General features: G+C 61.0%; 108 protein-coding genes and 2 pseudogenes. 48 read left to right on the top strand and 62 right to left on the bottom strand.

Annotated elements, in window-relative coordinates; all coding sequences use genetic code 11:
* Window positions 1-127: 127 nt before the first annotated feature.
* The 5 genes from E1B25_RS07935 to E1B25_RS07915 form a co-directional block, all read right to left on the bottom strand.
* The gene (locus tag E1B25_RS07935; protein ID WP_132828231.1) at window positions 128-1,021 is read right to left on the bottom strand and encodes an abortive infection family protein; all 894 of its coding nucleotides are present in this window, start codon (window positions 1,019-1,021) and stop codon (window positions 128-130) included.
* 104 nt (window positions 1,022-1,125) lie between these two features.
* Window positions 1,126-1,638 (bottom strand): helix-turn-helix domain-containing protein, encoded by a 513-nt coding sequence (locus E1B25_RS07930; RefSeq protein ID WP_206338516.1) that lies wholly within the window; start codon window positions 1,636-1,638, stop codon window positions 1,126-1,128.
* Window positions 1,639-2,040: 402 nt separating this feature from the next.
* The gene (locus E1B25_RS07925; RefSeq protein ID WP_165937582.1) at window positions 2,041-2,445 is read right to left on the bottom strand and encodes a TIGR02391 family protein; all 405 of its coding nucleotides are present in this window, start codon (window positions 2,443-2,445) and stop codon (window positions 2,041-2,043) included.
* An 18-nt stretch (window positions 2,446-2,463) separates the two neighbouring features.
* A complete protein-coding gene (locus E1B25_RS07920) occupies window positions 2,464-2,805 on the bottom strand; it encodes a hypothetical protein (RefSeq protein ID WP_132828229.1) in 342 nt (113 codons plus the stop codon).
* Window positions 2,806-2,832: 27 nt separating this feature from the next.
* Window positions 2,833-3,267 carry a hypothetical protein gene (locus E1B25_RS07915; protein ID WP_132828228.1) on the bottom strand — a complete coding sequence of 145 codons (435 nt, stop codon included), beginning with the start codon at window positions 3,265-3,267 and terminating at the stop codon, window positions 2,833-2,835.
* Window positions 3,268-4,467: 1,200 nt separating this feature from the next.
* Here E1B25_RS07915 and E1B25_RS22520 point away from each other — a divergent pair.
* Window positions 4,468-4,629, top strand: a pseudogene (locus E1B25_RS22520) (ISL3-like element ISMdi2 family transposase); the annotation flags it as partial.
* A gap of 242 nt (window positions 4,630-4,871) precedes the next feature.
* Here E1B25_RS22520 and E1B25_RS07905 read toward each other — a convergent pair.
* Window positions 4,872-5,420: a hypothetical protein gene (locus E1B25_RS07905; protein WP_132828227.1), complete on the bottom strand. Its 549-nt coding sequence runs from the start codon at window positions 5,418-5,420 to the stop codon at window positions 4,872-4,874.
* Window positions 5,421-5,443: 23 nt separating this feature from the next.
* Window positions 5,444-6,772, bottom strand: a complete 1,329-nt coding sequence (locus E1B25_RS07900) for a hypothetical protein (RefSeq protein ID WP_132828226.1) — start codon at window positions 6,770-6,772, stop codon at window positions 5,444-5,446.
* An 875-nt stretch (window positions 6,773-7,647) separates the two neighbouring features.
* Between E1B25_RS07900 and E1B25_RS07895 the strand changes: the two genes are divergently transcribed.
* From E1B25_RS07895 to E1B25_RS07885, 3 genes are all read left to right on the top strand, one after another.
* Window positions 7,648-8,748 carry an AAA family ATPase gene (locus E1B25_RS07895; RefSeq protein WP_165937581.1) on the top strand — a complete coding sequence of 367 codons (1,101 nt, stop codon included), beginning with the start codon at window positions 7,648-7,650 and terminating at the stop codon, window positions 8,746-8,748.
* Between the two features lie 159 nt (window positions 8,749-8,907).
* Window positions 8,908-9,486: a helix-turn-helix domain-containing protein gene (locus E1B25_RS07890; RefSeq protein WP_132828224.1), complete on the top strand. Its 579-nt coding sequence runs from the start codon at window positions 8,908-8,910 to the stop codon at window positions 9,484-9,486.
* Between the two features lie 82 nt (window positions 9,487-9,568).
* A complete protein-coding gene (locus E1B25_RS07885; protein WP_132828223.1) occupies window positions 9,569-9,916 on the top strand; it encodes a cyclic-phosphate processing receiver domain-containing protein in 348 nt (115 codons plus the stop codon).
* Between the two features lie 590 nt (window positions 9,917-10,506).
* On the opposite strand, the gene E1B25_RS07880 is transcribed toward E1B25_RS07885, so the two are convergent.
* The 3 genes from E1B25_RS07880 to E1B25_RS07870 form a co-directional block, all read right to left on the bottom strand.
* On the bottom strand, window positions 10,507-10,818 hold the full coding sequence (locus E1B25_RS07880; protein WP_132828222.1) for a site-specific integrase: 312 nt from the start codon (window positions 10,816-10,818) through the stop codon (window positions 10,507-10,509).
* Window positions 10,819-10,940: 122 nt separating this feature from the next.
* Window positions 10,941-11,087 carry a hypothetical protein gene (locus E1B25_RS22515; protein WP_245510647.1) on the bottom strand — a complete coding sequence of 49 codons (147 nt, stop codon included), beginning with the start codon at window positions 11,085-11,087 and terminating at the stop codon, window positions 10,941-10,943.
* A gap of 249 nt (window positions 11,088-11,336) precedes the next feature.
* Entirely contained in the window at window positions 11,337-13,094 is a 1,758-nt protein-coding gene (locus E1B25_RS07870; protein WP_132828529.1) for a DUF262 domain-containing protein, read from the bottom strand.
* Between the two features lie 104 nt (window positions 13,095-13,198).
* On the opposite strand from E1B25_RS07870, the gene E1B25_RS07865 reads away from it, so the two are divergent.
* Both E1B25_RS07865 and E1B25_RS07860 read left to right on the top strand, forming a co-directional pair.
* Window positions 13,199-13,531, top strand: coding sequence for a hypothetical protein (locus E1B25_RS07865; protein WP_132828221.1), 333 nt, complete (start codon window positions 13,199-13,201; stop codon window positions 13,529-13,531).
* 166 nt (window positions 13,532-13,697) lie between these two features.
* Window positions 13,698-14,702, top strand: a pseudogene (locus E1B25_RS07860) (ISL3 family transposase); the annotation flags it as partial.
* Between the two features lie 301 nt (window positions 14,703-15,003).
* On the opposite strand, the gene E1B25_RS07855 reads toward E1B25_RS07860, so the two are convergent.
* Genes E1B25_RS07855 through E1B25_RS07830 form a run of 6 tightly spaced genes read right to left on the bottom strand, consistent with a single transcriptional unit; the run spans window position 15,004 to window position 23,768 of the window.
* Complete coding sequence (locus tag E1B25_RS07855; protein WP_245510661.1) at window positions 15,004-16,278, bottom strand: Zn-dependent hydrolase; 1,275 nt, start codon at window positions 16,276-16,278, stop codon at window positions 15,004-15,006.
* 5 nt (window positions 16,279-16,283) lie between these two features.
* A complete protein-coding gene (locus E1B25_RS07850) occupies window positions 16,284-17,246 on the bottom strand; it encodes an ABC transporter permease (protein ID WP_132828219.1) in 963 nt (320 codons plus the stop codon).
* Complete coding sequence (locus E1B25_RS07845; RefSeq protein ID WP_165937580.1) at window positions 17,239-18,786, bottom strand: sugar ABC transporter ATP-binding protein; 1,548 nt, start codon at window positions 18,784-18,786, stop codon at window positions 17,239-17,241. The genes E1B25_RS07850 and E1B25_RS07845 overlap by 8 nt, the downstream gene beginning before the upstream one ends.
* Window positions 18,768-19,874: a sugar ABC transporter substrate-binding protein gene (locus E1B25_RS07840; RefSeq protein WP_165937579.1), complete on the bottom strand. Its 1,107-nt coding sequence runs from the start codon at window positions 19,872-19,874 to the stop codon at window positions 18,768-18,770. Before E1B25_RS07840 ends, E1B25_RS07845 begins: the two co-directional genes overlap by 19 nt.
* 52 nt (window positions 19,875-19,926) lie before the next feature.
* Window positions 19,927-21,687: a hydantoinase B/oxoprolinase family protein gene (locus E1B25_RS07835; RefSeq protein ID WP_132828216.1), complete on the bottom strand. Its 1,761-nt coding sequence runs from the start codon at window positions 21,685-21,687 to the stop codon at window positions 19,927-19,929.
* Between the two features lie 11 nt (window positions 21,688-21,698).
* Window positions 21,699-23,768 carry a hydantoinase/oxoprolinase family protein gene (locus tag E1B25_RS07830; RefSeq protein ID WP_132828215.1) on the bottom strand — a complete coding sequence of 690 codons (2,070 nt, stop codon included), beginning with the start codon at window positions 23,766-23,768 and terminating at the stop codon, window positions 21,699-21,701.
* Window positions 23,769-23,879: 111 nt separating this feature from the next.
* Here E1B25_RS07830 and E1B25_RS07825 point away from each other — a divergent pair, with 111 nt between their 5' ends.
* The 11 genes from E1B25_RS07825 (at window position 23,880) to E1B25_RS07775 (ending at window position 35,071) form a co-directional block, all read left to right on the top strand.
* A complete protein-coding gene (locus E1B25_RS07825) occupies window positions 23,880-24,392 on the top strand; it encodes a MarR family winged helix-turn-helix transcriptional regulator (protein WP_245510645.1) in 513 nt (170 codons plus the stop codon).
* Complete coding sequence (locus E1B25_RS07820) at window positions 24,389-24,721, top strand: DHCW motif cupin fold protein (RefSeq protein WP_132828214.1); 333 nt, start codon at window positions 24,389-24,391, stop codon at window positions 24,719-24,721. Before E1B25_RS07825 ends, E1B25_RS07820 begins: the two co-directional genes overlap by 4 nt.
* Window positions 24,722-24,883: 162 nt before the next feature.
* Complete coding sequence (locus tag E1B25_RS07815; protein ID WP_132828213.1) at window positions 24,884-25,810, top strand: LysR family transcriptional regulator; 927 nt, start codon at window positions 24,884-24,886, stop codon at window positions 25,808-25,810.
* Between the two features lie 159 nt (window positions 25,811-25,969).
* Window positions 25,970-26,941, top strand: coding sequence for an ABC transporter permease (locus E1B25_RS07810; protein ID WP_245510644.1), 972 nt, complete (start codon window positions 25,970-25,972; stop codon window positions 26,939-26,941).
* A 61-nt stretch (window positions 26,942-27,002) separates the two neighbouring features.
* Complete coding sequence (locus E1B25_RS07805) at window positions 27,003-28,022, top strand: sugar ABC transporter substrate-binding protein (protein WP_132828211.1); 1,020 nt, start codon at window positions 27,003-27,005, stop codon at window positions 28,020-28,022.
* Between the two features lie 92 nt (window positions 28,023-28,114).
* Window positions 28,115-30,238 (top strand): ABC transporter permease, encoded by a 2,124-nt coding sequence (locus tag E1B25_RS07800; RefSeq protein ID WP_132828210.1) that lies wholly within the window; start codon window positions 28,115-28,117, stop codon window positions 30,236-30,238.
* On the top strand, window positions 30,235-31,272 hold the full coding sequence (locus E1B25_RS07795) for a hypothetical protein (protein ID WP_132828209.1): 1,038 nt from the start codon (window positions 30,235-30,237) through the stop codon (window positions 31,270-31,272). The genes E1B25_RS07800 and E1B25_RS07795 overlap by 4 nt, the downstream gene beginning before the upstream one ends.
* Entirely contained in the window at window positions 31,269-32,765 is a 1,497-nt protein-coding gene (locus E1B25_RS07790) for a sugar ABC transporter ATP-binding protein (RefSeq protein WP_132828208.1), read from the top strand. The genes E1B25_RS07795 and E1B25_RS07790 overlap by 4 nt, the downstream gene beginning before the upstream one ends.
* Before the next feature lie 50 nt (window positions 32,766-32,815).
* Window positions 32,816-33,664 (top strand): branched-chain amino acid aminotransferase, encoded by an 849-nt coding sequence (locus E1B25_RS07785; protein WP_132828207.1) that lies wholly within the window; start codon window positions 32,816-32,818, stop codon window positions 33,662-33,664.
* 16 nt (window positions 33,665-33,680) lie between these two features.
* A complete protein-coding gene (locus E1B25_RS07780; RefSeq protein ID WP_132828206.1) occupies window positions 33,681-34,091 on the top strand; it encodes a carboxymuconolactone decarboxylase family protein in 411 nt (136 codons plus the stop codon).
* Between the two features lie 5 nt (window positions 34,092-34,096).
* Window positions 34,097-35,071: a quinone oxidoreductase family protein gene (locus tag E1B25_RS07775; protein ID WP_132828526.1), complete on the top strand. Its 975-nt coding sequence runs from the start codon at window positions 34,097-34,099 to the stop codon at window positions 35,069-35,071.
* Between the two features lie 149 nt (window positions 35,072-35,220).
* Here the strand turns inward: E1B25_RS07775 and E1B25_RS07770 are convergent, their stop codons facing one another.
* Window positions 35,221-37,110 carry a PhoX family protein gene (locus tag E1B25_RS07770; RefSeq protein WP_132828205.1) on the bottom strand — a complete coding sequence of 630 codons (1,890 nt, stop codon included), beginning with the start codon at window positions 37,108-37,110 and terminating at the stop codon, window positions 35,221-35,223.
* A 291-nt stretch (window positions 37,111-37,401) separates the two neighbouring features.
* Between E1B25_RS07770 and flaF the strand changes: the two genes are divergently transcribed.
* Genes flaF through E1B25_RS07755 form a run of 3 tightly spaced genes read left to right on the top strand, consistent with a single transcriptional unit; the run spans window position 37,402 to window position 39,071 of the window.
* A complete protein-coding gene (flaF, locus tag E1B25_RS07765; protein WP_132828204.1) occupies window positions 37,402-37,800 on the top strand; it encodes a flagellar biosynthesis regulator FlaF in 399 nt (132 codons plus the stop codon).
* A 3-nt stretch (window positions 37,801-37,803) separates the two neighbouring features.
* Window positions 37,804-38,226, top strand: coding sequence for a flagellar biosynthesis repressor FlbT (locus tag E1B25_RS07760; protein WP_132828203.1), 423 nt, complete (start codon window positions 37,804-37,806; stop codon window positions 38,224-38,226).
* A 14-nt stretch (window positions 38,227-38,240) separates the two neighbouring features.
* Entirely contained in the window at window positions 38,241-39,071 is an 831-nt protein-coding gene (locus E1B25_RS07755; RefSeq protein ID WP_132828202.1) for a DUF1217 domain-containing protein, read from the top strand.
* 12 nt (window positions 39,072-39,083) lie between these two features.
* On the opposite strand, the gene E1B25_RS07750 is transcribed toward E1B25_RS07755, so the two are convergent.
* From E1B25_RS07750 to fliF, 5 genes are all read right to left on the bottom strand, one after another.
* Entirely contained in the window at window positions 39,084-40,106 is a 1,023-nt protein-coding gene (locus tag E1B25_RS07750; protein WP_132828201.1) for a flagellar motor switch protein FliG, read from the bottom strand.
* A 137-nt stretch (window positions 40,107-40,243) separates the two neighbouring features.
* Window positions 40,244-41,065, bottom strand: a complete 822-nt coding sequence (gene fliP, locus E1B25_RS07745; protein ID WP_425358925.1) for a flagellar type III secretion system pore protein FliP — start codon at window positions 41,063-41,065, stop codon at window positions 40,244-40,246.
* Window positions 41,066-41,093: 28 nt separating this feature from the next.
* On the bottom strand, window positions 41,094-41,489 hold the full coding sequence (fliN, locus tag E1B25_RS07740; protein ID WP_245510643.1) for a flagellar motor switch protein FliN: 396 nt from the start codon (window positions 41,487-41,489) through the stop codon (window positions 41,094-41,096).
* Window positions 41,490-42,161, bottom strand: coding sequence for a FliH/SctL family protein (locus E1B25_RS07735; protein WP_132828199.1), 672 nt, complete (start codon window positions 42,159-42,161; stop codon window positions 41,490-41,492).
* Window positions 42,158-43,882 (bottom strand): flagellar basal-body MS-ring/collar protein FliF, encoded by a 1,725-nt coding sequence (gene fliF, locus E1B25_RS07730; RefSeq protein WP_132828198.1) that lies wholly within the window; start codon window positions 43,880-43,882, stop codon window positions 42,158-42,160. Before fliF ends, E1B25_RS07735 begins: the two co-directional genes overlap by 4 nt.
* Window positions 43,883-44,023: 141 nt before the next feature.
* On the opposite strand from fliF, the gene E1B25_RS07725 reads away from it, so the two are divergent.
* From E1B25_RS07725 to E1B25_RS07710, 4 genes are read left to right on the top strand one after another with little or no spacing between them, the layout of a single operon-like run.
* Window positions 44,024-44,653, top strand: a complete 630-nt coding sequence (locus E1B25_RS07725) for a flagellar basal body-associated FliL family protein (protein ID WP_132828197.1) — start codon at window positions 44,024-44,026, stop codon at window positions 44,651-44,653.
* Window positions 44,654-44,663: 10 nt separating this feature from the next.
* Entirely contained in the window at window positions 44,664-45,620 is a 957-nt protein-coding gene (locus E1B25_RS07720) for a flagellar motor switch protein FliM (protein WP_132828196.1), read from the top strand.
* Entirely contained in the window at window positions 45,601-45,963 is a 363-nt protein-coding gene (locus tag E1B25_RS07715; RefSeq protein WP_132828195.1) for a flagellar motor switch protein, read from the top strand. The genes E1B25_RS07720 and E1B25_RS07715 overlap by 20 nt, the downstream gene beginning before the upstream one ends.
* A 2-nt stretch (window positions 45,964-45,965) precedes the next feature.
* The gene (locus E1B25_RS07710; RefSeq protein WP_132828194.1) at window positions 45,966-46,619 is read left to right on the top strand and encodes a MotE family protein; all 654 of its coding nucleotides are present in this window, start codon (window positions 45,966-45,968) and stop codon (window positions 46,617-46,619) included.
* Window positions 46,620-46,706: 87 nt separating this feature from the next.
* On the opposite strand, the gene flhB is transcribed toward E1B25_RS07710, so the two are convergent.
* Genes flhB through E1B25_RS07670 form a run of 8 tightly spaced genes read right to left on the bottom strand, consistent with a single transcriptional unit; the run spans window position 46,707 to window position 52,967 of the window.
* Entirely contained in the window at window positions 46,707-47,840 is a 1,134-nt protein-coding gene (gene flhB / locus E1B25_RS07705) for a flagellar biosynthesis protein FlhB (RefSeq protein ID WP_132828193.1), read from the bottom strand.
* A gap of 4 nt (window positions 47,841-47,844) precedes the next feature.
* Window positions 47,845-48,600: a flagellar biosynthetic protein FliR gene (locus tag E1B25_RS07700; protein ID WP_132828192.1), complete on the bottom strand. Its 756-nt coding sequence runs from the start codon at window positions 48,598-48,600 to the stop codon at window positions 47,845-47,847.
* Window positions 48,601-48,602: 2 nt separating this feature from the next.
* On the bottom strand, window positions 48,603-50,702 hold the full coding sequence (flhA, locus tag E1B25_RS07695) for a flagellar biosynthesis protein FlhA (protein WP_132828191.1): 2,100 nt from the start codon (window positions 50,700-50,702) through the stop codon (window positions 48,603-48,605).
* 7 nt (window positions 50,703-50,709) lie between these two features.
* Window positions 50,710-51,546 (bottom strand): lytic transglycosylase domain-containing protein, encoded by an 837-nt coding sequence (locus tag E1B25_RS07690; protein WP_132828190.1) that lies wholly within the window; start codon window positions 51,544-51,546, stop codon window positions 50,710-50,712.
* 1 nt (window position 51,547) lies between these two features.
* Window positions 51,548-51,817 (bottom strand): flagellar biosynthesis protein FliQ, encoded by a 270-nt coding sequence (gene fliQ, locus E1B25_RS07685; RefSeq protein ID WP_132828189.1) that lies wholly within the window; start codon window positions 51,815-51,817, stop codon window positions 51,548-51,550.
* A 36-nt stretch (window positions 51,818-51,853) separates the two neighbouring features.
* Entirely contained in the window at window positions 51,854-52,183 is a 330-nt protein-coding gene (fliE, locus tag E1B25_RS07680) for a flagellar hook-basal body complex protein FliE (protein WP_132828188.1), read from the bottom strand.
* Window positions 52,184-52,192: 9 nt separating this feature from the next.
* Complete coding sequence (gene flgC / locus E1B25_RS07675; protein WP_132828187.1) at window positions 52,193-52,603, bottom strand: flagellar basal body rod protein FlgC; 411 nt, start codon at window positions 52,601-52,603, stop codon at window positions 52,193-52,195.
* 10 nt (window positions 52,604-52,613) lie between these two features.
* Complete coding sequence (locus E1B25_RS07670; RefSeq protein ID WP_132828186.1) at window positions 52,614-52,967, bottom strand: flagellar basal body protein; 354 nt, start codon at window positions 52,965-52,967, stop codon at window positions 52,614-52,616.
* Between the two features lie 66 nt (window positions 52,968-53,033).
* Between E1B25_RS07670 and E1B25_RS07665 the strand changes: the two genes are divergently transcribed.
* Window positions 53,034-54,419 carry a FliI/YscN family ATPase gene (locus E1B25_RS07665; protein ID WP_132828185.1) on the top strand — a complete coding sequence of 462 codons (1,386 nt, stop codon included), beginning with the start codon at window positions 53,034-53,036 and terminating at the stop codon, window positions 54,417-54,419.
* A 90-nt stretch (window positions 54,420-54,509) separates the two neighbouring features.
* Here E1B25_RS07665 and E1B25_RS07660 read toward each other — a convergent pair whose 3' ends face one another.
* The 5 genes from E1B25_RS07660 to E1B25_RS07640 form a co-directional block, all read right to left on the bottom strand.
* Complete coding sequence (locus tag E1B25_RS07660; RefSeq protein WP_132828184.1) at window positions 54,510-55,451, bottom strand: flagellin; 942 nt, start codon at window positions 55,449-55,451, stop codon at window positions 54,510-54,512.
* Between the two features lie 176 nt (window positions 55,452-55,627).
* Window positions 55,628-56,584: a flagellin gene (locus E1B25_RS07655; protein WP_132828183.1), complete on the bottom strand. Its 957-nt coding sequence runs from the start codon at window positions 56,582-56,584 to the stop codon at window positions 55,628-55,630.
* A 135-nt stretch (window positions 56,585-56,719) separates the two neighbouring features.
* Window positions 56,720-57,217, bottom strand: coding sequence for a flagellar biosynthesis protein FlgI (locus E1B25_RS07650; RefSeq protein ID WP_132828182.1), 498 nt, complete (start codon window positions 57,215-57,217; stop codon window positions 56,720-56,722).
* Window positions 57,218-57,246: 29 nt separating this feature from the next.
* Window positions 57,247-57,537 (bottom strand): rod-binding protein, encoded by a 291-nt coding sequence (locus E1B25_RS07645; RefSeq protein ID WP_132828181.1) that lies wholly within the window; start codon window positions 57,535-57,537, stop codon window positions 57,247-57,249.
* Window positions 57,537-58,658 (bottom strand): flagellar basal body P-ring protein FlgI, encoded by a 1,122-nt coding sequence (locus E1B25_RS07640; protein ID WP_132828180.1) that lies wholly within the window; start codon window positions 58,656-58,658, stop codon window positions 57,537-57,539. The genes E1B25_RS07645 and E1B25_RS07640 overlap by 1 nt, the downstream gene beginning before the upstream one ends.
* Window positions 58,659-58,823: 165 nt before the next feature.
* On the opposite strand from E1B25_RS07640, the gene E1B25_RS07635 reads away from it, so the two are divergent.
* Window positions 58,824-59,576 (top strand): response regulator transcription factor, encoded by a 753-nt coding sequence (locus E1B25_RS07635; protein WP_132828179.1) that lies wholly within the window; start codon window positions 58,824-58,826, stop codon window positions 59,574-59,576.
* A gap of 18 nt (window positions 59,577-59,594) precedes the next feature.
* Here the strand turns inward: E1B25_RS07635 and E1B25_RS07630 are convergent, their stop codons facing one another.
* From E1B25_RS07630 to E1B25_RS07615, 4 genes are all read right to left on the bottom strand, one after another.
* Window positions 59,595-60,677, bottom strand: a complete 1,083-nt coding sequence (locus E1B25_RS07630; RefSeq protein ID WP_132828178.1) for a flagellin — start codon at window positions 60,675-60,677, stop codon at window positions 59,595-59,597.
* Window positions 60,678-60,686: 9 nt separating this feature from the next.
* Window positions 60,687-62,099: a flagellar hook-associated protein FlgK gene (gene flgK, locus E1B25_RS07625; RefSeq protein WP_132828177.1), complete on the bottom strand. Its 1,413-nt coding sequence runs from the start codon at window positions 62,097-62,099 to the stop codon at window positions 60,687-60,689.
* Between the two features lie 26 nt (window positions 62,100-62,125).
* On the bottom strand, window positions 62,126-63,427 hold the full coding sequence (locus tag E1B25_RS07620; RefSeq protein WP_132828176.1) for a flagellar hook protein FlgE: 1,302 nt from the start codon (window positions 63,425-63,427) through the stop codon (window positions 62,126-62,128).
* A 160-nt stretch (window positions 63,428-63,587) separates the two neighbouring features.
* Window positions 63,588-65,405, bottom strand: coding sequence for a hypothetical protein (locus E1B25_RS07615; RefSeq protein ID WP_132828175.1), 1,818 nt, complete (start codon window positions 65,403-65,405; stop codon window positions 63,588-63,590).
* Window positions 65,406-65,554: 149 nt separating this feature from the next.
* On the opposite strand from E1B25_RS07615, the gene flgF reads away from it, so the two are divergent.
* The 5 genes from flgF to E1B25_RS07590 are packed head-to-tail and all read left to right on the top strand — an operon-like array spanning window position 65,555 to window position 69,071.
* The gene (flgF, locus tag E1B25_RS07610; RefSeq protein WP_132828174.1) at window positions 65,555-66,292 is read left to right on the top strand and encodes a flagellar basal-body rod protein FlgF; all 738 of its coding nucleotides are present in this window, start codon (window positions 65,555-65,557) and stop codon (window positions 66,290-66,292) included.
* A gap of 36 nt (window positions 66,293-66,328) precedes the next feature.
* Window positions 66,329-67,114 carry a flagellar basal-body rod protein FlgG gene (gene flgG / locus E1B25_RS07605; RefSeq protein ID WP_132828173.1) on the top strand — a complete coding sequence of 262 codons (786 nt, stop codon included), beginning with the start codon at window positions 66,329-66,331 and terminating at the stop codon, window positions 67,112-67,114.
* 2 nt (window positions 67,115-67,116) lie between these two features.
* Entirely contained in the window at window positions 67,117-67,812 is a 696-nt protein-coding gene (gene flgA / locus E1B25_RS07600; protein ID WP_132828172.1) for a flagellar basal body P-ring formation chaperone FlgA, read from the top strand.
* Window positions 67,809-68,591, top strand: a complete 783-nt coding sequence (gene flgH / locus E1B25_RS07595; RefSeq protein ID WP_245510642.1) for a flagellar basal body L-ring protein FlgH — start codon at window positions 67,809-67,811, stop codon at window positions 68,589-68,591. The genes flgA and flgH overlap by 4 nt, the downstream gene beginning before the upstream one ends.
* A 12-nt stretch (window positions 68,592-68,603) precedes the next feature.
* Window positions 68,604-69,071, top strand: a complete 468-nt coding sequence (locus E1B25_RS07590) for a flagellar biosynthesis protein FlgH (protein ID WP_132828171.1) — start codon at window positions 68,604-68,606, stop codon at window positions 69,069-69,071.
* A 31-nt stretch (window positions 69,072-69,102) separates the two neighbouring features.
* Here the strand turns inward: E1B25_RS07590 and E1B25_RS07585 are convergent, their stop codons facing one another.
* The 5 genes from E1B25_RS07585 to E1B25_RS07565 all read right to left on the bottom strand — a co-directional run bounded on the left by E1B25_RS07585 (window position 69,103) and on the right by E1B25_RS07565 (window position 73,691).
* Entirely contained in the window at window positions 69,103-69,765 is a 663-nt protein-coding gene (locus tag E1B25_RS07585; RefSeq protein WP_132828170.1) for a flagellar hook assembly protein FlgD, read from the bottom strand.
* A 12-nt stretch (window positions 69,766-69,777) separates the two neighbouring features.
* Window positions 69,778-71,253 carry a flagellar hook-length control protein FliK gene (fliK, locus tag E1B25_RS07580; protein WP_132828169.1) on the bottom strand — a complete coding sequence of 492 codons (1,476 nt, stop codon included), beginning with the start codon at window positions 71,251-71,253 and terminating at the stop codon, window positions 69,778-69,780.
* Window positions 71,254-71,257: 4 nt separating this feature from the next.
* The gene (locus E1B25_RS07575) at window positions 71,258-71,953 is read right to left on the bottom strand and encodes a sigma-70 family RNA polymerase sigma factor (RefSeq protein ID WP_132828168.1); all 696 of its coding nucleotides are present in this window, start codon (window positions 71,951-71,953) and stop codon (window positions 71,258-71,260) included.
* Window positions 71,954-72,096: 143 nt separating this feature from the next.
* Complete coding sequence (locus tag E1B25_RS07570) at window positions 72,097-72,594, bottom strand: hypothetical protein (protein ID WP_132828167.1); 498 nt, start codon at window positions 72,592-72,594, stop codon at window positions 72,097-72,099.
* Between the two features lie 353 nt (window positions 72,595-72,947).
* Window positions 72,948-73,691, bottom strand: coding sequence for a winged helix-turn-helix domain-containing protein (locus tag E1B25_RS07565; protein ID WP_132828166.1), 744 nt, complete (start codon window positions 73,689-73,691; stop codon window positions 72,948-72,950).
* Between the two features lie 312 nt (window positions 73,692-74,003).
* Between E1B25_RS07565 and E1B25_RS07560 the strand changes: the two genes are divergently transcribed.
* The 3 genes from E1B25_RS07560 (at window position 74,004) to E1B25_RS07550 (ending at window position 76,394) form a co-directional block, all read left to right on the top strand.
* A complete protein-coding gene (locus tag E1B25_RS07560) occupies window positions 74,004-74,309 on the top strand; it encodes a hypothetical protein (protein ID WP_132828165.1) in 306 nt (101 codons plus the stop codon).
* Between the two features lie 162 nt (window positions 74,310-74,471).
* The gene (locus tag E1B25_RS07555; protein ID WP_132828164.1) at window positions 74,472-74,969 is read left to right on the top strand and encodes a Ros/MucR family transcriptional regulator; all 498 of its coding nucleotides are present in this window, start codon (window positions 74,472-74,474) and stop codon (window positions 74,967-74,969) included.
* A gap of 162 nt (window positions 74,970-75,131) precedes the next feature.
* Window positions 75,132-76,394, top strand: a complete 1,263-nt coding sequence (locus tag E1B25_RS07550) for a flagellar motor protein MotB (RefSeq protein WP_132828163.1) — start codon at window positions 75,132-75,134, stop codon at window positions 76,392-76,394.
* A gap of 54 nt (window positions 76,395-76,448) precedes the next feature.
* Here E1B25_RS07550 and E1B25_RS07545 read toward each other — a convergent pair whose 3' ends face one another.
* Window positions 76,449-77,711 carry a hypothetical protein gene (locus E1B25_RS07545; RefSeq protein WP_132828162.1) on the bottom strand — a complete coding sequence of 421 codons (1,263 nt, stop codon included), beginning with the start codon at window positions 77,709-77,711 and terminating at the stop codon, window positions 76,449-76,451.
* A gap of 200 nt (window positions 77,712-77,911) precedes the next feature.
* On the opposite strand from E1B25_RS07545, the gene motA reads away from it, so the two are divergent.
* Together motA and E1B25_RS07535 are read left to right on the top strand one after the other, a co-directional pair.
* On the top strand, window positions 77,912-78,781 hold the full coding sequence (gene motA, locus E1B25_RS07540) for a flagellar motor stator protein MotA (protein ID WP_132828161.1): 870 nt from the start codon (window positions 77,912-77,914) through the stop codon (window positions 78,779-78,781).
* A gap of 85 nt (window positions 78,782-78,866) precedes the next feature.
* Window positions 78,867-79,217 carry a hypothetical protein gene (locus E1B25_RS07535; RefSeq protein ID WP_165937577.1) on the top strand — a complete coding sequence of 117 codons (351 nt, stop codon included), beginning with the start codon at window positions 78,867-78,869 and terminating at the stop codon, window positions 79,215-79,217.
* An 18-nt stretch (window positions 79,218-79,235) separates the two neighbouring features.
* Here E1B25_RS07535 and E1B25_RS07530 read toward each other — a convergent pair whose 3' ends face one another.
* The 10 genes from E1B25_RS07530 to E1B25_RS07485 all read right to left on the bottom strand — a co-directional run bounded on the left by E1B25_RS07530 (window position 79,236) and on the right by E1B25_RS07485 (window position 91,136).
* Window positions 79,236-79,622, bottom strand: coding sequence for a response regulator (locus E1B25_RS07530; protein ID WP_132828159.1), 387 nt, complete (start codon window positions 79,620-79,622; stop codon window positions 79,236-79,238).
* Between the two features lie 51 nt (window positions 79,623-79,673).
* On the bottom strand, window positions 79,674-82,949 hold the full coding sequence (locus E1B25_RS07525; RefSeq protein WP_165937576.1) for a PhnD/SsuA/transferrin family substrate-binding protein: 3,276 nt from the start codon (window positions 82,947-82,949) through the stop codon (window positions 79,674-79,676).
* Window positions 82,950-83,007: 58 nt separating this feature from the next.
* A complete protein-coding gene (locus tag E1B25_RS07520) occupies window positions 83,008-83,352 on the bottom strand; it encodes an Hpt domain-containing protein (protein ID WP_165937575.1) in 345 nt (114 codons plus the stop codon).
* 285 nt (window positions 83,353-83,637) lie between these two features.
* Window positions 83,638-84,606, bottom strand: coding sequence for a response regulator (locus E1B25_RS07515; RefSeq protein ID WP_132828156.1), 969 nt, complete (start codon window positions 84,604-84,606; stop codon window positions 83,638-83,640).
* A 266-nt stretch (window positions 84,607-84,872) separates the two neighbouring features.
* Window positions 84,873-85,202: a hypothetical protein gene (locus E1B25_RS07510; protein ID WP_132828155.1), complete on the bottom strand. Its 330-nt coding sequence runs from the start codon at window positions 85,200-85,202 to the stop codon at window positions 84,873-84,875.
* A gap of 216 nt (window positions 85,203-85,418) precedes the next feature.
* Window positions 85,419-86,783 carry a polysaccharide biosynthesis/export family protein gene (locus E1B25_RS07505; protein WP_132828154.1) on the bottom strand — a complete coding sequence of 455 codons (1,365 nt, stop codon included), beginning with the start codon at window positions 86,781-86,783 and terminating at the stop codon, window positions 85,419-85,421.
* A 121-nt stretch (window positions 86,784-86,904) separates the two neighbouring features.
* Window positions 86,905-87,126: a hypothetical protein gene (locus E1B25_RS07500; protein WP_132828153.1), complete on the bottom strand. Its 222-nt coding sequence runs from the start codon at window positions 87,124-87,126 to the stop codon at window positions 86,905-86,907.
* A gap of 126 nt (window positions 87,127-87,252) precedes the next feature.
* The gene (locus E1B25_RS07495) at window positions 87,253-87,903 is read right to left on the bottom strand and encodes a YjbF family lipoprotein (protein WP_132828152.1); all 651 of its coding nucleotides are present in this window, start codon (window positions 87,901-87,903) and stop codon (window positions 87,253-87,255) included.
* Entirely contained in the window at window positions 87,900-90,008 is a 2,109-nt protein-coding gene (locus tag E1B25_RS07490; RefSeq protein WP_132828151.1) for a YjbH domain-containing protein, read from the bottom strand. The genes E1B25_RS07495 and E1B25_RS07490 overlap by 4 nt, the downstream gene beginning before the upstream one ends.
* A gap of 237 nt (window positions 90,009-90,245) precedes the next feature.
* Window positions 90,246-91,136, bottom strand: a complete 891-nt coding sequence (locus E1B25_RS07485) for a LysR family transcriptional regulator (protein WP_132828150.1) — start codon at window positions 91,134-91,136, stop codon at window positions 90,246-90,248.
* Between the two features lie 100 nt (window positions 91,137-91,236).
* Here E1B25_RS07485 and E1B25_RS07480 point away from each other — a divergent pair, with 100 nt between their 5' ends.
* The 4 genes from E1B25_RS07480 (at window position 91,237) to E1B25_RS07465 (ending at window position 95,736) form a co-directional block, all read left to right on the top strand.
* Window positions 91,237-92,496, top strand: coding sequence for an NAD(P)/FAD-dependent oxidoreductase (locus E1B25_RS07480; RefSeq protein ID WP_132828149.1), 1,260 nt, complete (start codon window positions 91,237-91,239; stop codon window positions 92,494-92,496).
* A gap of 84 nt (window positions 92,497-92,580) precedes the next feature.
* Entirely contained in the window at window positions 92,581-93,579 is a 999-nt protein-coding gene (locus tag E1B25_RS07475) for a Bug family tripartite tricarboxylate transporter substrate binding protein (protein WP_132828148.1), read from the top strand.
* A 154-nt stretch (window positions 93,580-93,733) separates the two neighbouring features.
* Window positions 93,734-94,213 (top strand): tripartite tricarboxylate transporter TctB family protein, encoded by a 480-nt coding sequence (locus tag E1B25_RS07470; RefSeq protein WP_132828147.1) that lies wholly within the window; start codon window positions 93,734-93,736, stop codon window positions 94,211-94,213.
* Window positions 94,213-95,736 carry a tripartite tricarboxylate transporter permease gene (locus tag E1B25_RS07465; protein ID WP_132828146.1) on the top strand — a complete coding sequence of 508 codons (1,524 nt, stop codon included), beginning with the start codon at window positions 94,213-94,215 and terminating at the stop codon, window positions 95,734-95,736. Before E1B25_RS07470 ends, E1B25_RS07465 begins: the two co-directional genes overlap by 1 nt.
* A gap of 63 nt (window positions 95,737-95,799) precedes the next feature.
* Here the strand turns inward: E1B25_RS07465 and E1B25_RS07460 are convergent, their stop codons facing one another.
* The 3 genes from E1B25_RS07460 to E1B25_RS07450 are packed head-to-tail and all read right to left on the bottom strand — an operon-like array spanning window position 95,800 to window position 99,688.
* Window positions 95,800-97,362, bottom strand: a complete 1,563-nt coding sequence (locus E1B25_RS07460) for a hydantoinase B/oxoprolinase family protein (protein WP_132828145.1) — start codon at window positions 97,360-97,362, stop codon at window positions 95,800-95,802.
* On the bottom strand, window positions 97,359-99,131 hold the full coding sequence (locus E1B25_RS07455; RefSeq protein ID WP_132828144.1) for a hydantoinase/oxoprolinase N-terminal domain-containing protein: 1,773 nt from the start codon (window positions 99,129-99,131) through the stop codon (window positions 97,359-97,361). Before E1B25_RS07455 ends, E1B25_RS07460 begins: the two co-directional genes overlap by 4 nt.
* The gene (locus tag E1B25_RS07450; protein WP_132828143.1) at window positions 99,128-99,688 is read right to left on the bottom strand and encodes an ureidoglycolate lyase; all 561 of its coding nucleotides are present in this window, start codon (window positions 99,686-99,688) and stop codon (window positions 99,128-99,130) included. Before E1B25_RS07450 ends, E1B25_RS07455 begins: the two co-directional genes overlap by 4 nt.
* Window positions 99,689-100,020: 332 nt before the next feature.
* On the opposite strand from E1B25_RS07450, the gene E1B25_RS07445 reads away from it, so the two are divergent.
* Window positions 100,021-100,392 (top strand): 5-carboxymethyl-2-hydroxymuconate Delta-isomerase, encoded by a 372-nt coding sequence (locus tag E1B25_RS07445; protein WP_132828142.1) that lies wholly within the window; start codon window positions 100,021-100,023, stop codon window positions 100,390-100,392.
* Between the two features lie 124 nt (window positions 100,393-100,516).
* Here the strand turns inward: E1B25_RS07445 and E1B25_RS07440 are convergent, their stop codons facing one another.
* Window positions 100,517-101,974 carry a glutamine synthetase family protein gene (locus E1B25_RS07440; RefSeq protein ID WP_132828141.1) on the bottom strand — a complete coding sequence of 486 codons (1,458 nt, stop codon included), beginning with the start codon at window positions 101,972-101,974 and terminating at the stop codon, window positions 100,517-100,519.
* On the bottom strand, window positions 101,971-103,290 hold the full coding sequence (locus E1B25_RS07435; protein ID WP_132828140.1) for an aromatic ring-hydroxylating dioxygenase subunit alpha: 1,320 nt from the start codon (window positions 103,288-103,290) through the stop codon (window positions 101,971-101,973). The genes E1B25_RS07440 and E1B25_RS07435 overlap by 4 nt, the downstream gene beginning before the upstream one ends.
* A gap of 265 nt (window positions 103,291-103,555) precedes the next feature.
* On the opposite strand from E1B25_RS07435, the gene E1B25_RS07430 reads away from it, so the two are divergent.
* Complete coding sequence (locus E1B25_RS07430) at window positions 103,556-104,338, top strand: IclR family transcriptional regulator domain-containing protein (protein WP_165937574.1); 783 nt, start codon at window positions 103,556-103,558, stop codon at window positions 104,336-104,338.
* A gap of 163 nt (window positions 104,339-104,501) precedes the next feature.
* Here the strand turns inward: E1B25_RS07430 and E1B25_RS07425 are convergent, their stop codons facing one another.
* A complete protein-coding gene (locus E1B25_RS07425; protein ID WP_245510641.1) occupies window positions 104,502-105,323 on the bottom strand; it encodes a metallophosphoesterase family protein in 822 nt (273 codons plus the stop codon).
* A 192-nt stretch (window positions 105,324-105,515) separates the two neighbouring features.
* Here E1B25_RS07425 and E1B25_RS07420 point away from each other — a divergent pair, with 192 nt between their 5' ends.
* Window positions 105,516-107,690 (top strand): GumC family protein, encoded by a 2,175-nt coding sequence (locus tag E1B25_RS07420; RefSeq protein ID WP_132828138.1) that lies wholly within the window; start codon window positions 105,516-105,518, stop codon window positions 107,688-107,690.
* Between the two features lie 537 nt (window positions 107,691-108,227).
* Here the strand turns inward: E1B25_RS07420 and E1B25_RS07415 are convergent.
* Window positions 108,228-109,589: an aminotransferase gene (locus E1B25_RS07415; RefSeq protein ID WP_132828137.1), complete on the bottom strand. Its 1,362-nt coding sequence runs from the start codon at window positions 109,587-109,589 to the stop codon at window positions 108,228-108,230.
* A gap of 153 nt (window positions 109,590-109,742) precedes the next feature.
* Here E1B25_RS07415 and E1B25_RS07410 point away from each other — a divergent pair, with 153 nt between their 5' ends.
* From E1B25_RS07410 to E1B25_RS07390, 5 genes are read left to right on the top strand one after another with little or no spacing between them, the layout of a single operon-like run.
* Window positions 109,743-110,372 (top strand): TetR/AcrR family transcriptional regulator, encoded by a 630-nt coding sequence (locus tag E1B25_RS07410; protein WP_132828136.1) that lies wholly within the window; start codon window positions 109,743-109,745, stop codon window positions 110,370-110,372.
* Between the two features lie 8 nt (window positions 110,373-110,380).
* A complete protein-coding gene (locus E1B25_RS07405) occupies window positions 110,381-111,250 on the top strand; it encodes an ABC transporter permease (RefSeq protein ID WP_132828135.1) in 870 nt (289 codons plus the stop codon).
* Window positions 111,247-112,053: an ABC transporter permease gene (locus tag E1B25_RS07400; RefSeq protein ID WP_132828134.1), complete on the top strand. Its 807-nt coding sequence runs from the start codon at window positions 111,247-111,249 to the stop codon at window positions 112,051-112,053. The genes E1B25_RS07405 and E1B25_RS07400 overlap by 4 nt, the downstream gene beginning before the upstream one ends.
* A 4-nt stretch (window positions 112,054-112,057) precedes the next feature.
* Window positions 112,058-113,143 (top strand): ABC transporter ATP-binding protein, encoded by a 1,086-nt coding sequence (locus E1B25_RS07395; RefSeq protein ID WP_132828133.1) that lies wholly within the window; start codon window positions 112,058-112,060, stop codon window positions 113,141-113,143.
* 19 nt (window positions 113,144-113,162) lie between these two features.
* Window positions 113,163-114,212: an ABC transporter substrate-binding protein gene (locus E1B25_RS07390; protein ID WP_132828132.1), complete on the top strand. Its 1,050-nt coding sequence runs from the start codon at window positions 113,163-113,165 to the stop codon at window positions 114,210-114,212.
* Window positions 114,213-114,293 lie beyond the last annotated feature (81 nt).

The raw sequence follows: 114,293 nt of genomic DNA, 5'->3' as shown, positions 1-114,293 counted from the left end.
CCGAAAAACCTCCATCCGCATCACCACGGCCGCGCCGACCCGGGCGAAACTGTAGGTCATGAGCGCCAAGAGCGCCCGGTCGCGCAGCCCTACAACGGTGTCGGTGCGGCGGATTGGACGACGAGGCTCAATCCGCCGGCTCCGCGGCTGCGGGCAGGCCTCGCTGCATCTTCCGCTCCCAGGTCTCAATCAGGAAGAGCGCGACAGTGCTCGCGGCGTGGATGGCCAGGCGCGCGATCCGCGGATCGATCCGGCGGTGGCCCCGCTCCCGTCCATGGGCATCGCCACCATGGGTGCGCAGCGCCCCGATGCCTTCCGTGGCCGTGGTCAGGCCGCTGAGGACCTTGCGGATGTCGCCGGCGATCAGGTCCGGCAGGTCCGTGCGCCCGGGCGATAGGCCGAGTGGTTCCTGGACTGCGCGCACGAGCGCAGAGACGTCCTTCTTCGCCGGCAGATCCTGCCCGAGTTCGACGAGGATCGATCGGCAGACCGCTTCCAGCGTCGCGCAGGCGGCCGTTACGGCATCCTCGGGGTCGCCCTCCGCGTTTCGGGTGGCGCGGTCGAGATCCCGGCTCACCGTCCCGAAATCCAGCGTTGCGGTCTTCCCGGCGATGGCGCCGACAACGGCGGCCCCAGAGCCCTGCTTTCGCAAGACCGCCCTGCCCCCGAGCAGCGCCACCTCGAAGCCGTCCGGCGCGAGATGTAGGTTCAGGTGATCGAGCACGGCCTGCGTCTTCTCCGGTTCCCGTGCGTGGTTCCTGGGGTCGGCGACCGTCTCGATCGCTCCGCCGATCAACTCGTCCCCGTTCTCCTGCTTGGCGGCCCAGTTCAGACAAGTTCTCAGCGCAGGCAAACGCGAGCCTTCGCCTCGGGCCGGATCGATGCCGCAGGCCATGAGAAATCCACCGATGTCGGAGGCACTGCGATAAAGGCCGATCGGCGGCTCTGGGTTGTTCGTCCCGGATCCGCCCGAGATCACTTGTACGAGCGCTTCGATCGTGGAGGTCGAGAATGACGTCATTGAATTAGAGCCAGAGCTGGGCGGTGCTGACCGCAAGCCCGATGATCGCGAAGACGAGCATGATGCGGCGGTAGACAATTTGGTTATCCATGTTCACCTCCTGCTCACGATGCCGACTGGCGCTTGCGCAAACCTGGTCGTTCGGCAGCCCGCTTGGTTGCCTTGCTTTCCTTGTCGGCCTTTTCCATGTCAGCCACGATCGGCTTAAGCAGTTCGACGAGCGGTCGCAGGTCGTATTCGTTCGATGTGCGACCACCAGTCTTGTGATACCGCTCGTTCCGATGCAGGAGTTGTGCCTGTTCAAGGCCAACGATAGCTCGCTGCACGGTCTTCGTGCTGACCCCGAGCCGCTCCACTATAGTCTTCTTCGATGGCCAAGGCATATCTTCGGGTCGCCACCAGTGATCCATGAGATGCAGGAGTACTGCTAATTCGGTCGGGCCGATGCCAAGGCGCGCCTGGCCGCGGAGCAGAGCGGAGGGGATCACGGTGTATCCGAGGCCCATCGTCGTCTTACCCCACTTGCGCGAAAGGGTCCGCTCATCGTTGGCGTTCGCCTTTTTCCGATCCCGGATCAAGACCACCTTTTGAGTTTCTCCCGGCATTTCTGCCTCCATGAATGTTGCGACTGGGATCGAGATGAGGCCGAAACCCTTTTAATGTATGTGGGTTGCCCACTTATTCCTATGGACACATGAGGCCATACCCATGGTCTATGAAGACCATGGGGTTACTGGACTTAGGTGTCCACTAAAGAAGAATATATTCAGGATCAGGACGCAGTGGCGAAGAACGCGATAAGAGAGACCTTTACCCTCTGGTCTCATATGTCCATAGCCCCACGTGTTTTCCAACCCGGTTTCGCCCGTAGCTGACGGGCGCGAGCTCCAAACCTGTCAGGATTCAGAAGCGCGATCTATTGATTGAGCTCGGTTCCGGAGCGGCGATACCGCTACGGCAGTGTCAAACCTGTGGTCAAAGGCCTCGATGGCCTGCAGGCCAATCGTTCGATGTCCGGATCACGCTTCATCTGTCTGTCTTTCCTGCAGCGCTGGCCGCCGCGCGTCTACGATGCGCAGCAGGTGGCGGGCGAGAGTGACGATCTCGGTTGCCTCGCCGGCGTCCTCCAGGGCCACGTTTCTGTGCGAGTACGGGTTCTTGTAGGAGCCCATGGCGCCTATGAAGAGATGCATGAGCCTGTCCTGCTCAGCGGCATTGGCCTCTGGGTCCCGGAGCGGGCCGCCCTGGCCGAAGGCGGCCTGCATGAGCTTCGTGCCGACCTGTTTCTGCGCGAGCCCTCCAGCCTCGCGCACAGCCACCTCTACGGTGCACATCGCGGTAAACACCGCTTCCGCGAAGTCCCCGCGCACGAAGGCCAGCCAGACCTTCTCGGCGATCGCCGGATGTAGCAGATCCTTGTTCAAGCGCCGGGCCATCTCGAACTATCGAAGGTCCTGCTCGCTCTCGAATCGCCGGGCACGGCGGCTGAGCACCTTCCAAGACCCGCCATGGGAGCCCGGCTGCGGCACGAGAAGCGCCTGGGCTTCCATCCAGGCGAACGCCTCCGAGACGGCGAGCTCCAGATCCGGCCAGCGGTCCCTTGGACATCCTGAGATCCCGCGACTCGGGTCTTCGTAGAGAACTTCCCCGACCATGTTGTGAAGGCTGAACGTCTCGGACACACCTCTGGCCCGCATGAGCATCAGCAGCGTGGTCGCCAGCTCCTCAGGTTCGAGGGTGAGAACGACGTCGGGATCGGGGATGGTGTTGAAAAGTTCGTGCATGTCTCTGTTACTACCCGATAACCAGTCCTATGAGATATGATAAAACCCCGGGCGTTTGCCCGGCACCCCCGCCCCGCCTCTGACCACCTGCGCGTCGCGCAGCGCCGCGACGATGTCTTCGAGCCGGATTCTGGAAGTGCACACCCACACATCGAGATCCGAAGAGGCCGGACCAGCGGTTTCGATCGGGATCGTCCGTACGCGCTCCAGCAGACGCTCAAGCGACGCCAGAGCTTTCGAAAGCAGCCGTCCGACATCGTCAGGGGTCGCGTCCGCATCGAGTTGAAGCGCGTGCAGAACTTCCAAGTCATCTATGGCATCTTCATGACCGGAAATGTCGAGCAGGTCTTCGAGATTGCCGATCTCGGCGTCGAACCAAGTGCCGAAGCGACCCAGGGCAGTGTTGTGACGAGAAGCGCCTGAAGCGGGCGTGACAAAATCGGTGAAAACGATTGAGTTCATGTTGAACCTCCTTAGGATTGTGTTCGGGGCATTCACCCGAGGGCCGCGTCGGATAGGACGGCACAAATTCAGTCACGGCCGTCAGAAAAATCGGTTTCAGGACCTGGCCAGAGAGACATTTTCCTCCATTGTTCCGTGTTCGGTTTGGATATTGGCCGGTCGCGCAAACGGCGAAGAAGAAAATCATGGACCTGCTGTTCAGCACACCGCGCCAGATGTACTTGACCTGCCATGTGCCATCCCGCGTCTTCGGTCATGATCCCAGAGTTCCCAGGCCCAAAGTCAGATTGGAAATAGTGCCGTGCTGTCAGGCGAGGAAATCGCCACACTGGAAAAATCCGCGCGCTCGAGGTCGAGCTTCGAAAGCAACCAAACAAGCAATCCCCATACGCGACGGTCGCGAAGCCGACCGTCTTTTCAGGGGGTTCTTGATTCTCTTGATTCGGGGGCTGATTTCCCTTTTTGTTACCGTGCATTACAGGGAGCAGGTCGCATGAACAGGACCCCAAAGTCGCACGAACAGGACCCCATGGTCGCATGAACAGGACCCCAGATCGCGTGAACAGGACCCCCTATTCAAATGTGATGGAAATGCCTGAACTTTCTTCGAAAAACGTCGATTAAAGGCAGTGGCGCCAGAGCAGCTCTTCGGTACTGGATTGATAAAGAAAAAACTTCGAGAAATCGTTTTTCGGCATCAGAAGTCGTACCAACGTCCTCCATACGACGGACATTCAAACACGTGACTTCGCATCAGTACGCCACTCGGCGAAAAGACCAGAGAAAAGAGGCCGCAACGGTCTTCCGAAAAACCGGCGCCGAGACAATCGAACATCATCACCACAAAGCAGCGCGCTGCGGGGACGTGATCACCCCCCAACGGCGATGACGGGCTTCCTCCGTGGACGCGATTGGCAGAGGTGAAGTTGCGGAGTGACTGACCATCGGAGGAGACCGACCATGGCGGTTTCCGACAGCTCTGGCCACCGACGGGGCAAACAACACAATGAAAGCAGTGGCTTTCATTGACCCACCCTAAGACTGGATCCGGTTACCCCTGAACCGGAAAATCACCAGCGCGAATTCCGACGAGACAACGTCCCGTCGGAATCTACGGCGATGCTTTGTTGATGGCATCCATGCCATCAACAAAGCCGGGGAAGATCAACAGCGTCGGCGATGTCCACATAGCATATTGGCAATCTCCGGCGGGATCAGGCTGCCGTCATCGCAGCACTACGTGAACCGTGGTCAAACGGGTAAACCAAGGGCCAAATCAATCGTCTCAAGCCCCTGAAACGTCAGATGTATGGCCGAGCGAACATCGACCTGCTCAGAGCCCGACTCGTTGCAGCGTCCTGATAGGAAGGCCCCCCTCAAGCTGCACCTAAATTGATTCAGAGCAAACATTGCAAGCCGAAAAGGGGTCAGCATTCAATGCCGATTAACATCCAGATCGTCAGGATCCGAGCCTGAAACTCTTGTTCAGGAGTGATAAATTACGCTCCATGATCATCACCTCGGTCCGCGCTTCATCGCGGAGCGAAACAAATCGCGCGCCCTTCGTCCAACGAAGGGCGCACGCAACTCCGACTGCTCAATGGTCAGGACCCGCCCGCCGAGTCTTGCAGCTTCGAGGCTACCGTTTCCTGATCCGCGATGTCGAAAGCTTCATCCATCATGCGCTGTATGACCGCCATATCTTCGAGCTCAATGTCCGGAAGATCATCGAAAATCTTATGTTGCTCCAGTCTGTATGGGTTTTTAAGTTCAATCAACTCAATCGACCTTCCAGCTTGATCGAAGACATATACATGAAGCGCAACCTGACCCACCAATTCGGCGAGTAGTTCGTAAATTTCTCCCCTTTTTGATATGACAGCCAAATTTAATTCCAGGATAATGTCTGACCCAGAGTAAATTCCGAGATTGAACAGCCCGCGTTGCGTTTCGGGTGAATACAGGTTCACCTGTCCTACTTGGTACTTCCCTCTTCCCCACGACGAGGCAAGATCGGCTTCAGATTCTTTGATAACCAGCGCCACCTCTTTCGTGCCGCCTTCCGGACCGACACGCATAAGACGCGCTCCAACCTGAAATCCAATGGGATCTACCTGAATCGCCATTTTACTACCGAATTTATTATCATGCATTCTCTCTCTCCTGAACACCTATGTTAGTCTTTGGGGGTGATTTCAAAATCAACGACTGGAATTTCAAACCTATCGCCTAATATTTCCTGATAGCCAAAGAGCTCCGTCGCGACCGATTGAATCTGTAATGCCCGATTGTGAACGAATCTTTGCAAGCTGCGGCTCATCTTTGCACCTTCAGGCAGGAGGGCGCCTGCATAATCACCAACGGTTTTCTCAATGGTTTCGCGTTTTGGATTGCTCATTAACAACCTTAATAGATCTGCTACACCAATTGCCGCGACGTACCTCTTGTGAACATCCGGTTTTTCCCCACTGCCATTCAAGGAAAATTTGGGCTGCAAGACGACATAATCGAACTCTTGAAATGACAGAATTGAGCCCATGCCATGTCGAATCTCTCTATTGGCAAAGTCTCTGGGCGCAAATGCAAACTTCCTGCCCTGGTCATAGGCAGCCAGATTGTAACCCACCACGTAAGTCTCTGCTATCAACTCGGGCGTCACCTTAGCTTTCATATCTGAGAATAGAGGCAAGTAATCATCTGCCAAAAGTTCTTTTGATTTTTTCCCCCAATAATCATCAACTTGCATGTGAACTTGATGGTATCCTTCGGGGTAGTCAGGCTGTTTGATTTGCTTGTTCAGGTCGGAGACTTTTTCTTTCAGATTTCGTGACATTCGAAACACTTTAGGGCACACTGCTTTCTCAAAGCTTTCTCGCACCTCTATGAAAGCATTTTTTCGCAGCAATGAGGCGAGCCGACTTTCTTGCTCCATTATCGCGGCGTTCGAAAGTTCGGAAAGAGTTATCAACATTTCCTCGGGCAATTTGTCATCGCGGGCCGCCTGTGCCAAGGCATTCAAGGTCGCACGATAGGTGCCCTTACCTCTCTCCAAGACCGCCTGAAGTACATGATCCCGTCGCATCACGAAGTCCTGAAGGCGCGCTAAAGCGCGTTTTCGCGTCGATAGAGCCAGCCTTGCCTTCTCAAACTCGCCATCAAGAAACGTCATCATCTCAAGTTCGAATTGCTGTCGTTGCAGGTCTGACGCGATACTCGCGAGGTATACAGCGACAACGGCTCCCGCCAGAGAAATTGCCGCGCCAACGACAAGTCCAATGAAGGCCGCAACTTGCTCGGAGTTTTCCTTAAATTCGAGCGGCGACACGAATCCAAGAGTTAACGTCTGAACACTTTTTGTTGGATTTCCCATCAACCATACAGAAGCCCAAAAAACCGCCAGCGCGACCAAAATTGACAACAGCAGGAAGCTTGTAAACCCCATAAACGTCAATGACTTTACACCCCTTAGCTTAAAGAGGGATTCTTCGGTGAACTCGTTTCTCATAGTGGCTTTCCGTGGATTTTAACCACTCCATATCTTTCTGTTGAATCGGGAGAAAGTAGTGGAGCACAAATCCCTATCTGGTGTTGCATCTGCACAACTATAGAAGAAATTGTTTCTACATCAATCTTCCTTGGGGAGAAAGCTCGCGTCGACTCAGATGGGTTCAATGCGCAGATGGCTCAACCAAGGCGACGTCACGTAAAGTGGTCTCAGACCTGAGTTCTCCCTTCATCCATATTTCCTTAGCTCGGCTGACTCACCAAAATCGTGCGGGAATGTCGCCTACGACTGAAGGTGATTTGGAATCACTCTTCTAAAATGACCTCCCGCAGAATCAGATGCACGCGTGGGGGGAACACTAAATCCGGTTTCGCCAGGTCTCAACCATTCGCTTCGTATCGAAAGTAGGACCGATCTACTGATGGGCAGTTCTGGTGTGGCGCTGCTGCGAGAACGCCTTAATCACAGGGCTATCGTGGACTGGCCTCCCCCCGGATGACGAACCCGCGACGTCTGGAGGATGTGGCGCATGACCTCGCGTCGCTGAGACGGCTTTGCGAAATGAGGCATTGTGCACTGACCAATTTGTCGTTCGGTATATGCGCAAAGAAGGCTTCGGACTGGACCCGATCGAACCTCCACTATGTGAATCCCGCCCCTTCGGCAACATCATGAGGACTCCGCCTCTTGACGCCTTTCATGCTCTGTGCTTCATCTGCGTCATGGCATTCAGACGCTCAATATCCTCGATACTTGCATAACCCTGTTTTCAACGGGGCCGCTTGGGCGTCTGATTTTGTTTTTCCATAAATAAGCAAACGTTGTTCTGTCCGCCGCGCGGTCCCATCCGAGTTTTGTCGAGGATGGCCTTTACCATGTCAAAAGTACCCTTCATGCCAAACATCCGGACGTTCCCATTGTCCGGTTCCGAAATCGAAAGCCGTTTCACTGAATTTCTGACCGGCCTTCGGAAGCGTCGCGCCGACACCAAACCTGCCGAACCGACGGCAGCTGATGCGGATGACGACGAGCTGTTCTACATGCGCGACGCTTTTGATCTGTCCGCGAGAGATCACTCGAAGATCCGGCGGCGGAGCAAGCGCCTGGTCGCAAACCAAGAAGCCCGCTCCGGCCTTGCCCATTTGAAGGCGGAGGATCGAAAGCGTTTGAAAACCGTCGCTGAGGGCGTTTTGCTCAACGGGCCGTCAACCGTCCATGCCGTCGATGAAATGGCGTCTCGTCTGATGCACGAGATGCCTTGGATGCAGCCCGTGATCAAACCGATCTGGCAGGACGCGCGACAGCATATCGCCCGTGGGGGGCTGGGGCTCTGGCACCGGCCAGTGATTGTTGCCGGGCCGCCGGGTATCGGGAAGTCACACTTCGCGCGTCGGATTGCGACACTGTCACGATTGCCAAAGCTGACAATCGACGTCGGAGGCGGAAGCGCGGGGTTCGCCGTCGCGGGTGTGCAACGCGGATGGGGGTCCGCTGCGCCTGGCCGTCCGGTTGAAACGATGCTGTCAGAAGGTATCGGCAATCCCGTGGTCGTTGTCGACGAGATCTGCAAGGCCGGGAATTGTTACTCCGGAACGGGCGCTTCGACCTCGATCGTCACCTCGTTGCTCGGCCTGCTGGAGCCAGTCAGTGCCCAGTTCTGGGAATGCCCGTATTTCAATGTCAGTTTCGACATGAGCCACATCTGTTGGATCATGACCGCGAATGTCATCTCATCGATCCCGGCCCCGCTGCGGTCTCGTTGTCGCGTGATCGAATTGAACGGGTTGGCGGATGAGGATCTCCTGAAATTCGTCGAACACCAGGCTGCTCAACGGAACCTGGGCCAGGAGGATGTCGATGTCGTCGCCCGGCTCATCTCGGCCTACCCGCCAGGACACCCGGCGCTGAACCTGCGCGTTGTCGCACGCCATCTCGACGATCTCGAGGCCGTGGCCTGCGCCCCGGTTCGGCACTGAGCCCAAGGTGCCTCTCCAACTCCTGAAAGGAGCAACGAATGATATCGATACACATGACCCGACAGATCGACATGGGCCCCATTGCCGCTGGCAACACCGGCCCGGGAAAACACCAGGCGCGTCGGAACAACACCGCGCCACCAAGACACATGAAAAGACATGAAACCGATGAAAACCATGACGACTCTTCCGTTCTTTCCCTGCTTCGCGCTGCTGAGCGCACTCTCCCTCTCGGCCTGCGGACCTGAGGGCAACTTCGAGGACGCGATCAACGCGGACCTCGCAAGCAAGAAAAAATGCTGGAACATCGCCTCTTCCCGGCAGGTCACATTTCCAATCGCGGTCAACCGCAACTTCCTTGAGTTCGAGGACCTTGATCCGATCCTCGCCGGGTTGGAGGCCCAGGGCCTTGTCGAGATCGAGCAAGTCAAAAACGGTTACATCCCGGCGGACAAGATCGATCTGACCCCGGCCGGCGAGCGCGAAAACATTTGGACCGATGGCGAGGGGGTCTGTGTCGGTACGCCTGAGGTCGTCGAGATCACGCGATATACCTACGGTGACGACGGGCAGAACGAAAACACGGCAAAAGTCGAATTCACCTACCAATACACTGACCTGCCGTCCTGGCTCGACCGGGATGCATTCGCCGCCATTCCCGGCATGGTCGAACCCGACGGGGGAGTGGCCGAAGCACGCAAGTCCTCTGATGGCTGGCATGCCAGAGCTTGGTTCTGATTGGCTGTAGAGCTATTGGTTGGTTCGCCGTTTCGGGCGGACCAACGTCATCTCATGCGCATCAGATCTTGGAGTTCACTGAATGACTTATGCACTCTTCATTGACGACGAGCGCTTCCCTCCCGAAGATGGGCTGTCGTGGAAGATCGCGCGAAACGCGCGCCAGGTCGAGGCCATCCTGACCCAATTCGGCCCGCCCGGTTTCATCAGCTTTGACCATGATCTCGGCGATGATGAGCCAACCGGACATGACATCGCGCACAAACTCGTCGATGGAGATATCGGGGCGCTGCCGGGGACTGGCTATGAGGCTGGTCTGCCGCTTCATTTCCGCTTCACCGTTCACAGCCAAAACCCCGTCGGGGCCAGGAATATCGAAGCTCTTCTCACGCGGTATCTCGAGTTTCGGAAGCGGCAAACTTCAGTTTGACCGCGAAGATACCTGAAAAACAGAATGTTCTGAAGAAAGTTTTCCCAGTGCCATCAACGAGCAAGCTCAAGAGACATTTCGAGTAGCGGGAACCCAAGCTCAACGGCATGGCGGAAGCCTTCGCCGACGCCATCCTCGACAGGCTCGTCCACGACACACCCAGATTGCCCCTGGGTGGCCCCTCAATGCCAAAAGTCGATATGATACGCGCCAGAACCACCGCCGCGCGATGCCGCACCAGCATCACGGCGCGCGCTCGGCGCCGCCGCCTTATCCACGGCAATTTCCATCAGCTGACGGTGGCGCGATACGTTTCTGGGGCCGCCCCAGAAATACCCCGGATTTCCGGGGTTTTTTGCCGCATGTCGGCCCCGAAACCCCTTGTTTTATTGACTCCACCCTATGCCCCTCTGTCTTCGGGAGGCAGGGGCCGGAGGTTCGAATCCTCTCACTCCGACCATATAAACAAGGCGCCTTCGGGCGCCTTTGTTGTTTTTGACTTACCTACCGCAACAATATTCGCAACGTTTCGCTTGGTAACAATGCCCATTTCGATCAAGCCTGTTCGAGAAGGGCCGCACCGAGACGCATCATATTTTCCAGTCCATGATGTTTGCTGCGTTCTTCAGTGCATCCGGACTGTAGGACCGGTAAACATTTTCCAAGATCTCGCGTGAGGTCGCGAAGTAGGCGGTTGCGTCTTCCAGCGTCATCCCGTGCTTGAACGCCCAAGTGACAGCAGTGTGCTTGAGGGTATGAGGTGTGACATTCTTCAGGCCTGCACGCACAACAGCGGCACGGAATGCCTTGTCGATCCGGTCAATCGGGGCGCCCTTGAAAGAAACCACATAGCTCCCCTCCTTATTCCAGTTCTTCATTTCGCCGTGGAGGGTCGCAGGCATCCTCACCACGCCCTTGCGTTTCTTGGTTTCGACCTCGCCTTGCCGAGGAAGTGAATCATGCCGGTGTCGAGATCTACCCATCCGCTATCCAGCGATAGGCATCCCGCTTCGGTTGGCGGACTTCAACCCAGGAGATGATCCAGAATGCAGCCCAGATCCGCGATCGACACGATCCGGAAGCAAATCAAATCCGCATGCTCCAACTCGCGCATGGACGTCAGTGCTGAGTGGCGCCCGTAGATGGGTTTGCCGTTCGATCCTTTCGACATGAACAACGCCGAGGCCGGGGAGGACTAGAAGTGCAACCCCGGCCCAGCGGTCAGTCCGGACACCCGCTTATGATAACCCATAGGTTCGCCGGGGTCTTCGGCCCCTTCTTGAACATCAACTCGATAGCATCACCATCCGCACGCCTAAGCAGATAACGCGCAGCGAGCTTTCCTTGCTGCCCAGACGGGTGCTCAAGCGCGAGCTCGTCCAACCACCAAGGCAGCACCGCTTCAATTCGCCCCGATCCATCAGGCCGGTACCCGCTCGGTCAGTTCCAGCAATTTCTGCCTGATCAGCCGCTCCCGGCTCCGTACGAACTCAGGCAGCATGGTCGCCGTCCAGAGGTCGGGTGTGTGCTCGATCAAATGGCGGTCACGATAGGCATCACTCCGGCTGGTGATCCAAGCGTCGAAAGGCATGTCACCTTTCTCAATATTCTCATGCGCAGGCAGAAACTGAAGATTACCCAGCCGGTTCACTGCGCTTGCGATCTCTCGAACCCGATGTTCGGGCAAATTCATCCCCATCAGGACGCGGCGTGTTGCCCTCGCCTGAGGGATGATGTGATCGACATGGTAGATTATGCCGTTCCAGTCGAGATCATCGTAGAGGAGAGATAGGGCCAAGAAGGTCTTGGGTTTACCGTATCCGAGCTCAAGCAACTCCTCGATAGCGCGCTCATCCAGCCTGGTCATGCGGCCACCGATGGCGAGGGCGTGATAAAGTTGCACTTCGGGAAAATTTCGGCTGGTTTGACTCGTATCCTTCAGAGTCGCACGCGCGGCCGCGATTGTACGGTCCGACGTGCCGGCGAATACGCCCATTAGAAGGCTGTTGATCAACCATCTCTGGATTGCTCTGGCATTATGTCGGTCGAATTCCGAAGATCCGCGCAACGTCACGCCCGGCGCGTGGAACAAATACCACGCAATTGGCAGCACCGCATTTAACGAGGTGAGGTTTTCCGCAGTGATCCCCAACCCGTTCAGGAACCGGAACGTGCGCTCGATCGCATCCTTGATTGCTGGCCAGTTTCGCTCGATGTCAGCGATCGCCTGCATCGTGAAGTTCGAGACATTATATTTCACGTCGAAGCCGCACAGCACCAAGCAAGCCTTCAGGACGAAATCCTTGGTGATCTTGTTCGGGCTGTTCAGACCCTTGTTGATGTGATCGACGAAATCAAACACTAAGTCGCGAGCGGAACCGTTTTCCCATTTCGACGTGATCATCGACATCAAAAGATCCGATTTCGATAGCTTCGTGCCACCGTCATTGGCGCGCACGAAGATGTCGAGCACTCGATCCACGGAAGGGCTGGTTTCGGTGTAGTAGTTGATCACCTCGTCGACCCATAGCACCTGATGCAAGCGACGCAGGGTCGTCTTGATGAGATCACGTTCATAGGCCGTGACGCCATGATGCAGGCTATCGAGTGTGTCGTCGATGAGCGTCTGCAATTGTGCGTCGGTTCTGTAATTCAGAATGTCGCCGAGCCGAAACCAGTGATGACGATAATCGTTGCGCGGCGGATGAGTATGAAACCGCAAACCATAGCTCACCCCGAGATCGGAACCATCCTCCTCCTCGGCCGGATCCTTCAGCAGATCCAGATACAAGGTCTTTTCTGACCAGGCATCTGCGCTTGAATGACGCTTGTATTTCATCTTTTCGGAGAATGTGCCGCGCAAGGCGATCAGAAGCGACGTGATACGTTGCTGCCCATCCAGAACGAGCGTCACATCTCGGCCATCCGCAGAAGCCGCAGGGTTTTGCATGCCCGGCTTCCAGTTCTCGATGAAGTTGTAGATCTTCAACTCACGCTTCAGGTATTCATCGACTGACCAGAACATCAAGGAACTGATCGGATACCCCTTCATGAGCGAATCGATCAGGGTGATCACCTGGTCTGCACTCCAGACGTAAGGACGCTGGATGGCCGGCAGGAAATACTTGGTATTCACATCCGCAAGAAGGTCTCCGATCGTGATAGTCGCGTAGCTCATTGGCACCTGATTTTTTGTTCGCAGCGCTTCGTCGATCAGTCGTGCCGAAGACGATGCGCGGCATGTTTCGATTTGATTGTATTGAAGCAAGAACCTGACCAGACTTGGATCAAGCTTGGTGGTGGCTGTCGATTAGGTATCATCGTCTGCTCGTAAGCTTCTGCGTAGCGAACTCCATCGTGCATAACAACCTGAACAACGACGAATGGCGACATGTCAACCCAAGCGCGAATAGCATCTGCGTGACCTGGCTGAACGAATATCTCGTGGCCGCCTTCGCGCTGATGCTGAGCGAGCAGCGTGAACAAGCAGAACCGCCACAGAGAAAACTCTCCAAACGCACCGCATCGCCTCGGTTCTGTTCGGTTCGGTTCGGTGCGGTTCATTTCGCTCCTGGAAACCGGGCGCTTTCAACCTTCGCTCTGCGCCCCGGTTGAGGCTTTCAAATGCAGGGCTTGGCCGGGATAGAGCACCATAATGGGAATCGAAGCGGCGGGTTTGGATAAGGTGTGAACAAGCATGCAATTTTGGCTCTGACGCAGATTTGGTGCAGTTCTGGCATGGCTAACGCTATATTTCGGCCATCTTTCGCGGAGGTTGCCGATGGCGTTGCGCTTTTCACGGCGGGATTTTCTACCCGCAGGTCTCAAGGCCGATCAGATCGAGCTTGTCGAAAACACGATCCGGATCCATTCACATTCCGCCAAAACTGCGGCGTCCTGTCCGCACTGCGGCACGATTTCGCGGCATGTCCACAGCAGGTATCGGCGTCGTCCGGCTGATCTGCCGGCTCATGGCCGGGCTGTGGAATTGGTCTTGCTGGTTCGTCGCTTTCGGTGCCGCGCCATGAATTGCTCTGCGAAGATATTTGCGGAGCGGTTCCCACCTGCGGTGACCCGGCCGTATGCGCGGCGCACCTCCCGTCTGCAAGGGCTGGTCCGGCACCTTGGCTTGGCACTGGGCGGGCGTCCAGCACAGGCACTTGCTGCACGGCTCCAGCTGCCGGCCAGCAAGGATACCTTTCTGCGCAGCATTCGAAGCACGGCGGAGGCTGCCAGCAGCGAACTCCGCGTCATCGGCATCGATGACTGGGCATGGCGCAAAGGTCAGCGGTACGGCACGTTGATCTGCGATCTGGAGCGGCGCCGGGTCATCGATATTCTTCCGGACCGGGAGCCTGCTACGGTGGAGGCGTGGCTGCGGGTCCACCCAGGGATCGAGGTCGTCGCCCGCGACCGCAACGGGGGCTATGGCAGTGCAGTCTCAAGGGCTTTGCCGAAGGCGGTTCAGGTAGCCGACCGCTGGCACCTGTTGGAGAATGTGAGCGCGGCCTTCCTGTCCGCAGTACAGCGGAACATGCCTGCCATCCGAAAGGCGACCGGGGCGAATACCCTCGATCCGAAGCTGCTGACGGCGGCGGAAAGGCTGCAATACGAGGGCTTCCTGCGTCGCCAGCAGACCAATCGAATGGTTCGCCAGATGGCCGATGATGGCACTCCCATCAAACGCATCGTTCGCCTGACCGGGCTGAGCCGCGGTTTGGTTCGCCAAATCGTTCGCGGGGAGCGTGAGGACGTTTTCCGAATCCGCGAGAGCAGTCTCACCCCCTAGCTACTGCGGTTGGAAGGGGAATGGGCCGGCGGCTGGAAGAGCTGCGCGCCACCTGATGCGCTGAACGGCAGGAAAGCGATTCGTTGCAGGCCCGCCAGTTCCTGATCTTGTAGGTCGGCGATGTCGGTCTGCTCATGCCTCCCAGCTATCACGCTGGATTCAAGGGATGAATCCTCAATCCAATTTGTGCAACAGAGTCCCAATTGAGGCAAAACGAAATTTCCGCCAGCGCGCGCAGGTATCGACAAGGTCGAGCGAGGCGTATCTGGGAGGGCGGGCGCTGCCTGCCCCGGGCCTGTTAACCCTGCCCGTCCGGCCGGCTGACGATCCCGGCCCTTTCCAGCATGGCGTGCAGCAGCACGTCCGCGCCTGCGGCCAGATCCTCGGGTGCCGCATATTCCTGAACGTTGTGGCTGATCCCGTCACGGCACGGCACGAAGACCATCGCCGTCGGCGTCAGGGCCGCGATATTGGCCGCGTCGTGCAGGGCACCACTGGGCAACCTGAGATAATCCAGATCCAGCGCCCGGGCCGCGGTCTCGACCAGGGCGACGCAGTCGCGATCAAAAAGCTGCGGCGGGATGGCGAACCGCTCGGACACCTCGGCCTCGCAGTCAAATTCGGCGGCGGCGGTGCAACAGGCTTCGGCGCAATCCCGCGCCAGCCGGTCCAGCGCGCCCTGATCGGGATGGCGGATGTCGATCACCAGATCGGCATGGCCAACGATGGTGCTGGGGCCGTCCGTCGCGGTGGCCAGACGCCCGACGCTGACCCGCGCATCGGGCCCCGCGGCAAGCCCGGTCCGGCGCAGCGCGACCAAGATCGCCCCCGCCGCCAGCAATGCGTCCTTGCGCAGATCCAGCGGTGTTGTGCCGGCATGGGAATCGCGCCCGGTGATTGCCACATCCAGCCAACGCAGACCCTGCACCGATGTGACCACCCCGACCTGCGCGCCAGCCCTTTCGAGAACCGGCCCCTGTTCGATATGCAGCTCGAAAAAGGAATCGAGCGTCAGATCCACCGGCAGCATGTCGCCGCGCCACCCGATGCGCGCAACCTCGTCGGCAAAGCGCGCCCCATCAGCCGACACGATATTGTCCAGCGTCTCGTCGGCGATCCGCCCCGCAAACCAGGCCGAGCCCAACAGGCCGGGGGCAAAGCGGACCCCCTCCTCATTGGTCCAGTTTATCACGGCCAGCGGCGCCTCGGTCTCGATCCCGGCATCGTTCAACGCCTCGATCGCCTCCAGCGCGGCCAGCACGCCGGAAATACCATCGAACCGACCACCATGGGGCTGGGTGTCCAGATGGCTGCCAGCGGCGACCACCGCACGGCTTGGGTCGCGCCCTGCCCGCAGGGCGAACATGTTGCCCGCTCGATCCGAGCGCAGGGTCAGCCCGGCCTCCCGGCACCACCCGGCGAACATGTCCCGCACGGTGCCATCTTCGTCCGACAGGGCCAGCCGACAGTTGCCGACCTCCTCGACCACACCGACCCGGGCCAGTTCCATATGACGTGACCAGAGACGATCGGCGTTCACATGCGGTGCGTTGCTCCGGCGCGGGTGTGCCACGCCGCTCAAAGCCCGCGATCCTTGCGACCCGAGACCAGTTGCGAAATCATCACCGCCAACACCAGCGCCCCACCATAGAACAGATCCTGCACGAAGGTGCGGAACCCCAGAACCGACAGCCCGTTGATCCCCGTCACCAGGAAATAGACCGCGATGACCGACCCCCAGGGGTTGAACCGCCCAGGACGGATGCAGGTCGAGCCCAGAAATGCGGCGGCAAAGGCCGGCAGCAACAGGAACGTACCCGAGCTAGGGTTCGCCGATCCGGTCGTGCCGGTGTACAGAATGCCCGCGAATGCCCCCAGAACCCCCGACAGCACAAACGCCACGAGCCGGACCCGGTCCACAGCGACCCCGGTCAACCTCCCGACCTCGCGGCCCCGGCCGGTGAACAGCAGTTGCTGACCAAAGGCAGTATAGCTGAGCATATACCAGATCAGGATCGCCAGCCCGATGGCATAGTAGAAGGCGATCGGCACCCCCAACACACGCTGGATGATCACCCATTCCATCAGGATCGGAGAGACACCGGAAATGGTTTGCGAATTGCCAATCCACAGGGTGATGCCATGCAGGAACGTGCCGACACCAAGCGTCACGATCAGCGAGTGAACCCGGAAATAAAGCGTGATCGCCCCGTTGATTAGACCGATCAAGGCCCCCAATGCCAACCCCAGCGGCAACACCAAGGCCAGCGGCAAATCCATCCGCGCATCCAGAATGGCGACCGTCATCGACACCAACGTCACGATCTGCGCGATGGAGAGGTCGAAATCGCCGGCTGTCAGCGGGATCATCAGCCCAAGCGTCACGATCACGAGAACCGCTTCAGAGCCGAAAATGGTCGAGAAATTCGACCAGGTCAGAAAGGTATCGGGCCGCAGAGCGCCAAACAGCGCAATAAAGGCCAGCCACACGATGACCAGACCGAACCGTTCCAGTTGATAGCTGAGATCGCTTTTATGCATGTTCTTCCGCCACTTCATAACAGGCCTTGGCAATTGCTGCTTTGGTCACGTCAGCCCCTTTGAGTTCCGCCTTGATCCGGCCCCTGTCAAAGACAAGAACCCGGTGCGCGATAATTTCCAGTTGTTCGAATTCCGACGTGGCGCAGATCACCGCACCGCCAGCGGCGCAGAGGGCCAGCAGGTGGTCATAGATCTCTTGGCGTGCGCCCACATCGATGCCCTGCGTCGGCTCATCCAGCAGCACCAGTCGCGGCTCAAGCTGAAGCCATTTTCCAAGCACCAGTTTCTGCTGATTGCCGCCCGACAACTCCGCAGCCGGCTGATCCGGCGAGGATGCCTTGACGCTGAACTTGCGCATCACATCCGCAGTAATCCTGCGATTGCGACGATGGTTGATCGCGAGGCTGCCACGCAACAGCGGCAGGACCGCGTTTTCGGTCAGGCTCAGATCCGGCGCAATCCCGGCGGTCTGGCGGTCAGCCGGGATCAGCGCGATGCCCGCCGCGATACTGTCCGCGGGTGCCATCTGGTTCAGGTCATAGGTGCGGCCGTTGAGTGACAACTGCCCGGCACTGGCCGCGCGGGCCCCTGCGATCAGCATCGGCACCTCGTCATGCCCGGCGCCGATCAGCCCCGTCAGCCCCAGGATCTCGCCCGGCTGCACCGACAGGGCGACATCTTTCAAGATCTCTCCGCTCAGCCCGCGCACCTCGGCGATCGGCGCAGCCGGCGACAGCGCCAAAACGCGGCGATCCGCTGCGACAGCGCGGCCAACGATGGCCTCGACCAGATCAGCCCGGTTGGTGGCGGCAGTCTCATAGGTGCCAATCACCTTGCCGTCGCGCAGCACGGTCGAGCGGTCGGTGACCTCAAGCACCTCGTCGATATCGTGGCTCACGAAAATGATCGAGACACCGCGCGCGGTCAGCCGTCGGATCATTGCGAACAACTCGCGCACGTCCTCCTGCGGCAGGAACGGCGTCGGTTCGTCAAGCACCAGGATGCCGGGAACACCGTGGCTTCGATGTTCTTGCACCCGGTCCGCCGCCCGCACGATGGCCAGTTGCGCCCGCTGCACGGGCGACAGATCGGCGACGACCTGCTGTGGGGAAAGCTTGAGGTGATGTTCGGCGAAAAGTTTGCGGGCGCGTTCGGCTTCGGCCCGCCAGTTGATCCGCCAGGAATTGAGACGTTCGTGATCCCCTGCGATCAGGTTTTCAAGAGCCGTGGCCTCGGGCAACAGGCCGAGGTTTTGATGCACAAAGGCAAGCCCGTGGGCTTCGCTCCGCCCGAGCGGCATCGGCAGGGCAACCGGGCGCCCGTCGATTTCAAGCGTCCCCTCGTCCGGCGCATGGAAGCCCGACAGAACCTTGATCAGTGTCGACTTCCCCGACCCGTTGGTCCCGAGCAACCCGTGTACCTCGCCCGGGAGAAGAGTGAGGTCCGCGCTATCAAGCGCGCGGACCCCCCCAAAGGTCTTGGTCAGACCCTTAATGGCCAGACGTGGAATGACCGTCTGGCTCACTTCGTCACGTTCCACAGTTTGCGATAGCCCTCGACATAGGCGTCGCCATAGCCCTTGGACGCATCCGCCGGGTCGCCCACCTCGGAGATATTCTCGGCGGAGAAGACTCGCAGCGGCACCTTGCTGTCTGTCACCGGCTCCAGCCCGCAGATCAGCCGCATCTCGGCATCCAGCATCGCATGGGCGATCCAGTCCAGATTTTCGCCGATATCCATCTCGACCGTGCCGTCGCGGACCAGGTCAAGCACGAAGGGCGTGCCGTTGAACGTTGCGACCTTGACCGTGTCGCGCTTGCCCGAGATGGCGATGGCCGGGGTCACGAAAGAGGACATGCTGTCATAGATCGGGATCACATAGTTGATGTCCGGATTCGCCTGCAGCTTTCCTTGCACCGTAGGCTGGATGCGCGTCGCCCAGTCCACGATCGGCACGTTGACGATCTCATAGGTACAATCCGGGCATTTGGCGAAAGCTTCCGTCAGACCCTCCACCAGACTGTCGGTCGAAAGTGCCTCGTTCGAGACAAGGATCAGCGCATTCACCTTGGCGTCGGTCTGCGTGATGGTCCAGTCGGCCATCAACTTGCCCGCCTGTTTATAGTCGATGGCGGTATTGGCATCGACCCCCGCCGGTCCCGGAATCTCCAGCCCGGTGAGGTGCGACGTGACGACCTTGACCCCGGCGGCCTGCGCCATCTTCACCTGCGGCTCGAAAAAGCGCGGGTCAGCCCCGGCCAGCAGCGACACCACGTCAAAGCCGTTGTTCGCGGCGTAATTCATGCCCTGGATCCACTGGGTCGGGTTGCCCTGGTTTTCCCACTGCGCGTGTTTGAACCCCAACTCCTTGGCCAATGCATCCTTGCCATCGGCAATCGTCTTGATGAAGGGGATCGCGCTGGACGCCGGAACCGTCAGGATGGACTTGCCCTCCATGCAGGCGCGCGCGTCGAACGGATCTCCCGGTGGTGTGAATTCGGGGATCCCGGAATAGGCCTCGATATTGACCATCGCTGCGGCAGCCGGGTCGTCCTGGGCCAGAGCCGGAAGAGCCGAGGCCATCATCAAGGCTGACACCAGCCCCATTCCCTTGAACATCTTTGTCATTGTGCAGTCTCCCTGTTGGTTTGATTTTAATTGGGTGTCATGCAAGCCGGGACTACCGGCTTGCACGCAGCTTTTCGGTGGCCTCCAGATCCAGACGGCAGCCGTCCAAGATCGCCACACCGTAGTCCTCGCGCGCTGTATCGACATGCAGCAGCCCATCCAGCACGTCGTCGAGCACATCCTCGGGCGCGCGGGTGAACGGATCGCCATAGCCGCCACCACAAGGGCCATAGGCAACCAGCCGATCTCCCTTGGCGATCTGGCGATAGGGGATCTTCGACGGCAACGCCTCGCTCTGGCCATTTGCATGCACCAGATCGACATTGGCGGGCGACCCGTCGCGACCGCCAGCAAAGCCCCACGGACGGAACTTCTGGCCATCGCCTTCGACCGAAACCGCCCCGTCTTCCAGAAGTTCAAATGAGCGGATCGAACCGATGCCACCACGCCATTGCCCGGCCCCGGCCACGTTCTCGCGCAGTTCATAGTTCAGCACGCGCAGCGGCAGATGACTTTCGATATCCTCAACCGGATTGTTGCGGGTGTTGGCATAAAGCGTATCGACGGCATCCATGCCGTCCTTGCCATAGCGGCCGCCATAGGCCCCCTCCATGATCTCCATATGCACCCAAGGGCCCGCTTTGGTCTGGCCCGAAAAGGCCATGACCCGCAAATTTCCGATCCCGGCGCTGACCTGTCTCGGCACCGCCGGCGCGATGGCCTTCATCACCGTGTCAGCCAGCGCGTTGCCGGGGCAGAACCGGGCGATCACCGGCGCCGGGAAGATCGGGTTCGCCAGACACCCCTCGGGGGCGTGGATGGTGATCGGGCGGGTCAGCCCGCTGTTCTGCGGGATCGCACCATAGGTGTCACTGTCCAGCAGGATCGAGCGCAACGTCAGCCAGACGGCGCAATCCACCGTCCCCACCAGCGGCATGTTGATCGGCTTGTTCGGCGTCTGCGGCGCGGTGCCGGTCAGATCAACCAGCACATCGCTGCCCGTCACCGTCAACGTCACCTCGATCGGCAGATCCTTCAACGCGGGATCGTCGCTGTCGAGATAGCCGTCGATGTAGGTGCGCGCGTTATAGCTGCCGTCGGGGATCGCCGCGATGGCGTCGCGCATCAGTTTTTCAGAGTAATCCAGCAGATCCTCATAGGCACCGGTCACCGTTTCAAGCCCGTATTGATCAAGCAGTGCCGAATACCGGTCCGCGCCAATCCGCGCGGCGGCGACCTGCGCCTCCATGTCCCCGACGACCAGATCCGCGATGCGGATATTCGAGCGCAGGATCTGCCAGACCGGCTCGACCTTCTTTCCGGCGTCATAGACGCGCACAGCCTTGAATTGCAGCCCCTCGGCATAGGAATCGACCGCATCGACAATGCCGCAGCTGCCAGGAGACGAGGCCCCGATATCCAGATGGTGCGCCGTGGTGACCGAGAACCCGGCCAGCTTGTCGTGATGAAAGATCGGCACGGCGAAACCGACATCCGGCCCGTGCGAAGCGCCGCCATAGGCATCGTTGTGCATGAAGACATCGCCGGGATGCACGGCATCGCCACGGGCCTCGAGCTCGCGCAGAATACCCTCGATATAGCCGGGGATCGGCCCGGACTGCAGCGGTGTGGACATGGCGCATTCGCACAGCTGCCGCCCGGTGGCATCCGTAAGCGCGGTGCCGAAATCCTCGCTTTCACGAATGATGCTGGAATAGCTCATCCGCATCAGCTTGTGGCCCATCTCGATAGCGATGTTCTCTAACGCGCCGTGAATCACGGCCGCGAGAAACGGATCAACGCGGGTTTGCATCTGCATTCTCCTTAGTCCTCGTCTCGGGTCATCACGACATTGGCAAAGCGGTCCACCTCAAAGCTCCAGTTCGGCGGCACCATGGTCGTGCTGTCAGTCTGCAACAGGATGGCCGGCCCCTGCATCCGTTCTCCGACCGGCAGGTCGGAGCGGTCGTAATAGGGGGTTTCAAAGCTTTTCAGCACATCATCGACCCGGAACACGCAATGCCCCTGCCCCACCGGGCTGGCCGCGACCGAGCCCTTTGCCTCGGGCGGTGTGCCCAGCTTTTCGACCTCACCCAAACCGCGGAGCTTGACCGTCACGATCTCGATCGGCGCGGCCTCGAAGGCATGGCCGTATTCCGCGCGATGGCGCTCGTGGAAGGCCTGCCAGACCTGTTGCAACGCCGCCTCGTCCAGCGGTCCGTCGGGCACGTCGATCTTCAGCTCATAGCCTTGGCCGACATAGCGCAGATCGCCCTCGCGCAGCATCCGGCGCTTTTCGACCGGCACGCCGTCGCGGTCAAAGATGTCCGACAGCTCTGTCTGCATGTCGTCGAACAGACCGGTCAGGCGGCCATGATCAATGCTGCCCTTGACTGCAAAGGCGGTCCGCAGCGCGTGGTATTCCAGATCCGCGGTAAGCAGGCCCATCGCCGATGTGATGCCGGGATGCGGCGGGATCAGGACACGCTGCACCCCCAGCATACCCGCAACCTCGGCCGCATGCAGCGGACCAGCGCCACCAAAGCCGGACAGCGTAAAGTCGCGCGGATCGATCCCCTTTTGCACCGTGCGCGACCGGATCGCGTTGGCCATGTTGGAGTTCAGCACCGTCAACGCACCCTCGGCGGTCTCTTCCGGGCTGCGCCCCAGTTGCGCGGCCAGCTTGCCGATCACCCGGCGCGACGCCTCGACGTCCAGCGTCATGTCACCGCCAAGAAAGTTTTGCGGCGCAAGACGACCCAGAACCAGATTTGCATCCGTCACGGTGGGCATCTCGCCCCCCTTGCCATAGGCTGCCGGCCCCGGATCGGCACCGGCGCTTTCCGGTCCCACGCGAAAGGCGCCGCCGCGGTCCAGATAAGCGATCGAGCCGCCCCCCGCCCCGATGGTGTGAATGTCGATCATCGGCAGCATCACCGGGAATCCCGCGATCGAGGCGCTGCGGGTATCGGCCTCGGTCAGCCTGCCATCCACGACGATGCCGATATCGGCGCTCGTCCCACCGATATCGAGCGTAATCAGCCGATCTGTGCCCGCGTGCGTGCCGATCCAGGCTCCACCCCGCACCCCGGCCACCAGGCCGGACAACAGCGTCGAGGCCGGTTTCTCGGCAATCATCTCGGGGGTGGCAACCCCACCGCTGGAGGTCATGACATGCAGTTCGCCCTTCAGGCCCTGGGCAGAAAGTTCGGCTTGCAGCTCCTCGATATAGCGGCGGACCTTTGGGCCGATGAATGCGGACATCGCCGCCGTTGTAAAACGCTCGAACTCGCGGAATTGCGGCGCCACACCCGACGAGGTCGTGACAAAGGCCTCCGGCATCTCCTGCTGCACGATCTCGGCCGCGCGGCGTTCATGCGCCGGATTCACGTAAGAGAACAGAAACCCGACCAGCACCGACTCGACGCCCTGCGCGGTCAACTCGCGCGCTGCGGCGCGAACTGCATCCTCGTCCAACGCCACCAACTCGACGCCCGCCGCGTCCAGCCGACCGGCCACAGTGTGACGATGCCGCCGCCGGATCAGCGGCCGGTTCTGCCACGGCAGATCCTGCATGATCGAATAGTGCTGCGGCCGCTGGTGCCGACCAATATGAAGCACGTCGCGAAACCCGTCGTTGGTGATCATACCGGTCACCGCGCCATCATGTTCCAGCATCGCATTCGTGCCCACGGTGGTGCCGTGAAACAGGCTGTCGACATCTGAAACCTTGATGCCGGCCTTTTCACAGATCGCCCGCAGACCGGTAACGACACCGATCGCCGGATTGGCCGGCGTCGATGGGGTCTTGTGGATCGTCAGTTTCTGTTTCGCTAGATCGGCCAGGATCAGGTCGGTAAAGGTCCCGCCAACGTCAACGCCCAAAACAATCATTCATCGCCTCCAAGTCGAGATGAAGAAAGATTGATCCAAATGGATCTTTCTAGCAAGAAGATTCTGGACAGGACTTGACGAACCCGCCGCCTCTGGGGTTTTCAGGAAGCTATGAGCACAAAAAACAAGCTGAACACGATTTTCGACTCCGACCTGCGTCATCTCATGGTCGTGAGTTACTTCGTCTTGGGTAACAACGCGGTTACGAACCGCTATATCGAGCGCCGGTATCAGTTTCCCGTGCAAGCATGGTCCACGCTGTTCTCGATCGTCATGTTTCCCGGCATACGCGCGAAGGAGATCACGCATCTTTTTCCGCGTCCGCAGAACACGATCAGCCGCGCGATCTCGCTGCTTGCGACACGGGGGCTTATCCGGCACCAGACCTCGACCACCGATGGGCGCGAGAAACGTCTCTTTGCCACGCCCGCCGGCGAAGAGCTGCTGGACGAAATTCGGGCCATTTCGGTGCAGCGACAAGACGAGTTGTTCTCCCCCCTCACCGACGCGGAGCGCGAGACGTTCTTCACCCTTGCCCGGAAGATAGCCAATGGGCCAAAGCTCCTCGAATCCGATGCCATGCCCAGCGACGTGGCCACCGGAAAGGAACGCAACACAGCATGAAACTTCCCCCCATGACATTCACCGCGCTTGACTGGACCGCTCTCCCGCCACTGGAAGTCCCCGGAGAGCAGAGCGTCGCGCAAGAGCGCAGCTTCGAGCAGGGCGGATTGCGGGTGCGGCTGGTGGATTACCAGCCGGGCTATATCGCCGATCATTGGTGCGACCGCGGGCACGTCCTTTATGTGCTGTCTGGCGAGATGACCGTGGTTCTCAAAGACGGGCGCGACACCCGCCTGACGCCGGGCATGGGGTTCTGCGTCTCCGATTTCGGCGATGCGGCCCATGCGGTGCACAGCGAAACAGGCTGCCGCGCCTTCATCGTCGACTAACACCCCATCCCGATCCTTGAAGGTGATCGACCTCACTCCGTCTCTTGCCCGCCTCTTCCAGCCAACGACTGGCAGAACGGGCGGGATGGTCATGCCACCCCTCCGTTGACATCTGGCCCAAGGCGTCCTTAGCTTTTCCAAATCGCACCGGGGACCAAAGACATGGACATTCGCATATACTCTGGCTTTGTCACCGCAGCAGAGCTTGCCAACATCACGCTGGCAGCCCAGCGCCTGAACATCACACAGTCGGCGTTGTCGCGTCAGATCCGCGGGTTGGAAGAGTCGCTTGGTCTGAGGTTATTCGAAAAATCGGGGCGCAATATACGCCTGACAGCGGCGGGCGAGGCCTTGTTGAGCAAGGTCAACGGCGTGCTGGTGGCGGATCGAGATCTGCGGTCTTTCGCCGATGATCTGGCCCGCAGTCAAAGCGGATTGCTGAAAATCGGCGCCTGTTCGCAGTTGATCGAGCGGTATTTGCCGCGTTTCCTGGGCGAATGGCGCCTTGCCAACCCCGGCATCGATGTGCGCCTTGAAGACGGCGGCGGCCCGGAACTTGCCGAGAAATTGCAGGCCGGCACCGTCAACCTGACGATCAGCGCCATGCCAACCGCCGCCCTCGACCCTTTCGAGGCGGTGCGCCTTGGCGAATTGGGGTTCCTTGCTGTCGCCACCCCCGACTTCCTGCCCGACACCCGTGGCCCGATCGAGATCGCCGATCTGCTTGAGGGTCCGATCCTGACGTTGAACGGACGCCACGCTTCGCGCGAGGTCTTTGATGCCGCCTGTCGCCTGTCCGGGATGGTGCCGCGGATCCTGATGGAAAGCACATCACCACACACCCTGTTCGCGATGGCCGAAGGGGGAAATGGCATCGCCGTGGTGCCATCTTCGGCGAGTCTTGCGGGTCGTTCTCTGGTCAGCCGACCGATCACCCTGCGCGGCGAACCGATCCGGTTCGACATTTGCGCCATGACCGACAGCCGCGCCGCGCTGCCGTCATACGGGCGCCGTTTCATCGAGTCCTTGCGCGATCACATCCTGATGGAAGAAAATTCAGCGCTCCGCGGACATCTGCACATTGTTTAGGCCGTTCGTGCCCCTAATCATTCCTTAATGGAATGATTTACAGACCGAAACTTTCATTGGACGCCTTGGTTTATTGGTTGCTAGGCTGCCTCGGATGCATCCCGAACCGGGGTTGCGACGGGATCAAGAGGCTGTTGGGCACACATGGAAAGCAACTGGTTGAGCCGATTGAAAGACCTCAATCAGGAACGCATTGTCCTTGTCGTGGCGGTGCTGATTTTCGCCACCGCCTCGGTCGCGCTTCCCGGTTTCTTTTCCGCCCCGAACCTGATCTCGATCGTCCGCTCGATCTCGGTTCTGGGGATCCTCGCCCTCGGCATGTCGGTGGTTGTCATCGGGCGGGGGATCGACCTTTCGATGGTCGCGATCATGGCCATGTCGGTGGCTTGGTATCTGCAGCTTTTGGGCGATGGCATGGCCGATCACACCGCGCTGCTTCTGGTGTTCGCCGGGGTGCTGGCGATTGGCTTGCTGAACGGGTTTCTGGTTGCCTATGCCGATGTCCCCGCCATTTTCGTGACGCTGGCCAGCGGCTCGTTCGTTTTCGGCTATGTGCGCTCGCAATTGATCAGCTCTGACGCGGTGCCGGTGCCCGAGGGGCATTGGATCGCCATGCTGGGCGGGCTGCGCTTTGCCAGCATTCCGATCGAGGTTTTTCTTTTTGCGATCCTGTCCGGCGCGATGTTCCTGTTCCTGCGCTACACGAAATGGGGGCGCTACGTCTATTACGCCGGCGACAACCCGATTGCCGCGCGCAATGTCGGCATGCCGGTGCGGCCCATGTTGGTGTTGCGCTATGTGGTGTCGGCGCTGACCGCCTTTACCGCCGGGTTGCTGACCGCCGCTAGCCTGCATTCGATCAACACCCGCGTCGTCAACTCAACACTGCTGTATGACATCGTGCTGGTCACCGTGATCGGTGGCATCGGATTGTCCGGCGGCAAGGGCGGCGTGCGCAACGTGCTGGTGGGCGCCGCACTGATCGGCATCATGCTGAATGCGATGACCATCGTCGACATTCCGCTGCTGTATCAGAACCTGATCAAATCAACGATCCTGCTGCTCGCGATCATCATGGACGGGCTCTTGAACCCGCGTGACGAGCAGACCGCCCAGCAAGGCGATATCTGACCCCGTCAAAGCCGAAAAAACAACAAACGAAAAACAAGACCAACAGGAAAAGGACTGAGCTATGAAGATGATACGGACGTTTCTGACCGCCGCCGCCATGTCTGCGGCCACTCTCACCGCCGTACCTGCCGTGGCGCAGGATCCGGGCCCCATGACCTATTCCGAGGCGCTGAGCGGCAAGCGTGTTCTGCTGGTGCCGATGGCGATGGGCTTTGACCTTGCACAGGGGTGGGCCGCCATTCTGGAGCACGAGGTCACGGCCTTTGGCGGTGTCTTCGAGACCCGCGACCCGAACTGGAGCGTCGAGGCCGGCGCACAGGCCATCACCGAGGCGATCTCGTCAGAAGTAAAACCGGACGTGCTGATCGTCATGTCGCCGGACATGAACTCCTACTCCAAGCTGCTGAAGCGGGCGCAAAAAGCCGGGATCTATGTGATTCTGGTCGACAACCCCGCCAACTTCAAACCGGATGCCTATGTCGGCAGCGACTGGACCCAGCTTGGCCGGCTTGAAGCAGAAGCCGCCATCGAGGGCTGTGGTGAGGGATCGTCGGGCCAGATCGGTCTGGTGCAGGGCGATCAGGTCAATGCGACCAGCCTGTTCCAATATGCCGGCATCATGGATGTTCTGTCCGCCAACCCCGCGTTCGAGGTTGTGGCCAAACCGGATTCCAACTGGGATGCGACCACCTCGCGCAACGTGACCACCACAATGCTGCAACAGCACCCGGACATCTGCGCGGTCATCGACTTCTGGGATGGCGACGCATCCGGTGCCGCCGCCGCGATCCGCGACGCCGGCATGCAGGATCAGGTGTTCCTTGTGACCACCGGGGGCGGCGAACAGGCCGCCGATTGTGACATGATCGAAAACGGCACCTATGGCGCCGTGGTTATGACCAATCTGGCGCAAGAAACGTACAACATGGTCACGCTCGTCAAATACTTGCTTCAAAGCGGTCAGGCACCGGGCACCTCTTCGCCCTATATCTACACGCTGCTTGATGCGACCACCAAAGACGATCTGAAGCCGGACAGCTGCTGGGACCTGAAAGCCTTGCAGGCCATGAACGGAAACTGATCTCGGACCCCCGAGCATCTTATGAAGCGGCCGGATCAAATCTGGCCGCTTCCCCCCTCTGCCCCCTCTCCCCCTTATCCGATGGAGCCCCGATGACATTCCGCGAGCAGTTGCAGGCGTGGCGCTATAACCTTGTGCCTGATCACGTCATCGGCGAAATCCTGACCAAGCGATGGACCGACAATGCGATCCCCTTCCTTGCGCTGGTGATTGTCGTCGCAAGTTTTGGCAGCGCCATTCCGGGCTTTTTCAAGCTGTATTCGCTGCAGGAATCCACCCGCCAGCTGGGCGAATTCAGCCTTGTTGTCACCGGCTTGACCGTGGTCATGCTGGGCGGTGGCATCGACCTTGCGGTCGGATCTATCTTTGCGCTGTCCGCGTTTTCCGCCGTGTCCATGGTGTTCATCTTCGAGCAACCGGTCTGGTTGGCCTTTGCCGCCTCGATGGCGACCGGCGCCACCTTTGGCGCGATCAACGGCTATCTGATCGGGTTCCTGCGGCTGCGCGCCTTTATCACCACGCTGGTGACCTTCATCATCGGGCGCGCGCTTTATGATATTCTGGTCGTCAACTTCGGCTCGAAAATCCAGATGTCGATGGCGTCGTCCGACACATGGGATTTCATCGGCGATGGCACCATTCTGGGCCTGTCGGTACCAGTGCTGTCAGCCCTTGTTCTGGCCATCGTCACCCATATTGCGCTGACCCGGTCGCGACCCGGCTGGCATGTTCTGGCGGTCGGCGGCTCGCGCCGTTCTGCCCATAACGCGGGCATCAAGGTGCGCCAGACGGTCTTCATGACCTATGTCTTTTCCGGTCTGTGCGCTGCTGCGGCCGGTTTCCTGATCGCGACACGGCTGTCAGGGGCCGGTCCCGGCACCGGGCATGGGCTGGAAATCCTTGCCCTGACGGCGGCTGTGGTCGGTGGCAACAGCCTTGGCGGCGGGCGTGGGTCTGTTGTCAAAGGGATCATGGGGGCCATCATCGTGATGGTCATGACCAACGGGCTGATCCGGCTGGGCTATGGCACCGGCACCAACCAGATGGTGCTGGGCATCCTGCTGGCCGTCGCCGTGACCATCGACATCCGCTGGCTGAAGAACCGCCACAAGGTGCTGAACGAGGTCTATGTGGCGCCGGTCTATCTGCGCATGGGCGAGGCCCCCTCGGCGGTTCCGGGATCTGGCACCCCATACGCGCTGAACAGCGAACTGTCCGGGGCCACACATATCGGGCTGGGCGAGGTCGAAGGCCCCGAGGATGTCATCCTCGACCGCGACGACCACCTGTACTGCGGCACAAGACACGGCGAGATCGTACGCTTTTTCGCCCCTGACTACACCCGCTCCGAGGTGTTCGCCCATATCGGTGGTTTTCCCCTTGGGCTCGCGTTTGACCGCGATGGCAATCTTCTGACATGTGTCGGCGCGATGGGGCTGTATCAGATTGCACCCGACCGGACCGTGACCCAGCTTTCGGCGGAAACCCGGCGGTCGTTCACCTCCATCGTGGATGATGCCCGCCTGCGCGACCCCAACGATCTGGACATCGCGCCCGACGGCAAGGTGTATTTCACCGACTCGACCAAACGCTACGACGCGCATGAATGGACGCTCGACAGTATCGAGAACCGCGCCACCGGGCGGCTGCTGGTGTTTGATCCCAGCGACGGCAGCACCAAGACGCTGCTTGACGGCTATCGCTATACCAATGGCGTGACGATGGCACATGACAACAAGTCGCTGTTCTTCTGCGAAAGCTGGGCCTGCCGCATTCACCGCTATTGGCTGGAGGGGCCGAAAGCGGGCACCGCAGAATGCGTGATCCGCGACATGCCGGGATATCCCGACAACATCAACCGCGCCTCTGATGGCACCTATTGGATGGCGTGGCTTGGCATGCGCACCCCCTCTTTTGACCTGTCGCTGCGCCACCCGGCCATGCGCAAACGCATGGCGCGCCGGTTGCCGCAAGATGATTGGCTGTTTCCCAACATCAACACCGGCGGCGTGGTCAAGTTCAACGACAAGGGCGAAATCCTTCACACCATGGGCGATCTGACCGGCCTTGCGCATCCGATGGTCACCTCGATGCGCGAGCACAAGGGCGAGTTGTTCATCGGCGGCATCCTGAACAACCGGATCGGTCGCTACAAGATCGACGGAGCCGACACGGGGTGGACCTCCAACGACTCCTACTGGGGGGCGTCCAAATGATCTTTGATCCGATCCTCGAACTGTTTCGCGGCCGTGCGATCACCATTCCGCCGATGGATGGCGCCTTTCGCCCCAATGCCGTGCTGGACGAAACCCCGGTTCTGGCCGAACTGCCGCAGGCCGACAATCTTTGCGCCCTGGGCGACCGGCTGCTGGCCTCAAGCGGCACCGCGCTGATCGAGATCCGGGCAGACGCGGCCCCGGAAACGGTGCAGAGCTTTGCCTCGCCCATCACCGCGCTGGCGGCAGCCCCGGACTGTACGCTGACCATCGCGCTGGAGGACGGAACCCTAAGCGAGAACGGCACACCCGTGTCCCTGCCCAAGGGAGTCACCTGCATCACGGCGCTGGCCTATGGCCCGGATGGGGCGCTGTGGCTTGCCAACGGCTCCGACCGGCACCCGGTGTCGGGCTGGGTTGCCGATCTGATGGAAAAGAACGCCGACGGCTCGGTCTGGCGGCGCGCGCCCGGTGCGGGCTTCAAGGTGATGGCGAAAAAACTGGCATGGCCCTTTGGTCTTTTGCCCGATGCCAAGGGCTGTCTGGTCAGCGAAAGCTGGCGGCACCAATTGGTCCGGGTCGAGGGCAGCACGGTAAAACCGGTTCTGCGGCATCTGCCGGGCTATCCCGCCCGGCTTGCGGCCAGCGCTGACGGCGGTGCCTGGTTGGCGATTTTTGCACCGCGCAACCGGCTGATCGAAATGGTTCTTCAGGAAACCCACTATCGGTTCGACATGATGGCCAGCGTGCCGCGTGATTACTGGATCGCGCCGGCCTTTGCCTCGGGAGAGAGCTTTCTCGAACCGTTGCAATGCGGCGGAATTCGCACGATGGGGGTGCACAAGGCCTGGTCCCCCAGCCGCTCTTGCGGGCTGGTGGTGCGCCTTGCCCCCGACATGACCCCGACCTTCAGCCTGCACAGCCGCGCCAATGGCAAACGTCACGGCACCTGCAGCGTGATCGAACATCAAGGCCGGGCGGTGATCGCCGCGCGCGGCGGCAACTGCATCCTGACAGCGGAGGACAGGACATGAACCCCGTCGTGAAAATGGAGCAGATCACCAAGAACTATCGCAGCGTCCCGGCTGTGAAGAACGTCGATTTCGACATTGCCGAGGGCGAGATCCACGCCCTGCTTGGCGAGAACGGCGCCGGGAAATCAACGCTGACCAAGGTCATGGCCGGGGTCGTCAGCCCGACCTCGGGCAAGCTGACCTATCTGGGCAAAGAGGTGCAATTTGCCAGCCCGAACCAGGCCCTTCATGCCGGAATCGCGATGGTGTTTCAGGAAACCAGCCTCGTGCCCTCGATGACGGTGGCGCAGAACCTTTATCTCGGGTCCGAGAATTTCCTGAACCGGCTTCGCGGCACCTACATCTCGGCGCAGCAGTTCCTGCAATCGCTCAACTTTGCCGTCGATCCCACCGCGATGGTGGAAACGCTGGGCGCGGCCAAACGGCAGATGGTCGAAATCGCGCGGGCGGTGCATCACAAGGCCAAGGTCATCATCTTTGACGAACCGACCGCCACCCTGACGCCCGAAGAAAAGCGCCATTTCTTTGCGCTTTTGCGCCGACTCAAGGCCGATGGCGTTTCGATCGTGTTCATCTCTCACGCGCTGGAAGAGGCGCTGCAGATTTCCGACCGCATCACCATCCTGCGCGACGGCGAAAAGGTGGCTAGCGGCCCGACCTCCGAGTTTGACCGCGAAACCATCATCGCCGCCATGGTCGGGCGCACGCTGTCGGGCGAAATCTATCGCCACCGGGATGAAACACAGCTGCGCAAACCCGGTCGCAAGGTGTTGTCGGTGCAGGATATCTCGATGGGCGCAATGGTGCGCAACACGGCATTCTCCGTGTTCGAGGGGCAGATCACCGGGGTGTTCGGGCTGATCGGATCGGGGCGCACCGAAACCTTCAAGATTGTGGCGGGCATCGATAAACGCGATTTCCTGCGCGGCGGGACCATCACGCTCGATGACAAGCCGGTGCGCTATTACACCCCGGCCGAGGCGGTGCGCGACGGCATCGTCTATGTCACCGAAGATCGCAAATCCGAAGGGATCTTCGAGACGATGTCGATCGGGGAAAACCTGTTCGGCGGACTTTTGGCGGCGGACAAGGAAGACGGGTTCGTGATCCGCACCAGTGACATTCGCGCGCTGGCCGAAGAATGGGGCAAACGCCTGAACATCAAGACCATCAACGCCGAGGCGCAGGTGGTCGAACTGTCGGGTGGTAACCAGCAGAAGGTGGTGATCGGCAAAGGGCTGGTCCAGAAACCGCGCATCGTGATCTTTGACGAACCGACGCGCGGCGTCGACGTGGCCGCGATTGCCGAGATCCACCAGATCATCAACGAACTGGCCGATGCTGGCCTCGCGGTGGTGATGGTGTCCTCTTATCTGCCCGAGATCCTGAACCTGTCGGACCGCATTCTGGTCTGTCGCCAAGGGCGCATCGTCGAAGAACTGTCGCCCGCCGAGGCCACGGAAGAGAAAATCATGTATGCCGCCGTTCACTGACGCCCGCACCAAAGCAAGCGGTTCGCTAACGGCCTGAAGGAGAAGAGCTAATGACAAAGACCATATGGACCTATTATCGCGGCGACTGGCATCAGGGTGACACCCGCATCCTTGGGGCAGATTCACATGCGACATGGCTTGGCAGCCTTGTGTTCGACGGCGCGCGCCTGTTCGACGGCGTAGCCCCCGACCTTGATCGTCACTGCGCCCGCGTCAATGACAGCGCCCGCGCGCTTGGCCTTGTGCCGACCCTGTCGGGTGGCGAAATCGAGGCGCTGACTTATGAGGGGCTGAACAAGTTTGCCCCGGGCACCGACATCTATATCCGGCCGATGTACTGGGCCGAAGAAAGCGACGCCGGGGTGCTGCCGCCCAAACCCGAAAGCACCGACTTTGCCCTGTGCCTTGAGGAAATGCCTATGGTTCAGCCCACCGGCTTTACCATCACCACCACAAAGTTCCGGCGCCCCACGATGGAGGTGATGCCGGTCAACGCCAAGGCCGCGTGCCTCTATGCCAACAACGCCCGCATGGTGCGCGAAGCCCAGGCCAAAGGGTATCAGAATGCGCTGTGCTGCGATGCGAATGGCAATGTGGCGGAACTGGCCACATCCAACGTGTTCATGGCGCGCGACGGCGAGGCGTTCACGCCGATGCCCAACGGCACATTCCTGAACGGGATCACCCGCCAAAGGGTCATTGCCCTGCTGCGCGACGCGGGTGTAAGCGTTCACGAGACAACCCTGAGCATCGAGGATTTCCGCAGCGCGGATGAGATCTTCTCGACCGGGAACATCTCGAAAGTGGTGCCGGTGATCGGCTTTGATGATCGCGAACTGCCCTTTGGGCCGATCGCACGCAAAGCACGCGAGCTGTATTGGGATTGGGCAAAAGCCTGAAATATAGGAGAAAAACATGGCAACCGTAAAACTTCTTAGCGATGCCGAAGCCGACGCGATCCCCGCAGTGAAGGCCGTGTTCGACGACATTCGCGCGACGCGCAAGACCGACTTCATCAACAATTTCTGGCGCGGGCTGGCCAATGATCCGGCGTCCCTTGCGCGGACTTGGGACAACCTGAAGACCGTGATGACCGGCGAGACCGCCCTGCCCCCGGCGGTTCAGGAAATGATCTATGTCGCCGTCTCGACCGCGAATGGCTGCACCTATTGCGTGCATTCCCACACCGCCGCGGCAAAGGCCAAGGGCATGACGCCAGAACAACACGCCGAACTGCTGACGATCATCGGCATGGCGGCGCAGACCAACCATCTGGTCACCGCCATGCAATTGCCCGTCGATGACGTCTTTCTGGTCGAAAGCTGATGAGCATGTCGAAAGGATGGATCGCGCGCACCCCCGGCGGCCCCGAGGTGATGGAATGGGATGATCTGCCGGTTTCCGATCCGGGACCCGGCGAGGTCTTGCTGGAACAGACGGCGATCGGGGTGAACTTCATCGACGTCTATTTCCGCACCGGCCTGTATGCTTGGCCGGAAGACACGATGATCCCGGGCTCCGAAGCCTCGGGCATTGTTCTGGCCGTGGGGGCTGGCGTGACGGACCTGACACCGGGCGACAAGGTTGCCTATGTCATGCCGCACGGGGCCTATCGCACGCAACGGGTGGTGCCCGCTGATCGCCTTGTGCGCCTGCCCGACGGGATTGATCCCACCCTGATCGCTGGCGCCATGCTCAAGGGGCTTACGGCGCAATATCTGGTGACCAGTTCCTACAAGGTGCAGGCGGGCGATACCGTGCTGGTTCATGCCGCTGCAGGCGGCGTCGGGCTTATCCTTGGGCAATGGCTGCACTCGCTTGGGGCGCGGGCCATCGGCACCGCTGGCACGCCCGAGAAAATGGCGCTCGCCCGGGCGCATGGGTATGATCATGTCATCAATTACCGCACCGAGGATTTTACCAAGGTCGTGACAGAGCTGACAGATGGAAAAGGCTGCGCTGCGGTCTATGACAGCGTCGGTGCGGACACATGGCGCGGCTCGCTGAAATGCCTGCAACCGCGCGGGATGTTCGTGAATTTCGGCCAATCCTCGGGGATGATCACCGGTTTCGCCCTGTCCGATCTTGCCGCCGGGGGCTCGCTTTCCGCCAACCGTCCGGTACTGTTCGACTATATTGCCGCGCGCGCCGAATTGCTGTCCCGCTCGGAGGATCTGTTCTCCCGCATTCTGAACGGCACGATCCAGCTTGACGTGGCGACCCGTCGCCCGCTGGCAGAAGCAGGTGCCGCCCATAGCGCGCTGGAGGCGCGTCAAACAAGCGGCTCGACCATCCTGATCGTCTAAGCGGGTCCGCCGCGCGCCAGGTCCTCAATCACTTGGTTGAGGGACTGGCCGCACGGGCCCTGCCCCCTGCGCAGAGATAGCAGGCCCGTGAATGGGCCGCCCCCCAGTCTGGGGCCTGGGGCGCCTATGCCGCCCGGCCCGCCCAGCCCTCAACCGACCAAACCGTTGTCTTCACGTTTGATCGCGATCAGCGACGAGCGCGGCAGGCCCGCGCCATCGGGCCAACTGCCCCCCGGGTGCTGGATCCCAACGAACATTGTGCGACGATCGGCTGACCAACTCAGGCCGGTCACTTCGCAGCCTTTCGGGCCGGTCATGAAGCGGATGATTTCACCGGTGACCGGATCGCCCGCCAACATCTGGTTGTTGCCCATGCCGGCATAGTCGCCCGTGTTGCTGTCCTTGCCATCAGTCTGGATCCAGACCAGCCCGCGGCTGTCAAACGCCATACCATCGGGAGAATTGAACAGGTTGCCGGCGTTGATATTCGCAGAGCCGCCATAGGCATCGTCATAAAGGGTCGGGTTGCCCGCCATCACATAAAGATCCCAGTCGAAGGTGTCGGCGGCATAGTCCTTGCCATGCGGACGCCAGCGCACGATCTGGCCATAGCGGTTGTGCGCGCGGGGATTGGGGCCGCCAACCGCCATGGCGCCGCCACCGGCATTCATCCGCAGACCGCGATATTTGTTGTTGGTCAGGCAGCAATAGGCCTCCACCGCGTTGGGATTGGTGGCGATCCATTCCGGCCGATCCATGGTGGTGGCCCCCACCAACGAGGCGGCCATGCGGCTGTAGATACAGATCTCGGCCTGCGTCAAACCCGTAGTCTCGGGCGTCAAGGCCAGCCATTCGCCGGTCTGATCGTCATCGAATCTGGCCACATACAGCGTGCCCTCGTCCAACAGCCCGTCGGTTGGTTCGCCGGAGGCATAGGTGGCATTAGACACGAACCGGTACAGGAACTCACCCCGCTCATCATCGCCCATGAAGACCACCACGCGGCCATCGGGGGCCAGCACGACCTCGGCATTTTCATGTTTGAAACGGCCCAGACCGGTATGTTTGACCGGCGTGCTGTCAGGATCTGCCGGGTCGATCTCGACGATCCAACCGGCGCGATGCGGCTCGTTCGGGGTTTGGGTGACGTCAAAGCGCGCATCCCACGTATGATACTCATAGCCCCAACCATCCGGGCTGATGCCATAGCGTTCATAACCGGGGGCGAGATCCGCCTGCATTTCGCCGGAGGCCCCGAAATAGCCGTTAAAGTTCTCTTCACAGGTCAGATAGGTGCCCCAAGGGGTCTTGCCTGACCCGCAGTTGCCGAAGGTGCCCAGCGACCGGCTTCCGCCTGGATCGGCATCGGTCTTGAGCAGGTCGTGACCGGCAGCGGGCCCCACCAGCAGCATCGGGGTGTTGTGGTGGATACGGCGATTGAATCGGCTGTCCACGGCCACGGCCCAACCGGTTTCCTGCTCTGCGATCTCCATCACAGTCACGCCCTGCAAATTCTGCAACTTGCGCTGGTCCCAGGCATCCGCGGGCTTGCCTTTTTGCGCCGCTGGCAAGTTGGTCTTGCGATTGACGTACTCATGATTGATCGCAACAACTTGCCGGCCGTCGATGCGAAATGTCTCCATACCATCGGTATTCTCGCCGAACACGCGGTCGGACTTTTGCAGCGGCCCGCCCTCGGCAATGTCATAGCCGACAGCATCGGAAAACAGTGGGTCGCCCCAGCGCGCCACCACATCCCAGACATAGCCTTTGGGAACGTGAACCTGAGCATCGGTTTGGGTAGGGATCGGGTCGAAAGGAAAACCCGCGGCCAGGCCTTCAGCCCGCAGGGGAGGCGCAATCAAAAGCTCCGCCGCCATCGCCGCAGCCCCGGAGCCAAAGGCCAGAATACCGCCCAAGACCCCACGGCGTGAAATGGCGCGCTCGACCACGCGGTCGAAGTCGCTTTCCTGCGGGCGGGGAAAGGTCTGTTCGTCCCACGCATCGGCGGACAGCTCGGCCTTGTCAAAGTCGGTCATCGCACGCTTTTCCCCCTCAGGCTTGAACCACCCCGGACCCGCACCGGTGCACGTCATTGCTCGCCCAACACTACTGGCGCAGGTTGATATCCTTACGACAGCCCACCCTCTGTTTGACCCATCTTGCGCCATCTCCGCAGGCCGCGGTACCCGTTGAACAGGCGTGTAAAGCCGCAACACCTTCCACTTAATCGGGTCTCATATGGAAAACACCCAAGAGTTAATTGCGCTTTAACCAGCTTTCGGTACTTTACACGTGAGGCAGAAAAACAAAAATTCGGAAAAACCTGAATGGGCATAGCCGCATATAAGCGGACGATCTCGCAAACCGAGACGCCGCGACAAATCGAGCGTCGCGTTCTTTCGCGCGCCACATCCGAGCTGGACCGGTTTAGGGCAGAATATGATTCCGCCGAGCAGGGTCTGGACCGGCTAGGGATTCTCGCCAAAGGGCTGAGCAACGCGCTGTGGCAGAACCAGCGAGTCTGGCTGGCCTTTCAGAACGATCTTTCACAAGAGAGCAACACCCTGCCGCCAAACCTGCGCGCCAGTCTGCTGTCGCTGTCGATCTGGGTCGATAGCCACACACGCGGCGTGCTTCACGGCAACAACAAGGTGGCCCCGCTGGTCGACATCAACCGGACGATCATCCGGGCGCTCGACGGGAACACGATGCAAGTGATGGAGTAGCCGGTGGCGCTGCGACTGACGCTCAAACCGAACGAAAAGATCGTGATCAACGGCTGCGTGATCCGCAATGCGGACCGGCGCCAGACCCTGACGATCGAAAATTATGCCGACGTGGTCCGAGGCAGCGACCTGCTGGATGAGGCGGGGGCTGCCACGCCGGTAAAAAAGGTCTATTTCTTTATCCAATCAGCTCTGCTGCGCCCCGAAATCCGCGACGACCTGACCCCGGTGATCCAGAAAAGCCTGGCCGAACTGGTGCCTATCTTTAACGAACGAATCGCTGGGCATATCTTTGAAGCCGCCAATCACGTATCGACGGCCAACTACTACAAAGCATTGCGCGCGCTGCGCGAAGTCATGCGCTATGAAGACGATCTCATGGCGCTTCTGGCCCGGCCGCGCGATACCCTCGACGCGGCGGAATAGGACGAGGACAGATCATGGTTCTGAGCATTTCCGGTCTGAACAGCCAACTCGCGCTGAACCTCATCGACAGCACGCAGACGCGCCAATTGGAGAGCCTGCAAAGCGAGCCGCAGCACGCCCGCGCCGCCGAACAATTCCGCGAACGGATCGCCTCGATCACCACCCCCAAGGAGCTGGTGCAGGATTTCGAGGTCTACAGCTTCGTCATGAAGGCCTATGATCTGGAGGATCACATCTTTGCCAAGGGGATGATCCGCAAGATCCTGGAAAGCGACCCGAGCGATTCCTCTTCGCTGGTCAACAAGCTGACGGATTCACGCTTTGGCGAGCTGCATGCCGCGATGGGATTCACCACCGAAGCCGGAACGCAAACCCCGGATTTCAGCAATTCCACCTGGCAGGACGGAATCGTCGATCAGTATTTTCAGCAGGCCTATGAAACCGGATATGCCGATCAGAACGAAATCGTAGGCTCGGTTCTGGAATTTCGCCAACAAGCCGGTGAGATCGAAAACTGGTACAACGTGCTGAGTAACGAAACGCTGACAGAGTTCTTTCAGACCGCCCTGAGTCTGCCGACAGAGTTGTCCGGGCTGGACGTGGACAAACAAGCCGAAATTATGGCCGAAAAGTTCGATCTAGCAGATCTTGCTGACCCGGCAGAGCGGGAGCGCCTGATCAACCGCTATACGGCGATCTCCGAAATCCTCAATCCGCAGGGATATTCGGCCACCAGTTCGGCACTGACCATTCTGCAAAGCACGTCTTCGCTCAGCTCCAGCATCATCGAAATCACCTGGGATATCGCGCCGGTGTCTTTCTCGTCCTACTCGCTTTATCGCTGAGCGGTCGGCGCCCTAATCGATCATCTCTTCTTCGTCACTGCTGGGCAGTTCAATCTCGCCATCCGAAGCGAGGCGCAGCGCGGCTTCGACCAGTTCGACCTGGGCCTGTTTCACGTCGCGCGACCGCACCGGCCCCATCCCGCGCATCTCGTCCTCCAGCATGTCGCGTGAGCGGGCCGGCAGCGAGGCCAGAAAATGTTCACGCAGATCCTTGTCCGCACCGCGCAACGCCATCGGCAGGGATTTCCCCGTCACCTCGCGCATGACCTTGGCCAGCGGCGCGGGTTTCAGTTCGATCAGGTCCCCGAACACAAACATCTTTTGCTTGAGGCTGCGGAACCTTTCCGGGATCTTCTTTTCCAGTTCGCGCGAAAGCCCTTCAAAGACCTTTGCATCCAGCTTGTTGAACACCTTGACCAGCTGTTTTTCCGTGTCCGCCCCGGCGTTGCGCCCAGCCTTGCCCCGAACCTCGTGGCGCAGGCTTTCCTCGATGCTGCGCAGCGCGGCGTCTGGCAGCTCTTCCATGGCCACCATCCGCTCGACCAGATCTGCCGCGCGCTCCTGCCCCAGCAACGGCAACACCTTGGCCGCAGCGTCGGCGCGGATGCGCGACAGGATCACCGCCACAGTCTGATTGTGTTCCTTGCGCAGTACCTCGGCCAGCACCTTGTCATCGAGGTCCGACAGATCCCCCCACAGATCCCCGCTTGAGCCGCCCTCGATCTCGCCAAGGATCTCGGCCACCCGCTCTTCGGGCAGGAATCCCTTGAGCAACCCGCGCGCCGCCTCGACCGATCCGGTGATGCCGCCATAGCTCGACATTTTTTCGCCGAACTCGCGCATCACCTCTTCGACCACCTCGGCCTGCACCTCGCCCATGGCGGAAATCGCGCGGGTGATCTTGCGGATCTCGCCCACATCGAGCCGCTGCATGAGTTGCCCGCCGCGCTCCTCGCCCAGACACAGAAACAGGATCGCCGACTTCTCGGGTCCGCTCAGACGGCTGGGTTTGCGAAGGGGAGAAAACTGGTTCATCGGCCTCTGCCCGAACCGGGCCCAGTTATGTCGGTTGATCTTGTTAAACTAACCTTCACTATCCATGTTACACAAGGATTAGTCGCAATAATCACTCATTTATTCTTTAGGCCACGGCCAAAGCAGCGGGTTTGGCCCTATCCGCCGCCCGCCACGGCCGTATAGGATTGCATCAGAGACCCAGCCAGCATGTACCAGCCGTCGATCAGCACGAAGAAAATCACCTTGAACGGCAGCGACACGATCACCGGCGGCAGCATCATCATGCCCGCGCTCATCAGCACCGAGGCGACGATCAGGTCGATGGCGATGAAGGGCAGATACAGCAGAAAACCGATGGTGAAGGCGCGGCGCAGCTCCGAGATCATGAAGGCGGGCACGATCACCCGCCAGCTCACGTCCGTGGCCTGTTCGGCCACGACGTCGGGCTCGGCCTCGCCCGCGATATCCTGAAACAGCGCGATATCCTTGTCGCGCGTGTTGACAAACATGAAGGCGCGGAACGGTTCGGCGATGTTCATCATCGCCTGCTCCTCGGTGATCGCGTTCTGCATCAACGGCCGCAGCCCACCCTGCCAGGCATCGTCAAACACCGGTTGCATCACGAAAAAGGTCATGAACAGCGCCATCGCGTTCAACACCATATTGGGCGGCGTCTGGTTCAGCCCCAGCGCCGAACGCAACATCGAGAACACGATGACAAAGCGGGTAAAACTGGTGGTCACGACCAACAGCCCCGGCGCGATGCTGAGCACGGTCATCAACGCGAAAAGCTGGATCAACCGACCCGACAGGCTGGCGCCGGTATCGCTGCCCGGTTCGGTGCCGCTCATGGCGGTGGACAGGTCGCGGATCAGCCCGCCCAGATCGGTTTCCTGCGCCGAGGCTGCGACAGTGCTGGCCAGAACGACACAGGCGGCAAACCCCCAGATCAGGGCCGGTCGGCACGAAACAGCAATCGGGGAAAGGCGGCGCACCTGATCTGTCTCAGGCTTCTGCGATAAAGTCTTTGACGATTTCACGCAGGGCAACGCCAAGCTGATCGCCATTGACCTTTACCAGGTCGCCGCGCGCCACCATCCTGTCATTGATCATGATATCCACCGGATCGCCGACCTTGCGGTCCAGCTCGATCACCGACCCCTTGGTCAGTTCCAGCAGATCGGAAATCGACATCCGATTGCGGCCCAACACCACCCGCACATCCAGCCGCACATTCAGCAAGGCGTCGATATTGCGCCCGCCCCCCGCAGCGACGGCCATGTCGCGCAAAGTCTGCTTTTCGGCGGCCTCAGCTCTTGCGGGTGCCATATCTGCGCCCGCATCTGCGGTCACGCCTGCGCCGGTCTGTTTCGGCGGCGTCTGGGTTTCCGTATCCGACATCTATCCGACCTTTCCTTGATCGTCATTCAGTTTCGCCGCCGCCTCGCGGAACGCCGACAGCACCGTGTCGCAGGCACGATCCAGGCTATAATCCAGACCGCCGTTTTCCCAATCCAGCCGTGCCTCGCCATCCTGCAGCGCCGGGTCAGCGCACAACCGGGGTTGCGCATCGCCCCCCTGCGCCAGCCCGGCCAGATCCGCACCGATCACCTGTTCAAGACCGGGCGAAACCCGAATGTTCAGATATGGGCTACCGCCAGCCATCCGCAGCCCGTCGCGGATTCGTGCCCGGGCCAGATCGGCGGAATACGCAGCAAGGAATTCCGGCGCGATCCGCTCGCCGATATCGACAAGCATGTCGACCACATCGCGCTCCACCGCGCGACGGCGCGCGGCGTCCTGTGCCAGAACCTGCGAAAGCTGATCGCGCACCGCCTCCAGCGTGGCGGCGATCCGGGCTGTTTGCGTGGCCTCGGCCTCGGCGCGGGCGCGCGCGGCCCCCTCTTCGCGCCCCTCGGCCAAGGCCCCCTCGCGCGTGTCGATCAACAGGCGCTCCAGCTCTTCCGCTGTGGGGCCGCGTGGGGCCTGAGCCAGCGCGTCGGAAGCCTGCTGTGGAACAAACCCGCCCGCCGCCAGCGCCTCGGCGTCAAAATCGCGCAAAAACAACTTCATCGCGCGTCAGCCTCCACCACCAACCACGAGCGCAGCACGCGCAGAACCTCATCCGGTTTTTCATCGGCCAAGGTCTGGATCGCATCCACGCGTGCCTTGATCAAGCTACCGCGCACGCCCATTGTCTCGATATATTCATGCGGGCCATCATCGCTCTCGGGGTCAAATACGCTGGTGGATCCCGGCGCGCTGCGACCCTCGTCCGACACATCAAGAAGCGGCGCGCCCGGCCCCCGACCGGCGCCCCGACCGGGCAAAGCGGGCACCCCGCCCTTGCCAGTCTCTGCCGTGGCGCCCTCGGGCGCGGCCAGCGCTGCCGTATCTTCGGGTTTCGGCAATTCCGGCGTTGCGATCTGTTGCAGATGACGCAGCACCGGGCGCACCCCAAGAATCATCACCAGCGCCACGATGATCAGCCCCAGCACACCGCGCAGGATCGGAACGATATTGTTGCCGATCCGCTGCATCATGCTCAGGTTGACCGGATCGCCCACTTCCATCGAATAATCCATGAACCGCAGGCTATCGACCGAGACGCTGTCTCCGCGGGCATCGTCAAAGCCGACCGCCGTCTGCACCAGTTCGGACAAGCGCTGCAATTCTTCTGTGCTGCGCTCGGAATAGGTCACGTCGGATCCATCCGCCGTGTAGATTCCGTTGACCAGAACCGCGACCGAAACGCGGCGGATATCGCCCGCCTCGCGCACTGTCTCGCGGCGGGTATTGCCGATCTCGTACTGGACGTTTTCGCCGCTTTTCGACTGGGTCGAACTGGCGGCGCTGCCGGGATCGGCCAGCGCGGCGGGAATGTTGTTCTCGACCCCGACATTGCCAGCGCCATCAGTGCCCGCGCGCTGTTCTGTGCGATTATCGGTCGACCGCACAACCTGCTGATCAGGGTCAAAGCTTTGCTCGACAATCACTTCGCGCGCGGTGGTCAGATCCACGTTGACACGCACCCTTGCGTTGCCAGCCCCGACCCGCGCGGTCAGGATGTTCTGGATCTGCTGCGCCAGACGATCCTCGATTCCCGCCTTGGCCGATTGCAGCGTCGCCTGCCCATCGCTGTCATTGGCCTCGGCCAGAATGGTCTCGCCGCTGGCGGACAACACGGTGACGCGGCCCAACTCAAGCTCGGCCACGGCAGAAGATACCAGATTACGAATGGCCATTGCCTGCTTACGGGCGATGGTGCGCCCCGGCACGGCGCGTACGATGATCGAGGCGCGCGGTTGCGGCCGTTCGCGTGAAAACGCCTCGCGTTCGGGCAGCACCAGATGCACCCGCGCACTTTGCACCCCATCCAGCGTCTGGATCGAACGGGCCAACTCGCCCTCCATCGCCCGCAGCCGGTTCACCCGCTGCATGAAGGAGTTCATCGCCAGACCGCTGGCGTCATCGAACAGCTCCCAACCCGGATCGCCTTCGATCGGCAGCCCGCTTTCGGCCAGCACCATGCGCGCACGGGCCAAATCAGCACGCGGCACCAGCACGCTGTCGCCTTCTTCAGACATCTGCGCATCGAACCCGGCGCCGGTCAGCGTGGTTTCGATCGAGGTCGCCGCCGCCATCGACAGGTTCTTGTAGAGCGGCGCGTAATCCTTGCTCGACACAGCCGAGATCCCCAGCAGCAAGGCCATGACGATACCAACGGCCACCCCGCCAAGGATCATCAGGCGGGTCCGCCCAAGCGCTTTGAGGTTGTTGATCAGATCCTGCACGCCAATCCTCACCGGGAATTTCTGCCTGTTCTTAGTATCACGATATTCTATTTTTGCACCTCAAGTAAATAAGGATGTCTATACTTGCATAGAAAAGGAAAAACCGGGATGATGTTCATGAAGTCACCAAGAAACTGAACCATGGCAAAACCCGCAAAACAAAAGCAGCGCCCCAGTTCCGACGCACCGGAAAAAGCGACCGAAGGCAAGGCGCGCTCGGCGCGGACCTTGCTGATGGCGGCGCTGGTGCTGTCTGTGGCCTCGCTTGGCGGGGGATTTGTCCTTGCAAGGATAGCCTTTCAGCAGGACGCCGCGAGCTTTGCCCCCGACTATGTCGAGGACACCGGGGCCGAAGGCGAACAAACAGCCCATGGCGAAGCGGTCCCCAAGGATGCAGGACCAGCCGCGGGTCACGGCGCGCAGGGCGATGCAGACGGCGAAGGCGCTGGCAGCGAAGGAATCCTGCAATTCGAAGAGATCGTGACCAATATCAACGGGTTCGACACCAACGGACGGCCCACTCAGTCGTTTCTCAAACTGAACCTGGTGCTGGTCTATCGACCCGAACCCGGCGCCACCGCGCTGATGCTCACGCGGCAGCCCTTCATGCGGGATCTGTTTACCGGCTATGCCCGCAGCCTGACCGAAACCGACGTGCGCGGCATGGCCGGTGTGCTGAACGTAAAGGCCGAGCTGCTCAAACGCGCCCGGGCCGCCGCCGGCAACGATCTGCCGCGAGAAATCCTGATCAGCGACCTGATCGTACAATAGGGGGCGAGACATGAACAAAATCCTGTCCCAAGACCAGATCGAGGCCCAGAACGGGAACCTGATCGACGAAATCATCCGGATGTCGGATTTCAACTTCGAGCGGCTGCCGATGCTGGACATCATCGGCGAGCGGCTTGCTGATTCGCTCGCCGTGGCGCTGCCCGATCTGACCGGCGTGATCTGCGAAGCCTCGCTCAGCCAACTCGATTACGTGCCGATGGCGCAAGCGATGGATGCGCTGCCCGCGCCAGCGATGCTGGCCGTGTGCTCGTCACCAAATCTCGATGGCGAGATCCTGCTGGCGATGGATTCGACCGTGTTGATGACCGCGATGGAGCTGATGCTGGGCGGCACCCCCAAGGGCGAGAGCCCGCATGTGCCGGACCGCTTCACTGCGATCGAACGCGGCTTTGGCCAGCGCCTTGCCACGCTGATCATGCACGAGCTGCAAAGCGATTTCAGCATGGTTGGCACGATCGAGCTGGAGCTGGACCGGGTCGAAACCGACCCTGACGCAGCCGCCGTCACCCAGCCCGCCAACCTTTGCGTGCGGCTGCATTTCGCCATCAACATGGCCGGGCGCACCGGTGCGCTGGAAATCATCCTGCCCTATGACGCGCTGGAACCGGTGCGCGCCAAACTGGGAAAGATACACTTCGGGGAACCCTCGGACGAGGGCAACCCCTGGCGCGAACAGCTATCGGATCAGATCGGACGCTCCACCGTCGAACTTGAGGCCGTCCTGGCCGAGGTGCCGATTTCGATCCGGGACATCATGAAATGGAAGATCGGCGACATCGTGAACCTGTGGATCGAGGAAGAGCACGACGCCACCGTCGTCTGTTCCGACACCCCCATGTTCCGCGCCGCAATCGGCAAACGCAACAACGGCAACACGGCGATCCGCATCACAGAGACGCTGGACCCGGAAGAGGAGGCGAAGAACCATGGCCGCAACGATCACTGACATCCTGATCATTCTTTTGCTGGCGGGCAGCGTCGGCTACGGCGTGATGATTTCGCGGCGCGTGCAACGGCTGATGGCCTCGCTCGAGGAACTGGAACCGCTGGTGCGGGAATTCTCGCAGGCGGTGGACAAATCCGAATCCTCGGTCAACGCCCTGCGCGACAATCTGGCCGAAGGGCTTGCCGCGCAGCACGATGAACCGGTGGAAGACGAAGACGGTGCGCCCGCCTTCTCTTCGCGTCGTCAGGCGCAGCGGCGTCTGCCCGGGGTGAAAGTGGTGCGCGGCAAACAGGATCTTGTCCGCCGCTTCTTTGAAACCTCGCGCAGCGAATCGAGGGCCTGAACATGGCGCGCGCACTTGGCGGAAAGCTGTTGCTCGGGGGGTTGGCCCTTACGGCCTTTGCCAAGGCTGCAACCTCCTTTCCCGGCCTGCCCTTCCCTTCCGATGAAATGACGCGCCCCGATCAGGTGGTGCAGGCCGTGGCCGAGGCCGCCCCGCGTGAGCCCGCCCCCCGGTCCGAGAACACCATCGTGCGCGCCACGGCGCCGGAAATAGCGGCACAGTGCGAAACCCCCGAAGAGATCCTGCAATCGCTGGCCCGCGAGCGCGAACTGATCGCAGCCCAGAAAGACGATCTGGACAGCCGCCGATCTGAACTGGCGCTGGCGCAAGAAAAACTGGAGATCGAACAGGCCGCGCTGCAGGAACTGAAATCGGATATCGAAGACCTGTTGAGCCGGGTCAAAGCCGCACAAACCGATGATCTCAATCAGCTGATTGGGTTTTACGAGAACATGAAACCGGCCGAAGCGGCGCGGATCATGGACGATCTGGATATCGAAGTAACGATCCTGGTGCTGGCCAAGATGAAACCGCGCGTGGCCGCCCCGATCCTCGCCAAGATGTCGCCGGTGCGCGCCCGCGCCATCTCCAAGATCATCCTCGAACGCTCGCAACTGCCCGGCGATCAGGATCTGGTTGGGATCCGGTTGAAGTAGCCACCGGAGGCGATCAGCGCAGCCCTCAAACGCCCCGGTTTCACGCCGGGGTGTTTTGCGTTGGGGGCCCGCATGATCGCGCGCCCCTCACTCCGGGCTGGTGCGCAGGACCGATCCGTTGGGCGGCTTGCGGTGGCGGTTGCGCTGCCGGTCGAGCACAAAGCTGATGATCTCGGCCACCACCTGCCAGTGCTCCACCGGCACCAACTCATCGATCTCCACCTGATCGTAAAGACTGCGCGCAAGCGGCTTGTTTTCGACGATGGGCACCTCGTTTTCAAAGGCGATCTCGCGGATCCGGCGGGCCATCAGGTCAGCGCCCTTGGCGACACAGACCGGCGCCTGATCGACCCCCGGCTGGTATTTCAAGGCGATGGCGTAATGGGTCGGGTTGGTCAGGATCACGCTGGCCTGCGGCACCGCGGTAGCCATCCGCTGTCGCGCCCGCGCCCGCCGCAAGGAGGCACGGCGCGCCTTGATCTGGGGATCGCCCTCGGAGTCTTTCATCTCATCGCGGATCTCTTTCACCGACATCATCTGGCGGCGGCGCCAGTCAAACCGGTTCCACAGGATGTCAAAGATCGCCACCGGCACCAGAAAGACCGTTGCTGCGATCAACAGGCGACGAGTGGTGGCCAGCATATACCCCGGCAACGACTCGGGCACAAAACCGGGCGCCTCCCAGATCCCGCTCACCGCCGTTTCGGTCACCCAGAACGCCAGCGCACCGATCACGAACACCTTGATCAGGCTCTTGGCGAATTCCACCAGCGTATTGGCCGAGAACAACCGTTTGAGCCCCTGCACCGGCGACACCTTGGACAGCTTGGGTGTGATCCGCTCCAACGCCATGACGGTTTCGCCCTGGATCAACACCCCCACCACCCCGCCGGTGAGGATCAGCAGGAATAGCGGCGCCATCACCAGCGTCACCGACAGGATAAAATCCTGCAACACCAACCCCAGTGCCGCAAGCCCGGAGCCGCCCTCTCCAACCTGAACCTGTCCGGCACCATCAATCAGGGCACCCAGTGCCGCCGCCAATCGCGGCCCCTGCCACGGCAACACAAAGCTGGTCGCCAGCACCAGGGACAGCACGACCATCATGTTTGCGGTCTCGCGGGAGGAGGGAACATCGCCTTTCTCGCGCGCATCGCGAAGCTTCTTGTCTGTCGGCTCCTGCGTCTGTTGGCTTTTGTCCTGATCGTCATCCCCGGCCATGGCGTCAGAACCTGAGCAGGCCGAACCAGTCGGTAAACTGGCTGATGAAGAAATCCATCATCGACGGGATCGCCACCCCCAGCACCAACATCCCGGCAGCGATCAGCACAGAGGCTGCCACGAAAAACACCGGAAGCTGTGGCATCATCCGGTTGGCAAGCCCCATCCCCAGGTTCAGGATCACCCCCATCACGAAAAAGGGGGCCGCCACGGCGGTGCCGATATACAGGCTGCGCGCGCCCGCGCGCACGATCTGTTGCGCCAGATCTCCGAGCATCAGTGGCCCCGGCGGGAACACCGTATAGCTCATCATCAGCCCGCGCAGGATCACGTGATGGGTATCGGTGGCAAAGATCACCGCCACCGCTCCGATCAGCATCAGCGTGGCGACCAGCGTCGCCCCTTCAAACGAGCCAAGCGAAGGGCCGAACGCATTGGCAAGCCCCGAGACCTGCCCGACCTGATAGCCCGCGAAATCCATCGCCGACAGCAACACCCGCGCCACCAGCCCGATCCAGAGCCCGATGGTCAGTTCATAGGCCAGAAGCTGTGCCATCCCCACCGGCGTGTCGGGCATCACCGCCGCGATCGGCGTGGCCGGGTACAGCGCAGCGCAGAGCACCAGTGCAAAAGACAGCCGGGCCCGCGGCGGGATCTGGGTTTCACCAAAGCCGGGCATGAACATCAGCGCCCCGCCGATCCGCGCCACCACAAGAACATAGCCAAAGATCAGACCCGCGACATAGGCGTCGAGCGTCACGATCAGCCCCCGACCGTGGCAACGGTCTTGAGCGAGGCCTTGCGATGCACTTCGTTGTGGGAAATCACCTGCGTCACCGGGCTGACCCGTTCGAGGATCTGGCGCACATAGGGGCGCACATCCGGCGTCACCAGCAGCGCCGGCCATTCGTCACCGGCGGCAAATTTCTGGATTTGCTGCCGCACCGCCAGCACGAATTCCTGCACCCGCGTCGGCGACATGAGAAAGGCCGTCTCCTCCGCGCCGGGAGAAACGGCGTTGTTCAGTTCCCGCTCCCATTCCGCGCCCAGCACGATCACCGGCACATAGCCGTTGGAATCGACCAGCGATTGGCAGATCTGTTTCGACAGCCGGCTGCGCACATGTTCACCAATGGCGCGCAGGTTCTGGGTGGTGGCAGCGGCCTCGGCCACCGCCTCGATGATCTTGGGCAGGTTGCGGATCGATACCCGTTCGGACAGCAGCGCCTGCAACACATGTTGCAGCAGCACGGCAGGCGACTTGGTCGACATGTCGCTCAGCAGTTTCTGGTATTCCTTGCTTTGCCCCTCGATCAGATCCTGCGTCGCGGCAAAAGTCAGAAGCTCTGGCATATGCTCCTTGATCACCTCGGTCAGGTGGGTGGTGATCACGCTTTCGGGGTCAACCACGGTCAAACCGCGCAACTCGGCCTCCGATGCGCGGCTTTGATCCACCCAGATCGCGTTCAGCCCGAAGGTCGGCTCGCGCGTGCGTTCGCCCTGCAATTCGGTGTCGTTGCCACCGGGATCAATCACCATCATCGACCCCGGCCGCACCTCGCCACGCGCGGTCTCGACGCCTTGCAGCGAGATCACATAGGTCATGCCGGGCAATGCGACGTCATCCTTGATCCGGACCGGCGGCATGACAAAGCCGAAATCCTTGATGAACAGATTGCGCAGGCTTTTCACCTTGCCCGGCAGCGCCGCGTTGGTCGACGAGATCAGCGGCACCAGCGCCCCGCCCAGATCAAGCCGCAGATCGTCCAACCGCAGCGCCTCTGCGATCGGGTCCTCGACCTCGCGCTTTTCGCTCTCGCGCTTCGCTGTGGCGGCCTCTGCGCGATCCTGATCAGCGACATGTTGCTGCATGACATAGCCCAGCGTCGCCATCCCCGCCGCCAGAACAGAGAAGACAACCACCGGGAACCCCGGCAGAAACCCCACCATGAAGCAAAGTCCGGCGGCCATGTAGAGCGCCTTGGGAAAGTTTGCCAGCTGCTGCAGCACCGCTTCGTTGGCCGCGCCCTTGGTGCCGCCCTTGGTGACCAGCAGGCCAGCGGCCAGCGACACCACCAGCGCCGGGATCTGTGTCACAAGCCCGTCGCCGATGGTCAGAACGGTATAGTTTCCGGCGGCGTCGCTCAGGCTCAGCCCATGGCTGGACATGCCGATCAGAATGCCGCCAATCACGTTGATCAGCGTGATGATCAACCCGGCAATCGCATCGCCGCGCACAAATTTCGAGGCCCCGTCCATCGCCCCGAAAAACGAACTTTCCTGTTCCAGAACCCGACGGCGTTCGCGGGCCTCGTCCTCGTCGATGATACCCGCGCCCAGATCAGCGTCGATCGCCATCTGCTTGCCCGGCATCGCATCCAGCGAGAACCGCGCAGCAACCTCGGCGATCCGGGTCGAGCCCTTGGTGATCACGACGAAATTGATGATCACCAGAATCGCAAAGATCACGATCCCGATGACGAAATCCCCCGCCACGATAAAGCGCGAGAACCCCTCGATCACCCGGCCGGCAGCATCCGACCCCAGATGCCCCTGACTCAGGATCAACCGGGTCGAGGACACGTTCAGCGCCAGCCGCATCATGGTGACCACCAGCAGCAGCGTCGGGAAAGAGTTGAAATCCACCGGCGTCGGGATCCACAACGCCACCATCAGGATCAACACCGCCAGCGACAGCGAGATCGCCAGCCCGAAATCCAGCATGATCGCCGGCAGCGGGACGAACAGCATGCCCAGGATCAGCACCACGCCCATGGCAAAGCCGATATCGCGGTTGGCGAGGCCGAATTTCGACAGGCTCTTGGCGATCCCGGCTGCGGGGTTTACGTCCCGTGCGCTCATTGTGTGCTCATTTCACCACCCGATAGGCCGGCAAGATCGGCTGCATCGGGCGGTTGGAATAAATCGAAAACTGGCCAGAGCCGCCCGCATCCGGACGCGGCACCTCGGCGCCCGAGCTCCAGAACACCGGCGGCTCCGGCAGGCGCGGCGCAGCGGGCGTGGGGGTTGTCATGGCGAACATGCGCGCGGTACTGGCCTGCGCGATCAGATCGGGCAGTTGCGCGGTGACCGCGTCGCGATTGCGCTGCAGCGCGGTCAGATAGACCTCCTTGTGGGTATCGGTCGCGGAATGATAGCGTCCTGCGGCTTTCCACCAATCCCCGGTTTCCTGAAACAGCCCGAGCAGAAAGCGCGCGGCATAATCCACGTTCACCGCCGGATCGAACGCCTGTTCAAGCGAGACAAAACCGCCCCCGTGCCATTTCTGGTTCACCTGCATGCACCCCACGTCGATCGAGCGCACGCCAGCCTTCTGTTTGCTGCGCACCCAGCGCAGGGCCTCTTCGCGGGTGTTGAAAAATGCGCCTTCACCGGCGGCGTTCACGGTCCAGGGCCAAACAGTCAGCCCCTCGGGGCCGCGCCGCCCGGCCTCCTGCACGCCGATCGTCAGCAGCAGATTGTCGGGAATGTCATAGCGTGCCTGCGCATCCAGAATCGCGGCCAGACAATCCGCCCCACCCAGCACCGGCGCCGGATCGCGGGCGACCCGCGTCGCTGGCACCACCACGGGCGCCGAAGGACGGTAGAACCCGGAAAAGAACTCGGCCTGCGTCGGGGCACTCTGCCCGGCCGCGGCGATGCAGCTTCCTACCACCCCCAGTGCAAGACGGGTCGTGCCGCGCATCTCAGAGCCCCCCGCTGACGATCAGGTCGAACACCCGGTTCGACAGCCGCATCACCGTGCCGTACATGAACGGCATGGCCAGCGCGAGCACCAAAAAGATCGCCACGATCTTGGGCACAAAGGTCAGCGTCATTTCCTGAATTTGCGTCAACGCCTGAAAGAACGAGACCGCCAGCCCAACCACCAGCGCAATCGCCAACACCGGGGCCGACGCCAACAACACCGTGTTGATCATCAGCCGCAAAATCTCATATGTGCTGACCGTGTCCAACAGGGGCTCCCGGGGTTGTCGTGAACGCAGCTGCCGTCAGAGCGACATCCGCATGATTTCCTGATAGGCTTCCACCAGCTTGTCGCGCACCGCGACCGAAACCTTGACCGTGCTTTCCATCGCCATCGTCGCCTCGACCACCTGTTGCAACCCGGCCTTTCCGGTCAGCCCCGCTGCGGCGGTCGCATCCCCCTCGCGCACCGTGCCCACCGCGTCGGCGGCGGCGTTCTGGATCATCTGCGCGAAATTTTGCGCCTGCGCCGGGTCAAGCCGCTCGCCGCCAGCCGCGTCCGAGGTCATAACCTTGGACTTGCCATAGGCGGCCTGAATCGCGGCATTGGGCTGGATCGAAGAGAAATCGCTCATGGGTCAGCTCTATTTCAAAAGGTCAATCAACTGGCTACGCATCTGCTGCGCATTTTCCAGCATGGTCATATTCGCCTCATAGCTGCGCGAAGCCTCGCGCATGTTGCTCATCTCGATCAGCGGATTGACGTTGGGCAGCTTGACATAGCCGTTCTCGTCAGCCGCCGGATGGGCCGGATCGAAGCGCAGGGAAAATTCACCCATGTCCCGCGTCACCTCGGCCACGCGCACCATCGCCGCGCCGGTGGCGGCATCGGTATCCGCGCCAAAACTGATCACCTTGCGGCGATACGGATCGCCGCCGGGCTCCTGCGATGTGGTGGCCGAGTTGGCAACGTTTTCCGACACCACGCGCAACCGCTCGCCCTGGGCGCGCAGGCCGCTGGCAGCGGTGGCAACGATTGAAGACAGAACGTCCATTTAAGCCCCCTCAGCCCGAACCGGAAACCGCGAGCACCATCTCATGCGCTTTGCGGTAAAGATTTGACGCCAGTTTGTATTGCCCGGACGTGTTCGCCGCCTGAAGGATCTGCTCCTCCAGCACCACGTTGTTACCCGAAAGACTTTCCGCCCAAGAGGATTCGACCTCAAGCGCTTCGGCATGGGGCAACACATCCGAGCTTTCGGTTCGCTCCAGATAGGAGTCGAAATCCTCCACTCCACGGGCGCGATACCCGGCGGAATCCGCGTTGGCGATATTTTCTGACACAGCTTTCTGACGGTCGGACAGCCACTGCAGGCGGCGCGACGCCAACTGGAACAGATTGATGTTATCCAGATTCATCATGGACTCCGGCTCAATTCTTGGCAAGTATAGCAAGCACGGCAAAGATTAACAGGGTTTATTCTTGTGAGCGCCATCTTTTCAGACCTGCGAAGCGCGATTTCAAACCTTGAAACGGCAAGGATAGAAGGGCGTGTTCAATCTGTCGTCGGCCTGTCTCTGATGGTCTCGGGACTGGAGCGCGCCGCCGGTATCGGCCAGCGCTGCCGGGTGCATGGCCGTCACGGTCTGGTCACCGGCGAGGTGGTTGGCGCAGGCGATGACGGGCTGCGCCTGCTGCCCTTCGGCACCTGGGACGGGATCGCCGTGGGCGACAGGGTGGACTTGGTTCAGGCCGGTGACAGCATCTGCCCGGACGAAAGCTGGATCGGCACCGTGATCGACGCCCTTGGCCGCCCGTTGTCGCCAGCCCCCGCGTTTCGCTCCGGCAGCCGCCGCGCGCGCGGCCGCAACAGCCCGCTGCCTGCCTACGAGCGGCGCCGGGTGGGCGACAAGCTGGAAACCCAGATCAAATGCATCGACCTGTTCACGCCGATTTGCCGCGGCCAGCGGATGGGGGTTTTTGCCGGCTCTGGCGTTGGCAAATCCACCCTGATGGCGATGCTGGCACGCAATACCGACGCCGATGTGATCGTGATCGGATTGGTGGGCGAACGTGGGCGCGAAGTGCAGGACTTCATCAAAGAGGATCTGGGCGAACAGGGCATGGCGCGCTCGATCGTGGTGGTGGCCACGGGCGACGAAGCGCCACTGCTGCGCCGTCAGGCGGCCTGGACTGCGACGGCGGTGGCCGAACATTTCCGCGACGCGGGCAAGCAGGTGCTGTTGATGATGGACAGCGTCACCCGCTTTGCCATGGCCCAACGCGAAATCGGCCTGTCGAGCGGCGAGCCGCCGACCACGCGGGGCTATCCGCCCACGGTGTTCTCGGAATTACCGCACTTGCTGGAACGCGCCGGCCCCGGTCGAGAGGGCCAAGGCGACATCACCGGCGTCTATACCGTGCTGGTGGACGGCGACGACATGAACGAACCCATAGCGGACGCGGTGCGCGGCATTCTGGACGGTCACATCGTGCTGGATCGCCGCATCGCCGAGCAGGACCGCTATCCGGCGATCAATGTACAACGCTCGATTTCACGCATGCTGCCAGAGTGCCACAGCGCCGAGGAATACCGCATCATGCAGGCCGCGCGCCGCGCGCTGGCCCGCTATTCGGATATGGAGGAGTTGATTCGCGTTGGCGCCTATACGCCCGGGTCTGACCCTGAAACCGATGCCGCCGCCCGGTTCTTTTCAGCGGCGAACCTGTTTCTGGCCCAGACCCGTGGCACCACGATGCGGGCCGAGCAAAGCTTTGCGGATCTGTACAGAATGCTGCTTGAAGCGGGGATTGACGTGCCGATTGCGCCAGCCCCGGCAGCGGAAACGAAAACCGGCCGCCCGAATTAGGGGCGACCGGCAGACAGCGGCCCGAAAGACCGGCTGACAAACTCGTGAAATCACAGGGTCGTCAGGGGAAGCCCCCTGACGAAAGGCCGGTTACTGGAACAGGCTCAGGATATTCTGCGGTTGCTGGTTGGCGATCGACAGCGATTGCGTCGCCAGCTGCTGCTGGACCTGATAGGCCTGCAGGCGCGCGGCCTCTTCTTCCATATCGGCATCGATCATCGAACTCACACCGGTGTCCAGCGTATCGGTGAGCGACGACAGGAAGGTCTGCTGGTTCTCGATCGTTTTCTCGGACTGGCCAAGCTTGGTCGCGATGTCGGTCACCTTGTCGACAACGCCCTCGGTCGAGGCCAGTGCGCCGGCCAAGAAGGCCTCACCAGTCGCCACCGTTTCCGCAGCGGCCGCGAAGCCGGTCGCCAACGCTTTGAAGTCTGAGACCAGTTCGGCCATGTCATGCGTCTTGACCGTGACGTCGGTGGTGGCATAGCCGCCGCCGGCGCGGCTGATGCCGGTCACAACATTGCGGTCAACGCCCACGGTCGCATCACCATTAGCGCCCGCAGTCAAGGCACCAGTCGCGGAGTCAACGGCGGAACCGGTAACCGATCCAGCGGTGTAGGAACCTGCGCCCAGCATATCATCGCCACTGAACGTCGACTGGCTCAGCGTGGATTCCATCTGCTTGACCAGCTCGAGCAGGTCACTTTCGATATCAGCCTGGCCGCCGGTCGCGCCCTGCGCGAAGGCAACCTTTTCCATGAACTGCTGCGACAGGTCCTGAATGGTTTCTGCGCCCAAGCGCGCGGTCGCGACCGAGCTCTTGGTCAGGGACAGGCCTTCGTTGATCGAGCCGAAGGCAGCGCTGTCGCCCTTCATCGATTCAGAAATCTGGAAGTAGGCCGCGTTGTCTTTCCCCGAGCTGACCTTCAGGCCACTGGAGACGCGGTTCTGGGTTTCGTTCAGGCCACGGTTGACGTCGTTCAACGTCGAGAGTGCAACCATTGCGGAGTTATTTGTGAGAATGGACGACATTTAATGCTCTCCTCAGTTCTCGTTTTTCGTTTTTCAGTCTTCTGACTGTTTCTGGTTCAAGACCAGTACTGTGAATATAGACATCATGATTGAGGCCGAGTTAAGGCTTTCCTCATTTTTGGCTTACGATCATATCGTCAGGGTCGTCAGGGGGAAGCCCCCTGACGAAAGGCCGGTTACTGGAACAGGCTCAGGATATTCTGCGGTTGCTGGTTGGCGATCGACAGCGATTGCGTCGCCAGCTGCTGCTGAACCTGATAGGCCTGCAGGCGCGCGGCCTCTTCTTCCATGTCGGCATCAACCATCGAGCTCACACCGGTATCCAGCGTATCGGTGAGCGACGACAGGAAGGTCTGCTGGTTCTCGATCGTTTTCTCGGACTGGCCAAGCTTGGTCGCGATGTCGGTCACCTTGTCGACAACGCCCTCGGTCGAGGCCAGTGCGCCGGCCAAGAAGGCCTCACCAGTCGCCACCGTTTCCGCAGCGGCCGCGAAGCCGGTCGCCAACGCTTTGAAGTCTGAGACCAGTATGGCCATGTCGTGCGTCTTGACCGTGACGTCGGTGGTGGCATAACTGCCGCCGGCGCGGCTGATGCCGGTCACAACATCGCGCGAAGCGCCCACAGTGGCGTCATTGTTCGAGGATGCCGTCAAAATACCGGTGGCCCCAGCGACCGAACCCGCGGTAACGCCGGTACTGGCGGTGACAGCAGCAGAATAGGAGCCCGCGCCCAACATATCATCGCCGCTGAACGTCGATTGGCTCAGCGTGGATTCCATCTGCTTGACCAGCTCGAGCAGGTCACTTTCGATCTCGGCCTGACCACCGGTCGCGCCCTGCGCGAAGGCAACCTTTTCCATGAACTGCTGCGACAGGTCCTGAATGGTTTCTGCGCCCAAGCGCGCGGTCGCGATCGAGCTCTTGGTCAGGGACAGGCCTTCGTTGATCGAGCCGAAGGCAGCGCTGTCACCCTTCATCGATTCAGAAATCTGGAAGTAGGCCGCGTTGTCTTTCCCCGAGCTGACCTTCAGGCCGCTGGAGACGCGGTTTTGGGTTTCGTTCAGGCCACGGTTGACGTCATTCAACGTCGAGAGTGCAACCATCGCGGAGTTATTGGTGAGAATGGACGACATTTAATGCTCTCCTCAGTTCTCGTTTTTGATTATTCAGTCTTCTGACTGTTTCTGGTTCAAGACCAGTACTGAGGATATAGACATCAGAATTAAGGCAGAGTTAAGGCTTCGCTAATTTTCGGATTCTCGCCGCGCTTAAAATTCGCGGTCGATGCGCAATTTACCACCCTCTTGACTGCCGATCTTTTGCCCCGACTTGCCATAAAGGCCGCTGAGCCCGTTGCGCTCGGTGGCTTTGCGGATCTCGCGCACGATGGTTCCCGCCGCCATCGCCATGCGCTGCAACATCTCGCTGTCCGCGCCGACCGACTGTTTCAATTCGGCCAGACGCTCCGGCAACCCGCGCGCTTTCGCGGCCTCGTGCTTCAGGAACGGCTCGATCAACGGCATCCGCAGTTCCAGCCACTTCAACAGGGCCGATTTGCGTTCGAACAGCTCGCTGACCACCTGAAACCGCCCGTCGGTCAGGGCCGCGACTTCTTCGTTCAAAAGCGCCACCGCTTCACCAACCTTGGCGGTATAGGCTTCGATATTCGCCTCGTCTTCTTCGGTCAGGATCGTCGCACCAGCCAAGGGTGCCCCGCGACGCGCCTGCATCCGCTCTCCGATCCGAAATTTCCGCTTTCCCAGCATGGCCCCGCCTGTTCCGTTGTTCCGCACCGTCAGCGCCGATACGCGCCCAGCATCTGTTCTATATTCGCGCTAAGACCCAGACCGCCGCGTTCGCTCAACTGCTCGGCCATGGCCTGCGACAAGAATGAGCGCCACATCTCGGCCCCCTGCCCGCCAGAGGTTGGGCCGTAATCAACCGTCTTCATCATCTGATCAACGAACTGACTGATGAAAACCGTCTCGAACTCCTTTGACACCCGCGCGTCCTCTGTCGCGGTGCGACTGGCGCGCGTTTCGCTGCTTGTCGCCGGGATGCCCGCCGATACTTTCGGGGTCTCCATCAGATGATCTCCAGATCTGCATGCAGCGCGCCAGAGGCCTTGATCGCCTGCAAGATCGAAATCGTCTGGCGCGCGCCAACCCCGATCGCGTTCAGCCCGTCGACCAGATCCTGAAGACTGACATCGCCTTCAAGAATGGTGAACTTGCTCTCCCGCTCTTCCACGTTGATATCGGTTTCCGGCACCACCACCGTGGTGCCGCCGATGCTGATCGGGCTTGGCTGGCTGACATTATAGCGCTCACGCACCCGCACGGTCAGGCCGCCCTGACTGATCGCCACCTGTCCGATCCGCACATTCGCGCCGATCACGATGGTGCCGGACTTCTCGTCCACCACGACGCGCGCGGTGCTGTCGGGCTGGACCGTCAGCCCCTCGATCGCGGCAATGGTTTCGGCAACGTCGGCCTTGCCCGGGATCTGCACCTCGACGGTGCCGGGGTCCAGCACCCGCGCCGATCCCGCGCCAAGCTTGTCGTTCACGACATCCTCGATCCGCGTGGCGGTGGTGAAATCGGGCACCCGCAGGGCGATGCGGAAACTGTCCAACTCCTTGAGCTGGAACGCCACCTCGCGTTCGACGATGGCGCCGCTGTCGATCCGGGCGATGGTCGGCACCCCTTCCTGCACGCTGCCGGCATTGCCCTGCGCCAGAAAGCCAGACACCGCGACCGGCCCCTGCGCCACGGCATACACTTCGCCATCGGCCCCGGAAAGCGGCGTGACCAGCAAGGTGCCGCCGCGCAGGCTGGTGGCATCGCCAAGCGAGGCGACATTCACATCAATCGGCGCGCCACGGCGGGCGAAGGGCGGCAGCTTGGCGGTGACCATCACGGCGGCTGTGTTCTTGGTCTTGAGCAGGTCACCATCAAGATTGGCCACGCCAAGACGTTCCAACATGCCCTTCACCGACTCGCGGGTGAAGGGGCTGTTGCTCATCTTGTCGCCACTGCCCAACAGGCCCACCACCAGACCGTATCCGATCAGGTGGTTTTCCCGCACTCCCTCAAAGCTGGCGATATCCTTGACCCGGACCTCGGCCGAAACCACGGACCCAAGGCAACAGGCCGCGCCCAAAACAGCCGCGCCCAGAACCGTCGCCAATGACCTGCATACTGACATTGAATTCACCCTTGGCCCTTGCGCTGATCCTAGCCATTTATTTTTGACAAGTCCATATATAGCGCAATCTAAACTTGCTTGTGGATAATTTTGTTATTGAACTCCATCTCTTTCCTTGCTAGCGATTAAGGATAGATATGAATAATGGCGGGAACGGAGGTGTCCATGCGCGCCTATGTTTTCGAACCCCGTGAAAAACGTCAGACATCCCTAGCCCTGGAGCTGGAGAACGCGGGCATCGAGCCCCTGTTCGTGGATGAAGACTTTTTCGAGAGCGGCCTGCCCCCTCTGACCCAGCCGGGCAACGAGGTGCGGGCGATCCTGATCGGAGAGTCTGACAATACCCACGCGCAGATTCGCACCGTCCGCAAGGCCGGCTGCGCCAACCCTGTTATCGTGCTGCGCGATTTTCGGAATTCACAGGATACCTCGGCAGCCCTTGATCGGGGGGCCGATGATGTCATCGTCAGCCCGATCAAGGGCAGCGAGGTGGTATCGCGGATCAATTCCATCATTCGCCGGTTCCACGGCCACGCCGCCGAAAGCGTCGAAGTGGGCGAGCTGATTGCCTTTTTCGACGGGCGCGATCCTATCGTCTCGGGCGCGCGGATCAGGCTGTCAAAGCGCGAACACTCGATCTTTCAGCATCTTGCGCTGAACTCAAACAAGGTGATTTCCAAGAACGCGATTTATGACGCGGTCTATGGCATGAGCGCGGATCAGCCGTTCGACAAGGTGATCGACGTCTATATCTGCAAGCTGCGCAAAAAGATCGCGGCCGCCGCGAGCAGCGGCGCACAATATATCGAGACGGTCCATGGTCGCGGCTACAAGCTGAGCGCCCCGGACGAGTTCGACCTGCCCGCGCCCAAACCACAGACCCCCCATAGCCTGCACGGGGCCGAGGTCCGGGCCTGAAAGCTCCGGCGCCTTGCCTCAGAGGTAATTCAGCAAGCTCATCTGTGACAGCCGGGCGGTGACGCTGTAGCTGGCCTGAAGCTGGGTTTCCAAGCTCGACACCATGGTGGCCGCCTCATAGGGATCGACGCTTTCATAGTCCGATATCTGGGTGCGCTGAACCAGCGACATGTCGTTCAGCTGTTCCTGCGTCGTGGCGACGACCTGCTGATTGAACCCGATCGAGGAAGAGCTTTCCAGCGCGCCCTGCGTGCCACTACTGAGCGCCGTATTCACGACCTCCATCCAGCGCGTATAGGTCGCCGAGTCCTCAATCTGGCTGACATCCACCAGCGACAACATCGCCAGCCCCTTCAGCGTTTCGCGAAAAGGCTCGTCATTGGCCTGAACGCCATAGACCAGTTCCTGCCCTTCGTTGATGCGCGCCGTAATCCGGGTCGACGGGTCGCCGCTGGCATCCAGAAGCGGCGTTCCGTTGTACATCGTCGCTTCGAAGTTCCTGTCCGGGTCGGCGCTGTTGGTCGAGGCAAAGAACGCCTCGATCTCGCTGATCATCGCATCAGCTTCGGCCACCGAGGTCGGCCCGGTCCCCACGATATCCGACAGCACCTCTTCGGGCGACAGGCCGGTCGTCGCATTCACCTCTGACCAGCGGGTCAGTGGCGCCTGATCGCTGGCGGTCCCGGAAAACAGATGATCGCCGTTATAGCTTGTGTTCATGGTCGCGACAGTGCCCTCCAGCGCGGCACGGGCCTGCGCTTGCAGGGCACCCGCGCCGAGGCTGGAGCTCGACGCACTGACCAGCGAGAGTTCCAGCACTTCGCTGGTCTGATCGCGCACCGCATCGACCGAGATCAGCATCGCCTCCAGCTTGCTTTCCAGCAGCGAATTAGAGGTCGTGTAGGCCTGCGTATTCTCCTCGCGCGCACGCAAGGTCAGCGCGACCGAAGCACGCGGTCCCAGATCTGCGAACAGATCGGCCTTGAGCCCAGTCGACAGCTCCTGACCCGCCTTTTGCAGCGCCAGCGTCGCCTGTGAAATATAGTCGCGATTGAACTGGTTCATCTGCAACGAAGAAACACGGCTTACATTCCAGCTCATCTGCTATCCTCAAACTGCGGCCAACAGCGTATCGAGCATCTCGCCCACGGCTGTCAGCATCTTTGAATTGGCGGCATAGCTCTGCTCGATCAGCATCAGCTTTTGCAACTCTTCGTCGATATTCACGCCTTCGACACTCTCGCGCGATGCCTGCACCAGCCCGGCGGCAGAGGCGGCCGCGTTGTAATCGCTTTCTGCACGGGCGCGTTCGGCCGACTGGGTCGAGACCATCTCGGCCGCGAAATTCGCCACCGAAACCGTCGCGCTCATACTGGTCTCAGGATCGGCCCCGAGGGGATTGTCCAGACCGTCGATAAAGGCTTGGATCTGCGTCGCGTCGGCGACGTCGCCGGTGGTTGTGGCGCCCATGCCATCGCGGATGCGCCAGACTTCGCTGTCACCGCTATGACTGACCGCGTCATTGACGCGAAGGCGACCGGCCAGCCCCTCAAGTTCGCTGGCATCAAAGGCGCTGCCATTGTCGGTGAACAGCCCGGCCTCCCCCGCCGACAGCGAGGCATCAGCCCCCTCGAACGCCTGCATCAACCCGCGCGCATATTCGTCAAGCTGAAGCTGGAATCGAGGCAGGATGTCGCGCTTCAACTCTGCGAAACCGGCCAGACTTCCCTCTTCGACGCCGCGCAGCCCGTCCTTGCCCGGTGTGATTTCCGTAGTGCCCGCGAAAAAGCTGCCGTCGCCGGGCTGATAGGTGACATCCTGCACCTGAACGCCCTCCACCAGCGCCGCACCGCCGGTGGTATAGACGTTCACCCGCCCGTCCGAGGTTTCAGTCACCCGGATGCCGACGATCTCGGCTACCTGATCGAGCAGACCATCACGACGGTCCGCCAGATCTGCCGCCTCGAGCGAGCCGTTCGAAAAATCGCGCATCTGCTTGTTCAGATCGGCCAGATCCTGAAGCGCCTGGTTCAGATCCGTCACCTCATAGCGGATTTCCATATCCACCTCAGCACGGACATCGGCCAATGTATCGCTTGCCCCACGGATCGACGCGGCCAGACTCTCGGCCGCATAGACCGCTGCCGATTGCGCCCCATTCGAGGACGGCATGTTCACCAGCGTGGTCATCGCCGTGTTGAATTCAGAGAACTTATCCGCCGGAGACAGCCCGTCACCGGGTTGCCCCAGGTAGATGGTATAGTTGCCCAACCCCTCGCTGACGGCCTGCTGATGCGCCATCTTGCCGCTTTCGGTGCGGGCCATCCGCACCAGAGAGGCATCGACATCGCGGCGCACCTCGGCCACCTGCGCGCCGCCAGAGATACTGCTGACGATCACCGCCTCGCGCTGCACATAGCCGGGGGTCATCGCATTGGCGATGTTGTCGGCAACGATCCGCGTCTGCGTCTGCGACGTGGCAAGGCCCGTCGCAGTCGTATTGAGGGCACTGGAAAGACTCATGGGTATCCCCTGAAGGCCGGCTCAGATCAACGTTTGAGCTGCGCGGTCTCGGTCATCATCTCATCCACCGTGGTCACCACCTTGGCATTGATGGAATAGGCTTGCTGAAGCTTGATCAGATCGGTCATCTCTTCGGCAATATCCACATTGGAGGATTCAAGCGATTGCCCGCTGACCGCGCCGGTGGCGCCGGTATTGGCCTTCATCGCCAGAAATGCCCCGGTGTCATTGCTCAACGCATAGGCGTTGCCACGCACTTCCAGCAACCCATTGGGATTGGCCACGATCGCGACCGGGATCTCGTACAAGGCCCGCCGCTGACCGTTGTCAAAAACACCGTAGAGCGTTCCGTCTTCGTCGATCTCGGTGCGCATAAGCTCACCGACACTGGATCCGTCACGGGTGAACGACTGGCTGAAATCACCCGCAAACTGGGTGATCCCGTCGAAGGAATCCGGTGCCCCCATTTTGATGACGAGTGTCTGCGGCGAGCCGCCGTCATCCACCGTCACCGTGGCTTCACCGGTGGCCGTGTCGAACGAAAAAGCCGCAGGCGCCGTTGCCGTCGAGGTCACGCCGGAATAGGACGCCGGCGACCCGGCGAGCGATCCGGAATCGTTGAAGTCCACGGTCACCGACCCCATCGCCGTGCCAGCGCTATCGCTGATCGTCACGTTCCACGTGTTGTCGGTCGTGGTCGGTTCCCACGAAAAGCTCAGCCGTTCCGACGCGCCCAGCGGGGTAAAGAATTCCGACGAGGTCGTGAACGGGTCTCCCGGGGTCACAAGGCCCGCCTCTTGCGACGGCAGGTTGCCCATGGTCGAAATCTCGGTGGTTGCAGCCGCCGACATGCTGATGTTGCCGATATTCACCGTCTCCATCTGCGCGAAAGAGCTGCGATCCACATCGCCCAGCTCTCCGTCCAGATCATATTGGTAGCCGGCCAGATAGTAGCCGCCCGCATTCACCAGGTTCCCGTCCTGATCCGGCAGGAACGACCCCGCACGCGTCAGCAGGTAATTGGTCTGAACCGTCTCGTCCGGGCGCAGCGATACGGTAAAGAAACCCGACCCGCTGATCGCCATGTCGGTTGCCGAATTGGTCGAAACCAACCCGCCGGCCCGGTTCATTTCCATCTCTTCGACAGCGCTGACCCCCAGCATGCCGGTGCCGTCCGCCCCGGCGGCCGAGGATGTCACGAAATGGCTAAAGCCGCGCTTGTATCCAACCGTGTTGGCGTTTGCGATATTCTCTGAAATACCGCTCACCGCCTTCGAGTTGGACTGAAGACCGCTGACTCCGGTTTGAAGTGCACTCGAAATGCTCATGACCACCGCCTCTGATTATTCTTGTTTCTTGTTTGTTTACTACAAGAAATACACGAGGCTATTTTAAGCCGGGTTAAAGATTAAAGAAAAACAGGGCGTGATCGGGCGGGCGACCAAGGACTCCGCCCAGTCTGTCGGCCTGTCCGGTCGCCTTGCGGGTTTACAGGCCGGTTTCGCGCGCGCTGATCGTGCCGATGGCGCGCGCGGCGCTATCCAGACGGGTATCGGCGGCATCGAGACTGAGCGGCGCCAACGGTGCGGGCGTTTCCATCAGGCTTGCGGCAATATCGACCCAGGTTTCGGAATCCGTCAGCCCCGGAAAAGCGGCGACCACCCGACTTGCTGCCTGCACATCGCCAGCTTTTCGCGCCGCCAACAGCAGGTAGGAGGCATCGCGCGCGGTAAAGACCTCGGGGAAACTCGCCCATAGCTTCTTGTAGAACAGCGCCGCCTCGGTCCAGCTCCCGGCCTGCGACAGCGCCAGCGCAAGATCGCGCAGGTTGCCCGCATCTGGGCTGGCGACATGGGTCCGCAGCACCCCGTCATTGTCGCCAAGCTCCGCCAGCACCGAGGCCTTGGACGCGCTGACCCGCTGGCGTTGCGCCGGATCCTCGGGCACACCGATCTGCTCCAGCACAGCGCGTGCCTCGACATATTGACCGCCGCGCGACAAGGCATGCGCCAGCTTCAGTTGCAGCCCGACAAGCCGCCCCTCCTCAACCGGCACCCCGGACACATCGGCCAGTTCCTGCACCAACGCCTGCGCCCGGCGATACTCCCCCGCGGCCAGATCGGTGCCGCCCAGTTGCAATGCACGGTCCGCCAAAGCCTCGGAATGCAGGGCAAACTCCGGGAAAAACCGATAGAGCGGCACCAGCTCCATATGCAATGTCACCCATTGCGACAGCGACAACTGCCCCTCGGCCCCATCGCGATAGACCTCGGCCATATCCGCACGCGCCTGCACGGCGGCCTCGACAGCCGCCTCGGTGCCGGGAAAGCGCAGCATCAGCTTGCCGCGGGCGACAAGGGCCGAAAACGGATCATCGGTCGCGGAATAAAGCCCGGCAAGCCGCCGCAACAGGTCGCGCTCATAGCGATCCCCGCGCCACGCCCCAGATCCGTATTCCAACACGTCCCGCGCCGCCAACAGCGCACCGCGCCCACCATCTTTCAACGCCATGTCCGCCAATGCCAGCCGCGCCCGCGCCGCATACAGATCCCAGCCATCGCTGGCGGCAAAATAGTACTCCAGCGCCGTTTTCTCATTGCCCTGAATCAGGGCCGCCCGTCCGCGTAGATAATGCCCCAGCGGCGCGCCGGAAAGATCGGGAACCTCCTCCAGCAGTGAGATCGCCTGCTCTGCGAGCCGCGCTTCCCCCGCCTCGACCGCCGCCTCGGTGAAAATCGGCAGCACCATGCGCACCACCGGCCGGGGCTGATAGGCCATCGCCGCCAGCGCCCCGGCGAGGTTGTTGCGCAGCATCACCTCATCGCCCTGCGCCACCGCCTGAAGCGTTAGCCACATGCCTCTGTCGGGTCGCGACGGCGTCACCAGTGGTGACGACTGGATATCCGACACTGCCTCGCCGCCCAGCAGCCGCACCGCGTCCCGCATGGCGCGCCAACGGCGTATGTTCTGCGCGGTTTCCGGCTCGATCCCGTCCAGAACCGAACGGGCCTCGTAGAGCAACGCCTGACTGAGATACAATTCGGCCATATCAAGGAAAACGCCCGGCCGCTCTGGCCCGTGGGCAGAGCTCAGCGCGTCGATCCCTGTTGTCAGCTGCTTGTAGAAACCGTCCTCCGGCCAGCGCCGCAGATCCATATCACCCTGCCGGGCCACGCCGGGGGTCGAGCGCGCCGCGCGGCTTAGATCAGCCAGCGACGACGCATCAGGCGGAACGCCCGAGGCCAGCGCGGCCCCAGCCACGACGCCGCCGGCCAAGAGCACCGCAGCCGCTGTCGGTTTCTTCATGTTGACCACCGGCTGTCCTTGGGTTCAACCAAATACATCTTGCCTTAATTCTTATATTGATGGATAGTTTATCATGCAATAAGAGGAATGATACCGAAATTTTGCCGGTCTATCCTTGCCGGCGTATCTGAGGGGGGCTGAAAGCAGCCATGGGCAACGCGAATTACGTCTCCCTTTCCCTCGCTACGGCTTTGGAGCGCAGCATGGACCTTGCCGCGCATAACATGGCCAACGCCTCGACCGCCGGGTACAAGTCAACGCAACCGCTGTTCGAGGCGGTGCAATCGGATGGAACCGAAGACGCGACCATCAGCTATGTTCAGGATCGCGGCACATTTCTCAACACCAGTCAGGGCGCGCTTGTTGCCACCGGCAACCCGCTGGATCTGGCGTTGTCGGGATCGGGGTGGCTGTCCTATCAGACCGGCGCGGGCGCAACCGCCTATGGTCGCGATGGCCGTCTGGCGGTCGATGCCAACGGCCAGCTCTCGACATTGACCGGCTCCCCGGTGCTGAACCCGGGCGGCGCGCCGATCACCCTGCCACAGGCTGCGGGACAGAACATCAGCGTTTCGACGGACGGCACCATCACCGATGCCGATGGCGCAATTCTGGGGCAAATCGGCCTGTTCAGCCTCCCCGACCCGAACAAACTGGTCCCGATCGGTGGCGGGCTGTATCTCTATGGTGATGCAGGCACCAATGCCGCGCCCGACACCGAGACCAATATCGCGCAGGGGTTTGTCGAGCAAAGCAACGTGCAGCCGATCGTCGAGATGACCCACCTTATGGACATCCAGCGCGCCTATGAACGTGCGACGAAACTGATGAACGACAGCAACGATCTGACACAACGGGCCATTCAGCGCCTCGGCCAGGTGGTCTGACCCGCCTGACACCGACCAACGGGGAGGAACCCGACCATGAAGGCACTAGGAATCGCGGCGACGGGGATGCTGGCCCAGCAGACCAACGTCGATGTCATCGCCAACAACATCTCCAACGCCAATACCACCGGCTTCAAAAGCGGGCGGGCGGCCTTTCAGGATCTGATTTATCAGTCGATGCAGCAAGAGGGCGCGCTGACCTCGACCGAGGGCACCTCGCGCCCGGTCGGCATGAATGTCGGCCTCGGGGTGCAAAGCGCCGGGGTGGTCCGCCTGAACACGCAGGGCGGGCTGTCGCAGACCGAGAACCAGCTTGATCTGGCAATCGAAGGGCACGGATTTTTCGTGATCAACCGCCCCGACGGCAGCCAGGCCTATACCCGCGCGGGCAGCTTCCAGCTGAGCGCCGAGGGGCAGATCGTCACCCTGGACGGCTATGAGATCGACCCGGGCATTACCATGCCCGACAACACCCGCGAGATCGCCATCAACCAAGAAGGCGTGGTCATGGCCTATGTCGAAAACGACCCCACCCCGGTAGAGCTGGGGCAGCTGACCATGGCCACCTTCCTGAACGAAGCCGGGATGAAACCGATCGGCAACAACATGCTGGAAGAGACCACAGCCTCGGGCGAACCGGCGCTGGTCACGCCGGGCGAACCAGGCGTCGGGATCATCCGGCAGGGGTATTTGGAAAATTCCAACGTCAACATCATCCAGCAGATCACCGACCTGATCTCTGCCCAGCGCGCTTATGAGATGAACTCCAAGGCGATCGAGACCGCCGACGAGATGCTCTCCACCGCCAACCAGATCAAATAACGATGCGCCGCCCGCTCCCCTCCCCCGCGCGATCCGGCCGTCTTCTGGGCCTCCTCGCCCTTGTTGCGGCACTGCTGCCAGCGGCCCCTGCCACCGCGGCCAACATCGTCGCGCTGGTCACCGAACGCGCGACACAGGAATTCGGCCCAGGCATGCCTGACTCCGGCTTTTTCAAGGTCCGCATGGCCGCTGGCTTGCCCTCCGAGGGCGAATTCATTCGTGAATTCTGGATTGACCACGACACCGGTCAGTTCATCGCAAATGTGGTCACCGACCGGGGCGATGTGCGCCGGGTCTGGGGCGTTGCCACGCTGACCCAGCCGGTGCCGGTGCCGGTGCGCCGTGTCATGCCCGATACCATCGTGCAGCCCGAGGATGTCGAGATGGTCGATATGCCTTGGGCCCGCGTCAACGCCTATGCGATCACCGACGCCAAAGGGCTGGTCGGGATGCAGGTGCGCCGCATGCTCTCTCCCGGTCGCCCGGTGCAAATTCAGTCCGTGCAACCGCCAATCATCATCTCGCGCGGGGAACGGGTGACCATTCAGCTCAACTTCGGCGGGCTCGAGCTCGCCGTTTCGGGCAAGGCAATTTCCGATGCACATCTGGGCCAAGAGGTCCGGGTGGTCAATCTCAGCAGCAACAAAACAGTCGTGGGCGTCGCCCGCGCCGATGGTTTAGTGGAGGCAAGCTTTTGATCTTCGCCCTTGATAGATTTCCAACCCGCCCCTTCGCTGCCGCCCTCGCAGCGACGCTCGCCCTGTCGGCTTGCGGCCAATACACCAAACACCGCAACCCGGAGCTTAGCGGTGTGGTGCTCGACGGTGAAACCATGCCCGAGGTCAACCGCATCAGCGTCCCGATGCCGGAATCCGAGCCGATGACGCCGCCCAAACGAGCCGAGGCCTCCAGCCTCTGGGGCAAGAACACGCGCAGTTTCTTCGGCGACCGGCGCGCACAGGCGGTGGGGGATCTGTTGACCGTGGTCATCGACATCGACGACAGCGCCTCGCTGCGCAACGCATCGGAACGCAGCCGCAGCGGCGGCACGGACGTACAAGACCCTGCGTTCCTTGGTTATGGCAGCCAGATCGACAAGATCCTGCCGGGTGTCGATGCCTCTGACCTGCCAACCGGCGGGTCGATCATTGATCTCGGTTCCACCTCCTCGACCGCCGGCGAAGGCTCGATCAAGCGCAACGAGACGATCGAACTGCGGGTCGCCGCGATGATCGTCAAGGAACTGCCCAACGGCAATTTCGTGATCGGCGGGCGGCAAGAGGTCAAGGTCAATCAGGAATTGCGCGAATTGCGCGTGGCCGGGGTGATCCGCCCTGTCGATATCATGATCGACAACACCATCCCCTATGATCAGATTGCCGAGGCCCGCATCGCCTATGGTGGCCGAGGTCAGTTGAGCCGCGTGCAACAGCCGCGCTATGGCGAAGATTTCCTGGACGTGATCCTGCCCTATTGACCGGAGGCACCGGTGAAAAAACCTCTCCTTGCGCTGCTGGTGATCCTCTTGATGGGGGGAGTCGGTTTTGCGACGGGGTGGTTCCTGCTGCGCGGAACCGATCCCGAGCAGGCCGCAAACAGCGCGGAGGGGCGCAAACAAGCCGTGCTGTACAAGATGCCGTTGGGCAAGTTCACCTTTCAGGTGCTTCAACCGACCCGCATCCTGCATATCGTGATCGACATGGATGTGTTCATCTCTGACGCTACCGCCTTTGAACGGCTGGGCAGCGCGGCAGGCCGGGCGCGGCTGCGCGATGCCACCATCACGGCGGCGTCAGACCTTGCGGAAACCATGCTTTGGGTTGGCAAGGGCGAAGAGGAAAATCTCGACACGGCAGCGATGGCGGGACGGATTGTGCTGAAGCTGCACGGTAGCTTCCCATCGGTGCATTCGGCCCAGATCAATCACTTCCTCGCGGCGGGCACCCCCCGCAGCTAAACGCCCGCAAACTTAACAGGTGTGAGCGCGTTTACCGTATCGACAAAACGGAACTGGATGGAACGCTTTCGTTGCCGGACAGGTTATAATACAGTTCCCCGTCGGCGAACAGAACCTCCTGCACCGCAGCCTTGCGATAGGTATAGGCCGCAACCGCTTCCCCATCACTGCCCACCGCGTTGATCCGCACCGAATAGCTGCCGCTTAACATATCTTGCCCAAGACTGTCCTTGCCGTCCCAGTCCAACGGCAAAAGCTCGCCCGATGTGGTGGACAATCCTTCCAGCGTGCGCACCACCCGGTCCAGCGGATCAATGATCTGCGCCGAGACCTCGGACGCGGCATCCGTCAGCATGTAATAGCCGTCGCTCACCCCGTCCTCCAACATGACATTGCCCGAATTGACCGTCACATCATGGCCGATCATGCCCGCACCCGCGACCGAGGTCAGCGCACCAAACTGTGCCGACAAGGTTTCAAGGTTGGAATTCGATTTGACCGCCTGCTCCACCTGACTGAGCTGCGCAAGCTGCGAGACGAATTGCGAACTGTCCATCGGCGCCAACGGATCCTGATACTCGATCTGCGCCGTAAGAAGCGTCAGAAAGCGGGTGTAATCCTCGCTCAGTTGCGACAGCGAACTGCTCGACGCGGTTTCTGTCGTCTGCGTGGTGCTTGTTGCTGCTACGTCCATGTCCGTTTCCCCTCAGGTCACGATGTCCAACCGACCTTCGCCGATTTCTGCGGTCTGTACCAGCCCGGGATCGGCCCCGCCCTCGGCGGCGTCCTCTCCCGGACGCGCGGAAAGCACGGGGGGGCGATTGCCCTGCGGCTCCTGCCCGTCGCGGTCAGCAAAGGATTGCAGGTCAAGCGATCCGGTATCCATCCCGCCCAGCGCCTGCGCCAGCAAATCACGCTCGTCGCGCAGGCTGTTCAGAACCGCCGGGTTCTCGGCCCGCACCACGATCTTGAGCGCGCCATCCTCACCGGTGCTGACGTCCACCTCAATACTGCCCAACCCACGCGGGCTGAGCGCAATCCGGGTGTGCCCGTCGCCGACCTCGGCCGAGCGGACCTGCGCCGCAAGAGCTGCGGCAAAGCGCGACGGCTCTGCGCCGCTTTCGCTGCGCCCCTGCGTTGTTGTGGTCGCGGAATCGCCAGCGGGATGCCCGCCGCGCGCCATCGCACGCGCGATATCCTCCGGGGTGATCAGCGGCTCGACCGGACTGGGCCGCAACACCCCGCCCCCCGCCTCGGCCAACGCCGCAGCAAGCGGCCCCACCCCCGCTGTTTGCGAAACTTCCGCCGCAGCGGCCATGACCCGCGCCAACAAGGCTTGGGTCGCAGGCGCATTGCCGTCACCGGAGCGCCCGCCCTGGATCGGAGCGAAGAAAACCGGAAGACCAGGCACCTCTGTGTCGGACGTCGCAGCCACCTCTGCCCCGACCGATACGGTCGCCGGCGCTATCGACACCACCGCACCGGGGTCCAAAGATGTGCTGGCTATGCCACCAACCCGCCCCGTCGCCCCCTTGGCACCAAGCCCCGCCGTCGCGCTGACGGCGGCACCGGCCGCCGCCGCTGCAGAGGGGGCTGCCGCGGCGATCACCCCGGACATATCCGGGGACACGGCCCGACGCCCTGGCGCAAAGCCCCCCTCGCTCTGCTGCGCCGCTGCGAGGTCCGACACCCGACGCACCGCACCGGTCACGGTTGAAATCACCGAGAGCAACGCCTGAACTGCCGCCTGCGGATCGGCCAAGGTGGCGGCCACATCTCCCTCTGTGGACGACACCGAAAGGTCACCGTCCAGCGTCCCGGCCTCCAGCAACGGCAGCAGGCCTACCCCGGTCTCCCGCTCGAAACTGCCCAGCGCCTCGGCCAGATCCGAGGCCAGCCCTGCCACCGCCTCCAGTGTCGCGGCAGGGGCATCGCTTTCCGGCTCCAGATAGGTCGCCTTTTTGCCCAATCCGGCCAGAAAACCGTACATTTTCTTGAGCGCGTCGGTGGTCTTGAGCGCGTCGGTGCCAGACCCATTCGCGGCCTCAGTGTCAGGCTCGCCCGCGCTGGCCCCGTCCAACTGGAACAGCGCCTCGAACCCGGTCGCTGCCGCACTCCACGCGGTCGACCCGCTAGGCTTGGCCCCGGAGGGGACCGACAACAGACTGATTGCGTCGCTCATCCCGTCACCCCAATTGCGCGCCGGTCACGCCACGCGACAGTAGCCCGTATTTCAACCGCATCATCGCACGGCGTTCGATCTGACGCAGTTTCTCACGGCTGAGCCCAAGCCGCCCGGCCAGATCCTCGATCGTATCAGGAACCTGACGCAGATTGCGCGACACCACGATTTCTCGCTCCACATCGCCCAAATCACCCATCGCCTCGGTGATCACCTGGCGCAGCCGGGCATTTGCCGTGCGCGTGATCATCATCTCTTCCGGTGTCGGGTCGGGACAATGCACCGCCTCTACCCCGCTGTCGGTTTCATCCCCGTCCAACTTGGCAACCTGCACCAGCGCGCCGGCCGCGCGCCGCGATCGCACCGGCATGTCCACCACACAGGTCAGACGCGCCAGCGCGCGCATCGCACTGTTCAGGATCCACCAATGGGCATAGGTTGAAAATCGCACATTCCGCGCAAGGTCGAACCGGTTTGCCGCGCGGATCAACCCGACCATACCTTCGGCAATAAGCTCTTCGCGATCGCTGGCCTGAGAGCACAACCGCATGGCACAGGCATAGACCTGCCGCGCGTGCGACAGGATCAACACCTCCAGCGCCGCCCGGTCGTGATCCGCCTGCCACCGCCTGATCAAGATGCGCTCCCGCTCCACATCAAGCAACGGCGCATCCCGCGCCGTCGCATATGAAATTGCCATAACCCGCCTCGCGAAATCGTAACGTTTCGTTGACCGCAGAAGACCACAGCAAAGACAAAGTACAAAGACATATGTGCTTAACGAAAAATTAATTCCGCTGTTTTTGCCCGACCCCGAGGGCCGTGACCCCTGTTGGCATCGGCTTATCGCGCCCGCAGTTCTTCTTGCCGCGGGACACGGGTATCGGGCAGAATCCGGGCGATGTCGCGGGTCAAGGCGCGCAAGACGGGGCGAAGGGGATCCCCTCCGACAGGGCGGATGGCATCAAAACCGCCCTTGGGTGCCGTGGTGCAGGTGGCGGCGATATCGCCAAGAAGACGGCCCAGCTCTTCGCCAAGCGCACGACCGGAGAACGACGCCGCATCCGCAAAGCCGATCGGCTCAATCAACACCACCGCATCACGGGGCACGTCCAACCCCAGCTCTTCAGCCAGAATGTCGCCCAGCGGTGCGTCGGGCAAAAGCTCGTCGCTTTCCATCATCGCAAAGGGACGGGTGTCATCAGCATGGGCGACAAGCGTAACCATAGGAACCGTCAGCAGCGCCCCCAACAGCCGGGCCAGCGGGGACATCTCATCCGGACCGCGAACTTCAATCGCTTCCCCCCAGATCAGCTCTAGCAACGCATCGCTTCGCATCATCCACACCCCACATCTTGCCGTTCACGGCCTCAGACATAGAATATGTTGTTTCCCGCCAGAGGAGAATGGCCTCTTTGTAAACCCAGCAGTAACCATGTCCGTCGCCGACGGAATGCGCCCTCGCGCAGCCCCCAAGACCTCGGGGGCGCGGCCCCCGCACCGCAAAACCACCCACACAGCGATAGGCACCTATATATAGCGCAAGAAAATGAGGTCACCACCACAAGTAGATGCAACCACCACAGGTGGAAATCCAAGATATTCACAGGGGCAGATTTACATTTCAAAACTTGACGTCAGATTTCGCCGTCCTGAATCAGCGAATCACCCCGCGGGCGTGAAAGATCCAGCGGCTAGCTGGCAGGCCCCGAAGCGCCCGAGGCGAGCGGGATCGCCTCGTCCAGCGTCATCACATAGCCCGAGGCGCGCACCGTCCGGACCGAGATGCGCGGGCCGAAGACGCCGTCCAGCTTTTTGCGGATCTTGGCGACATGGACATCGAACTTGCGGTCGCCATAGGCCCATGGGCGCTGGTCGATGGCACGGCTCAGGGCATCGCGAGTCACGATCTCGCCGCTATGGGAAAGCAATATATTGACCACCTGCGCTTCGGCCCCGGTCAGCCCGGCGCGGCACACGATATCCGCCTCGGCGTCCCAATCGGCGCGCAGATCAGCCTTGCTTGCGGTCAGGCCGCAGGCCTCGCTGCCCAACCGGGCGCGCAGACGCAGCGCGAATTCCTTCAACGGCACCGGCGCGCAGACCACATCGTCGGCCCCGGCCAGAAACGCCTGCACCCCCGTATCCGGCCGGTCGCGCCAGTCGAGGGCAAAGATGAACGGCGCGGGTCGCTGCGCCGCAGCCACCCGGATCAACGCCAGCGCCGCCGCCGGGGTCTTGCCCCGCCCCGCGATCAACACCTGCGGACGCAGCCCTTGTTCCAACAACGCGCGCGCCTCGTCACAATCGGCGCTTGCCCGCACCGGACGGTGCAGGATGACCGAAAACAGATGGTCCAGCGCGATGCGCGTGGCCATATCCACCTCGACAATCAGCGCGAAAGGCTGATGCGGGTCGCTGATTCGCGCGTCTGCCACGGTGCCTGCTCCTGGCCCTTTGTCGTTACAGGTCCGCCATGCACGGGGCAGCGCCCCGCCTGACAGCCAGAGTGTAACTGCTGCGCCCAACCCGAGACCAGCAGCAATTGCAACGCACAACGTGAGGAAGAACAGTCGACCCCCAACAAAGAGCGACAAGGACAATTCATAAAGAAATCAGAGATTTTAACCTAAACGTAACCAATTCTTTGGGTTACCCCAAGAAGCTTTGACCAAAATTTAACCCGACAGGTTCTATATCATGAGAGAGGCAAAAAAACGCACCGTTGCGTACAGGCAACCGGAGACGACATGGCAGGGTCAAGAAACAGCAGCGTCAGACGGCGCGCCGCGATTGCAGCGGCGGATCGGGTCCGGCTTCTTCTCGCCGTGGTCGAGGATGACGCGTTCCTCTCGGAGGTGCTGCACAGCGCTGACAAGGCAATTGTCGATATCCACATGACACCGGCAAACGGCCAACGCGACGCGGCGCCCGAGACCGTCGGAGGACGGCGCCTCGATGACAGTTCCCGCGCGTCTCTGCTGGGCCCGGCCTATCACACCGCCAAGAAGCACGCCTTGCGGCGGCGGGGTCGCAGGCCGCCGGGGCGGGCCTGACGGCATGCTCCGAACCGATACCAAGGGGGGCACGCACAGGGCGGCGCTTCACAAAGATAGCACAAGACCCTAAACGGCGAATTCTTGACCCCGCCAAAATCCGATCCATATCCTTTAATGGGGCTATGACGGGAAACCGACCAACGAACCGGAGCCAGACCCATGGACGCGAACGAAACTGGCGCCGCATCTCTCCCCCCCTCCTCCAGCGGGTCAGTTGCAGAGGCTGTGGCGAGGGTCGTGGCGGCCTATGCCTCGCGCCCCGACACCACCCCGGACGAGATCGTTTCGCTGACACTGAAGCTGTGCGAGGTATTCGGCGCCGCCGCGACAGCCCCTCGCCCCAACACCCCCGCCCCGGCGGTGCTGTCCCCACGCAGCGCAACCGATGCGCCCGTTCCCGCGCTTCCGATCGAACAGGCGGTGACGGCGGACAAGGTCTATTGCCTATGTTGCGGGCGCGGCTTCACCATGCTCAAACGCCACATCAAGGCCGAACATGGCCTGACCGAAGAAGACTATCGCGCGCTATACGCCCTGCCTGAGGACATGCCGCTGGTCGCGCCCAATTATTCCGAACGCAAGGCCGCCTATGCCAAGCGCGTGGGTCTGGGCCGATACCAGCGTGACACCGCGGACGAAGACACGCCCACGCGCTAATCCCCGCGCTGCCACAATTGCACCACCGACGTCGCAATCTTGTCTGAATTGCGCCCATCTGAGCGCACGTTCCTCACCGATATCTTGTGAAGCTTCGGCCCGCATTCCTTGCGCGGTCGTCAGAATCAGCCGGCGATCCCGGCCTTCACGAGGCAGACCGAAATGGTAGCGACCGCGAAACCGACCATCATCCGCAAGGTGGAAGTCACCGAGCAAAGCGGCCATCATGGTGGCGCGTGGAAGGTGGCCTATGCGGACTTCATGACTGCGATGATGGCGTTCTTTCTGCTGTTGTGGATCCTGTCCTCGTCAGATGAGCAGAAGCTGCGTGGCATCGCAGAGTATTTCACCAACGCGACCATGCCCAATGGCAGCGGCCTGCTTGATGGTGCCACATTTGGCCCACCGGGCACGTTGAACGCTTCGCGCGGGGCCGTGGTGGCCCAAGGCGCTGATTTTGGGGAAGAGGATGACCCCAGCCCGGCGAAATGGGAGGTGATGGACATCACCCCGACCGCCGATCCCGATCAGACCCAGCCCGGCACCAACGAAGGCTTGTTTGACAACCCGGCCGGCGGCGCGCCCTCGGCGGTTTCGCCGCACGAGCTGGGCACCGGCCCCCGGGGCGGGACGGGAGCAATGCCCGGGTCCGACGCCCTGAAACAGACGGCAGCCGATACCGCCATGGCCAAGGCCGTCGCGGCCACCGCCGCCGAGACGCAACAGCTGCGCGCGGCCGACAGCGCCCAGTTCGATGCCCTTCAGGCCGAGCTGCGCCAGGCAATTCAAGAAAATCCTGATCTACGGCCGCTGGAACAGAACGTCATCTTTGAACGCACACCCGCCGGGCTGCGCATTCAGGTGGTCGATCAGCAAGGCCAGCCGATGTTCAACACCGGCAGCGCCGAGATGCGCGGGGCTACGCTGCACCTGATGGAAAAGCTGGGTGACTCGCTGGCCACCATGCCCAATTCGCTGGTGATCTCGGGCCACACCGACGCGGTGCCCTTCACCAACCGCGACTCCTATGACAACTGGGATCTGTCTTCGGATCGGGCCAATGCGATGCGCCGCGTACTGCTCCAATCCGGGGTCGCGCAATCGCGCATCACCCGGGTTTCGGGCATGGCCGACACCGATTTGCTGGTGCCGGAGGACGCGCTCGATCCCTCGAACCGTCGCATCACCGTGCTGTTGGAATTCCGCGAGCCGGGCAAGGCCGTCCCCCCTGCCGCCCCCGCTCGGGAAAAGCCGACGGGCGAGGCCGGCGCCTCGGCCGCTGACGTGATCACACCAAAGCAGCCCAAGGCGATCGAAGTCGCTGCACCCGCCCGCCAGACCGACGTGGTGGCAAGCGCCCAGCCTGACCGGATCACTCAGCTTGACGAGACCGTGTTCGAAAACCTGCGCAACGCATTGCGCTGACCCAAGAGGCCGGCCCCGCCCTTTGTGGCGGGGCGCCTGCCCCGGCCGAGCGCGCTATCCCGCGCGCGAGGCCTGCCAAGCACTGCGGAACCGCTCCCAATTGATCGGCGCGTCCGATCCTAGCGATCCGGCATCCCCATTCCAGCCGTACTGAACCCCGAGTTGGATCAGCACAAGCGCCGCCGCAACCCCGGTCAAAGCCAGAAATCGCCGCCGCATCGTGCGCTTGGGCCGCTGCGGCACCGGTGCGGGTGACGCATCGGCCGCCCGCTCTTCGACCTGTGCCGAGACGGCTGTCGCGGCCTCGACCCCTGGCACGGCTGTCGGGCTGGCAACAGGCTGTTCCGGCGACCGGGTCGGGCCGACTGAATCTGCCTGCGACGTCACATGCAGGTACAAAAACGCGCCGCTGCCCGTCATCTCGGCTGGACCGACACAGCCAGCAAACACCGCCCGCATTCTGGGTGGCAGGCTTCGCGCCCGGATCCAGATGCGCCCCGGCAATGCCGCCGACATCGCCCAAGGCGGCTCCAGCCGGATCGCCACGACACTATGGTCGTCGCGCAAATAGATCAGGTCCGGGTCACCGATACGGATATCGCCCCCCCCCTCGTGGATCTGGGCCACCATGATCCAACCGTTTTGCTCCGGTCGGATGTCGCACAGCACCGGCAGATCCTCGTTCATCGCCAGTTCCCGCGCCGAACGGAACCGTGCGCCGGGCTGAACCTGCTCTGTCCGTTGCATGAAGCCGGGCAGCAGCGCCTTGCGCACCCGCCCCGCGCGGTTCGACGCAGTCTCTGACGCCGCAGCCGCCGATTTCCCCCGACGCGAGACAAAGTCCGCTGCGGACGGGCCTTCAGGGTCGATCACGTTGCGGGTCTCATGCTCCACGTCGCCACCTGCGTCGGGCGCGCCCCGGGCAAGATCCGCCTCGATGCCAAGAAACACCGCCGGGTCCAGCCCCTCTTCCTGCGCATAGGCATAGTTGACGGAATAGTCCGACGCCTCTTCGACAATCTCGGGGGCCTCTGCCACCAGCGACATCAGCCGCCGTTCGTCGGAGTAAAGAAGCGTGCGCGTCGGATATCCGGGCACCCGCGGGAAAAAGCACAGCGCGTCAGAGCGCAGGCCAAGATGGTCCCGCAGGCGGCGCGGCAACAGGTCGGCCTCTTCCTGCTGGAAAACCACCAACTGGCAGTCGCCATTGTCCATCAGACAGACCGCAAGGCACATGTCGGCTGGCCAGTCGCGAAAGGTCTGGCGCACTTCGAATGGCCCCATCAGGACCGCCATCACCTTTTCCTTGCCAGCCATGCGACACTCCCTTCCGGACCCGCGTCTTACATGAATAGACCTGCACTACTCCTATACTGTTTGTCAATTATCCTTGCATTTTCACTCTACATTTCCAGCAAACGGGGAGTTTGTCGTTTTGTTCTTGGGGAAATTGCGTATAGACTGTCTGAAATTTGGCGACAAACGGCCCGAGACGGCCTGATGGACGGTGCTGCGACATGACAATCATTCTCGGGTTCATCATCGTCATCGGGCTGGTTTTCGGCGGCTACATGCTGTCGGGCGGCGAGATGGGGGTGATCCTTCACGCCATGCCGTTCGAGGGCATGATGATCGGCGGCGCGGCGCTGGGGTCGTTCATCGCGGCCAATTCCTTTGGCCAGATCATCGACACCTCCAAATCCGTGATGAAGGCCTTCAAGGGGCCGAAGTGGAAGCAGAAGGATTACATCGAGCTTCTCAACCTGATGTATACCCTGACAAAGATGTACCAGAAGGACGGTATCCTCGCGCTGGACGACCACATCGAAAACCCGCAGGAAAGCGCGATCTTTTCCCAGTTTCCCAAACTGCAAAAAGATCACTTTGCCATGGACCTGATCACCGACAGCTTTCGCATGCTGGCGTTGCAGTTCGACGATCCGTTCCAGACCGAGGATGTGATCAACAAGAAGCTCAAGAAACACCACCACGAGGCCTTGGCCGCCTCGCACGGGTTGACCACCGTCGCCGACGCGCTGCCCGCCATCGGCATCGTCGCCGCTGTTCTGGGCGTGATCAAGACAATGGGCTCGATCGACAAACCGCCCGCCGTGCTGGGTGAAATGATCGGCGGCGCGCTGGTCGGGACGTTCCTCGGCGTGTTTCTGGCCTATCTGTTCGTTGCGCCGGTCGCCGGTCGGCTGTCCGACGTCGAAGAACAAGACGGAGCCTTCTACGCCGTGATCCGCGACATCTTCATCGCCCTGCTGCACGAACATTCTCCGACCATCTGCGTCGAGATTGGCCGCGGCAACATCCCGACCAAGCTGCAGCCGAATTTCTATGAGATGGAAGAGGCGCGGCAAGACATGGCTCAGGCGGCCTGATGCGATGCCGGCACGGCGCAGGATTTCAGCACTCAAGCTGATCCAGCGGATCAAACAGCACGAAATTGACGGCTTTGCAGCCCGCATGACTGCGATCCGCGCCGAACAGGGCGCCCTGCATCAAGAACTGGAAGCGCTTCAAACCCGTGTCGAGACCGAGGGTCATGTCACCTCGCCCGAGGTGGCGCCCTATCTGGCCGGGTTTCTGCGCGCGGTCGAAGCGCGGCGCACCCTCCTGAACGAGCAGCTTGCGGCGCTCGACAAGAAGGCCGCCGGGCTCGAAGCCCAGCTTCTAGGCAGTTATCGCGAGGCCAAGACCAACGATGCCGCGCTCGACAGCTCGCTGGACCAGCAACGCCAGCATGAAACCCGACAAGAGACCGCCGAGACCGAGGAAATCGCCCGCAACGTCTATCTCCGCCACCGGCGGACCTGACCTGCGCCGCGCTTACGTTTACGGGGCGCCAGCGTCCCACATCTCGCGGATTTCCGTGGCCAGGGTGGTCGGATCAAAGGGTTTGGTGATAACCCCCAGATCATGGGCGCCGACCAATGCCTCGCGATCGGATTCCATAACCTTGGCGGTCATGTAAATCGCCGGAACGGTCTCGTACCCCGGCAGCGCCCGGATCGCGGCCAAGGTCTCTGACCCGGTCATGCCCGGCATTTGCACGTCGGTCAGGATCAGTTCGGGGGCAAAGGCCTCGATCAATTCCAGCGCCGCCTCCCCGCCTTCGGCCTGCGCCACCTCAAATCCACCGATCATCTCCAGCGCCATTTGGGCGATTTCCCGGATATCAGCTTCATCCTCGACATGAAGGATTTTTGTCAATTCAGCCAAACCTTGCCTCCTTTTCCCAACCAGACACCCACCCACGTGGGGTCATCACGTCTATACTACACGACGCCGTGCCTTGCCCCGACCGCTCCCAGCGGGCCGGGCAAACTTTGATACCACCCCGCGGCTGGCCACGCCCAGCGCATTCCGCGCCACGATCAACACAATCGGCTGATCTTCGGGCAGGCAACCGCCTTTCACCGGCAGCAGCACGGTCACCCCAGCCTCGCCGCTGCGTTCCCCGCTGATGATCAAATCAAACCCGCCCTGCTCGGCCCGGGTCAATGTCTCGCTCACGTCCCCGCCGCGCACGATCTCGGTTCCTTCGGGCAGTGTGTCCACCTCGGCGCCGTCATCCAGACGCAGCATACGGACAGCACCGCCGGTGCCGTGCACCTTCGCGACCTGCGCCAGCCAAGTGGCCAGAACCCCGGCCATATCCTCGGACATGTCCACAGGTGCGGCGGTCTCATCGGCCTCAGTCTCATTCGAGGGCGTCACCGCCAACACCGCAACCGACCGGTTATCTAGAATTTCGCGCTCGCTCAGCCCGGCCATCAGGGTCCGTCCCTGATCCCCCAGCCAAATCGGCGCAGCGGATTGCCCAAGAACGCCAACCCCCTTGATCACCTGACTCGCGACCACATGGCTAGACTCGACCTTGACCGTCTTGCCGCTCTCCCGCAGCTGGGTCAACAACGCGGCAAAACTCGCGCTCTCCCGCAGCGCGGCAACCGGCGTCGCCGTGGAAGAAAACTCCGAAAACTCGGGGGCAGTGCCCTCGGCCTCGTCCTGTGGTGTGATCGGGTGCAGCGCCTCGCTTTCAAGTCGCGGCAGATCAACGATGAACTCGGTCCCTTCGCCCTCTTCGCTGACAAAAAGGAGCGCGCCCTGATGCTCTTCCACAATCAGTTTGGCGATCGACAGGCCCAGCCCGGTGCCCCCCTTGGAGCGGGTATCGGTACTGTCGGCCTGGGTGAACTTGTCAAAGATGGTCGCCTGCGCGGCCTTGGGAATGCCCGAGCCGAAATCGCGCACCGTCAAACGCAGCGCACCCCGGTGCGGCCGCAGACCGACGATGATTTCTGCCCCCTGAACCGAGAATTTGGCCGCATTCGACATCAGGTTGTCCATCACCTGCATCAGACGGTTGCGATCCCCCAAAGTGAACAACTCGCCATTCTCGTTGTCGATCTCACAGCGCAGGGCGACCCCGAACTTCTCGGCATAAAACTTGTTGGCCTCGATCGCGGCACCGACCAGCGCCGCCATATTCAGCGGTTCCATCGTGAAATTCATCTTGCCAGCTTCGATCTTTTCGAGGTCGAGAATGTCGTTGATCAGCACCACAAGCCGGTCGCAATTGGTGCTGGCCATCGAAACCATCTTGTGAAGCGGATCGGACATCTCGCCGATCGAGCCCGACAGCGCCAGCCCCAGCGCGCCCTTCATCGAGGTCAGCGGCGTGCGCAACTCATGGCTGACGGTCGAAATAAACTCGTTCTTCGCTTTCTCGGCCTGCTTGCGCTCCGTGATATCGCGATAAATCGCGATCAGGCGCGGCTCATCTTGATCGGGTTCGACATATTCCATGCTGATTTCATAGGGCACGCCGGACTTTGTCATCACCTCCCAGGTGATGCGTCGTTGCGCCCCTTCGATCAGCGCGTCGCGCCGAAGCTCCAGCGTTTCCAGATCTTTGCCGGTGATGAAATTGCCGACCCGCTTGCCCTTCCAAGTGCCGCCCATGCGATCCCGCACCAACCGCTGCTCGGCGGCCTTGTTGCAGTAAAGCATCTCCAGCGTACCGGGCCGCAGCACCACAACCTGATCGTCGATCAGCTCCAGCGAATCCTTGAACCGCTCGTCCGAGATCCCCTTGCGGGTCTGGGTCATATCGGTGGCCACCACCGCAACTTCGCTCAACTGATCGTCGATGCCGGTCACCGGAATACAGCTACACTGCACCCAAGCCGTGCTGCCATCCTCCTTGAGGATCGTCAGCGCGCCGTTCCAGGGGGCACCCACCTGCATCGACGTCATGATCTCCTTCATCAGAACATCGGTATCACGCCCGTTCAGCAGGCTGGCCAGCGGCCGGTGCAGGATATCCTTGCGCCTGCGGTCCGCCGTCCTGCAGAACCTGTCGTTGACATGGGAAATCCGCCCGTCCTGCGTCAACATGCAGAACACCGTGTGCTCCTCGATGGCGGTGCGGTAAAACAGCTTTGAGCGCACCTCGGATTGCAGCACATTGCGCCGGTCTTCCGCCAATAGGATATTGCGCCGCAGCTCATAGGCAAGGAACGCCAACGACACCAGGATCAGGGCGATCCCTCCCAGGATCGGCATCCGGTAGGTGCGGAAAATCCGGTTCGCCGCCTGCATCATGTAGTGTTCATAGGGCCGCACCCGCAGCGATATCAGCAGTTCATGCACCGACTGATAGTTCTGCGGGGCCTGCCAAAGCACCCCGCCCGCCGCCTTGGACTGCGGGCTGTCCACCGTGACCGTCAGCAGCGCATTGATGACCATGCCCAGTACCGGCTCGGGCACATCGGGCAGCGCCGCCAACACCCAGTCGGGATAAAGAGACGTCGACACCCAGAACGGAAACGCCTCGTGCGCGGTGGCTGAAATCGGGGCAAAATCGGTCAGGTCGATCACCCCCTGTTCGGCCAGTTCCTCCAATTCCCCGGCACGCACCACACCGGCATCCACCAGACCCGATTGCACCGCATAGACAACTTCACGCTGATTACCGCCCGAAAAGACCAACTCTGACAGGGCATCGCGCGGGTCCATCCGGCGTTTGCGAAACTCCTGCTCTGCCAGCCACCAACCGCTGAAATCGCCCGGCTCCACTGCCATCACCTTGCGGTCTTCCAACTGGCGGATGTCGCGGATGGGGCTGTCAGCCCGGGTGAAGACCAGCGCGCCGGTCATGTCATAGGTCCGGCCCTCCCACATGCGCGCCGCAGAAAGCAAGGCGCGCGCCCGGCTCTCGACTTCGGCGGCAACGAAAGACGCGGGGTCTGTCAGCGCGAACGAGATCTGGCCCCCTTCGATCGCCTGCGAAAGCGAGGTAACCGTATGCGGGATCACGCTGAATTTGTAAGGCAGGTTCTGGTCCCGCGCCGCCCGGTTCAACAGATCCGCAGTCGGCCCCCAGGACTCCAGCATCCGCGTCGCCCCTTCTGTGGCCAACACGCCGATGCGCAAGGTGGTGATATCCGCATCAGAAGCGGTGGCCGCTTCGGCTTGCGTCGAGTCCTGCGCACAAGAAGTTGCGGGGGTGAAGAACAGCCCGATCACGGTGAGCACGAGCACCAAAAGAGGCCGAAGCCTCTGCATCCGGTCCAGATTCAAAAGACAGCACCTGGCCGCTTTACGCAGCATCCAGATTCTGCTCCATCTCGTCGAGCAGGCAGTTCAGAAGAGACCGCACATCATCGATGTTGTTGCGGTGCAGATCAGGTCCAAGAGAGTCGATTTTCTGTTCAAGCCGCGCGGCGTTCTCGCCGATGGCAGCAAAGCCCACGCTCCCGCAGATGCCATGCAGCTTGTGCGCATTGGCGCGAAGCTCGGCGCAACTCTCTGCCCAGCGCGTGTCATCCTGCAAATCGCTTAGCAGTTCGTAGAAGCTGTCAATCCGATCCGAAAGAGATGAAATAAATCGCTCGCGAATCCGCGCAAGGCCCGCATTCAGCTGCGCCGCGCTATTGGCGTCCAACCCGTGTACCATTTGATCTTACCAACCTGCTCTGCTCGCTATGGTATCCAACGACGCTCTTTCGGCACCGTTTGTTTCTGCGGTTGACACAGTACCCGTGAAAGCCGCTAGCAGTATAGCATTAGCTCAAGCTGGTTAAGTCGCGTTTAAAATTCACCTGTTTCCGAACAATCCACCCTTACCTGATGCGGATTGGCAACGTTTTGGAACCAATTGCACCCCGACGCAAAAAGAGGCGCAACTGCGACCCTTTGTACTGTTTCGCCCGAATCTTGCACAAAATGCCTATGCTGCGTGCGAGGCAAGGTGCCCGGCCAGACCGCTCGGGCGACCAAGCGGATGGTGTCTTTGGATACTGTGCAAATTGCTCACCGCGCGTTCGAGAAAGCGCAAATCGTCGCGCCGTTCCAGCAGCTTGGGTGACGATACCGCGCCAACCTGCGCGCTGAAGTTGGTTGCCACATCTTCGCAATAGACAAGATCAGAGTCGTTCAGCATCGTGAAAAGGTGATCCTGAACCGTCTCAGCCTCGGGCAGCATCCGCTTGGGTCCGACGCAAAGGAACACACCCGCACCGATATACGAAACAAAGGCCTGCGTCCCAACCAGCGTATCGGAAATCACCTCGGCCACATCGGTAACCACATAGGCGAATTCCTCGCTCGACGAGCCGGCGTGAACCCGCTCCAGTTCCGGCACCCGGATGGCAAAGGCACCGATCGCGAGCTGCTTTTGATCCTTCATGATCATGACATAGTTCTGCAACACCCCATTGGAAACATAGCCCTTGATCTCTTCGATCGCCACGGGCTCCCCATAGGCAGGCTTGTGTTTTTCGTGGTGTGGTCCAGCCAAAGCCGCCGAGGCGCGGCGGGTCTCTGATTGCAGCTTGTCGGCCAGACGGATGCGGGTAATCAGCTCGGTTGTGTCGAACGGTTTCGTCACATAGTCAGTCGCACCGGCCAGAAAGGCCCGGTCGATATAGTCCTTTTGGTTCATCGCGGTGATCATCACCACAGGCGTTTCGCGATATCGCGACATATCACGCACCAAACGCACCAGTTCGATCCCGTCCATGCCTGGCATTTGGATGTCAATCATGAACGCATCGAAGGGCGTGCCAGCAGCCGAGATTTTGCGCAGCGCGTCCTCCCCGCTCTCGGCGAGGGTCACGTCCGTGTAGCCATGCGCTTCGAGCGTCGCCAGAAGGAGTTCCCGGATCAGTTCGTCGTCATCGACGGCAAGGATTTTCATGTCGTTCTCCAGTGTCTCCGACAGTTTCTGCTGTCAGGCACTTTGCCTTGAAGCGCTTCTGCGCTGTTGTTTCTTGGAGGCCGGCGGTCTTTTCCGTTCGGTGCCACCGTGGCCAGGCTCTCGTTTCTAGGTTGATTAAGCCCCAAGAATGTGGCGCAAATTTGACCCTGCTGGGGTTCAGCAACGGCAGTCCCCCGGGTCTGGAATCCCTTTGTGAACGGATGGAGTTTGAGTAAAACACCAATAAACATTGACGCTTAAGCCATTCAGTTGCGAAAGGGGTCGCCCGCGTCCGGATCGACTTCTTGCCAGAAATGGCGGCCCTGCGCTGCAGGGTCAGAAATACAAAGGAACGCTTTTCGCGGGCGATCGGCCACAACCTCACGACGATTCGGGGCCTCGACCACGATCATCGCCCCCGCCGAATAGGCCAGCCCGGCATAATAGCAGAATCGCAGTTCGGCATGGGGCGGCAGCGGGCTCGCACTCAGCGCCGGCAGCGAGGATTCGGCCTGCGCGCCATGGACCGCGCAGACCGCGATCCCAAACGCCAACAGCACCGCCCGGCAGCGCACACCATAGACCGCTGTTGTCATGTCGTGCCCCATTCCCATAGCCGCCCGCCTGGTCCGGGCGCGGGTACCGTAAGCGCCACATCGGAAAATCCCAAGGTGAAAACAGCCCGCAGATCGGCGCGGCAAGTTGGGGACAGGATTTTCCGCCCCCAACAGGGCCAGCCAGAACCGAAGGCATGATCAAAGGACCCGCTACAGGCTGACCAGAAGCACGCCAAGTTGATCGGCTTTTTGGCCTCAGTTGGCAGCGGCGCTCGCAGCGGTTGTGATCAGCCCCGGCGTGATCTGGGAGACAACGCGGCTCCACTTCGTAACTGGCTGTTCGGCGATAAACACGATGTCGTTCGGGCGCATCTTGAACCGTGCAGCCAGCAGTAGATTCGCTACCATCCGTGCATCAAGCTGATAGGCCGTCAGGCCAAAGTGCTCGGCCGGGTTGTCAGACCCGCGAAGAACATAGAACTGCTTCGGATTGGCTTCCCGGTTCGGGAACCCGCCCTGCCCATAGACGACATCCGCGAGCGTCGCGTCATGGTTGAACGGCAGCGGCACCCGGGATTGCTTTGCCACTTCGCCGGTCAGATAGACGTAATCGCGATCCACCGCGTCGAGTTGCATCCGGGATGCGAAATTCCCGCGCTGTTCATCGAGTTCACCGCGGCGCAAAGACACGGCGGCCTGCAGTTCCTGAAGCGCCTGCGTGCGCGCATTCTGCTTGAACTGAGATACAGTGATTTGCTGCTCGAAATAAGACTGCGCTTGCTCAAGCTCGAAGGTCGTGTCGAGGAAAATACTGTCGCCGTCGGCCAACCTCAGGTTCTGGTAGTCCTGTCGGCTGAACAACTCTGTCACCGGAATCTGGTAAAGCTCGCCATCGCGGTACACGCGAACGGTGACATAATCCACGTCCGGTGCGGAAACGCCCCCAGCAAGTTGCAGGGCTTCTCCCAGACGCAGCGGTTTCAGGCCGATGTTCAGAACCCCGGGCGTTGCGATGGCGCCACCGATGGTTACGGATTTCGACAAGAACTCGGCAATCTCCAAGCTGAACGCAGGTTCGATCCCGCTTTCGACCAGACGCTGGAACATCGTCGCTTCGGCTTCGTCGATGGTCATGCCAGCTACTGGAACGCGGCCGACATTCGGGATCGCAATCGCCCCGTCATCCTGCACTGTATAGCCTTGGCGGGCGCTTTGCGCGGCCAGCAACCCGGACAATTGCTCAACCGTCGAACCGCTTGATGGCACGGCAAGGAAAAGAACATCTCCGACCCCGATCCGATAGGGGAGGAGCGGGGTCTGCGGCGGTGGTCGTGTTACGATGGCGTGGCGTGGTTCCTGATCCTCAAAGACCGGATCAGGCGCCTGGGCAAAGCGGAGCGGGGACGCGCCCCCGGTTCCGGCGCTGCGAAAGAACGCGTCAGGCAATTCCTGTGGCGCATAGGCGCTCCGGTTCGCCGCCAGAACGGTCTCGGCAGTCATCGGCAACACGCGCACCTTCAATCCCGCTGAGGTCGTCTGTTCGCGGACTGAAGGCGAAATATAAGCGGTGCCGCAGGCCGATAGGCCAATACAAACCGCGAGTATCGAAAGCTTCCTCACTGGAATCCCCGTGCCTGTTCTAGTCGCCGCTTTTCACGGCTTTGCCTGTTGACAACAGCAAGCCGGGCCAATCATAGCCCGGCTTGCGTATCTCACTGAAGAGTGAAGCCCACGCGCGGTCTCACATGACTTCAGAGTATTCAGTTCGTGCCGCTTGTGCTGGAACTTCCAGCAACCGCGGCAAGCACGCCAACGCCAGCGAGAATGCCAAGGCCACCGGCCAAGCCAATTCCGCCGCCGAGGCCAACGGCTCCGAGGCCGCCGAGGCCAGCACCAGCACCAGCACCAGCACCAGCACCAGCACCAGCAGCCGGCACGGCCTGTGCGCTCGCGGCACCGGCAAGCGCCGCGGTGAAAACGATCGTGCAAACTGTCTTTTTCAGAATATGCATTTGTTCGGACCCTTATCCAAGAGAAATCAAAACGAGACTATATGAGCGAAAAAGGATTCTCAACATATAGTTGTTCTTCAGCGTGTGATCGAAGGCATATGAAGCAGCAAATACCCAGTTTTTAAGCCGATCCACTGCTTTGACCCAAGCAGGTATCCAGATTTGGAATAAAGATAATAATTCTCAAATTGGATGTTGGAACCGGTGCAGGCCTCATCGAACCGGGACACTTTCATGGTTTTACCGTCCCACGGCACGGATACGTCATGATCCACCGACATGCTGCAGACAAAAGCGCTCAATTGTACGTGGTTTTCCCCATCGACATAGCGGTGGATGCGGGGCGCGGGGCGATCCAAGGGGCGCGAACGCACCGGATCGACGTCTACGGAGAAGAGATCCGGACCAAGGCCGGCAGTCCCGATGACGACGCCATTCTCCAGCGTCAACGTGGTCCCGTCCAAGGTGGACCATGTCTCGGCGTTTTCGCGTCTTGAGACGAGACCAAGGCCGGCGGTTTGACCGTTGCTTTCCCACTGGACGGCCAGAATGCCTGCGGCCATGTCCATCTGCTCCGGGCCGGTGCGAGGACTCGCCTTCCGGTTCGAGAGCCCATCCGAGAACAAAGTGGTGGCTTTCTCCAGCTTGGCCGGATCGTTCAGAACACTACAGCCGGGCACAAGGCCGACCAGCAGGCAAAGAGCAAACGCACGGGTTTTGCCGATCATCTCCAGAACCTCGCCCTTTGGCTGCGAAACGCGGGTTCATGTGCGTCCTTGACCATATCGAAAAGACGGTCAGGCACCTGCAATCTCGCGCCACCATCGCGCAGGATCGGCTGGATCGTCGCCGTCGGGCGTATCCTGGACGAACGGCCCAAGGCCCAGGACAGTGGAATGGTGAATCTGAGCCCCTTGTCAAAGGCGCCCTCGCCAAAATCGGCGGCAGACACATCGGTAAATGTCGCGTAGGCCCCAACTTTCCAGCCATTGTCGAATTCACGATCCAGCGAAAGCGTGGTCCCCCAGTCGCCAGCCAGATACCGCCCGGCATCGAGCTGGACGCGATAGCCGTCAACCGGCTCCAGATAGGCTGAAACATGTCCGGTTACGATGTCGTAGGACTGAAAACCGAACAGTTGGTCGAAATCCCGCTGGCGCGCATAGTTGACCTCGACGCCAAGCCCATAGGGTTTGTCGACGCGCTTCCACAAAAGCTCTGCCGACAATCCGCCATACATTTTCTCGAAATACCCCAGTGAAACACGGCCATAAAGATCAGGTCCGGGCCGAAAGAACGAGGTCGCCAAGAGATACTGGATCGCAGGATCGCCTTCCCGGTTGTAGACGGGGCTGTCTGAGCGAACATGTGGCAGGACTGACGTGGATGGCCGCGTCGAGGACCCTAGATCGCCGAACAGCGATTTGCGGATATTGCCAGAAAGCACAAATCCCGAAAAAGGTTCGTATCTTGCCCCCAAGGCAACGCCGAAATCCGCGCGGATCGGGCTGTCCGGATCAAAAAGCTCGGTCGCCATATATGGGTTGACCGACCAAGTGAACACCGGCTTGAACTCGGTCGGGGGAACACTTGAGGCGCCCGCGCTCAACGGATCCTTGATGCTGGCGCGGACATACATCTGCCAAGCCCGGTCCGGGGCCGTCTCAAGATCCTCCAGACTGCTTCGGCGCAGGGTGACCACTGTCGATGGCATCCCGAGAACCGATATCACGATCGAGAAATGCTCAATTTCTGCGGGCATGACCTGCGTCAGGAGTCGCGCCGTTCGCCCAACCGCTTGGGCAACGCTCAGATAGCGTTGATTGCGGACACGAACCCGCACAGTGTCACCTGTGCGATCCCAACCTTCCAGAAAAAGTCCTTCTGCGGACAATTTGATCCGGAGCGCCTCGCCAAGTTGCGACCGAGGCGTATCAGATTGAATCGCGGCAACCGGCCACGCATAGGCCCCGGCGGACGGGCGCGCATAAATGACCGGCGGCGCGGAGTCACGGTTGCCGCCGAGTGGTGGCGATTTCGGATTCAGGGAAAAGGTCAGGTTGGCCGCCAGCTTGTCGCCATGCAGGTAATAGGCGCCAACCGATGCGCCAGCGCCAAGCCGATAGGTCAGCCCGAAGTTGAACGGGGTATTCCTGGCAATCAGCCCCTCGGAAATCTCTGTGCTGTAGGCATCCGACGAGTATTCGGCGACCAAAGAGAGGCGGTCAGTTGCGCGCCATGCGATCCCGCCGAACAGCGCCGCGTCACCGCGAAACCAAGTGTTGAAATTGACCTTGCCACCCGTTGCGGACGCCGTCGAAGGCCGTGTCTCGAAGCCGCTATAGAACACGCCCAATGGATTTGAAAACCCACCAGACGTTGCCAACCGCCCCCAGCCCATGCCGAGCGTGCCTGAAAACCGGGGGGTGAAATGCTTGGTGGCGACGACGTATTCGGCCGAATACCGCCCGGTGCCGACCAGATCCTGAACCCCGACCGCAAGCGCTGGCCAATATCCTTGCTCTTCGAAAAGCTGATAGCGAAGGTCAAAGCTGCGATCATAGTTGGTGAGCGCCGGACCGGGGCCGCGGCTATGGATCGAGTATCTGAAACTGCCGGCCAGACGCGGGGTAAGCTGAAAGCTCAGGGTGTTTCGTGTGATCGATCCAAAATGCGCGATGGTGGCGGACAGGGTTGCATCTGGCTGCATCTCGGCAGTTGGCATATCCACGAGTCCCGGAAAACCATAAAGGCCACCGTGCTTCACCGTCGTCGTTTCGGCACCCACAGGCAGGCTGGCGCACATCACTGTGGCAAAAAGGATCAGGCTCAATAGCTTCAAGGTGACACAGCTTCTTGCTCAAAGGAGTTTGCTTAGAGACTTATGAATACCAAAGTGAGAAAACTCAACAGCAGAGATTGCCACCATGGCCCCGAACCCGCTGCAGCGGATCTTCTCCGAGAAGCTGCAGAAAACTGCTGCGTTTTTGACCAAGGCAAGGGATGTGCCCGCCCGAGGTGGATCAACCCTATGCAAGATCACGGAAAAGCGCAGGACCCGACATCGCGTTTACCCGGGCGCCGAGATCCGCGCCATGGCCAGAAAGGCGGTCGCGGCGGGCGACAGATCATGCCGGGCGCGGGTGTACTGCATAAAACGGCGGCGGCTGGCGGCCCCTTCAAAGGGCAGGAAGGTCAGGTTGAAAACCGGCGCAAAGACCGCCGCATAGGCCGGGGCGACAGTGACATATTCCTCGCGCCCGATGATCGCCAGCGCGCTCATCATGCCCTGGACCCGCATACCTCCGGCGCGCAGCGAACTGCCATGGCCCAGCAGGCTGCGATGCAGCACCTCGCTGAAATCATCTGAATAATTAATCCAGCGCGCGTTTGCGACCGCGTCCATGTCTGGCCGGTTATCGGCGCCGCACACCGGCGCGCCTTTCTGTACCACCAATTGCATCGACACATCCCAAAGGAATTCTGCAGCGATCCCGGCGGCCGGCGCACGCTCTGGTCCGATCCCGATCTCGGCTTCGACCCCGGCGACCGTATCAATCACCCCATCCCCCGCCGTTTCCACGATCGACACTTCGACGTCCGGATACTGGCTGCGAAACGATCCCAGGACCTGCGGCAGCCAGCAGCACCCCAGCATCTGTGGCACCGCCAGTCGCAGATGCCCGCGCTGCAACAGGCGCAGATCGGTGGCGGAGTCGGTGATGTTGCGCAGATCCTCCAGCACGCGCAGCACGGTCGGAAGGATCTCGGTGCCAAACTCGGTCAGATGGGCGCCGCGCCCGGTCCGCTCAAACAGCGTCACCCGCAATTCCATCTCGAACTGGCGGATCAGCATCGAGACCGCGGCTTGCGTCAACCCCAGCCCCTCGGCTGCGGCGGTAAAGCTGTTCGCATCCGCAACCGCACGAAAGGCCCGAAGCTGTCGGAGGGACACTGCCATAATAAAACCTTATGGATTGTTAAAACCATTTCATTTGTATTATTTCTCACCGCCCTAGACAATTGCTGAACGACAGAAATAGCCGCGAGACCGGAACAGCATGCACATCGCAATCATCGGCACGGGGATCGTTGGTGCAGCCACCGCAGGCTGGCTCCAGCGCGACGGACACACCGTGACCTTCATCGACCCGAAGGAGGCTGGAGAGGCTTGTTCCTTTGGCAACGCCGGCTCGCTTTCCCCAAGCGCCGTCTTGCCCGTGGCCATGCCCGGCATGTGGAAAAAGGTTCCCAAGTGGCTTCTGGACCCGAACGGCCCGCTGGTGATCCGCAGCCATTATCTGCCGCAGGTCTTGCCTTGGCTGATGCAGTTCCTGCGCTATGCCAATGAAAAGGAAGTGACCCGCATCGCCACCGCCATGCGCGGCTTGCTGGCACCGGTCTTTGAGTCGTATGTGCCGCTGCTGCAGCGGGCCGGTGCAATGTCTTTGTTGCGCCAGAACGGTTGCCTTTATGTCTATTCCTCGCGCGAAACGGCACAAAAATGGGCATGGGGGGCAAATTTGCGTCGCAGCCTCGGCGTTGAGATGCAGCAATTGGAGGGCGAAGCGCTGTTCGATCTGGAGCCGGATCTGCGCGGCTCTTTCGGGTTTGGGCAGTTCGCACCCGACAACGGATCAACGCCGGACCCTTCCGCGCTGGTCAAGGCAATCTACGGACAGGCGATCACGGATGGGGCAACGCATCTGCGCGCCCGCGTCACCGGGTTCCGCCGGACGGGCGGGCGGGTGGATGCGGTTCTCACCGACACCGCCGGGGAGATCGCCGTGGACGGCGTGGTCGTGGCAGCGGGCGCTTGGTCCGGCGTCTTGGCGCGGGAACTGGGCACCAAGGTGCCGCTGGAAAGCCAGCGCGGTTATCACGTGACGATCACCAAGCCCGGCATCACCCTGAACCGCAACGTCATGGCCGTGGAACAGAACATCATGGTCAACCCGATGACGATGGGCCTGCGTCTGGCGGGCACAGTTGAACTGGCAGGGCTGACGGCCCCGCCTAATTACGCCCGCGCCGAGGCCTTGCTAACTGTCGGCAAAAAGATGTTCCCCACGATGACCCCGGATCCGCATGAAGTCTGGATGGGGCACCGCCCCTGCATGCCGGATTCGATGCCCGTGATCGGCCGCGCCCCCGGCATCGAAAACGCCTGGCTGGGCTTTGGTCACGGCCATGTCGGCATGTGCGGCGGGGCCACAACCGGGCGCGAACTGGCCAACCTGATTGGCAACCGGTCGCCGGACATCGACCTGTCGCCCTTTGCCCCCGACCGGTTCACCCGGGCGGGTCGAAAGGCCGCCTGAGGGCGCCTCGATGGGCCCTCGTACAGGCCCCAATACCTATCACAAAAGCCCAAAGGGCAACACCCAACAGAAGGAGACAAGACAATGAGCAAGGGTATCAGAAGGCAGTTTCTGAAACGGCTGGGCGCGATGGCGATGGTGGCAACCGCCAGCTTGAGCGCACCACTCGCGCAGGCCGCCGACAGCGCCTTTCCCGACAAGCCGATCACCATCGTTGTGCCGTTTCCACCGGGCGGCTCGACCGACCTGCTGGCGCGCAAGATCGGCGAGTCCCTCTCGACCACATTGGGCGAACCGGTCGTGGTGGAGAACCGGGGCGGAGCCGGCGGCACCGTTGGGGCCAATTACGTCGCGAAATCCGATCCCGACGGCTACACCCTGTTGATGGGCGTCACCGGGTCCAACGCGATCAGCGCCGCTTTGCGCGATGATCTGCCCTATAGCCCGGTCACCGATTTCAACCCGGTCAGCATCGTCATCTCGTCACCGCTGGCACTGGTGGTGAATGCCGACAGTGACTTCCAGTCGGTTCAGGACGTTCTGGACTATGCCAAGGCAAACCCCGACACCTTTACCCACGGCACACCGGGGGTCGGCACCTCGATGCACATGGCGGGGGAACTGTTCGCCTTGGATTCCGGCACCAAGCTGGTTCACGTCCCCTATAAAGGCAGTGCCGCTGCGTTGCAGGATCTGCTGGGCGGCCGCATCGACGCCATGTTCGGCGATATCCTCGTCACCTCGGAATACATCAGCTCGGGCCGCCTGCGCCCGCTGGGCGTGACCGGTACGCAAGAGCATTATCTGCTGGAGGGCGTGCCAACCATCGCCGACGCGGGCCTGCCCGGCTATGCGGCGTTTTCCTGGCAGGGTCTGTTTGCCCCGGCGGGCACCCCGGATGACGTGCTCGCCACGCTTTATGGTGCGATTGAAGCCGCGTTGCAGACCGAAGATCTGCAAACCCTGTTCCGTGAGCGTGGCTTTCTGGTCGAAGGGATGACCCCGGCCGCATCGAAAGACTTCATCGCCGCCGAGGTCGAAAAATGGACCAAGGTCGTCGATGCCGCAGGTCTGAAGAAATAGCGCAAGACCGCACCCTCCAAGGGGCATATTCCCCGGACCAATGGGTGCGGACCGGCTCGCTGGTCCGCACCAGATCTATCCCGCATCTATTCTGCGCCCGCTTTGGTCAACCCTACGATAGGTTGACCAAAGCCACGCATCCTGGAGCGCCGTCGTGACCAGACACCAGATTTCCCCCTACCTGCCCGGTGCCATTGTGGTGGCCGCCGGGCTGGCCATCGCGATGGTGGCCAGCACCTATCCGCTGGGCACCCTGTTGCGCCCCGGCCCCGGCTTTTTCCCGATGGTCGTCGCCGTCGTCCTGTCCGTGCTTGGGCTTGGCGTGCTGGGGGAAACATGGGCGGCGCGGGCGACGTCGTCCGCCTCACAGGCCAAGCCGGACGAAACCGCGCAGGGTCCATTTCCATGGCGCAGCGTTCTGTGCACCTGTGTCGCAGTGCTGGTCTTTGCCCTGACGGTTGAACGCTTCGGCTTTGTCCCCGCCTCCTGCCTGTTGATCGCGATCACCGCCTTCGCCGAAACCGAGCGCAGCTGGATCAAGCTGGGGTTTGTCGCGCTGTTCATCGCGGTCTTTGGCAGCGCCGTCTTCATCTGGGGCCTCGGCCTCCCGATCCAAGCCTTCGGAGCCTCCTGATGGACATGCTGACCGGAATTGAACTTGGCCTTCAAACGGCCCTGAGCTGGCATGCGCTGATGTACTGCCTGATCGGCGTCAGCGTCGGCACCTTCGTCGGCGTGCTGCCGGGGATCGGGGCGCTGGCCGCGATCTCTCTGGCGCTGCCACTGACCTATTATCTGGATCCGACCGATGCGCTGATCATGCTCGCAGGGATCTTTTACGGGGCGCAGTATGGCGGCTCGACCGCCTCGATCCTGCTGAACCTGCCGGGCACCGCGACCGCCGCCATCACCTGTCTGGACGGCTATCCACTGGCCAAGCAGGGCAAAGCCCCGCTGGCCATCTTCGTCACCGCCATCAACAGCTTTGTCGGGTCCAGCTTTGCCATCATTCTGGTCATGGGCTTTGCGCCGCTGATCGCGGAATTTGCCCTGCAATTCGGGGCGGCGGATTACTTTGCAGTCATCCTGCTGGGGCTGGTCGCGGCCTCGACCATGACTCTCGGCTCGCCGTTCAAGGCGCTGGCGATGGTGGTCTTTGGCCTGGCGCTGGGGATGGTCGGCACCGATGTGAACACCGGCCAGTTCCGCTTTACCTTCGGCCTGTTCGAACTGGCCGATGGCTTCAGCATCGTGGCGCTGGCCATGGGCCTGTTCGGCGTGGCCGAGATCATCGCCAATATCGGCCAGCCCGCCGGCGTGATGCAGAATGTCGGCAAGATCCGGTTCCGCGACATGCTGCCCACCCGCAAGGAATGGAAGACCATCGCATGGCCCACCCTGCGCGGCGCTTCGATCGGCTCTTTCGTGGGGGCCTTGCCGGGCACCGGGCCGGGCATCGCCTCGCTCATGGCCTATGCGGTGGAAAAGCGGATCTCCAAACATCCCGAAACCTTTGGCAAAGGCGCGCTGGAAGGGATTTCTGCCCCCGAAGCCGCCAATAACGCCAGCGTTCAGGCCGCCTTTATCCCGACGCTCAGCCTTGGCATTCCGGGCGATGCGGTGGTGGCGGTGCTGATGGGGGCGATGATCCTGCACGGGATCACACCGGGGCCGAACCTGATCAACGAGCAACCGCAGATGTTCTGGGGCCTGATCATGAGCTTTTGGGTCGGCAACCTGTTGTTGCTGGTGCTGAACGTTCCGCTGATCGGCATGTGGGTGAAACTGCTGAGCGTGCCCTATCGCCTGCTCTACCCTTGCGTCCTGATCTTTATCTGTCTCGGGGTCTATTCCGCCAATAACAACGTCTTCGATATCTTCGTGGTGCTTGGCTTTGGCATCTTGGGGTATCTGATGCGACGTGCCGCGTTTCCTGCCACGCCGGTGCTACTGGGCTTCATCCTTGGCCCGCTGCTGGAGGAAAACTTTCGCCGCGCGATGCTGCTGTCCAAGGGCAACCTGATGGTGTTTTTTGAAAGCCCTATCAGCGCCGTCTTCATGGGCCTGAGCCTGCTGTTCATCGCCTCGGTGTTTTTGCCCGGCGTGCGGGCGCGCCTGTCGCGCCGAACACCGAAAATCCTCGAAGACGACGACTGATCGTAACAGGACGTACAAAAGGGCCCGCAGAATGTACCTGCGGGCCCTTTTAGTCCCGGCACCTTAGATCGGCGTGCCGTACCCCGCACCGCCCGAGCTTTCGATGATCAGGATATCGCCCTTGTTCAGCGTCACGGCAGAGCGCGCCGTCAGTTCCAGCCGGGCACCATCCGCGCGGATCACCGTCGCGGCCGACCCATTGGGCGACCCGCCCCCGCGCGCGCCCTTGGCCACGCGGGAAAACCGCTCGCCCCGGATCGAGGCGGCGATGCCATCGGTCAGCGCCTCATAGACACGCCGCACCCCATCCCCGCCGCGAAACCGCCCCGGTCCGCCGGACCCGGCCCGGACCTCCGCCAAGACAAGTCGCATCGGCACCATGGATTCCAGCGATTCAGCCGAGATATTCATCGCATTGCCCACATCGGTCGAAATGCCCGGCGCACCATCGGCATGGGGTCCGCCCCCGGCGCCCCCGGCGACAATCTCGGTCGACAGGAACGGCGTGCCGGTCGCATCCTTGCCGGAAAAGGCGATGACATAGGACATGCCGGAATTGGCGGCGGGCATCCGCTCGGAGTCAGCCTCGGCCAGCGCTTGCAACACTGCCGAGGTGATGCAGCGCACCATGTTCATCCGCGCATTGACGGCGGCGGGCAGCGAGGCATTGACCACGCTCGCCTCCGGCAGATCCAGCACGATCCGGCGCAGGATGCCGCCGTTGCGCAGCGCGCCATCCCCCACCAGCGTCAGCAACCCGTAAAACACCGCCGACAGCGGGCCAGAGCGGACGCAATTGACCGGGGCCTGAACCTGCGGCGAGGATCCGTGGAAATCCGCGATCAACCGTCCGTCCTTGATGGCAAGCGCAACATGCGCCTCGCAGGGGCCAAGCTCGGCCACCGGGTCCAGTGCATCCATGCCGTGAAACGGGCCGGCGGGCAGCGCCCGCAAACAGTCGGCGGTCTCTTTCTCGGCGCGATCCAGCAGCGCCTCAAGCGCCTTCAGGAAGGGTGGCGTGCCCAGATCTTGTGCGATACGGCACACGCCGTGGGCGGCGCTGCGCCCGGCGGCAAGCTGGGTTTCCAGATCGCCCAACACCACCTCCGGCGCCCGCGAGGCAAAGCGGATCAGATTGGTGAATTCGCGTGTGAAACCATGGCTCTGCCCGGCGCACATCGGGGGGATGCGCAGCCCCTCGTGATAGATCTCGGTCGCGTCCGGGGGCACGGAACCGGGACGGGTGCCGCCAATGTCCTGATGATGCAGCAGGCTCGCCGTCAGGGCGATCAAGGTGTCCCCGTCATAGACCGGCTGGACCACGGCAATATCCGGCAGGTGGGTGCCCCCCGAGAAGGGATCGTTGGTGACGAACACATCCCCCGGCCGCATCTGATCGGCGGGGTATTCGCGCAGGATCGCCCCGACGGCACCGGGCAGCGCGCCCAGCAGCAGCGGGATCGCTTCCGCCAGCGCAAGCAACTCTCCTTGCGGCGTGAACAGGGCGCAAGAGGCATCGGCCCCTTCGCGCACCACCGGCGAGACAGCAACCCGCAGCAGCGTCTGTTGCATCCCCTCGGCCAAGCCATCAAGGCGCAGTTGCAGGATCGAAAGGGGGTCGCTCATGACGGGCTCCGTTCCAGAAGATAGGCCATGTCTTTGCGGCGCAGCGTCCACCCCTCGGGGCACCAGATCGCGCCGGCCTCGGTGGCAATCAAACCGGTTGTGGCGATACCCGGAAGGTCGGGCATCGGCGGTGTCAGGGTTACCGCATCGCGGTGAACGGAAAGCGAAAACAGATATCCCGGCCCCGGCGGCACGATGCCGAATTCATCGTGAAAGCCTGCGCCGAAGGCCTGCGCGATCTGATCGCCAGACTCTGGTCGCGCAGCAAGCCGCAGCGGCATCGGGTGCATCTGGCGCTGCGCGGCGAGCGTCACGGAATACACCAAGGCGCCAGATCCGGGGCATTCGGCTTCCAACTGGTCGAGCAGCGCGCCAAGGATCTCCGGCGTCAGCTCAGGCAACGGGCGATCAATGCGCGCCGAGGCCTCGCTGCGCCGGGCGGCCTGCATCAGGCCAATGGCCCCGGACGCCCCGGGTGCGCGCGGCAACAGCACGCGGTCCAGACCCATGGCCGCCGCGATATCAGCGGCCAACAGCGCGCCGGTCCCCCCCATCACCGCCAGCGCCACACGGCCCGGATCGATGTTGCGCCGGGTGGCGTAACGGGTCAGGGCATAGGCCATGCGCGCCGCCGCAAAGGCCACCGCCGCAGCGGGCGTAAACGGCGCCGACCACCGGGCGGCGTCCGGCAACCGGCCAAGCCCGGCAAGGGCGTCGTCGAGCGAAGGGGCCTCCGCGGGTCCGGCAGCCAGCGGACCAGTGGCGGCAAAGCGCAGCCCACGCGGCCCCTCCTCCACCCGCCGGGCGCCGCCAAGCGCAACACTTTCGATATCGGTGCACGCCTCGCGCAACGGCACTCCGGCCAGCAGGCACGAGTCGGCCATACGGGTCTGACCGGCATGGGCGGTGGACATATCCGCGCTAAGCGAGCCGATATCTGCGGCGATCACACCCCCCTCCCCGGACAGATCTGCCGCCGCATGCGCGGCGGCTGCGGGCGCCCCCGAAAGCAGGATGGCGCGATGGGCCCCCGCCGCCTGATCCGGCACCAGAACACCACGCCCATCGCCAAACGCCAGCTCTCCGACAAAGCCGCGCGCCCGCAGGGCGGCACGCACATCGTGCAGGGGGGCGTCCATCCGGGCGGCGAGCCAGGCATCCGTCAGAACAGAGACGGTGCGCTCGTATTCGCGGGGGCCAGCGTCAACCTGATGCGACAGGCTGATGCTGATGTCGGGCAAGTCGCTGCGGATCGCTTCGGCCAATTGCAGCTCTTGCGCCGGGTTCACATGGGAAAACAACAGGCAGATCGCGACAGAGCGGATATCTCGGTTGCGCAGAGCGGCAATGGCGGCATCCATATCGGCCCGCTCAAGCGGCGTCAGCACGGTGCCTTTGGCATCCAGCCGCCCGCCAACCTCGTGAATATCCTGCGGATCGACTAGGAACGCCGGGGCGGGAGACCGCGCCACCGGATCATACAGCGCCACCCGGTTCTGCCGCCCCAGCCGCAGCGTATCGGCAAAACCCCGCGTGGTCAGCAAGGCGACGGGGACCGGCATACGGGCCAGCAAGGCGTTGATCGGCGCCGTGGTGACCACGCGCAACTCGCTCAGAACCGCGGCATCAAGGTTCAGCGCATCAAGACCTGCGGTCAGGTCAACGGCCATATCCCCGGTGACGGGGCGTTTCAGAATGCGCACAGCGGAATCGTCCCAGACAACAAAATCGGCAAATTTTGCCCCGAAATCCACGGCAAGACGGATCATGCGGATAGGCCCTCGGGGCCACCATCGGGCCAGCCGATGCCCCACGCCCTGTCGAGGGTCAGGAATTCGGTATCGACCGCGATGTCGCCCTTTTTCCACATCAACGAGGTAAAGCAGGCAGGCCGGTCAATCGCAGCGATACCATGATGCCAAAGGCCCGGCGCATAGGTGACCACGTCCTGCGGACCGGCGACAAAGGCCAGCGGCGCGCGCGCGGGGCCATCGGGCCAGATGACGACCAACCAGCGGGCGGCATTCATCGGGCTGAACATCTGCGAAGACAGGTTGTGCCGCTCGATCACGCTGGCGACAAGCTGGTGCGTTTCCGGCGCTACCTCGTAAAAATCGAGCTTCACCTCTTTCGCGTCGGGCTGGTGGGAAAACGCGGTTTCGCTCTTGCTCAGGTGCACCCGATCGTTGCGGATCGCCTTGACATCGCCAAGACCGGGGCGCGCCACATGGCCGTAGGGTGCAAAGGCTTCGGGCGTCAGGGTCTGGGCCTGAATGCGGCGTGCCGCCGGGATCTGATCGCCCGGATCAAGAGAGTTCTGGGTCATGAATGGTCTTTCGTCAGGTCAGTCATCCAAGGCCGCGAAACCGGCCCACGCTTTTCGTCTGCCCGGGAAGAGGAGCAGCCTTAGGGAAACGGGTCGCACGGCGATCCCTTTTGGGACGACCTGCAAAAATCCGCCCCTCGGTCGCCGTGCAATCGCTGTGCAACAGGACCATTTTCTAACCCAGACAGGTGCCTCAACCCAGAGTTTCCACGCCGCCGCGCACCCGGAAAACGCGCTTTGATACAATATCATACAAACAGCGGACACGTTTTGCGAAACCTGTTCAGCCAAGCGCAATCGCTCTGGTCGTTCGCCATGGCGCGGGCTACCTTTTGGGCGCAGAACAAAACAGGCCGTGTCAAATGCCACATTTTATCATAGAAGCGGCCGGAGCTCTCGACGCGCCGGACGACAGGCAGGCGGCCATGACCATCGTCGCGAACGTGGGGGCCGCCCAGACATTCATCAACGGGGATGACATCAAGGTCAGGCTGTACCCCTGCGCCGACTTTCTCGCGTTGGATGGCAGAACAAGTTTTCTGCATATCACCGTCCGTTTGCTGGCGGGGCGCACGGCAGAGCAGAAAGAAATGCTGGCCTGTGCGTTGCGCGATGCCTTGGATGAGCGTTTTGCGAAGATTCAAAGCATCAGCATCGAAATCTGCGATATGGATCCGGTCAGCTACAAGAAGCGGCTGGCCTGAAGCCGACCCAAGACCTAGGCCGCAAAGATCCCGGACTCTTTGGCGATCCGGACTCTCTGGCCGCAGCAAGGGGGCAGCGAACGCCTTGAATTGCTGCCCCCAAATCGCACCTTGCCGAACCCCGCTAGTACAAACCAAAGTACTCCGCCTGCTCCCATTCAGAGACGGTGAGGTGATAGCGGTCCCATTCCGCCTGTCGGATGCGGGTCATGTAATCGACAAACACATCCCCAAGCTGCGCACGGTAAAACGCCGAGCCATCGAAATACTGGATCGCGCTCAGAAGGCTCTCGGGCAGTTTTGTTGCCTCGGCATCATAGGGCGTTTCGACCGGATCAGGCGCGGACAGCCCACGCGCCACACCGTCCAGACCGGACAGGATCTGGCTCGCAAAGAAGTAGTACGGGTTCGCAGTGGTCTCTGCGACGCGGTTTTCGATGCGCGATGCCGTATCCCCCGGTGCCATCAGGCCGCGCACCATCGCGCCACGGTTGTCGCGGCCCCACTGGATGCGATCCGGGGCGAGTTGGTGCGGGCGATAACGCTTGTAGCCGTTGACCGTCGGCGTGGTCAAAAGGCAGCTTTCCTGCGCATGGGCCAGCAAGCCGGCAATCCAGCCGCTGGCGGTATCGCTCAGGGTGCCATCGGCATTCGGCATCATCAGATTGCGCCCAGATGCAGGATCGACAATCGACTGATGCAGGTGCCAGCCACTGGCGGCCGAGTTTTCAAGGTTAGGCTTGCACATGAAGGTCGCGTGCAGCCCCTGCCGCGCCGCGACTTCCTTTACCATGGTGCGGAACATCACAAGGTTGTCCGCGTGGGTCAGCGGATCGGCCGGATCAAAGGTGAATTCGAACTGGCTTGGCCCCATCTCGATCTCCATCGAGCGGATCGGCAGATCCATCGCCTGACAATTGCGGCGCAGATCATCAAGGATGCCTTCGACTTCGCCATAGCGGGTCTCGGTCAGGAACTGATATCCCTGCGACAGATTGCGGGTCTGCACCGCCTGACCGGGCATCGTGGCGCTCGCATGGTCAAGCTTGGTATCGACGCGCTCAAAAACATGGAATTCAACCTCGAGCCCGACGACGAGCGCCAGATTCCGTGCGGCCAGTTTTGCGATTGCAGCCTTCAACACGTCGCGCGGTGAGAACGGAATCCTCTCGCCCGATTTGAAGCGCGGATCGCACAGGATCCACGCCGAATGCGGCGACCAGGGCAGAACGCGGAAGGTATCGGGATCGGGCAACATCAAGATATCACCCGCGCCCGCCATACCGCCTTCTACACCCGGGTCTGCGGACCAGATCGGAAACACGGTGCGTTGCGAGGTGTCTTTCAGCAACAGTGACGACGGCGCCGCAAGCCCGGAGGTAAAAAGCGACGCAAAGGCCCCCGCCACGATGGTCTTGCCGCGCAGGATGCCGTGTTGGTCGGCAAACAGGACGCGGATGGTCTCAAGCTCGCTGGAGGCCACACGCGCGGCCAAGGCCACGGCCTTGTCGATGGCACTCGCATCCAGAAGGCCCGCCGTTGCCAGCGCGCCCTCGGCAATCGCCTTGTGCAGATCGCTCATGTGGTCGCATCCCAATCGGTGCAGGCGGCGCGCCGTTCGCGGTCGCTGGTCTCGAACGCGTCCTGCCAGTTGTCCTTGTCCCCGATGGTATCGTTGGAGATCGGACCGAAGATGGTGGCCGGATCGACACCGCCAATCATCGGCAGGTTTTCAAGGTTGCCCTCTTTGACGCTGGCAATTGCGGCCCGCAACATGCGGCGATACTTGATAAGCGCAACGTCCGTCTTGCCCAGATGCTCCTTGGTCCGATCAAAGATCGCGCCGGGGCTTTCGACAGCCCACTGGTCGTGCACGTTGATATCAAGGCCCATCCCGGTATAGGTCTCGTGCATCTGCTCGTCCGGATCGAAGCCATAGCCGTTGCTCTTGTTTCTGATCGGCGCATAGTCCGGCAAGCGGTGCTCTTTCAGGCGTTGGGCGCGCATCAGCTCTTTGTTCACGGGTTTGTCGAAGCTGGTGAACATCGAATACCAATAGCAATGTTCGTCGTCGATCGGCACGTGCCATTGGGTAATGATCATCTCGCGGCTCATCGGGATCGAGATCGCCTCGGGGAAGATCTGGTTGGTGATGCGGACGTGGGTCTTGCCATTGTCCAGATGGCGCAGGGCAATGATCCGCATGCCGTAATCGGTTTCCTCGACCGTGATGTCCGGCCGGGGATAGTCGCGCAGCAGCTTGGTCATCGGAATGTCGGTATCCGCAGCCTTATCGCGAAATTGCTTGCCGTAGCTGTCAGCGGGGTCTTCGTCCTGCAGGAAACGGTGCAGGAACGAGGCATGCGCCGGATCGATGCCCACTTCCATCGCTTGCAGCCAGTTGCAGTCCCACAGCCCCTTGAAGGCAAAGACATGGGTTTCGGGGGCACGGAAACAGTCAAAATTCGGGAACGCTGGCGGTTCGCCCGGGCCCATATAGGCAAAGATGATTCCGTTCTTTTCGATGACGGGATAGGCGGTGGTCTTGATCTTCTCATACATCCGGCTGCCCTCGGGCTCGCCCGGCTGTTCGACGCATTGGCCGGTCCGGTCGAAATGCCAGCCATGGAACGGACAGCGCAGCCCGTTGTCCTCTAGCCGACCATAGCACATGTCAGCCCCTCGGTGCGGACAGCCGCGTCCGATCAGGCCCAGTTCGCCGTCACTGTCGCGGAACAGCACCAGATCCTCGCCCAGCAGTCTGACCGGGACAACGGGGCGTTTCCCCGCCAGTTCATCCGTCAAGGCGGCAGGTTGCCAATACCGCCGCATGACCTCGCCCGCATCGGTTCCGGGGCCGGTCAAGGTGAGCGTGTCATTCAGTTGTTTGCTGATCATGTCGGGTATCCTTTGCCTTAAAGTGCTGAACGGGGGCTTTTCTGAGCATGTGCGGTGGGCGTCCTGCCAAGCATGCCACGAGAGGTCTGACGAAGGTTTTCATTTCTTGCCCCTGACTGGATGGTCGATCAATTTTGCGTTCATTAATTGCACGAATGTTCATATAGTCAACTTAATGTTTGGATATCCAGACGAGCCATGCGCCTTATCATCGAGGCCGCGAAACGATACAAAGCCGTGACCTATGACCGGCCGGGAGAAGCTGATGAGCGACGAGGAAAACTGGTACCGCAGAAGCGACATTTCTTCGACCTTCCTCAAAGGCTTGAAGGTACTGTCCGCATTCGACGATGCCACGCCCCGCCTCACACTGGCCGAGATTGGCAAGTTGACCGAGCTTGACCGCGCGGCTGTACGACGGCTCGTCATCACATTGGTCGACTTCGGATATGTTGAAAAAACGGGCAAAACCTTCAGCCTGACGCCCAAGATACTGACACTTTCCGGAAGCTACATGCGCGGCAATGGGGTTGGCGTCGTGGTTCAACCGATTCTGAATCGCTATTCCGAGGAAATGTCAGCAGAGATATCGCTCGCCGGCGTGGCAGAGACCGAAGCGGTTTACATCGCAAAGTCCATCCTGGCCGGATCGAATATCTCTTTCGGCTTCACGGTGGGAAGCCGCCTATCGCTGTTGCAGACGGCGATCGGGCGCATGCTGCTGGCGTCGCGCGACGACAGTTTCGTTTCCGACCGGGTCAAGAATGGAAGCCTGCGGGCTTATACCCACGACAGCATCATGGACCGCCCCCTCATCCGGCGGGAAATCGAAACAGCGCGCCGCCAGGGGTTCGCCATCGTCACCAATGAATTCGAAGCCGGGATAACCGGGCTGGCCGTCCCCGTCGGATCCCCGATGACGGCAAAGACGGTCATCGGCATCTCGGCGCCGGTCGCAGTCCTGAGGGGGAATGAGAATCGTGCCCATTATTTAAGCGTGCTGCAGCAATGCGCCAACGAACTGGACCGCACGCAGTTTGAAAGCTGAGCGGGCCATCCACAGAACCCCACCTTGGCGCACATCGACCGGTCTGACTTCGGGGCGTCACGTTGCCTCAAGACATCCGGGTCACTTGGGTTTGACGCCCGCTCAGGCGGTATGCGCCATCGCTGCCCGAGCGCCAAAAGCCTCAACTGATCAGAGTGGATGGTCAGCGCTGTGTATTGCCGCTCTGGACGAAAACGATATCGCCGGACGGATCAATGATTGCGGCGGATAGCTGGTTCGTCGCATAGGCACCGGTATCAACGGAAATGACGCCGTCTCGCGCTTCGGGGTCATCGACGATCGTATGTCCGTGGATCACCCAAATCCCGTCGGCACGCATCACTTGCCGGAACTGACGACACCCCCAAAGCAGATTTTTGTCAGGCTGATCCTGCACCGCAAGCAATGGGTCCAAAGCGGCGTGGACTGCGCAGAGGTTACCAGACTGGAACGTCAGGGGAAGGGCGCGCAACCAGCTTTCGATGCCGTCGGGGAGCTTCTGAATAAGGCGGTCCCGCGCAACGGTGAGCGCCTGCGCAGAGGAAGTCTCGCTGACGTGTCCGACGCCAAAGCTCGCCAGCGTTTGAAGCCCGCCGATGCGCAACCAGGCGCGGCCGGCTCTTTCCGGGTCATCAAGGAAATCCAAGAGCATCTGTTCGTGGTTCCCTTTCAGGCAAACCACCTGATCCGGCCAGTCCCTGCACAACACAAAAAGACGTTGCAGCACCTCAGCGGAGGCCTCCCCGCGGTCAATGTAGTCACCAAGTAAAACCAGTTTATCGATACCGCCATACTGTGCGGCCTTAGTGTCAATATGATCAAACAAGGTGTCCAGAAGATCGATCCGCCCGTGCACGTCCCCCACGACGCACAGGCGCTGGCCCGGCTGAAGCACAGGCATCTGCTGCGGCGGCGACTGTCGTTTACGGACCGCAGAAAGGACGTTCTTGAGCATCATCTCTTTACCAAGTTCCTTCTCGTGCACCGCAACTCATGAAGTGCTGTTGATATCGCAGGTGAGGCATAGCATGTATCACACGGTGCCCTAAACCCCGTACGCTGTTCGATGCCTTTATCAGCCGAATCTTAACTATATGAATGTATGCCCGCGTTTTGCATTGGCTTTTCATTACCCCCCCAGTACACACAATCATCTCATAATGACAGTATTTGGACTATGAAACTGACCTCTGATTTCCATACTCCCCCGCAAAGACAGACTGCGCAACAGAGCGATCTGGCCGATGATGAAATCAACATTCTGGCGCTCTTGGCAACGCTTTGGCGCGGCAAGCTCTGGATCGTTCTGGCAATGGTGTGCAGCGTTGCCTTGGCCGGGTATCAAGCTTTCAGTGCTGCGGTCCCGATCTACACGGCCGAGGCGACAGTCGCGTTGGAGAACCGTCAGTCCAGCGTCTCCAACTTGGAAGACGTCGTTTCAGGTCTGTCCACCGATCAGGGCACGATCAATACCGAGTTGGAAGTCTTGATCTCTCGGACCTTGCTCGGGCGCGTAGTAAACCGGTTGGATTTGACCGCAGATCCCGATTTCAACGCGGCGCTTCGAGAGGATCCGGGGTTTTCATTGGGGTCAGTGATCGCCCTTGTAAGAACCGGGATCAAGTCCCTGTTTGGGAACGGGGATCAGCCAGCGCCCCGCGAAAAGACCGACGAAGAAATCTTCAATAATGCGATCGACACGTTGAAAAAAATGGTGTCAGTTTCCAATCCGAGAAACAGCTACATCTTTGCCATCTCGGCCCAAACCACGTCACCACAAAAGTCCGCAGCCATCGCAAATACACTCGCCGACGTCTACATCGAGGACCAGCTCGAGGTAAAATTCGAAAAGACCCGGCAGGCCACCGAATGGCTTTCGATTCGGGTCGCAGAGCTACAGAAAACGGTCGAGAAATCCGCCGCCGACCTGAAAGCATTTCGAGCAAGCTCTGAGTTGGTCAGCCCGGAAGCCCTCGAAGCCTTAAACCTTCAAGTGAAAGACCGCCGGACGCGTCTGGGAGAGGTTCAAAGTTCCCGTGCTATTCTGGAGGGCAAGCTTGCCGTATTGAAACAAGCCCTCGAAAGCAATGACCGCACATCGTTGGCCAATGCGGCCGCTGATCCAGCGCTTAACCGACTACTGGGCGAAATCAAGGCCGGACGTCAGGGGGCCGAAGACAGCTTTGATCTGCGCATTCGCCAACTTGTTCAGCGTATCGAGATCGACCTTGGTCGCGCCATGGCACAGGAACGCGTCCTTGAGACCTCGATCACCGAGCAAGAGCAGCAACTCAATGCGCAATCTGGCGAGTTTGTGCGTGTGGAACAGTTGCAGCGGGAGGCGGAAGCCAATCGGCTTCTATACGAACACTTCCTGACGCGCCTGAAGGAGACGACAGTGCAGGAAGGCATTCAGCAGGCGGACAGCCGGCTATTGTCTGCTGCGATCGCCCCAAAGCAACCATCGGCGCCGAAAAAGGCTCAGATCTTGGCCCTGGGCTTGTTCCTTGGTCTGTTTGTCGGCTGCGGCGGCGTTCTTGCCCGGGAAATGACCCAGAACACCTTCCGGACAGCCGCAGAACTGGAAGAGAAAACCGGGTTCGCCGTCATGGGGCAAATCCCGCTTATCCCGGGCCGAAGCAGAGCAGACATCATCGCTTACCTGCGCAGCAAGCCAACCTCGGTTGCGTCTGAAGCGATCCGCAACCTTCGAACCTCCTTGTTGCTGTCCAACGTCGACAATCCGCCGAAAACGATCATGCTTACGTCCTCCCTGCCCGGTGAGGGGAAGACGACCCTCTCCATTTCCTTGTCGCTGAATCTGAGCGGGATGGGGAAACGGGTCTTGCTGGTCGAGGGTGACATCAGACGCCGCGTCTTTAACCAGTACTTCGACATCCATCAGAAACAGGGGCTGCTTTCGGTCATTGCAGGAGAGGCAGAACTGGAAGATGTCGTGTACAAAAACGAGGAACTGGGGTTTGATATTCTCATTGGGGAGAAATCCTCGATCAACGCCGCCGACCTTTTCTCGTCTGAACGCTTTCACCACTTCATAACGCAGGCGCGCGACAAATACGATGTGGTGATCATCGACACCCCGCCCGTTCTCGTTGTGCCTGACGCACGTGTCATTGCGCAGTCCGTCGATGCCATCCTGTATTCGGTGCTCTGGGACAAGACGACAAAAAGTCAGGTGGCCGAGGGGCTTAATCAGTTTTCGATGCTGGGATTGGGCGTGTCTGGCCTTGTCCTTGACCACATTGATCCAAAGCGGATGAAACGCTACGGCTATGGTGGCAAGTACGGCTCGTACTACGGTGCTTATACCAAGGGGTATTACGACAACTGAGTCGTCTCGGCATGTCGCGGCCTCTGGGCTTTGAGCCAGACATGCCCCCCTTCCGGCGCAGCTCTTAGCCGGCGATTTTGGCTGATCTCTTTGCCGTATTTCCTGCGCGGCGCAGTTGTTCACCCGTCATATTGCATGACGCTTCATGCTCTGGGATATTCGAGTGTGTTCGCCCGGAACGAAATCGGCGGTTGGCTCCGCATTCAGGCGCGTCGCATGGGGGCCCGCGACGCGCCTGCGGTCGTCTTCTTCGCGAACTTCGTAGATCTCCCTATCCCTCTTGCGAAGGACCACCGTCTGGTCCTTCGGCGCAATGCATCCAGTGAAACCACGCCATCCGCACCGCCTGCCTGAGCTTGTGACGTTGATCCAAGACACGCGTTTAGCGACGTCGCTTGCGACGCGTCTTATTCGGGGTCTGCGAGGCGTGGTAAACTTCCCGGGGTGAAGCGCAGGCGTTTCCGGCGTGATGAGGATTAACTTGAGATCGTCACCTCGGCGAGGATTGCCGGGACAACGACAACGCAGGAGGTCTCCTCAACCCTTGGCGGCTTGCACGATCCCGGCCCGCAGGATGGATACCATCTTGTCAATTTCAGGCTTGGTTATGGTCAACGGGGGCGACATCACGCAGGCGTTGTAGATCGGACGCACAAGCAACCCCAGGTCTTGACAGATCGCATCGACCTTCAACGTGAATGCGCAGTCGCGGTCTTCATCGGGGGTGCTGGCGTCAAGCTCGCATTCGATGCCAGCCATCAATCCCATGACGCGGATGTCGGTCACTTCCGGCAGATCGCTCAAGGAGTTCATGGCATCGGCGAAGTAGGGCGCTACCTCGCGTACATGTTCGAGCAGGTTGTCATTCTCAAAGATATCGATGTTGGCCATGGCGCAGGCTGCGGAAACGGGGTGGCCGGAATAGGTGAAGCCGGATGTGAAACCGCGCGGCTCGTTACTGGTCTGGCTGATGTCCTCCATCAGACGGTCCGAAATCAGTAGCGCACCCATCGGCAGATAGCCCGAGGTCAGGCCCTTGGCGGTCGTGATCATGTCCGGCACCACGCCGAATACATCTTCGGAGGCGAAATAGTGCCCCAGACGCCCGAAGGATGTGACGACCTCGTCAGCGATGAACAGGATATCGTGTTTCTTGCACAGGGCGTGGCAGCGCTTGAAATACCCCTTTGGTGGAACCACAACACCGCCCGATCCCATGATGGGCTCGGCGATGAAGGCACCGATCTTGTCGGCACCAACCTCAAGGATCTTGGCCTCAAGCTCGGCGATTTTCTCGTCGCAGAACGCCTCTAGCGACAGGCCTTTGGCGCGGTCCTTCGGCTTGGGGCTGGAGACGAAATGCACCAGATTCGGGAGCATATCCATGTTGGCCTTTTCGCGTTCCTTGCCCGACACACTGCTGCTCAAGTAGGTGCTGCCGTGATAGCCGTTCACCCGTGCAATGATCTGTTTCTTGTCGGGGCGCCCAAGGCAATTGTTGTAAAAGAAAACAAACCGCAACGCCGAATCGACGGCTGTTGATCCGCCGGTCGTGAAGAACACGTTGTTCAGATCCCCGGGCGCTATGCCGGCGATCCGTTCGGCCAGTTGTGTCGTGACCGACGCGGCCATCGACCACGGAGAGAAATAGCTCAGCTCGCTGATCTGCTTGGTCACGGCGTCGATGATTTCGCGGCGTCCATGGCCGACGTTTACGCACCACATACCGCCGGGGCCGTCGATCAGCTTGTTGCCCTCGACGTCCTTCACATAAATGCCGGAACTGGTCTCAAGCACGGTCCAGTCGTCTTCTCCGATCGAGACCACATCCTGCCAAGGGTGCAAAAAATGACGGTCGGTCTTGTCGATGTCCTGCAGGGTATCTGATCCGTCAGTCATGCTCTTGTCCTTTAGAAGAAAGTGGAGGTTGCCGCAGCAAAGGGCCGATCCACCCGATGGTGGCACTGGGTGATTATTTTGTAGTCAATTATAAATTTAGACTCAACTACAATATTTGTTGATTTTGGGAGTCTGCCTGCCTACAACCCACTCATGGGACTACGTGAACAACAAAAAGCCGAACGCACGCAGTTGATACTGGACACCGCCGCCGACCTTTTCGGGCGCGACGGTTTCGAGCATGTGAAAGCAGAGAAGATTGCCGAAGCGGTGAAGGTGTCTGTGGGGACGCTCTACAACTATTTCCCGGGCAAAAACGAAATCCTGATGACCTTGATCGCGATCGAGAACGAGCGGCTGGAAGACATTGGTCGGGCCTTTGTGCCAGACTTCGATGCCCCTGCTGCAGACATATTCTGCGCGTTTCTCCTTCAGTATTTTGCCCCGCAATCCATGTTGTTGAACAAGGCCCTTTGGCGGAAAGGTTTCGCGATTTCCTTTGCTGATGTCACATCAGCCGAGGCGCGCCGTCTTCGGCGGTCGGATCGCGTCCTGAGCGAACAGGTTGTCGATTTGACCAAGGCCGTGCAGGCCCGCGGCCTGTTGCGCGACGATGTCGACTGCGAGGTCTTTGGCGCCACTCTTTTTAACAACGCGAACATGCTGTTCCTTGACTTTACCCGCTCTGAAAACAGGACCTATCAGGACGTGACGGAGGGGATCGAAGCCATGACACGCGCCCTTGTTCAAATTGCGGTCCCGCTACAGCAGGCGGCCAAATAGTGCGGCAGATGCAACTGGACCCCGACGCGCGGCGCGGATTGTCTCTGATCAGTATCCCTTTCGCGTTCTCAATCCTGTTGCTGGCCGCGCCGCTGATGATCCTGTTGGCGATGAGCGTCTGGACACAAGACTTTCTGACCCTGGATCGCACACCGACCCTCGATAACTTTGTCGAGGCATGGACCGATCCGATCTACCGGACCCTGATGCTCCGCTCGCTCAAGATTTCGATCATCGTCACGCTGGTGACGGTCTGCCTTGCCTATCCGGCGGCTTATTACATGTCCTTTGTTGCGCCCAACAACCGCAAGGCATTGCTGATATTCCTGATCACCATTCCGTTCTGGACCTCGTATCTGATGCGGATTTTCCTGTGGAAGGTGATCCTTGGGTTCAACGGGGTGATCAATGGCTCGCTCATGGGACTTGGGCTGATTGATCAGCCGCTGGATTTCATTTTGTACAATCAACTGGCCGTCGTTGTGACGCTCAGCCACGCTTGGTTGCCCTTTGCGGTGCTTCCCATTTTCGTGGTGATGGAAAAGGTGAACCGTGCCTATCTCGAGGCCGCGCAAGATCTCGGCGACACGCCTTTTTGGCGGTTCATCCGCATCACCCTGCCGCTGTCGATGCCCGGTGTCGTGGCGGCGACGCTGATCGTCTTTGTCCCCACGATCGGCGACTACGTGACCCCTAAACTGGTCGGGGGACCGAGCGGTCTGATGATCGCCAACATGATCGAGGTTCAGTTCAAGAACGCCAATAATGCGCCTTTGGGGGCTGCTCTGGCACTTTCCGCGCTGCTTCTGGTGACGAGCGTTGCGGGTATTTTTGTCTGGCTCAACCGCCGCTATCTGACGTCGGAGGGTGCAGCATGAGCAAGCGCATTCTCACGACGTTCATGATCGTGTTTACCCTGTTTCTCTATGCGCCGACGCTGCTTTTGCCGATCTTTGCCTTCAACGACAGCAGCATCATCGCGTTTCCCTTGTCGGGCTTTACCTTTGAGTGGTTTTATTCCCTGACCGAAGCGGACGAATTGCGCGGTGCGGCCCTGAACAGTTTGATCATCGCGGCCGCCAGTTCCGTGCTGGCGACCTGCCTCGCACTGCTCGCGACCTCGGCAACAGTCAGGTACAAGTTTCCGGGCAAGGGCCTGATGATCGGCGTGATCATGGTGCCGATGTTCTTGCCCGAAATCATTATCGGGGTGTCCTTGCTGACTGTCGTGCTTTTGGCCGGCCTCAAGCTGTCGATCTATACCATCATCATGGGGCATACGCTGATCTGCACGCCGTTCGCGATTGCCATCCTGCGCTCATCCTTCCAACAACTTGATCCGAGCCTGGAAGAAGCGTCGCTTGATCTGGGCGAAACCCGCTTTGACACGTTCCGCAGGATCACATTGCCGCTGATCATGCCCGGTGTGACCTCCAGCCTGCTGATCGCTTTCACCATTTCACTGGATGAATTCGTGATCGCCTTTTTCCTGTCGGGGACAGAACCGACGCTGCCCGTCTACATCTGGTCACAGCTTCGTTTCCCCCAAAGAATCCCGAGTGTTATGGCCCTTGGTACGCTTTTGTTGCTGCTCTCGATCGGGCTACTGACACTCTCCGAAGTTCTAAGACGGCGCAGCGTGCGGCGGCTTGGTCAACACGACACCAGCGGGGCGTGGTAGGGCGATGATCGAACTTTCCAATATCGAAAAGCACTACGGCAGCTATCACGCCCTGCGCGACGTGACCTGCCATATAAAAGAGGGCGAGTTCTTTTCCCTGCTCGGACCATCGGGCAGCGGCAAGACCACCTTGCTGCGCACGATCGCCGGCTTTGAAGGGATCGATTCCGGCAGCGTCGTGATTGGTGGGCAATCCATGGCGGGGGTGCCTCCGAACAAGCGGCCCACCAATATGGTGTTTCAAAGCTATGCCATTTTCCCCCATATGAGTGTGGCGCAAAACGTTGCCTATGGGTTGCGGGCACAGCGGCTGGGCAAAACCCGAACGACTGAGATGGTCACCGAGGCCCTGGGAAAAGTGGGGCTTGCCGGCTATGGCGAACGCGCCGCGCATGCGTTGTCAGGCGGGCAACGACAGCGTGTCGCCTTGGCGCGGGCGCTGATCCTCAAACCCAAGGTCTTGCTGCTGGATGAACCGCTCTCTGCGCTGGACCGCAAACTGCGCGAAGAAATGCAGTCGGAACTGCGCCATTTGCAACGCAGCCTCGGGATCACATTCGTTCTGGTCACGCACGATCAGGAAGAAGCGCTGACAATGTCGGACCGTGTCGCGGTGATGTTCGAGGGGGAAATCGCACAACTCGATACACCTCAGGCGCTTTACAAGCGCCCGGCGTCAAAGCGCGTGGCCGAGTTTTTCGGGGCAATGAATATCCTCAAGGCAGAGATTCTTGGCCTGAAGGGCGGTATCGTGACGACACGGATCGAAGGATTGGGTGTCGCCGAAATCCCGCTGGGCCCCGAGGCGGATACCCATGGGGGCAACAAATACTGCGCGGGTGTGCGGCCCGAGTTGATGACAGTGCTGGATGACGGGGAAAGTGCCTACCCCAAGGAAAACCCCGCCATCGTGACCGACGTCGAGTACCGCGGAGAGCTGACCTACTACGACGTCAAGTTTGACGGGTCCGACACACCTGTCGTCGTGTCGATGCGCAACACCACAAACCGCGAAATCAAAGAAGTTGGGCAAAAAGTCCGCATCGGTTGGGAGAATGCCTCTGCTGTTCTCCTGCTCGAACAAACCTGAACCAACACCGGAGAAAACCATGCAAAGCACACTGAAACGACTGACAACGGCCATGGCTGTCGCGGCCATCCCCACCTTTGCCGCTGCACAAGAGCTGATTGTTCTGGATTGGTCTGGCTATGAGGACCCCGGTTTTATCGGCGCCTATGTCGCGAAACACGGAGGCACGCCGAACTATTCGTTTTTCGGCGAGGAAGAAGAAGCGTTTCAGAAACTGCGGTCAGGCTTTCAAGTCGATGTCGCACACCCGTGCTCGCAATCCGTCTCAAAATGGCACTTGGCCGGTTTGATCGAGCCTCTGGACATATCGCGCATCGACCGTTGGGATGACGTGAACGCGGTCAAGGAATCCTTCGCAATTGATGGCGAATACTACATGCTGCCAACGGACTGGGGCACAACGTCCTTGGTCTATCGCACCGATCTGGTTGATGCGTCGAAAATGGACAGTCTGCAGGTCTTTCTTGACCCGGAATTCGCTGGCCGCATCTCTCTGCCCAACAATGTCGACGACGTCTATGCGCTGGCGTTCCTGGCGACAGGTGTAACCGATTGGACCCAAGCGACGCAGGCGCAATTTGAAGCCGCCTCTGCCTGGCTGCGCAAAGCGCATCCGAATGTTGTGACATACTGGGCAGATGGGGCTGAGCTGGCGCAATTGATGACAACGGGCGAAGTGACCGTTGCATGGGCATGGAATGAAACTCCGACGACACTGGCCGGTGAAGGCGTCCCTGTCACCATCAACCGTGAGGCCACAGAGGGGTCTTCGTCATGGTTCTGTGGCTATGTGAACGTGGTTGATGGTCCTAACTCTGAAGACCTGATGTATGATTTCCTGAACGCCTGGATGGAGCCTGAATCGGCGTCGTATATCGTAAACGAGTGGGGCTATGGGCACGGCAACCAAACCGCGGTCGCGGCCTTGGGGGACGATCTGCTGGACAGTGTCGGTCTCGGCCCTGTATCCGTTCCGATTTTGGCGCAAGCCCCGCTTGATAACCGGATGCGTGAACAGATGATTGTGGAGTTTGACCTGCCCCCCGCGAAATCCCTCACCATGATGTAGAGTCTGCCCAACCTTGAAGGAGCAGACGAATGCGAAAAAGCCGTTTCACCGAGGCGCAGATTATCGGGATGATCAAGGAGC

The sequence above is a fragment of the Antarcticimicrobium sediminis genome, from assembly GCF_004348975.1.
Taxonomy (GTDB): domain Bacteria; phylum Pseudomonadota; class Alphaproteobacteria; order Rhodobacterales; family Rhodobacteraceae; genus Antarcticimicrobium; species Antarcticimicrobium sediminis.
The sequence above is the reverse complement of the archived record's forward strand: the minus strand, read 5'-3'. Positions and strand labels throughout refer to the sequence as shown.

Bases quoted from the DNA above. Each gene is read 5' to 3' on its own strand.
- E1B25_RS07915 (WP_132828228.1), bottom strand. From the start codon at position 3,267: ATGAACTCAATCGTTTTCACCGATTTTGTCACGCCCGCTTCAGGCGCT.
- E1B25_RS07725 (WP_132828197.1), top strand. From the start codon at position 44,024: ATGGCAAAACCCGCAAAACAAAAGCAGCGCCCCAGTTCCGACGCACCG.
- E1B25_RS07920 (WP_132828229.1), bottom strand. From the start codon at position 2,805: ATGCACGAACTTTTCAACACCATCCCCGATCCCGACGTCGTTCTCACC.
- E1B25_RS07825 (WP_245510645.1), top strand. From the start codon at position 23,880: ATGAGCACAAAAAACAAGCTGAACACGATTTTCGACTCCGACCTGCGT.
- E1B25_RS07870 (WP_132828529.1), bottom strand. From the start codon at position 13,094: ATGAGCTACGCGACTATCACGATCGGAGACCTTCTTGCGGATGTGAAT.
- E1B25_RS07805 (WP_132828211.1), top strand. From the start codon at position 27,003: ATGAAGATGATACGGACGTTTCTGACCGCCGCCGCCATGTCTGCGGCC.
- E1B25_RS07560 (WP_132828165.1), top strand. From the start codon at position 74,004: ATGGCAGGGTCAAGAAACAGCAGCGTCAGACGGCGCGCCGCGATTGCA.
- flgA (WP_132828172.1), top strand. From the start codon at position 67,117: ATGCGCCGCCCGCTCCCCTCCCCCGCGCGATCCGGCCGTCTTCTGGGC.
- flaF (WP_132828204.1), top strand. From the start codon at position 37,402: ATGGGCATAGCCGCATATAAGCGGACGATCTCGCAAACCGAGACGCCG.
- motA (WP_132828161.1), top strand. From the start codon at position 77,912: ATGACAATCATTCTCGGGTTCATCATCGTCATCGGGCTGGTTTTCGGC.
- fliK (WP_132828169.1), bottom strand. From the start codon at position 71,253: ATGAGCGACGCAATCAGTCTGTTGTCGGTCCCCTCCGGGGCCAAGCCT.
- E1B25_RS07460 (WP_132828145.1), bottom strand. From the start codon at position 97,362: ATGAGCGACCCCCTTTCGATCCTGCAACTGCGCCTTGATGGCTTGGCC.
- E1B25_RS07615 (WP_132828175.1), bottom strand. From the start codon at position 65,405: ATGAAGAAACCGACAGCGGCTGCGGTGCTCTTGGCCGGCGGCGTCGTG.
- E1B25_RS07410 (WP_132828136.1), top strand. From the start codon at position 109,743: ATGGGACTACGTGAACAACAAAAAGCCGAACGCACGCAGTTGATACTG.
- E1B25_RS07750 (WP_132828201.1), bottom strand. From the start codon at position 40,106: ATGAACCAGTTTTCTCCCCTTCGCAAACCCAGCCGTCTGAGCGGACCC.
- E1B25_RS07670 (WP_132828186.1), bottom strand. From the start codon at position 52,967: ATGAATCTGGATAACATCAATCTGTTCCAGTTGGCGTCGCGCCGCCTG.
- E1B25_RS07415 (WP_132828137.1), bottom strand. From the start codon at position 109,589: ATGACTGACGGATCAGATACCCTGCAGGACATCGACAAGACCGACCGT.
- E1B25_RS07570 (WP_132828167.1), bottom strand. From the start codon at position 72,594: ATGATGCGAAGCGATGCGTTGCTAGAGCTGATCTGGGGGGAAGCGATT.
- E1B25_RS07635 (WP_132828179.1), top strand. From the start codon at position 58,824: ATGCGCGCCTATGTTTTCGAACCCCGTGAAAAACGTCAGACATCCCTA.
- E1B25_RS07585 (WP_132828170.1), bottom strand. From the start codon at position 69,765: ATGGACGTAGCAGCAACAAGCACCACGCAGACGACAGAAACCGCGTCG.
- flgF (WP_132828174.1), top strand. From the start codon at position 65,555: ATGGGCAACGCGAATTACGTCTCCCTTTCCCTCGCTACGGCTTTGGAG.
- E1B25_RS07555 (WP_132828164.1), top strand. From the start codon at position 74,472: ATGGACGCGAACGAAACTGGCGCCGCATCTCTCCCCCCCTCCTCCAGC.
- E1B25_RS07640 (WP_132828180.1), bottom strand. From the start codon at position 58,658: ATGTCAGTATGCAGGTCATTGGCGACGGTTCTGGGCGCGGCTGTTTTG.
- E1B25_RS07655 (WP_132828183.1), bottom strand. From the start codon at position 56,584: ATGTCGTCCATTCTCACCAATAACTCCGCGATGGTTGCACTCTCGACG.
- E1B25_RS07800 (WP_132828210.1), top strand. From the start codon at position 28,115: ATGACATTCCGCGAGCAGTTGCAGGCGTGGCGCTATAACCTTGTGCCT.
- E1B25_RS07475 (WP_132828148.1), top strand. From the start codon at position 92,581: ATGAGCAAGGGTATCAGAAGGCAGTTTCTGAAACGGCTGGGCGCGATG.
- E1B25_RS07400 (WP_132828134.1), top strand. From the start codon at position 111,247: ATGAGCAAGCGCATTCTCACGACGTTCATGATCGTGTTTACCCTGTTT.
- E1B25_RS07435 (WP_132828140.1), bottom strand. From the start codon at position 103,290: ATGATCAGCAAACAACTGAATGACACGCTCACCTTGACCGGCCCCGGA.
- E1B25_RS07690 (WP_132828190.1), bottom strand. From the start codon at position 51,546: ATGCGCGGCACGACCCGTCTTGCACTGGGGGTGGTAGGAAGCTGCATC.
- E1B25_RS07660 (WP_132828184.1), bottom strand. From the start codon at position 55,451: ATGTCGTCCATTCTCACAAATAACTCCGCAATGGTTGCACTCTCGACG.
- flgC (WP_132828187.1), bottom strand. From the start codon at position 52,603: ATGGACGTTCTGTCTTCAATCGTTGCCACCGCTGCCAGCGGCCTGCGC.
- E1B25_RS07480 (WP_132828149.1), top strand. From the start codon at position 91,237: ATGCACATCGCAATCATCGGCACGGGGATCGTTGGTGCAGCCACCGCA.
- E1B25_RS07770 (WP_132828205.1), bottom strand. From the start codon at position 37,110: ATGACCGACTTTGACAAGGCCGAGCTGTCCGCCGATGCGTGGGACGAA.
- E1B25_RS07885 (WP_132828223.1), top strand. From the start codon at position 9,569: ATGACTTATGCACTCTTCATTGACGACGAGCGCTTCCCTCCCGAAGAT.
- E1B25_RS07790 (WP_132828208.1), top strand. From the start codon at position 31,269: ATGAACCCCGTCGTGAAAATGGAGCAGATCACCAAGAACTATCGCAGC.
- E1B25_RS07455 (WP_132828144.1), bottom strand. From the start codon at position 99,131: ATGATCCGTCTTGCCGTGGATTTCGGGGCAAAATTTGCCGATTTTGTT.
- E1B25_RS07485 (WP_132828150.1), bottom strand. From the start codon at position 91,136: ATGGCAGTGTCCCTCCGACAGCTTCGGGCCTTTCGTGCGGTTGCGGAT.
- E1B25_RS07720 (WP_132828196.1), top strand. From the start codon at position 44,664: ATGAACAAAATCCTGTCCCAAGACCAGATCGAGGCCCAGAACGGGAAC.
- flgG (WP_132828173.1), top strand. From the start codon at position 66,329: ATGAAGGCACTAGGAATCGCGGCGACGGGGATGCTGGCCCAGCAGACC.
- E1B25_RS07650 (WP_132828182.1), bottom strand. From the start codon at position 57,217: ATGCTGGGAAAGCGGAAATTTCGGATCGGAGAGCGGATGCAGGCGCGT.
- E1B25_RS07645 (WP_132828181.1), bottom strand. From the start codon at position 57,537: ATGGAGACCCCGAAAGTATCGGCGGGCATCCCGGCGACAAGCAGCGAA.
- E1B25_RS07545 (WP_132828162.1), bottom strand. From the start codon at position 77,711: ATGGCTGGCAAGGAAAAGGTGATGGCGGTCCTGATGGGGCCATTCGAA.
- E1B25_RS07390 (WP_132828132.1), top strand. From the start codon at position 113,163: ATGCAAAGCACACTGAAACGACTGACAACGGCCATGGCTGTCGCGGCC.
- E1B25_RS07405 (WP_132828135.1), top strand. From the start codon at position 110,381: ATGCAACTGGACCCCGACGCGCGGCGCGGATTGTCTCTGATCAGTATC.
- E1B25_RS07815 (WP_132828213.1), top strand. From the start codon at position 24,884: ATGGACATTCGCATATACTCTGGCTTTGTCACCGCAGCAGAGCTTGCC.
- E1B25_RS07420 (WP_132828138.1), top strand. From the start codon at position 105,516: ATGAAACTGACCTCTGATTTCCATACTCCCCCGCAAAGACAGACTGCG.
- E1B25_RS07440 (WP_132828141.1), bottom strand. From the start codon at position 101,974: ATGAGCGATCTGCACAAGGCGATTGCCGAGGGCGCGCTGGCAACGGCG.
- E1B25_RS07495 (WP_132828152.1), bottom strand. From the start codon at position 87,903: ATGATCGGCAAAACCCGTGCGTTTGCTCTTTGCCTGCTGGTCGGCCTT.
- E1B25_RS07785 (WP_132828207.1), top strand. From the start codon at position 32,816: ATGACAAAGACCATATGGACCTATTATCGCGGCGACTGGCATCAGGGT.
- fliE (WP_132828188.1), bottom strand. From the start codon at position 52,183: ATGAGCGATTTCTCTTCGATCCAGCCCAATGCCGCGATTCAGGCCGCC.
- E1B25_RS07735 (WP_132828199.1), bottom strand. From the start codon at position 42,161: ATGAAGTTGTTTTTGCGCGATTTTGACGCCGAGGCGCTGGCGGCGGGC.
- E1B25_RS07900 (WP_132828226.1), bottom strand. From the start codon at position 6,772: ATGAGAAACGAGTTCACCGAAGAATCCCTCTTTAAGCTAAGGGGTGTA.
- E1B25_RS07880 (WP_132828222.1), bottom strand. From the start codon at position 10,818: ATGCCTGCGACCCTCCACGGCGAAATGAAGAACTGGAATAAGGAGGGG.
- E1B25_RS07905 (WP_132828227.1), bottom strand. From the start codon at position 5,420: ATGCATGATAATAAATTCGGTAGTAAAATGGCGATTCAGGTAGATCCC.
- E1B25_RS07620 (WP_132828176.1), bottom strand. From the start codon at position 63,427: ATGAGCATTTCGAGTGCACTTCAAACCGGAGTCAGCGGTCTTCAGTCC.
- E1B25_RS07715 (WP_132828195.1), top strand. From the start codon at position 45,601: ATGGCCGCAACGATCACTGACATCCTGATCATTCTTTTGCTGGCGGGC.
- E1B25_RS07935 (WP_132828231.1), bottom strand. From the start codon at position 1,021: ATGACGTCATTCTCGACCTCCACGATCGAAGCGCTCGTACAAGTGATC.
- E1B25_RS07820 (WP_132828214.1), top strand. From the start codon at position 24,389: ATGAAACTTCCCCCCATGACATTCACCGCGCTTGACTGGACCGCTCTC.
- E1B25_RS07630 (WP_132828178.1), bottom strand. From the start codon at position 60,677: ATGAGCTGGAATGTAAGCCGTGTTTCTTCGTTGCAGATGAACCAGTTC.
- E1B25_RS07430 (WP_165937574.1), top strand. From the start codon at position 103,556: ATGAGCGACGAGGAAAACTGGTACCGCAGAAGCGACATTTCTTCGACC.
- E1B25_RS07930 (WP_206338516.1), bottom strand. From the start codon at position 1,638: ATGGAGGCAGAAATGCCGGGAGAAACTCAAAAGGTGGTCTTGATCCGG.
- E1B25_RS07850 (WP_132828219.1), bottom strand. From the start codon at position 17,246: ATGCATAAAAGCGATCTCAGCTATCAACTGGAACGGTTCGGTCTGGTC.
- E1B25_RS07510 (WP_132828155.1), bottom strand. From the start codon at position 85,202: ATGACAACAGCGGTCTATGGTGTGCGCTGCCGGGCGGTGCTGTTGGCG.
- flhA (WP_132828191.1), bottom strand. From the start codon at position 50,702: ATGAGCGCACGGGACGTAAACCCCGCAGCCGGGATCGCCAAGAGCCTG.
- E1B25_RS07835 (WP_132828216.1), bottom strand. From the start codon at position 21,687: ATGCAAACCCGCGTTGATCCGTTTCTCGCGGCCGTGATTCACGGCGCG.
- E1B25_RS07575 (WP_132828168.1), bottom strand. From the start codon at position 71,953: ATGGCAATTTCATATGCGACGGCGCGGGATGCGCCGTTGCTTGATGTG.
- E1B25_RS22515 (WP_245510647.1), bottom strand. From the start codon at position 11,087: ATGTCGAAAGGATCGAACGGCAAACCCATCTACGGGCGCCACTCAGCA.
- E1B25_RS07395 (WP_132828133.1), top strand. From the start codon at position 112,058: ATGATCGAACTTTCCAATATCGAAAAGCACTACGGCAGCTATCACGCC.
- E1B25_RS07890 (WP_132828224.1), top strand. From the start codon at position 8,908: ATGAAACCGATGAAAACCATGACGACTCTTCCGTTCTTTCCCTGCTTC.
- flhB (WP_132828193.1), bottom strand. From the start codon at position 47,840: ATGGCCGGGGATGACGATCAGGACAAAAGCCAACAGACGCAGGAGCCG.
- E1B25_RS07550 (WP_132828163.1), top strand. From the start codon at position 75,132: ATGGTAGCGACCGCGAAACCGACCATCATCCGCAAGGTGGAAGTCACC.
- E1B25_RS07710 (WP_132828194.1), top strand. From the start codon at position 45,966: ATGGCGCGCGCACTTGGCGGAAAGCTGTTGCTCGGGGGGTTGGCCCTT.
- E1B25_RS07795 (WP_132828209.1), top strand. From the start codon at position 30,235: ATGATCTTTGATCCGATCCTCGAACTGTTTCGCGGCCGTGCGATCACC.
- flgK (WP_132828177.1), bottom strand. From the start codon at position 62,099: ATGAGTCTTTCCAGTGCCCTCAATACGACTGCGACGGGCCTTGCCACG.
- E1B25_RS07755 (WP_132828202.1), top strand. From the start codon at position 38,241: ATGGTTCTGAGCATTTCCGGTCTGAACAGCCAACTCGCGCTGAACCTC.
- fliN (WP_245510643.1), bottom strand. From the start codon at position 41,489: ATGTCGGATACGGAAACCCAGACGCCGCCGAAACAGACCGGCGCAGGC.
- E1B25_RS07515 (WP_132828156.1), bottom strand. From the start codon at position 84,606: ATGAAAATCCTTGCCGTCGATGACGACGAACTGATCCGGGAACTCCTT.
- E1B25_RS07535 (WP_165937577.1), top strand. From the start codon at position 78,867: ATGACTGCGATCCGCGCCGAACAGGGCGCCCTGCATCAAGAACTGGAA.
- E1B25_RS07895 (WP_165937581.1), top strand. From the start codon at position 7,648: ATGTCAAAAGTACCCTTCATGCCAAACATCCGGACGTTCCCATTGTCC.
- E1B25_RS07465 (WP_132828146.1), top strand. From the start codon at position 94,213: ATGGACATGCTGACCGGAATTGAACTTGGCCTTCAAACGGCCCTGAGC.
- E1B25_RS07840 (WP_165937579.1), bottom strand. From the start codon at position 19,874: ATGACAAAGATGTTCAAGGGAATGGGGCTGGTGTCAGCCTTGATGATG.
- E1B25_RS07780 (WP_132828206.1), top strand. From the start codon at position 33,681: ATGGCAACCGTAAAACTTCTTAGCGATGCCGAAGCCGACGCGATCCCC.
- E1B25_RS07775 (WP_132828526.1), top strand. From the start codon at position 34,097: ATGTCGAAAGGATGGATCGCGCGCACCCCCGGCGGCCCCGAGGTGATG.
- E1B25_RS07830 (WP_132828215.1), bottom strand. From the start codon at position 23,768: ATGATTGTTTTGGGCGTTGACGTTGGCGGGACCTTTACCGACCTGATC.
- E1B25_RS07450 (WP_132828143.1), bottom strand. From the start codon at position 99,688: ATGACCCAGAACTCTCTTGATCCGGGCGATCAGATCCCGGCGGCACGC.